This is a genomic window from Mycobacteriales bacterium, from assembly GCA_035690485.1.
Taxonomy (GTDB): Bacteria; Actinomycetota; Actinomycetes; order JAFAQI01; family DASSKL01; genus DASSKL01.
This window is the reverse complement of sequence record DASSKL010000008.1, coordinates 55,937-152,762: the sequence shown is the minus strand read 5'-3', so window position 1 is coordinate 152,762 and position 96,826 is coordinate 55,937. Positions and strand designations below refer to the sequence as shown.

The window sequence follows — 96,826 nt, the reverse complement described above, 5'->3', positions numbered from 1 at the left end:
GGTCACGGAATGTTTGTGATCTTGCTCGTGATGAGTCCGGCGACCAGGTTGGCCGCCTCGGCCTGCATGGGCATGGTGACGTGCGAGTAGGTGTCCAGGGTCACGCCCACGTTCGCGTGGCCGAGGCGCTCCTGGACCACGCGCGGGTGGACGCCGGCCTTGAGCGCCAGCGTCGCGTGGGTGTGCCGGAGGTCGTGAAGCCGGATCTTCGGCAGTTCGGCTCGCCTGACCGCCTGATCGAAGTACCAGGACAGCGTCTTCGGGTGGATGGGAGCGCCGAGAACGCGGCAGAAGATGAGGCTCTGGTCGTCGTACTCGCCACCGGCGAGGAGCCGTTCCTCGAGCTGCCTCGTCCGGTGCGCGCGCAGCGCCGCGACGGTTGCCGGGTCCAGGGCCACCGTGCGCCAGCCCTTGTTGGTCTTGGGCTCGCTCCAGGACATCCCCGGCTCGCCCGCTCGGCGCGCCTGCGTTGTTACCAGGGTGCGGCGGATAGAGACGAGGCCGCCGTCGAGGTCCACCGCGTCCTACACGAGGCCGAGTAGCTCGCCACGACGCATTCCGGTGGTCGCGAGCGTCCACCAGGCCGCGCTCAGCCGATGTGTGGCTGTCGCTGAGAGGAAGGCTGCGACTTGCTCGGCCGACCAGGTGCGCATGGTCGACCGATGGGTGCGTCCCGGCTTCGGCGGGTCGGCAGCGTCGCTCGGGTTGCGCACCAGCCGGTCCCAGCGCACCGCGTCGCGGAACGCCCGGTGCAGGATCACGTGCACGTAGGCGACGGAGCGCGGTGCGAGTGGCCGCCGCGAGGTCCGGCCCGCGAGGAGGTCGGCGTAGAGCCGGTTGAGGGCCCCGGCATCGACCTTCTGCAGCGGCCAGTCGCCGACCGGATGCGCCGCGACGTGGAGGCGGATGTTGCGCGCGTGGCTGTCGAAGGTGCTCGGCCGGATCGTGGCCCAGATCGCAGGCAGCCATTCGTCGGTCAGGAACCGGCCAAGCGTCTGGCGTGAGGGCGGGACGTAGGTCTGCTGCGCCAGGTCTCGCAGGATCTTGTTCAGCTCGGCCTGGGCTGCGCGCTGGGATGGGAATCCGCGGCGGCGGGTCTGCCGGCGCCGGCCGTGCTCGTCGGCGATATCGACGACGAAGTACCACGCGCCGTTGGCCTCTTGCTTGACCGTGCCGCGTCGCCGACCTGAACGTCCGGCCATGGCACCTCCACAGCGAAGGTGGGACAAGAGCGGGCTGCAGTCACACCCTCCGCTGTTCGGCGCGTGGGCGGACGGTCGCTGCCGCACCTTGTGGATAACCGAGCGGCAACTGGCGCGCCGTCGGACCTACCCGGCCGGCGTCGATGAAGGCGTCGAGGTCGGCGTCGTCGATGCGGACGTGGGCGCCGAGTTTGACGTAGGGGATGCGGCGTTCGGCGATGAGCCGGCGGATGAACCGGGTGCCGGTGGACAGTCGGGCGGCGGCCCGGTCGACGGTGAGTAGGGACATGGGCGGCTCCTGTCTGCCGAAGAGCGGGTACTGCGGGGAAGCAGTAGTGAAACGCTTCCCGGAACATACCATCGACAAGGTGCGCAGCAAGTGGTCGTACTGCGTCGGGACCATGTACGGTGTGCGGCGTGGTCCCACGCAGGAGCAGTGGCCGGCAGCAGCCGGCACCGGACGGCGACGAGCCGGTGGCGGATCTGAACGAGATCGTCGCCTACAACTTCCGCCGGGCCCGGGAGCTGCGCGGCTGGACGCAGCAGGAGACCGCCGAGCGGCTCGAGCGCTTCGTCGGGGTGCGGCTGCGCCAGGCCGGGGTGTCGGCGATCGAGGCCGCCTACGGCGGGGAGCGGCGGCGGGAGTTCGACGCGCAGGAGATCCTCGCGTTCGCCTGCGGGTTCGACCTGCCGCTGGTCTGGTTCTTCCTGCCTCCGCCCGGGGACCGGCGCCGGTTTCGGGGTGCGCCGGACCAGGTCAACGAGCTCTACCGGCTCACCCTGGGCCGCGAGGACCAGCTGCCCGCGCTGTATGACCGGTTCCGCGAGCTGGGCACGGTCGAACCGGACGAGGACGACACCGTCCTTCAACGCCTCTACGGTGCCCCGACCGAGCGGCAGTTGGCGGACTACCGGCGCCGGCGCAAGGACCTGCTGCTCGCGCTGCTGGACGACCAGGCCGACGAGCTGGACCGCTCCGCGGAGGAGCTGGGCCGCTTCTTCGACCACCTGCGCCAGGTCGGCATCCGCGGCTACGTCGCCGAACACGCAGGCGACTCCGACTACCTGCGCCGCGCCCAGGAGCCGGCCGAGAAGCCCGTCGCCCGGAGGCGCCGGAAACCGTGAGCTTGCTCTGGTAGCACCGTCGGTACTACCCTGGCTGGTGTGGGTGTGGTGAAGCGGTCGGTGTCGGTGGACGCTCGGCTCTGGGACGAGCTGGTCGCGGCGGCCGGGGGTGCTGCGGTCTCGCCGCTGGTCAACGACGCGCTGGCCGGCTACCTGCACCGCCGCCGCGCCCTGGCTGCGGTGGCCACCTACGAGGCGGAGCACGGGGCGTTCACCGCCACCGAGCTCGCCGAGGCCGACCGGGCTCTGGACGCCGCCGGTGTCGCTGACCTGACCGCCACCCCGGCACCGCCGCCGGGCGGCCGGAAGCGGCGGGCCGGGTGAGCGGGCTGACCTACGACACCGGGGCGCTGCTCGCCGCTGAGGCGGGCGAGCGCCGGGTGTGGGCGCTGCACCGCCGGGCGCTGGACCGGGGGCAGGTGCCGAGCGTGCCGGCCGGGGTGCTGGCCCAGGCCTGGCGCGGCGGGCCGCAGCATGTGCTGTCCCTTTTCCTCACGGGCTGCGCTATTGACGTGTTGGACGAGAATGCCGCCCGGATTGCCGGTGCGCTTTTGGGCCGGGCGCATTCGACCGACGTTGTCGATGCCACGGTGACCGTCGGCGCGTTGGCCCGCCGGGACGCGGTGGTGACCAGCGACCCGGGCGACGTGGCGGCCTTGGCGGGGGCGGTGGGCCGCCGCCTTGACCTGATCCCCGTCTGAACCGGCCGGCGGCGCACGGGGGTCCGGGGGCCGCGACACGCCGAAGAAGCGCCCGGGGACTGAAAATCTTTGGTTCGCGGTTGGGGCTGTGCTGTGGTTGACCGTGGTTTTCCGTTGTCTACCAGCGCTTTCCGCTGTTCGGGGCCGACGGTAGTCGGTCCGGACCGCGTCCCAAATTCAGGCGCAGACATGTGCATCCGGGATGCCTTACGGTGCGCTCGTGCTGTCCACGTCGAAGATCCGTCAGGGGTCGTGGGCGTACTGCGCCGAGCAGGTCGGGCACGGGGCGTGCGAGTACTTCCTCGGCCTTGGGGAGGCGCCGGGCCGGTGGGCCGGCCACGGCCTCGAACCGCTCGGCTTGGAGCCGAATTCGATCGTCACCGACCAGCAGTTGGAGGCATTGTTCGGCCGCGCCATTCACCCCACCGAAAACACCGAACTGGGTCGACCGTGGCGGGCGGATGCGGTCACTGGATATGACCTGTGCTTTTCCGCACCGAAATCGGTGTCCGCCCTGTGGGCCCTCGGCGGGGAGCAGACGACGGCGGCGGTGCGGGCGGCGCACCGCGCCGCGGTCGGCGCCGCGCTGGACTACCTGGACGCCCATGCCGCGTTCAGCCGGGTCGGCCGCGACGGCCCGGTGCAGGTCGCCAGCGACGGGTTCGCCGCGGCCTTGTTCGACCATCGCACCTCCCGGGCCGGGGACCCGCAGCTGCACACCCACGCCCTGGTGGTGAACAAGGTCCGCTGCCCGGACGGGGGTGGCGCAGCATCGACGGGCATGAGATCTACGCGCACAAGAAGTCCGCGGGCGTGGTCTACCAGGCGGCGTTGCGTAACGAGCTGACCCGCCGCCTCGGTGTGGACTGGACGCCGGTGTCCCGGGACGGCCAGGCCGAGATCGCCGGCGTGCCGGCCGAGCTGATCGCCCTGTGGTCCAAGCGCACCGTCCAGGTGACCGCGGAGGCGGCACCGCAGATCGCCGCCTACGAGACGGCGCTGGGCCGGCCGCTCACCTCGACCGAACGCACCGCGGTCACCAAGGTCGCGGTGGTCAAGACCCGGCCCGGCAAGGAACCGGTCGACATCGCCACCCTGACCGGCCGGTGGGCCGCCGAGGCCGCCGCCGCCGGCATCAGCCCGGCCGCGCTGGCCGCCGTGGTGGGCCGGCGGGCCACCCACCCGCTGCCCGGCGAGGTCACCGGGGTGCCCGGGCTGCTGACCGGCGCGGTGCGGGCGGCCGGCGCCCGCCGCGCGGTGTTCAGCCGGTCGGATCTGGCCGGCGAGATCGCCGCCCGCGTGCCGGCGGTCGGGTTCAGCGGCGACATGGTCCGCGAGCTGGTCGAGCACTGGACCAACCAAGCCCTCACCCTCGAGGAAACGGTGCCGCTGCGGCCGGCCACCGACGGCCCGGCCCGGCCGTCGGACGCCCGCTACGCCTCCGCGACCACGCTCGCCCTGGAGGCCGAGGTCCTCGCGATCGCGCGGGTGGGGCGGGCCGCCGGCGCCGGCCTGCTCGATGCCTACCCGGTCATCACCACGCTGCGTGGTCACCGGCTCGACCCCGACCAGTACGGCGCGGTCGGTGAGCTGCTCACCGACGGCAACGTCGTCTCGGTGCTGGTCGCACCGGCCGGCACCGGCAAGACCCGCAGCCTCGCCGCCGCGGTCGACGCCTGGCAGGCCGGCGGGCAGCACGTCATCGCCCTAGCACCGACCGCCCGCGCCGCCAAAGAACTCGGCCTGGCCGCCGGTTTCAGCGCGGACACGGTCGCGAAGTTCCTGCACGAACAACCCCGCGCCGCCTGGCAGCCCCCCACCCCGGCTAACGAGGCCTACCTGGTCGGCCCGGGCTCGGTGCTCGTCGTCGACGAAGCCTCCATGCTGGCCACCGCCGACCTGCACGCGCTCACCCAGCTCGTCTGGGACCGCGGGGCCAAACTCGTGCTGGTCGGCGACCCCGCGCAGATCGGCGCGATCGACCGGGCCGGCGGCATGTTGCCGCTGCTCGCCGCCACCCTCGACGCCCCCGAACTCGGCAGCGTGCACCGCTTCGACGACGACTGGGAACGCCACGCCTCCCTCGCCCTGCGCCGCGGCGACCCGGCCAGCATCCCCGCCTACCTCTACCACGGCCGGGTCCACACCCCCGGCGATCGTGATCAGACTCTCGACGCCCTGTTCGCCCACTACACCCGGCTATCCACCGCCGGCCGCCGGGTGCTCATGCTCGCCCGCACCCACACCGACGTCGACGCGCTCAACACCCGCGCCCGCACCTGGGCCCAAGAAACCGGCGCCGTGCACGGCGAACCGCTGCTCGCCGACACTGACCGGGACTGGCGGGCCGGGGACCGGTTGCGCGCCACCCGCAACAACCGGCGCATCCGCCTCGGCGACGACTACCTACGCAACGGCGACCTCCTCGAAGTCACCGGCCCCGCCCCCAGCGGGGGGTTGACCGTCCACCGCATCGACAGCAACGACAGCGCGGTCCTGCCCGCCGACTACGTGCGCGTGCACACCGCCTACGGCTGGGCCAGCACCATCGACGCCGCCCAAGGCGCCACCATCGACGACGGCCTGCTCCTCGCCCGGCCCGGCCTGGACCGCACCCGCCTCTACGTCGGCCTCACCCGCGGCCGCCACACCAACCACCTCTACCTCGCACCCGCAGCCGAACCCGAAATCCGGGCCCGCGGCAGCACCCAACCGCCCGTCGACCCCGCCGCCGCACTCCACGGCATGCTCAACACCGTCGACGACAGCACCGCCGCCACCCCGTGGCTCCCCGACAACCCCAGCGCACCGGCGCCCAGCCGGGATCTGCGCCGCACGCTCGAGCAGCGGTACGCCGAAGCCGCCGCCCGCGCCGCCCAACCACACGCCGACCGCGACTACACGGACCCGCACGACCGATACCTCGACGATGATCGGGACCGCAGTCGTGGGCGAGGGCGCTAGCGCTGACGAGCGCCACGCCCGATCCTGTTGTTGGCACTTCGTGTGCGTAACTGGCTTTGTTCGGCGAACATGTGATTTCCATCCCGACAAACTGGTTGCCGCTCCTGTATTCCCAGCCGGGCAACAGCCGCCGGCTGCGCGGCCCACGCCGGGTCGGTCTTGCGCCCTCGGCGACTATGCAGGTCCTAGGTCGCCCGGCGGCGGGTCACGTCGCCGCTCGCCGGTGACCATCTGTTATGACCGTGAAGATCACATCATCTAGTGCTCGCACCCGATGATCCTGGGCGGCGCGCACCACCCTGCCAGTCGAAGCACTTCCCACCACAAGCACCCGTCGGGGGTAGCGCTCGGACGGCGTCATGAGCGCAGCGAGTTCGGCGCAGCGACGGCGTATGCAACGACGTTGTCCTCGTAGTGGCGAGTTTTATAGTTGAACGCGCCCCCACACGTGATGATACTGAGATGTGGTGGGCCATCTACACGGAAGAGTTCCGAGGGCAACTGATCTTTCGCATATTCGCGAAGAGCCACAACTCGATAGCGAACTTTCATGTGCGATTCCACGAGATCTAGCGACGCGCCGATCCGAATGTGGCGCAAGGGAAACAGGGCACCCGTGCCGCGCGTTCGCGAGTCGACGTGACCGTCTAGTACGACCGTACCCTCATTCGCACCGGGGGTGGCGCCGCCGGACCACCATCCCACAAGACGCACGTCGTCGGGCACGGCAAGGGCTCCACTTGCTTCCGACGTCACAGCAATAATTGGAGCGTCTATGCTCAGCGAAGGTATCTGGAGACGTAGCGGTACCCCCCCAGCCTCGGGAACTCTCGTTCGGGTTGCTACGGCGTCACTTGCGCCACTAGACGGAAGATCACCGCTGCTTAGCCGTGGCTTCTGGCATACGCGCCACGCACAAATGATAAGCGTGACACTCACTAGGAGGCCCGCAATTCCTACGGAATTGGCGAGGCGCCGCCCTAGCGTTGGCGATGCGCCCATACCAGTAAGCCGGTTGAGATTGCAAAGAGGCTCACGCCACCAATCCAAAGGGCCGGAGGCCCGGATGCTGGCACCAATCTCCCGGCTGCGCCCCCACCGCCTGCGTTTACAGTGCGGGGTACGAATGCAGCGTGGGAACCGGAGCGTGCGGGCGAGCTGTGGCCTTCGCAGCTCGATCCGCCAGGTGCACAGTGCACGATCGTCGGACTGGGCGAGGGGGCCGGGGAGCTGTGGCCTTCGCAGCTCGATCCGCCGGGTGCACAGTGCACGATCGTCGGACTGGGCGAGGGTGTCGTTGCCGAGGCTGGGTCGGCTGCGATACCCATCAGCAGGAAGCCAGCCGCCGCTGTGGCCGCAAGGAATCGGAGCAACAACGGCAGCGCCCTAAATACCGTAGCTATTCTTTTGATGCCTAACCACGGTGAACCGCTGGCGGTAGGCGCCATTGTAGGTCTCCAATTCGCGGGCGAGAGGTGCCATGTACGTCTGCTGCGTCCCTTCGTTACCGGCTACGGACCGCAGGCGTCGTGCACGTCGTTGAAGGCGCCCGGAGATACATACGCAGCGTGCTCCAGCTGTGTTCCGCCGCTGTTCACCATATTGATATATTGCGGAAGGTGGGACGAGCCCGTCAGGTAATTGCCATAGCTGTAACCGGACACGTACTGCCAGTTGTCGGTTCCATAGTCGCGTAGCTTCGGCAAGCTGCCATTCACCGTGGGTCGTTCGTCGATCGCTTCAGCAGTTGTCTCGTCGATGTAGTTCTGTATCGGGTCGCCCGCATAAGAATTGCGGACGGTGTAGTTGGTCGCATTACCATTCGTAAAATCGTGCCACCCGAAACGCACGTACGGCCCGAGTGAGTCAGTCGCGTAAGTCGTCGAGACTCCGAGAGTATCGCCGCCCGAGATAGTAAATGTTACCTGTACCTCGGCATTGGGGTGGGCGGCGTCGAGAAGTTCGTACCAAATATAGTCTTGGTTCGGTACTCCGTCCGAGCCCATTCCATTCTGGACCAGGCTCTTTGTGTTGGCGCCACCGAGTCCCACCCACGCTGAGTGGTAGTCATTCGGAGTGCAGGTGCTGTACCCGTGTGTTCCGTTTAGCTGTCCGTAAACGTAGGCATAGTTTCCGGCATGTCCAACTAAGCCTCCCCAGTTGGTGCTTGTGGAGTTGTTCTGGACTGCTTCTGTGTCATGTCTTACTTCCGTAGCACAGAGGGAAGACGGAGCCTCGACCGCTGTATAGTGGTTCACCCACTCGTTGTTCCAGACCTGTAATGTCGCCGGATCAGTCGGGCGCGCTGGAATTCCATAAAATTCCAGTTCCTCGTTGGTTGCGTTGGCGGGCTTCCAGCCCGCCGGCGGAACGTGGCTCTCACCTTCCGATCCCTGTATGTCGTAGTACTGAATCGTCGCACCGTCCGGACGGCCCTCTGGGTCATTTGGGCCCACCCGCTCCGTGTGACTTACGCCGGCGGTGGCAACACATGATGGCGCCTGTCCAGAGTCGCTGGACGCTTCCGCGCCGGCACCGGCCGAGACCAGCCCTAGACAGCCGCTCAGGAGCAGCGTGCCCGCTGCTGTCGTGATGCCGCGACGGGATCCTGATGACAACCGCAAGGAGTCCTCCCCGTGTATTCCCGGCCCCCGCTAAATCAGCGGCTGGCCACCGGCGCGTCGGGGCCGGCTTTGTCGCAGACTCTGACTGTCCCAAGGTCATCTTTCACAGATCCGGACATCGTGACCAAACCGTTACATGCAGTCCTGCGCTGAGAGACGCGACCCCGAGTGGCGGCTGTGGATCATCCTGCAGCCCGGCCCGCACCTCTGCGTCGTCGTGGACGTGAAGTCAGCGACATTCAGCTGCTAGCGATGTGCCGTGTCTGCTCGATCGCGCAGTTTACGGTCCTTGAGCAGCCGCGCCGCCGGTTCAGCGCCGCATGCTGCCCGCGGGCAGACGGCAACAGATCCGCAGGGCAGGTCAGCGGAGACCGTCAGCTGAGGGGTCAGGATCTCGATACGACTGAGTTGGATCTCGACTTCCTCCAGCACCGCAGGGGAATCCAGATTGTCGGTCGTTCTGACGGTTCGTGCCATCACCACGTCGCGAAACACCCCATCAGCGTCGGTGTCGCATCGAGGCGGAGCAGGTCGTAACCAGGCCGCGACGTTACCCAAGGAGGTTCGGCACGGAGGGGCGATCTCCAGTGGTCCGGCGCAAGCGACTTCGACAGCAAGGTCGAGATCGAGCACACTGTGACATAGGGAGCCACCATGATCCTTCTCGACGCTCCCACGGTTTACGGTTAGCTGATCGGCAACGTCCACCGTGATCTTCGGTCGTGGCAAAGCTCCTGCACAGAAACCGCATCCAAGCGCCTGGCCACTCTTGATGGTGACCACCGCCAGCATTTCGGTCCGCTCGGGGTCCGTGAAAATTGCCGCAGTCCGTGGTCAGTCCGCGACAACGCGGTCATTCGGGGACACCGGCGGATCTCGGTGGAGTCCGTGTTTGTGCAGGTCAGCGGCATGGCGGCGACGAAATAGCAGGTCAGAGCGTCAGGGGTCGGCGACCCCGGCTTACAGGCCGACTCGTCCGCCGCCCGGAAGACCCTCACACGACGCGCGGCCGGCCGCAAACAGATGGCGGAGATCACGCAGTCGGATGTTGCCGTCTGGCGGGCCACCAGTTGCGGTCCCCGACGAGGACGGCAGTGGATGGCACGAGCAGGGTGCGGACGATGAAGGTGTCGAGGAGAAGCCCGGCGGCGATGGTGAAACCGTTCTCGGCGAGGCCGATGACGGGTGACCCGATGAGTGCCAGGAAGCTGGTCGCGAAGATGAGGCCTGCGGCGGTGATGACTGCGCCGGTAGCGGTGACGGCCTGGGCCACGCCGGCAGGGGTGATGCTGCTGGCATTTTCGCGGAGTCGGCTCATCAGGAAGATGTTGTAGTCGGCGCCGACGGCGACGAGGATGACGAAGTCGATCACGGGGACGGTGAAGTCGATCCCGCGGCCGAGCCCGTGCTGGAAGACGAGAGTGGTCAGGCCCATCGCTGCGGCGTAGGACAGCACCACCGAGGCGAGCAGGTACAGCGGTGCGACGAGTGCCCGGAGCGTGAGCGCGAGGACGAGGAAGACCGCCAGGAGTACGGCGGCCATGACGAGCGGTGCGTCGGAGGCCAGGTAGCCGCGCAGGTCGGTGCCGAGCCCGGCAGCGCCGGTGGACATGATGGTGGCGTCAGCAAGCGGGGTGTGGCGCAAAGCGGTGCGTGCGGTGTCGCCGACCGCGGCGAACTGGTGCATCCCAGCGTCGCTGAGGGGGTCGGCAGCGGTGAGGATCTGTAGCCGGGTGGTGCGCCCGTCGGGGCTGATGAACAGCTGCCGGGCAAGGGCGAACCGTGGGTCGTGGAAGGCACGGGCCGGTAGGTAGAAGCCGCCGGCGTCCGGGGTGTCGGCGTGCCGGTTGACGTTGTGCAGATAGCTGGCGGCCGTGCCGAGACCACGGCCGAGCTGTCCGGTGACGGTGATGAGGCGGTCCAGCCCAGCGGGTAGCTGTGCGGCGCCGTTGGCGAGCACGCCGGCTCCGTCGGCGAGTTGGCCGAGTCGGTCCCGGAAGGCGCGTTGGCCGTCGGTGAGGCGCTTCGCGCCGTCGCGGGCCTGCACGAGGCCGGTGTACAGCCGGCGCAGGCCGTCGGCGAGCTGGGCGTTGCCGCCGGCGATCTGGCGGGCGGCGTCGGCCGCGCGTTGCAGGCCGGGGAGGAGCTGGGCGTGCTCGCCCTGGTAGATGGTGGTCAGGCCTTGTCGGGCGCCGTGGCAGATCGGGTCGGCCGTGCACAGCGGGTCGGCCGTGAGCTTGATCAGGATGAGGTGCAGCCCGGTGACCGCTTCGGCGGTCTGGTCATGGGCGGCTTGCAGGCCGGCGGCGAGCTGGGCTGCGCCCTGGGCGAGCTGGGTTGCGCCGGAGTGCGCCTTGTCGGTGCCGTCCGCCGCTTGGGTGAGCCCACTGGTCTCGGCGGACAGGCCGGTGATGAACAGGTCGACCGCGCCGGCTGCGCGGTCGGCGCCGTTGGACAGCTGTCCGGCGCCGGCTGAGAGCTGCCCGGCGCCGCTCGAGAGCCGGCTGATGCCGCCGGTTCCCTGCGACAGGCGCTGCTGGGCGGTGGCGAGCTGGTCGGCGATGGCGCCGACCTGGTGCGCCAGGCTGGCTTGCGGTATCGGCTTTCCGTTGGGTTCGGTGACGCTGCGTACTGCGGTGACACCCCGGACCTTGCTGATAGTGCGGGTGAGCTGCTCCAGCGTGGCGAGGTCGTGAGGGTTGCGCATGTCGTGCTGGGAGCTGATGAGCAGGTAGTCGGGGAGGACCTCGTTCGGTGGGAAGTGCGCGGCGAGTGCCTGCAGGCCGAGGTTGCTTGCTGTGCCGGCCGGTTGCAGGGCGCGTTCGTCGAAGGACAGGCGCAGGGTCGGCAGCCAGGCCGCCAGCGCGGCAAGCAGCATGATCCCGATGGCCAGGACCGCTGCCGGCCGGCGGGCGACGAGCGCGCCGGCGCGGGCCCATCTGCGTGCGCCGGTAGGCCGGCCGGCCACCCGTCGGCCCGCCCACGACAGCAGCACCGGGGTAAGGGTGAGGCTGACCAGTGCGGTGACCACGAGGGAGACGGCGATCGCCGGGCCGGTGGTGTTGAACAGCGACAGCCGGGCGAAGGCCATGCAGATACTGCCGAGCACGACCGTGGCGGCTGACGCCGCCAGTACCTTGCCGACCCGAGCGCCGGCGACCCGCACCGCGTCCGCCGGGTCGTCGCCAGCACGAAGCTGCTCCTGGAACCGGCTGATCAGGAACACGCTGTAGTCGGTGCCGGCGCCGAGCACGATCGCGGTGACGAACGCCTCGGTGAACGTCGACAGCGTCATCCCGTGCATGCCGAGCAGCCCGACCACCCCACGGGCGCAGACCAGCGCGACGCCGATGGTCGCGAGCGGGATCAGCGGCGTGAGCGGCCGACGGTAGATCGCCAGCAGGATGACGGCGAGCAGGCCGAGCGTGATGAGGGTGATCCGCCGGGCGTTGTCGTTCACCGCCTGGTTCAGGTCCGCGGCCATCGCCGGGTCTCCGGTGACGTACCAGGAGGCGCCAGATCGCAGCGGCGTCGCGTGAACGACCCGGCGCAGCCAGGTCACGTCGTCGTTCGCCTTCGGCGTGCCGACCGGATGCCGCAGGCCGACCGGGATGTAGGTGGCCTGTCCGTCGCGGCTGGTCAACGCCTGTCGCAACGCTGGCTGCGAGAGGTAGTCCTGCACCTCCGACACGCGCCGGTCGCCGCGCAGCCGGGCCACTACATCGGCGTACGCGTGGTCATCCGGCGGGCCGAGGCCGTCGCGGTCGACCAGAACCACGAACGCGAACGACTGCGCATCTCCAGAGCCGAAGGCGTCGTCCATGACTCTTAGCCCGTGCAGCGTCGGCGACGAGGCCGGCAGGAACGGCGCGCTGGACCGTGACACCACCTGCTCGAGCGACGGCACGCCCACCAGCAGCACGACTACCGCCACCAGCCAGAAACCGGCGGTCAGCCGCCGGCGCCGCACCGCAGCGGCCGTGACCACCCCGAACACGTCGTTGTGCGGCCGTCGCCCGGTTGTCGCTTTCAGCATGCGCATCACGACCATCTACAAGTTTGGACTCTCGGTACAAACTAACTGCGGTAAAGTCGTCTGCGCTAGCCAGGTCCCGCCGCGGAGGTTCGATGCGCCGTCTGCCCGCTGCGCTCGTCAGCCAGATCTACGCCGCGGCCGAGCCCATCGCGGACAACGGCCTCGACCAGACGAAGATCGACGACATCGCCGCGGCGACCGGCGTACCGAAAGCGACGCTGTACTACTACTTCACCGGCAAGGAGGAGATCCTCGCCTTCCTCCTCGCCGAGATGCTCAGCCTCATGGAGGGGCGGGTCGCAGTTGCCGCCGCCGGCGTCGGCACGGCCCGAGACCGGCTGGCCGCCGTGGTCGAGGCGCAGTTCAGCGTGATGTTCGACCACCCAGCCGTCTTCCGCGCGCTCATCGGCGAGCTCGGACGTGCCGGCCGCCTTCCCGGCATCGTCGTCGCCATCCGCGGCGCCTTCCACGTCCCCGTCGAGCATCTGCTCCGCGAAGGTGAAGCCGACGGCTCACTGCGCCACCTCGACGATCCCGCGGCAGCCTCCTCGGCCGTCTTCGGCGCCGTCACGCTCAACGCGCTGCAGCACCTGCTCGAACGCGACCAGGCCGATCCCAACGCCGTCGCAGCCGCGACGCTGGACGTCCTCATCACCGGCCTGCGTGCCACCGAACGCGGCCGGTCGCACCGCGGCCGGCCCACGACCCGGCGCACCAAGACGGGCGCATAACACGTTCCGAGGGTCGGCGGTGAACTGCACATCGAGGTGCGCCTTGTCCACGCCGCGATGGATTGAGCCGGCGGTGGTCCCAGCGACTGTGGGTCCATCCTGCCCGAGGCTCAGCCGACGGGCCGGGCGCGCGGCACCGAGTGGGTCCAGTCGGCCAGCAGCGCCCGGATCGCCGCGATGAAGGCGAGCGGCTGGTCGAGCAGCAGGTGGTGGTGAGCCTGCGGGATCTCGACGAACGGCGCGGTCCGCCCGAGCAGCTCGTTCATGTAGTCGATGACGTCTTCGGTGACGATCGCGCTGTATTGACCGTGCAGGACGGCGATGCGCCCGCGGATCTGCGCGAGGTAGTCGTGGGTGCCGCGTTGCGACGAGCGTTGACCGAAGACCCCCGGATCGAACTTCCACGACCAGCCGTCGGCCGTCTGCTTGAGCGAGTGCCGCGCGACGTGCTCGACGATGTAGTCGTTGCTGCACGGCTGCGGCGGGATCAAGTGGAAGTGGCGGACCGCTTCGTCGAGTGACGGGTAGACCTTGGGGTTGCGGAACGCTCGACCGCGCTGGCCCTCGTCGGTCTCCGGATCGGCCCGGCGCACGGGCGAGTCGACGACGATCGTGCCGGCCAGCCGCTCGCCGTACAGCGCCGCGGCGACGATCGAGACGAAGCCGCCCATGCTGTGCCCGATGACGATCGGTCGCGTCATGCCGAGATCGTCTGCGACTGCCATGACCTCCTCGGCCCACGTCTCCATCCCGTAGTCGGCGCGGTGCCCGCTGTCACCGTGGCCGCTGAGGTCGACCGCCGCGACGTGGTAGTCGTGCGTGAGCTGTGGCGCCAGGAAGCTCCACCAGTAGGCGTGCGCGGCGCCCCCGTGGACCAGCAACAGCCCGGGCGCGGAGCGGTCACCCCAGGACAGGTGGTGGATGCGGGCGCCTTCGACCTCCACGAAGCCGTCACGCGGGCGGGTGGCCAGCGCACTGGTGAACCACGTCGGCGGTTGCGTCGTAGCCTCCTGCACCGCGCCATCTTCTCCCAGCGTCGCAGGGGCATCGTCCGGCGGTCCACCTCGCCCATCGCACGAACGGCTGATCTGCGGCGGATACGGCCCGCGGCGGCCGGCACGCTGCTGAACTCGTCGTGCCATGACATTTCTGAGAGAGCGCGGGCGCCTGGTCCGGTCTGCCGGCGCCCTGCTGGTCACCGTGGTGATGTCTGCGGCGGCAGCCGGCTGCGCGCCCTCCGGCGGCGGCTTGCAGCAGATGGCTGCCCACTCGCCCGGGCCGACGCCGGCCGGCCTGGCGGCCCAGCCGACGGAATCGGCCGCGCCTGCCTCGCCCTCCGCCGGCGCCACCGACGCGCCGTCATCCGAGCCGACGAGTCCGGCTCCGCCTGCGGCCGCCCGGGGCGACGTGCTGCTCGACGGCGGCGCTGTAGTGCTTCCGGACCGTGCCTGGACGCCCGGGGCCGCCAACCCGCAGGTCACACAGGCGAACATTCACGCCACGATCTGCCGTACCGGCTTCACCTCGACCATCCGGCCCTCGTCGAGCTACACGACGAAGCTGAAGGAGCAGCAGCTCGCGTCCGGTTACGCCTTCCGGGGCGACACGTCGACGAGCGACTACGAAGAAGATCACCTCATTTCGCTCGAGCTCGGGGGCGCGCCGGCGGATCCGCACAACCTGTGGCCGGAGCCGTACGACGCGACCGACGGCGCCCGGGTGAAGGACCGGATCGAGAACAAGCTGCACGACCTTGTGTGCTCGGGCTCGCTGACGCTCGCCGCTGCGCAGCAGGCGATTGCGACCAACTGGTGGGACGCGTATCAGCGCTACGGCGGCGAGGGTTCCCCGACCGAGTGGGACGGCGCTTACGGCAGCGACGGCGGAGGGACGCCGACGACGACGAAGTCGGCCACGCCGGCACCCGGCGAGACCGCATCATCTGATCCCTCAGGCGCCACGGCGCAGTGTGTCGACGGGACCTACTCCTACTCGCAGCACCGATCGGGCACGTGTTCCCACCACGGTGGCGTCGCTCGGTGGATCCGTCCGCCACCGTCGTGACATTCGTGGTGGCGAGGGGTTGCGCTTAGGATCCGCCGCATGCAGACGAATGCAGCTAACGAGGAACTGGTTCGCGAGTTCTGCACGGCGTTCTCGCGTCGCGACGTCGACGAGCTTCTCGGCTATTTCGCCGACGACGCCGTCTACCACAACATCCCGCTGGCGCCGGCGCAGGGCAAGGACGCGATCAGGGCGACGCTGGAGACCTACGTCCCCGGCTCGCCCGAGATCGAGTTCGTCACGCACCACCTCGCCTCGGCGGGTGACGTCGTCTTCACCGAGCGGACCGACAAGATGACGTTCGGCGGGAAGCAGGTGACGCTGCCCGTCGCGGGTGTGTTCGAGATCCAGGACGGCAAGATCAAGGCTTGGCGCGACTACTTCGACCTGCAGCAGTTCATGAACCCGAGCTGACTGTCAGCACCCTGACGGACCGTCCGAAGACCGCACTGCGCGTCGTCTAGGGGAGCCCCGCGCGTCCGACCGCGACCTCTGTCGCCACGAGCAGCGCCTCCCGCGTGGAGGCTCGCTTCTTCGCGTCGGAGTCCGGCGCGCAGCACATCAGCAGCGTGGTGCCGTCCGGTCCGCCCAGCATGCAGGCGAAGACGTTGAGCCCCTCGGGTGCGCGCACCTCCTTGAGGATCCGGCCCCCTTCCTGCACCAGCACGCACCGGCCGCCGTAGGCGTCTGCCGACCAGATGCGGCCTTCCGCGTCCAGGGCACAGCCGTCGGGCGCGACACCGGGCAGCTCCGCCCACGTGCGGCGATCGGTGAGCGACCCGTCCGGCTGGATGCTGAATGCGCTGTAGCGGGCACCACCGGTTTCCCCGACGATCAGCGTGCACCCGTCCGGGGTGACGACGCTGCCGTTCGGAAACGCGAGGTCGGTGGCCGCGATCGCCGCCGTGCCGTCCGGGTCGACCCGCAACAACGAGGCCGTGGACGGCTCGCCGCCACCCCAGAGGTCGAAGCCGAAGTTGCCTATCCACGCCCGCCCCGATGCGTCGACCACCATGTCGTTGCAGGGGCCTCCGGCGTACGCCGACAGGTCGGCGACCTCCTGCAGGGCGGAGCCTGCACGCCGCAGGAGCCGGTGGTCCAGCATCGACACCACGAGCAACGAACCGTCCGGTGCCCAGCCGAGGCCGGACGGCTGCCCGGGGACGGAGGCCTCCTGACGTTCGTCACGGCCGTCGGCGTCGAAACTCAACACGGTGTGGCGGAAGAAGTCGGATACCCACCAGCGTCCGTCGTGCCAGCGTGGACCTTCGAAGAACGTGCCGCCGTCGATCAAGGTGCGCATGCCAGGCACCCTAGGACGCCGACGCCGCCGGCAGCACGGGCGGCGCTCGGCGATCGGTTCGACGGGGTCGTCAACCGGGGGCGTGATCTGTCCCTCGGACGAAGTGGTCGCCTTCGTCACGGGCTGATCGAGGCCAGCCCGACGGGGCTGCCCGGACGGGCGCGTCGAGCGCTACCGTGCGCTCATGCGTACGCGTGCGACCGACCTCGTCGGCATCGATGTCCCGATCTTCGGTTTCAGCCACTGCCGCGACGTGGTGGCGGCGGTCACCAACGCCGGCGGCATGGGCGTGCTCGGTGCCGTCGCGCACACCCCGGAGCAGCTCGACATCGATCTGAAGTGGATCGAGAACGAGGTCCACGGCAAGCCCTACGGCGTCGACCTGCTCGTGCCGGAGAAGTTCGCCGGCGCCGAGCAGGGTGGTCTCGACCGCTCCCAGCTGCAGAACCTCATGCCGGAGGAGCACCGCAAGTTCGTCGACGACCTGCTCGAGCGCTACGACATACCGCCCGCGCCAGACGGCTCCGGTTGGAGCGGTGTCGGCGCGATGCGCGTCGACCCGAAGAGCATGGCGCCGCTGCTGGACGTCCTCTTCGACCACGAGACCAAGCTGGTCGCGTCGGCGCTCGGCCCGCCGCCGGCCCACTTCATCGAGCGTGCACACGGCGCCGGTATCCCGGTGGCAGCTCTCGCGGGCAACGTGCACCACGCGGAGAAGCACGCGGCTGCGGGTGCCGACCTGATCGTCGCCCAGGGCACCGAGGCCGGTGGGCACACCGGCGAGATCGCCACGATGGTGCTGGTGCCCGAGATCGTCGACGCGGTCGACGCGCCGGTGCTCGCCGCCGGCGGGATCGGGCGTGGCCGCCAGCTCGCGGCCGGTATGGCGCTCGGCGCCGACGGCGTGTGGTGCGGGTCGGTCTGGCTGACCACCGAGGAGGCGGAGACTCCGCCGGCGGTCAAGGAGAAGTTCCTGCACGCGGGCCCGGGTGACACGGTCCGGTCGCGCTCCCTGACCGGTAAGCCCGCCCGCATGTTGCGCACCGCCTGGACCGACGAGTGGGAACGCGAGGACGGTCCGGGCACCCTGCCGATGCCGATCCAGCCGCTGCTCGTCAGCGACGCGATGCGACGCATCCACCGGGTCGCCGACAAGGCGGGCAGCGGCGGCCAGCAGCTCGTGACCTACTTCGTGGGCCAGGTCGTGGGCTCCATGAACACGGTCAAGCCCACCAAGCGCGTGGTGCAGGAGATGGTCGAGGAGTTCGTCGACACCATCGAGCGGCTCGGCGGCCTGCTCGAGGACTGACGGGCCAACGCCGCAGCGCCGGTGGTGAGCTACCGGCCGGCGCGGAGGTCAGCCGGTAGGCCGGATCGGTACCCGGATCAGCATGCTGCCTGCGTGCCGGAACGTCAGCCGCAGGTCGACCGCGCTTTCCCGCGCCGCGGCAGCGGGAAGATCGAGGACGACCGCTGACGGGCCGTGCAGGGTGATCGGTCCCTTGTCCAGCGCGGGGATCGTCACCGCGTCGACCGATCGCCCGCCGGAGCGCAGCTGCCCGCGCACGCCGTCGGGGCCACTCACCTGCTCGAGGGCGTCGCCCGTGTCGCCGTCGGAGCCGGCGGTCATCGTCAGCTGCGCGGTGCCGTCGGGGGCCACGTCGAGGAACGCGCCGACCACCCGCAGCAGACCCAGGCGGCCGGTGCCTCCGGTGGCCGCGAGGGTGCTGTCGTCGGTCGCCGGCGGTCGCTCGCCGGCGAGGACCTCGCGCAGGTCGCCCGCGAGACCGCCGACGGTCGTGGTCGCATCGTAGGCCAGCCGCGCCACGTCGTCGCGGCCGAAGACGTAGAGCGAGGCGGCGTGCTCGATGGAGTCGGGGTTGTCGGCCTGCTCGAGCACCGGCGCCGGCATCCCGAGATCGGTGTAGACGCGGGTGAGCTCGGCCCGCGTGCCGGTCAGGCCGCGGATGTCGGGGCTGAACCGCGCGAGCCAGCCGTGCAGCTGCGCCGGGGTGTCGCGGGCCGGGTCGGCCGTGACGAACACCGTCGCGATCCGGTCGCGGTCACTCGCCGGCAGCCGGTCGAGCGCGCGGGCCACCGTCGCCATGATCAGCGGGCACAGGTCCGGGCAGTGGGTGTAGCCGACGTACAGCAGCGTCACCTCGCCGTGGGTGCGGGCCCACAGGTCGTAGGGCTTGCCGCTGTCGTCAACCAGCTGCGCGTGCGGCCGGGGGACGGGGACGTCGAGCGGGAACCCGGCGAACGTCGGCGCGGGTGCCGGGCGGGCCGCCGCGGTGTTGTCGGTCGTCCCGCAGGCGGTCAGCGCGCCGGCGGCGAGCAGCACGCCGGCCAGAACGGCGCCGAGCAGCCGCCTCACGGTGTCGGCCCGTCCTCCGGCGTACGCCGCCGCCGGTAGGCGACCACGCCCGCGGCCGCCGCGGCCAACGCAGCCGCTACGCCGATGCCGACGAGGACATCGGTGTTGTCCCGGCGGGTGTGGGTGGCGTCGGCCGCCGGCGTCGGGCTGGCCGCGGGCGCGCCCTCGGACAGGCCGTGCATCCGGTAGGTCGTGGTCGCCGGACCCAGCGGTCCGTCGAGACTCAGGTGCACGGTCCACGTGCTGCTGCCCGGGTCCGGCAGGTCGTAGTAGTAGACGTTGGCCACCGACCTCGCCGTCACCGGGCCGACCGAACGGCTGCCGCCGGCGAGCGTGGCGCGCACGACCGCCCGCGCTCCGTCGGCGGGGCCGTCGTTGGCGTGGTCGAGCAGGATCAGCCGGTACTCGAGCTGGCCCGGAGCGGCGGCGGCGACTGCGTCGTAGGCGTAGACCTCGTAGTGGCCCGCCTCCCCTGCGTAGGCCGCACCGGCACCGCCGTGCGCCCATGCCGCCGCGGGGGCAGCCAGCACCGTGGCTGCCGACAGCGCGGCGACCAGGGGGACGCTGCGCATGGAGACTCCGCGGGCGACGGGTGGGCGTGGGACGGCGGGGGGCGCCGCAACCCACGCTAACTCGCGGATTCCGGGCCGGGGCCGGTGGTCAGACGATGCGGTAGGTCTGCACCGCGTGGGCGACGACGTTGCCGTCGGCGTCGGTGGCCGTGATCTCCGTGAACGTCAGCTCCTTGCCGCGGCGCACCGTGCGCGCGTGGCAGAGCAGGTCGGACTTCTTGCAGGCGCCGACGTACTGCACGCTCATCGAGATCGTCGCCGCGCGCATGCCCTTGTCGAAGTCGTGGTTGGACCAGGCAGCGGCCGCGCCCGCGGTGTCCAGGGCGGAGGCCACCACGCCCCCGTGGTAATAGGTGCCGTCGTTGGTCAGGTCCTCACGGAATGGCACCCGGAGCACCACGTCGTCGGGCTCGTAGTGGTCGAAGACGACGCCGAGTCCCTTGAGGAACGGTGTCTTCGGCATGTACTGGCTGACGGCCTGACGCCGGGCCCGCTGTTCCTCTTCCGTGAGCGCCACCCTGCCTCCTCAGTCCCGCAACGCGCGGGCGACGGCGCCGAACTCTTCCAGGGCCGCCGGGTCGCGCTGCCAGGCCATCCCGGCGAAGTAGAGGACGACCCGCGTTGCGACCCCGTCGTAACGGTCTCGCAGCTGCGCGGCCACGTCGGCCGCGTCGCCGACGACCACGAAGTGCTGCAGCAGCTCGTCGGGGATGACCGCGGCCATGCCGGGGATGTCGCCGGCCTTCTGCCGCTCGCGGATCCGGTCGGTCGTGCCGGGGTGGCCGAGCTGGTCGAACAGGCCTGCGTAGTTGGGCGTCGAGCCATAGAACGCGACCTGCATCCGCGCCATCTCGCGCCATCGCTGCTGCTCGTCACCACTCGTGCCGAGGGCGGTGAACGCGGGCACGATGACCTGCAGCCCAGCCGGGTCGCGGCCGGCCCGTGAAGCGCCCGCGGCCAACCGCGGCAGCACCGTCTCGCGCAGGTAGGTCGGGTTGTTGAGCGGGTGCACGTGCACGCCGTCGGCGACCTGCCCGGCCATCTCCAGCATCCAGGGGTTGACTGCCGCCACGTCGATCGGCGGGTCGGCAACCTCGATCGGCCCGGGCGACCACATCGCCGGCAACAGCGACAGGTCGTAGAACTCGCCGTGGTGCGCGAGCGCGTCGCCGCGGAAGCCGCGGAAGCAGGCCCGGACCGCCTGGACGTACTCCTTCAGCCGCGGTCCCGGGTGGTCGAACTCCGCGCCATAGCGCCGCTCGATGTGCGCCCGCACCTGGGTGCCGAGCCCGAGCCGGAAGCGCCCGCCGGTCAGCTGGGCGAGCTCCCACGCGACCTGCGCCGTCACCATCGGGCTGCGCGGGAACGCGACCGCGATGCCGGTCGCCAGGTGCAGGTCGGTGGCCAGCGCGGCTGCGGCGCAGGACAGGTACGCCGTACGTCCAGCCTCGGTCACCACGAGGCCGGAGAAGCCGGCGCGGGAGGCGTCGACCGCGAGCCGCTGCACGTCGCGCAGCGGACCCGCCGTCACCATCATGTCGACCTGCATCGGCTACTCCGGGCTCGTGCGCTTCGTCGCCGCGACCCGCGGCTTGATCGGGCCGAGGGCGCCGGCCATGCCGGCACCGACGACGACGACGAACCGTGGGCCGTGGTCGAGCCCCGCACTGACCATGGCGGCAGCGTAACGACCGCCGATCGACTCATTCGGTTGGCGGCGGGTCGAACGTCACGTCGACGTTCTCGAAGCCCTTGTAGCGCTCGCTGCGCGCGTAGGAGGTGTAGACGGACACGTCGGCGCGCGTCAGCTCGACGTCATCGGTGAACGGTGTCAGCAACGATCGCGGCCACAGCCGATCGTGGAGTACGACGTTGAGCTCGGCGGAGAGGACGACGACCATCGCCTCGAGGTAGATCCATGCGATCAGGCCGAGCACCAGCCCGAACACGCCGTAGACCTCGCTCGCGTGCCGCAGCTTGTGGCTCAGGTAGTAGGTGCCCGCCGACTGCAGGATCTGCCAGCCGAGCGCAGCGACGAACCCGCCGAGCGCGACCTCCCTGGTCTGCAGCGTCTTGGCGGTGAGGACCTGGAAGGCGCCGACGAACAACGCGACGTTGACCAGGAACGCGAACACCAGAGCGGCGATGCGCACCCAGAAGCCCAGCTGTCCACCGAAGGCGTGCGCGTCGGTCGTCATCGCCGACAGCCCGGTGGTGACGAGCACGCCGGTGCCGAGCAGTACCAGCAGCAGCAGGCTGCGCAGCCGGGAGGTGAACGGGTTGGGCTGCTTGTTGCGCGGCACGGCGTAGATGCGGTTGAAGACGGCCTGCGCGGCCTGGGTGACGCCGAGTCCGCCGTACAACGTGCCGACGATGCCGACGACGAGCCCGGCACCGCTGCCCTTGTAGGCCGAGATGTTGTGCTCGATCTGGGGTCCGACGATCGGGAAGTCGGAGAGCGCCGAGTGCACGAGCGTGTGCTGCAGGCTCGGGTTGCCCTGCAGCACGAAGCCGAGCACGGTGGCGAACAGCAGCAGCAGCGGGAACAGGGACACGAAGCCGTAGTAGGTGATGATCGCGGCGAGGTGCGGCCCGCGGTCGTCGTAGAACTTGTAGACGACGGCAAGCGAGAAGCCCGCCCACGGGTGCCGGCGCTGGAAGCCGTCGACCCGTTCCGCGACGCTCATGGGTAGGACCTACCCCCGAGACCGCACGGTGCTACTCGGTGGACAGCTCCTGCAGGGCCGTGCAGTGCGGGCAGTGCGCCCGGCGCGGACGCGAAGGGGAGTTGGCGAAGAGCAGGAGCGGCACCACGCCGTGGCAGGAATGGCACAGCACGCCCAGGGCCTGCAACGCGGGACCGCCGCCGTCGGGCGCCCGGGGCGTGTCGGCCTTCGGCCCCACGCTCGGGTAGGTCGACACCGAGCGGTCGGGCATTCGCGTCATAACTGGATGCCTCACCGCATGTCCTACTAGGTAGGTGTTCTGACAAGTCATTACGGTAACCGGGTCGGTGACCGCGTCAGTCACCCAGTTGGCGCAATGATCGTCCCTGTTCGCTGGGCCGTCCAACCGCCCATTGCCGTGGCAAGTGCAGCAATGCGGGACATGTTCGCCGGTGCGGGAGGGGCGGCACCTCGCTAGGTTGCAGGCCATGAGCACCCCGACCCGGTTGCGGCAGGTGGCGCTGGCGGCCCGCGAGCTCGCGCCGGTCGCCGGCGCACTGCAGCGCGAGCTCGACTTCGGCGCGCCGTTCCACGATCCGGGCGTCGGCCACTTCGGGCTCGAGAACTCCGTGTTCGCCGTGGGCGACACGTTCCTCGAGGTGGTCGCCCCGGTGCAGGACGGCACCACCGCGGGCCGTTACCTCGACAAGCGCGGGGGCGACAGCGGCTACATGGCGATCTTCCAGGTGCCCGACCTCGGAGCGGCGCGACGGCGGGTCGACGGGCTCGGCGTGCGGGTCGTCTGGGAGACCTCGCTGCCGGACATCGCGAGCATGCACCTGCACCCGAAGGACGTGCCCGGCGCGATCGTGTCGCTCGACGCGGTCGACCCACCCGGGTCCTGGCGCTGGGGCGGGCCGGCCTGGACCGCGGTCGTGCCGGAGCACCAGTCGGGCGGCCTGCGCGGCATCGTCGTGCGCGCGCAGGACCCGACGACCGTCGCGCGGCTGTGGGCCGACCTGCTCGACGTGCCCGTGACCGGCGGCGACACCCCGGCGATCGCGTTGGACGGAGGCCGGCAGCTGCTGCGGTTCATCCACGTCGGCAGCCCCGATGACGAGGGGATCAGCGAGGTCACCGTCACCCGGCCGGGCGCGGTCGCTCGGTCGGTCGAGATCGGCGGGGTGACGTTCCACATCCAGAGCGCAGAGGAGTAGCGGCGTGCGCGAGATCGACACCGGCACCATGGATCTGCTGGCCCGCGTGGAGGACGGCGTCGCCGTGCTCACGATGAACCGGCCCGAGCGCCGCAACGCTCTGTCCGGCGACATGCTCGACGCGATGGGTCGCGTGCTCGCCGCGGCGGAGGTCGACGACGAGGTCGGCTGCGTCGTGCTGACCGGTGCCGGCGGCGCGTTCTGCGCCGGCGGCGACGTGAAGAACATGGCCTCGGGCGGCGGCGACAGTGTGCCCTTCGACGTCCGCGTGCACCGGCAGCGGCTGAGCCAGCGGGCCACCAGCGGCCGACTGTGGGAGATGCCCAAGCCGACCATCGCGGCGATCCCCGGGGCGGCGGCCGGCGCCGGCCTCTCGCTCTCGCTCGCGTGCGACCTGCGGTACGCCGTACCCGGCGCGGTCCTCACCACGGCGTTCGCCCGTGTCGGGTTCGCGGGCGACTACGGCGGCACGTGGTTCCTGACCAGGCTGGTCGGACCGGCCAAGGCCAAGGAGCTCTACTACTTCTCCGAGCGCATCGACGCGGAGCAGGCCCGGGCGCTGGGCATCGTCAACGACGTGCTCGGCGCGGACGGCTTCGAGGCAGAGGTGCTGCGCCGGGCCAAGCGGCTGGCCGCCGGGCCGCGAGTCGCCTACCGCTACATGAAGGAGAACCTCGAACGGGCGGTCCACGGCGAGCTCGGTGAGTGCCTCGACATGGAGGCCGCGCACCACCTGCGCACCGGGCTCACCGACGACCACCGGGAGGCCGCGAAGGCGTTCGTCGAGAAGCGGGAACCCGTGTTTCGAGGCCGATAGGCCTCGAAGCAAAGTCTTCGGCCGCGGCCGGCAGGGGTCATGACAACGGGCTTCGCCGCGACCCGCGGACCTTGTATGATCTCCGCAGGTCATGAGCGTCAGCGCCAAGCCCCGGCTCGCTGACCGGCAACCCTCCACCGCGGTGGGGTGCCCCGGGTGATGACCGGGCCGGTCGTGACGTGCGACCGGCAAGCGCGGGCCTCGCGCGGATGCGGCAGCCCGCACTGGACCGATGTGCGGCCCGGCCGCACCGACGACGCAAGGAGCACGATGTCCGAGTCAGGGTGGAGTTTCGATACCCGCCAGATCCACGTGGGAGCGGTGCCCGATCCCACGACCGGCGCCCGCGCGGTGCCCATCTACCAGACGACCGCTTTCAGCTTCCGCGACACCCAGCACGCTGCCGACCTGTTCTCGCTGGCCGAACCCGGCAACATCTACACGCGGATCATGAACCCGACCCAGCAGGTGGCCGAGGAGCGCATCGCCAGCCTCGAGGGTGGCGTCGGCGCGCTGCTCGTCGCCTCGGGTCAGGCCGCGACGACGACCGCGCTGCTCAACGTCGCCGAGAACGGTGACCACGTCGTGGCGTCGTCGAGCCTCTACGGCGGCACCTACAACCTGTTCCACTACACGTTCCCGAAGCTCGGGGTCGAGGTCTCGTTCGTCGAGGACCCGGACAGCCTCGACGCGTGGCGGTCTGCGGTGCGGCCCAACACGAAGGCGTTCTTTGCCGAGACGATCGGCAACCCGAAGATCGACGTCCTCGACATCGAGGGTGTCGCCGGGGTGGCCCACGAGGCCGGCGTACCGCTCATCGTCGACAACACGGTGGCGACGCCCTACCTCATCCGCCCGATCGAGCACGGCGCCGACATCGTCACCCACTCGACGACGAAGTTCATCAGCGGCCACGGCACGGTCATCGGCGGTGCCGTGGTCGACGGCGGGAAGTTCGACTTCGGCAAGGACAAGCAGCGCTTCCCCGGCTTCAACACGCCGGACGAGAGCTACCACGGCCTCGTCTACTGGGACGCGCTCGGCCAGGGCTCCTACATCGCGAAGGCCCGGGTGCAGCTGCTGCGTGACCTCGGCGCGGCGATCTCGCCGTTCAACGCCTGGCTGCTCCTGCAGGGCCTCGAGACGCTGTCGTTGCGCATGGAGCGGCACGTGTCCAATGCGAAGGCGGTCGCCGAGTGGCTGACCACCCGCGACGAGGTCGACGAGGTCTTCTACGCGGGCCTGCCGTCGTCGCCGTGGTACGCCAACGCGCAGAAGTACGCGCCGAAGGGGCCGGGCTCGATCGTGTCGTTCGAGATCAAGGGCGGGGTGGACGCCGGGCGCCGGTTCGTCGACGCGCTCGAGCTGCACAGCCACGTCGCCAACATCGGCGACGTGCGCAGCCTCGTCATCCACCCGGCCAGCACGACGCACTCGCAGCTGACCGCGGAGGAGCAGGCGACGACCGGCGTCACGCCGGGCCTGGTCCGGCTGTCGGTCGGCATCGAGGGCATCGACGACATCAAGGCCGACCTCGAGGCCGGCTTCCGGGCCGCCAAGTCCGCGTAGCGCCGCCCTTGACGACCCCGACCGGTCGCTTCGACCCGGGCCTGCCTCCCGCCAGCGCCGCCTGGCGGGAGGGGGACCCGGTCGGACATCGGCAGTTCGTGGATCTGCCCGGACCGGTGACGCTCGAGGCCGGCGGCACGCTGCCGTCGGTCCGGGTCGCCTACGAGACCTGGGGCGAGCCCAACGCCGACCGGTCCAACGCGGTGCTCGTGGCGCACGCGCTGACCGGTGACAGCCACGTGACCGGTCCGGCCGGTCCCGGCCACCCGACCGCCGGCTGGTGGGACAGCCTCGTCGGTCCCGGCAAGGCCATCGACACCGACCGGTGGTGGGTCGTGGCCCCGAACGTCCTCGGCGGTTGCCAGGGCACGACGGGGCCGGCGTCGCCGGCACCGGACGGCCGCCCCTGGGGGAGTCGCTTCCCCTTCGTCACCGTGCGAGACCAGGTCGCGGTCGAGGCGGGTCTCGCTGACGCTCTCGGCGTCGGCAGCTGGGCCACGGTCGTGGGCGGTTCGATGGGCGGCATGCGGTCGCTCGAGTGGGCCGTCACCTATCCCGACCGGCTGCGGTCGGCCGTCGTGCTCGCATGCGGGGCTTACGCGACGGCCGAGCAGATCGCGCTCTGCGCCGCCCAGATCCAGGCGGTGCGGGCCGATCCGCGCTTCCGGGGTGGCGACTACTACGACGCGCCACCCGGTGAGGGGCCGCACCTCGGCCTCGGCATCGCCCGGCGGATCGCGCACATCTCCTACCGCTCGGAGTCGGAGCTCGCCGAGCGGTTCGGTCGCGTGCCGCAGGCGCAGGAGGATCCGTTCGGTGGCGGCCGGTTCTCGGTCGAGTCCTACCTCGATCATCACGCCGACAAGCTGGCGCGCCGCTTCGACGCCAACACCTACGTCGTGCTCAGCAACGCGATGAACTCCCACGACGTCGGTCGGGACCGCGGCGGCGTGGAGGCGGCGCTGTCCCGGGTCAAGGCGCCGACGTTCGTCGCCGGCATCGACAGCGACCGGCTCTACCCGCTCTACCTGCAGCAGGAGATCGCCGCCGGGATCGCAACCTGCCCGGGCCTCGAGGTCGTGCACTCGCCCTACGGTCACGACGGGTTCCTGCTCGAGTTCGAGGCGGTGGGGCAGCTGGTCGAGGAGGCCCTGGCCGCGGCCGGCCTGCCGACGTCCAACGGCTCGGGGCTGCAGCGCTCGGCGTGAGCCCCGGCCGCCCCGAAAACCCTGTAACACCGATCAAATCGTCGGGTCCCCGGCATTACGGTCAGCGGCTGTCAGGGGGGAGCGACCGGGGTTAGGGTCCAGCGCATCGGAGGTGTGCATGGGCGAGTCCGACAGCGGGACGCTGCGCTGGGTCGTGCGGGTCGTGCTGGCCGCGGCATCGGTCGCCGCCGCGGCGGCTCACTTCTCAGTGACCGGTGAGCACTTCCACGAGTACTGGCTGTTCGGCGTCTTCTTCCTGGTTTGCGCGTGGTTGCAGGTCTCGTGGGCGGTCGCGCTGGTCGTGCAACCGCGCCGCTGGGTGCTTGCCGGCGGCGTCGTACTGCAGCTGGGGATCGTGGCCGTCTGGGTGCTCAGCCGGGCACATGGCGTCCCCGTCGGTCCCGACGCCTCGACCGCTGAACCGGTCGGCTGGCTCGACACCCTGACCACAGCCCTCGAGGTGCTGTGTGCCGCCGGCGCGTTGGGCCTGCTGCGCTTCCGGTGGCGCCGTCCGCTGGCCGCTGTGCTGCGGGTGCAGATCGCGACGCTCGCGGTCTTCGCGGTCATGGCCTCCACCAGCGCCGCGCTCGCCCTGGCCCCCTCGGAGTCCCACCACGGCGGCATGGACATGGGCGCCGCCGATACGGCTTCGGCCACGCTCCACCTGCGAGTGCCGACGACCTCGGCCGCCGGCGACATCAGGCTGCCCATCTCGATGGAGATGGACGAGGGCATGAAGATGGTCACCTCCATGTGCCAGGAGGTGCCCTCGCGGCAGCAGCAGGAGCAGGCCCGCACGTTGGTAGACCAGACGGTGGCGGCGGACAGCAAGTACGCCAGTCTCGCCACCGCGAAGGCGGACGGCTTCGTGCCCATCACGCCGAGCGGCCTGCCCGTCGTGCACTACATGAAGCTGGCCAACTTCGTCGCCAACATGCGCACCGGCGACCCGCTGACCCCCGACGCACCGGCCAGCCTCGTCTATGCCAACACGCCCAAGGGTGCCGTGCTCGTGGCGGTCATGTACATGATGGGACCGGGAGCGAACCAACCGCCGGCGACCGGTGGCTGCCTGGTGCAGTGGCACGTGCACACCAACCTCTGTCTGTCAGGCGTCGACGTCGTGGCGTTGCAGGACGCGCAGGGACGTTGCCCGCGCGGCCTGTCGTCGCAGGTGACGCCGCCGATGACGCACGTCTGGATGGTGCCGATCCCCGACGGCCCGCTCGGCGGCGTGAACGACGCCGACGCGGTGCGGGCTGCGGAGAAGGTGTCCAACCCCAACGGACCTGGCTCGGTCGCCTGACGGCACCCTCATGGGGTGACGATCGACGAGCCGGTGGGAGTCGGGCCGCATCCGCCGCCCTGGCCTGACGATCCGCGGCTCGACCCAGCGCTCCTGGAATCCGGTGACGCGCGCAACGTCGCCGACCGCTACCGCTACTGGTCGCACGCGGCGATCGTCGCCGACCTGGACGCGCACCGGCACCCGTTCCACGTGGCGATCGAGAACTGGCAGCACGACTTCAACATCGGTGCCGTCGTCCGCAACGCCAACGCGTTCCTCGCCGACGCCGTGCACGTCGTCGGACGGAGACGCTGGAACCGCCGCGGCGCGATGGTGACCGATCGCTACCAGCACGTGCTGCACCACGCGACGATCGACGCGCTGGCCGACTGGGCGGCTGCGCGTGACCTGCCGCTCCTCGGTGTCGACAACTTGCCGGGGTCGGTCTCGCTGACGGCGTACGACGTGCCGCGGCGGTGCATCCTGCTGTTCGGTCAGGAGGGGCCGGGCTTGTCATCTGCTGCCCGCGATGCGGTCGAGGTCGTGCTGCACATCCCGCAGTACGGGTCGACGAGGTCCATCAACGCGGGGGTCGCGTCGGGCATTGCGATGTACGAGTGGGTACGCCGCCACGCCTGATCGTCAGTCGGCGTCATTCCTTCGGCGCCGTCAGCCGCCGAAGTCGGGCAGCGTCAGGGACCCGTCGTCGGCAAGGGTGAAACCCGGGTTGTGAGCGATCTCCCAGGCATGACCGTCGGGATCGGTGAAGTAGCCGGCATAGCCGCCGTAGAACGTGTCCTGTGCCGGCTTGGTGATGGTCGCACCGGCCTCGCGGGCTGCTGCCATGACTTCGTCGACCGCTTCACGGCTACGCACGTTGTGCGCCAAGGTGATGCCGCCGAAGCCACCGCCGCCGCTGTCGTCTACGCCCGCGTCGCCGGCCAGCTTGGCCCGCGACCACAAGACGAGGGCCATGCCGCCGGCTTGCACGAAGTAGGTCTCCTCGACCTCCTGGCCCTGCCACCCGAGCGCGTCGTAGAACGCACGTGACCTGGCCAGGTCGGCGACGCCGAGAGTGACGAGGCTGATCCGTGGCTCCACGTGCGCGACGCTACTGCGATCAGGCCGTACGAGGGTCAGGCGCCGGCGAGGCGCTCCACCACTGGCGCGAAGGCCGCCATCGAGTCGCTGAACACGACCCAGTAGCTGAAGCCCCAGCGTTCGCGGCGCTGCTGGAGCGTCTCGCAGATCTCGTCGACCGTGCCGACGACGACGATCGGTACGTCGAGCGCCTCCTCCGGCGAGACCCCGAAGACGCCGGCCATCGAGTCGACGACACCCGGCCGGTCGTCGGTCACCACGACGAAAGACGTGTGGCACTGCAGCTCGAGGTCCTCGAACCGGTCACCGGCCGCGTCCTTCACCCACTGCACGCGCTCGTCGAACTTCGGCGCGATGGCCGCCGCGGCTGCGGCCCGGTCCGCCGCGCCCGACCGCAGCGAGGTGTTGAACCCGATGATGTCGGCTTCCCGCGCGGCGATCGACAGCACGCGCTTCGACCCCCCGCCGACGACGATCGGCGGGTGCGGCCGCGTGAAGGGCCTCGGGTGCGAGACGGCGCCGGCCAGTGTGTAGTGCTCGCCCTTGAAGTCGACCGGCTCCCCGGACCACAGTCGCTTGAGGATCCGCAGGCTCTCCTCCATGCGATCGACGCGGGTCCCCGGGTCGTCGTACGCAATGCCGGACTGCTCGTAGTCGGTCTTCATCCAGCCCGCACCGAGCCCGAACTCCACCCGCCCCTCGGTGGCCAGGTCGAGCGTCGCCACCTCCTTGGCGAGCTCCATCGGGTGGCGGAAGTCGTTGTCGAGCACCAGCCAGCCGACGCGGATGCGCTCGGTCGCCTCGGCCGCCAGCGTTAGTCCGACCAGCGGCCCCCACTGCTCGCCGAAGTGGTCGGGCAGGTAGTAGGTGGAGTACCCCATCGACTCGGCGTCGCGAGCGCGTTGCCGCCAGGTGGTGATGTCCGGGGCGTGGCTGGTCTGCACGGCGAACCTGAAGGGGCGCATGCGGCAGCGTAGCGACGCCACGGTCGCACCTTCCGGGTCAGTGCCCGCTGCGGCTCACGTGCTGGTAGTCGGGCGTGTTCCACACGCCGCCCCATCCCCAGCCCTGGTCGGTGAAGGCACGCAAGGCGACGCTGCCGGGTGTGATCATGCCGGGCCGGATGCGCGAGCGGTCGGCGTACGCCGTCGCCCCGGGCGGCGTCACCGTGCTGCCCTCCACGTAGGGGTTCTCGAAGGGATCTATGTCGATGGCCGTTCCGTAGGCGTGTTCCGACCAGTGCGGCGGCCCGGACGTGACCGCGTCGCGACAGTTGAACGACGAGGTGTTGTCGGCGGCCACCGACGCGTCGTCGCTGCCGCCGTAGGCGTCGATAGGCACCATGAGGCGGATCGGGAAGCGCGCGTCGTACAGCCGCTCGAACGCCCGCACCACGACCGGCACCACGTCGGCGGCAACGATCAGTGTGCCGGTGTGGGCAGCCCCGTCGAACCCCCAGTAGACGAGCCGCAGGCGGCGCAGCTGGTCCGGCCCGACCGGGCAACCCGCGTGCCAGGAGTGCGGCAGGTCCGCGGCCGTCACGGAGCCTGACGTCCAGGCGTACGGCGGGAGAGCGGCCGGCCGGGGCGCGGAGGCAGCCGGCGGGCTCGGAGATGTCGACGTGGAAGCTGCGGTCGGGGACGGCGAGGTCCCGCACGCCGTGAGGGCGGTCCCCAAAACGAGGGCGGCGACCACCCGCGCCGGTACTCGCCCTCGCATGCCTCCATCATGGGCCGCAGCCTTCAGAGAGGGAGCCTCATGGCGCCACGCCCGATGCGACCCGACGACCTGTACCTGCTCGGGACGGCGGGCGATCCGCAGCTGTCCGCCGACGGCACGCACCTCGCCTGGGTCCAGACCCGGATGGATCGAGAGACCGACAAGGCGCAGACCTCGATCTGGGTCGCGCCGGTCGACGGGTCGGAGCCGCCGCGGGCGTTCACCGACGGGCCGTCCGATCACAGTCCCCGCTGGTCGCCGGACGGCCGCTGGGTGGCCTATGTCTCGATCACCGAGGAGGGCAAGCCGGGCCAGCTGTGGCTTGCTCCGCTCCGGGGCGGCGCCCCGACCGCCGTCACGAGTCATGACGGCGCGGTCAGCCAGCCGGCCTGGTCGCCGGACTCGACCCGGATCGCCTACGTCACCGCGACCGACCTGCCGAAACCGGTCGCGGAGCGTACGCCGGTCGAGAAGGCGGCGCCGCGCGTGGTGCGGGGCCTCGCGGCACGGCTCGACAACGTCGGCTGGCAGGACGGGCGGCGGCACGTGTTCGTCCTCGACGTCGCCAGTGGGGAGACCCGACAGCTCACGAAGGGTGACTGGCACGACGACATGCCGGCGTGGTCCCCGGACGGTTCGGCGGTCGCCTTCGCCTCGGACCGTGATGCCGGTCGCGACGACCGCCAGGCCCAGACCGACGCGTGGGTCGTCGCGTCGACCGGCGGCCGGCCCCGACGGCTCACCCGCAACTGGGGGCGGGCGGCGTTCCCGTCGTTCTCACCGGACGGGCGAAAGATCGCGTTCATCGGTCACGCCACGGCCGCGGGCATGTGGAGCGGCGACCAGAAGCTGTTCGTCGTCGACGTGGACGGCGGCGAGCCGGAGCAGGTGGCGCCACACCTCGACCGGCCGGTCACCGGGCCCATCGCCGGACCGGTGGCGCCGTTCGCCTGGACCGGCGACGGCTCGCTGGTGTTCCTCGTGACCGACGCCGGGGCGACCGGGCTGCGCCGCGCCGCGCCCGGCGGTGGTGACGCCACCGTCGTGGTGGCTGGCGATCGCCAGGTCGACGGCCTCTCCGTCGGCGCCGAGATCGTGGCGTTCAGCGCGGTGTGGCCCGATGCGCCGAGCGAGATCTACGTCGCCCGCTTCGATGGTGGCGACGAGCGCATGGTGAGCCGCGTCAACGACGAGTTCCGCGCGCAGATCCGGCTCAGCCCGGTGCAGCGGTCGTCGGTGACCACCGACGACGGTTGGGAGATCGAGTACTTCCTCATCCGGCCGCCGGCCGCTGCCAAGAAGCGACTACCGCTGCACCTGGAGATCCACGGCGGCCCGCACGGGGTGCATCCCGGTGGCCGGCACCTCGCCAACCTGCAGTCGGTCGCTGCCGCCGGTCATCTCGTGCTGCTGCCGAACCCGCGCGGAAGCATGAGCTACGGGCAACGGTTCACCGAGGCCTGCGTCGGGGACTGGGGCGGGCGCGACTACGGGGATCTCATGGCCTGCGTCGACGACGTCGTCGAGCGCGGGCTCGCCGACCCTGAGCAGCTGCACGTCGGCGGCTACTCCTACGGCGGGTTCATGACCAGCTGGATCGTCGGGCACACCGACCGCTTCCGCAGCGCCGTCGTCGGCGCCCCCGTCCTCGACCAGACCAGCATGCTGGGGACCACCGACGTCCACGAGTTCGCGCTGCACCAGCTCGGCGGAGACCCGTGGCGCCAGGCTGCCGTGTTCGCCGAGCGCTCACCGCTGACCTACGTGCCGCAGGTGCGCACGCCCGTGCTCATCCAGCACTGGGAGGGAGACCTGCGCTGCCCGATCGGGCAGTCCGACGAGCTGTACGCCGCACTGACTCTGCACGGCGTCGAGGTGGAGTACGTGCGCTACCCCGGCGGCTCACACGTCAGCCGGACGCCCTCGCAGGCGATCGACCAGGTCACCCGGGTCATCGACTGGCACGCCCGACACTGAGCGGCGGGGCGCGAGGCAGGTCGGTCGATCAGTCGACCAGGGCCTGGTAGACGAGCTGGCGCAGCTCGGGCCGGATCGGGTAGGTGCTCGACGGCATCAGCTGCGTCAGGAAGATGACCGTCAGCTCCTCTGCCGGGTCGACCCAGAAGGCGGTCGAGGCCAGCCCACCCCAGTGGTACTCGCCCCGGCTGCACAACCCCTTCACCTCGGCCGGGTCGTCGACGACCCCGAACCCGAGCCCGAAGCCGATGCCCTTGGACCCGGTCTCCGCGTTGATCGGCCGGCCGTAGGTCTCGATGTCGACGCCGCCGGGCAGCTGGTTGCGGGTCATGTAGGCGACCGTGCGGGTGCCGAGCAACCGGGTGCCGTCGAGCTCGCCGCACCCCAGCAGCATCTGCGTGAACCGGTGGTAGTCGGCGGCGGTGGAGATCAGGCCCCCGCCACCCGCCAGCAGCCGGGGCGGGCGGGTAGCCGTGCGGCCCATCGCGTCGTGGCGCACCTTCTCGCGCTGCCCGGCGGGCACGGCGTACAGCGCCCCGAGCCGGTCCTGCTCCGCCTCCGGCACGTGGAACGCCGTGTCGGTCATGCCGAGGGGCGAGCAGATGCGTTCGGCGAAGAACCGGTCGAGCGACATGCCCGACGCGACCTCGATGACGCGACCGAGCACGTCGGTGGACACGGAGTAGTTCCACTCCGAGCCGGGCTGGAACTGCAGGGGCAGCGCCGCCCAGCCGTCGCACGCCGCCGCGAGGTCCATGCCGGGTGGCGCCCCGAACTCGTAGCCCGCCGCCCGGTAGATCGCGTCGACGGGGTGCACGTAGTGGAAGCCGTAGGTGAGCCCGGACGTGTGGGTCAGCAGGTGCCAGATGCGCACCGGCTCGACGGCGGGCACGGTGACCGGCTTGCCCGACGAGCCGCCGGTGTAGACCCGGACGTCCGCGAAGGACGGGATGAACCGGCTCACCGGATCGGTCAGCTGGAACGCGCCCTCCTCGTAGAGCATCATCGCGGCGACCGACGTGATCGGCTTCGTCATCGAGTAGATGCGGAAGAGGGTGTCCTCCTCGACCGGCAACGCCGACTCGACGTCGCGCTGGCCGTAGGTCGACAGGTGCGCGATCTTGCCCGCGCGTGAGACCAGCACCAGCCAGCCGGGCAGCCGACCGTCGTCCACGTAGGTCCGGAAATGCGCGTCGATTCGCTGCAACCGTTGCGGATCGAAGCCCACCTCGTCGGCGTCGACATCGACCTTCAGCCCGGTCATGCAGCCTCCCAGCGCGCGCGAAGGCGCCCAGGCTACTCGCCGGGTCCGAGGAAGCGAGCGGTCTGCAGGTTTCCCGGCAGCGGGCCGGACAGGCTGCCGGTGAGCTCGTAGCGCACGGGCCCCGCGACCGGGTCGTGCAGCGTGCACTTCCGCTCGCCGGCCGGGAACGACACCTGGGCACCGGCCAGCGGCCCGTCGACGCAGACAACGCGCACGAAGTCCACGCCGGCAGCGTACGGTCCTCCTCTGTGGCCGCCGACCCCCTCGCCGACGAGCTCATGGAAGCCGTGCAGGCGCGGCTGACCGAGTGGTCCGCCCTGGAGATCGAGGACCGCCGTCCGCTGCAGCTGCAGGCCGCGCCGGTCGGCGGGGAGCCGATCGGGTACGACGCCGCGCTGGGCCTGCCCTTCCGCGACTTCTCCGTGGGGGAGCAATGGGGGGCGGCCTGGGACACCTGGTGGTTCCGGCTCGGGGGCGAGATCCCGCCTGCCTGGGCGGGCCGGCCGGTCGTCGTCCGGCTCGTCATCGGTGACGGTGCCACCGGCTTCGCCGGCGAGGGGATGCTCTGGCGCGACGGGCGGCCGGTCACCGGTGTCGCGCCGCGGCACAGCGAGTACGTCTGGACCGATGCGGCAGCAGCGGGGGAGCGGGTCACCCTGCTGCTCGAGGCGGCGGCCAACCCGGTAGCGATGGGCGCGGTCGTGCCTGACGGGGTGCAGAGCGGGCCGCTGCTCTACACGGTGTCGGTCGCCGAGCTGGCCGTCGTACGCGACGACGTGCGCGCGCTCACCCGCGACCTGCGGCTGCTGCGCGACCTGGCCCGGCTGCAGCCCGAGCGCGACGACGTACGCGACGCCCTGCGTGCAGCGGTCGGTGCCGCGCCCGCCGAAGCCGCGCAGGCGATGCAGTCCGTGCTGGGCAAGCCCGCTGCCGCCGGCGCGCACCGCGTCATCGCCGTCGGCAACGCGCACATCGACACCGCATGGCTGTGGCCCTTCCGCGAGACCCGGCGGAAGACGGCGCGCACGCTGGCCACGGCGTTCGCCTGGATGGCGCGCTACCCCGACTACCACTTCGCGCTCTCGCAGCCGCAGCAGGTCGCGTGGCTGCAGGAGAGCTACCCGGACCTCTTCGCGCGGTTGCGCGAGCAGGTTGCCGCCGGGCAGGTGCAGCCGGTCGGCGCGATGTGGGTCGAGCCGGACTGCAACGTGCCCAGCGGCGAGTCGCTGGTCCGGCAGCTGGTCGAGGGCAAGCGCTACTGGCAGCAGCAGCTCGGCGTCGACGTGCAGGAGTGCTGGCTGCCCGATGCGTTCGGCTACACCGCCTCGCTGCCGCAGCTGCTCCGCCTCGCCGGCGTGCGGTGGTTCGTCTCGCAGAAGCTGTCCTGGAACGACACCAACCGGTTCGCGCACCACACCTTCTGGTGGCAGGGCATCGACGGCAGCCGAGTGCTCGCGCACTTCCCGCCCGGTGACACCTACAGCGGCGTGCTGAACGTCGGCGAGATCCTGACCGCGCAGCGCAACGAGACGTCGGCCGGCACCGCGAAGCAGTCACTTTTCCTTTACGGGCTGGGTGACGGTGGTGGCGGCCCTACCCAGGGGATGCTCGAGCGCGCCCGGCGGCTCGCATCGGTCGAGGGGCTGCCGCGGGTCGAGCAGGGCACCGCCCGGGCCTTCCTGGAGGCCGCGGAGCGCGACGCGGCCGACGCTCCGGTGTGGGGCCAGGAGCTGTACTTCGAGAAGCACCGCGGCACCTACACGACGCACGCCCGGGTCAAGCGGGGCAACCGGCAGCTCGAGCAGGCGCTGCTGGCCGCCGAGCGCTGGTGCCTCGCGGCGTCTCGCGCCGGCGGCCCGGCCTACCCGGCCGATGATCTGCGCGCGCTGTGGCGGTCCCTGCTGCTGCACCAGTTCCACGACGTGCTGCCAGGCACGTCGATCGCCTGGGTCTACCGCGACACGTTCGCGGACTACGAGCGGATCCGCGCCGAGACCGACCGGCTCACCGATGCTGCGCAGCAGCACCTCGCGGCTGCTGCCGACGGCGAAACGATCGCGTTCAACGCCGCCCCCTTCCCGCGGAGGGAGGTGGTCGAGGGCCGCTGGGTCGACGTGCCGCCGAACGGCTACGCGAGCGTCGCCGACGATGCCCGCCCGCCGGGCGACGTCGCGCCCGTCACCGTCGACGACCGGCTGCTCGACAACGGTCTGCTGCGGGTGCGTCTCGACGAGGCCGGGCACCTCGTCTCGGTCCTGCACCGCGCCACCGGTCGGGAGGCGCTCGCCGGCCCGGCCAACGTGCTGCAGCTGCTCGACGACCGGCCGGCGCAGTGGGACGCCTGGGACATCGACGCGTGGACGATGGACACCGCCGAGCCGGTCGATGCGGTCGAGAGCATGGAGGTCGTCGAGGCGACGCCGCTGCGCGCCGCGATCCGCGTCGTCCGCCGGTTCGGCGCCAGTTGCGTCGAGCAGACGATCTCCGTGTCGGCGGGATCCCCTCGGGTCGACCTGCACACCCGCGTCGACTGGCACGAGGAGCACCGGCTGCTCAAGGTCGCCTATCCGGTCGACGTACACAGCCGCAGCGCGCGGTGCGAGATGCAGTTCGGCTACGTCGAGCGGCCGACCCACCGCGACACGTCGTACGACGCGGCCAGGTTCGAAGTCTGCGCGCACCGCTGGATCGACCTGTCCGAGGACGGCTTCGGCGTGGCGCTGCTCAACGACGGGCGTTACGGCCACGACGTGCGCGGCAACGTCATCCGGATGTCGCTGCTGCGCGCGCCGCTGTGGCCTGACCCGGCTGCCGACCGTGGTGTCAGCGAGGTGCGCCATGCGCTGCTGCCGCACGCCGGCGACCTGCGCCCCGTCGTGGCGCAGGCCTACGCGCTCAACGCGCCGATCGTGCTACGCCCGGCCGGCGGTGACCGCGCCGTCCGGGTCGGCCTGGTCGAGATCGACGAGCCGGGCATCGTCGTCGAGGCGGTCAAGCGGGCGGACGAGTCCGACGGAGTCGTGGTCCGTGTCTACGAGTCGCTGGGCGGCCGCCGTCGCGGCGCTTTGCGCACCGTGTGGCCGGTGTCCGAGGTGACCGAGGTAGACCTGCTCGAACGCCCGATCGGCGAGGCGATCCCCGTGACCGGCGACCGGGTCGACGTGGAGCTGCGCCCGTTCGAGATCCGCACCCTGCTGCTTACGTGACCCCTTCCGCCTTGTGGCGGGAGCGCGACTTCCGCACGCTGTTCGTCGCCGCCACCCTCTCGCGGCTGGCCAGCGAGATGTTCTCGGTGGCCATCGTGCTGTTCGTGCTGGCGCGCACGCAGAGCGCGCAGCTCGCCGGGGTGACCGTCGCGGCTGCCACCTTGCCGACGATCGTCACCGGGCCGCTCATGGGTGCGTGGCTCGACCGCACCCGCCACCGGCGTACGGTCTTCAACGCCAACCAGCTGGTGCTGTCGGCGGCGACGTTCGGGCTGCTGGCGGCGGTCGGCCACCTCTCGGACCTCGTCGTCGTGCTGCTCGCGGTCGTCGCCGGCTTGCCCTACCCGGTGCGGACCGGCGGGTTCAGCGGCCTGATCCCGACGCTGGTCCCGGCGCCGCTTCTTCCGCAGGCCTATGGCGTGGAGGCGGCGAGCTACAACGTCGCCGGGATTGCCGGGCCCGCGCTCGCCGGCACGATCGCGGGCGCGGTCAGCCCCGCATGGGCGGTTGCGGCGACGGCGACGATGGCGCTCGTCGCACTGGTCTGGTTGGTGCGGGTGCCGATCGGCCCGGTGCGGCACGACGCGGCGGCCGGCCGCTTCTCCCACGCCCTGCGCGACGGCCTGCGGCTGCTGACCCGGGTGCCCGAACTGCGGTCGGTGACGTTCGCGACCACGGTCAGCCAGGCGTGGGTCGGGCTCATCGTCGTCGCGTTCCCCCTGCTCGCCGAGACGCTCGGGCACAAGCGGGCCGCGGGCGGCGGGCTGTTCTCGCTGTTCGCGGTCGGCGCCCTGATCGGGTCGGTGTCGTGGAGCCGCATCGCGGGACGGGTGCGCTCCGAGCCGGCGGTGCTCGCCGGCCTGCTCGTCTTCGGCGCCGCGATGGCCGGCGTCGGTGCGGCCCCGTCGTTGGTCGCGGCGCTCGCGCTGGTCGCGGTCGCCGGGCTCATCGACGGCCCGGTGCTCGCCGCCACCCTCAACCTGCGCCAGCAGCTCTCGCCCGAACACCTGCGGACCCAGGTGTTCACGACCGCGGCCAGCCTGAAGATCGGGGCGTTCGCCGTCGGGTCAGGCGTCGCCGGCCCGGTCTCCGGCGCGGTCGGCTCGCGCGGGATGCTCTACCTCGTGGCCGCCGGCCAGGTCCTCTCGTTGCTGACCGGTCTGCTCGTACGCCGTAGCCGTCACTAGCGGCCGGCGTTCCCGCGGCGGGTTGCGCAGCATGGCGACTCCCGCCGCGATGCACATGCCACCTGCCGCCAGGACGATTGGAGCAGGCCCGGCAAACCCTGTCGCGAAGAACTCCAGCGCCAGCAGCACGGCCCCCACCGCGGCAACGAAGAGCAGCACCGCGGCCGTCATCCGGCCGCGGGTCACGCCCGTGCGCGAGGGGCTCATCGACCCCAGTCTGGCACCGGCTACGGCAGGATGGATCGATGGATGCGGTGGCCGAGAACATCCTGCACGTGCCCGCGTGGGCGGTCTACGTGCTGGTGTTCCTGATCCCGGCGCTCGAGGCGTCCGCGTTCGTCGGCTTCGTCTTTCCCGGTGAGATCGCCTGCCTGCTCGGCGGCGTCGCGGCCTTCCAGGGCAACGCCTCGCTGACGGCCGTGATCGTCGTCGCCGTCCTCGGCGCGATCATCGGCGACAGCATCGGCTACGCCATCGGCCGCCGCTACGGCGACACGCTTCTCGGCCGGCTGCCCCAGCGGGTCATCAAGCCCGATCACGTCGCTCGATCGAAGGCCGCGATCAAGCGCCTCGGCGGTAAGGCGGTCTTCGTCGGCCGCTTCACCGCGGCCCTGCGGGTGCTGGTGCCCGGGCTTTGCGGCATGGCGGGAATGCACTACCGCACGTTCGTCACCTGGAACGTCGCCGGCGGCGTCATCTGGGCCGGCGGCTCCGTCGGCCTCGGGTTTCTCGCCGGCACCGGGTGGCGCCAGCTCTCGCACAACCTCACCGTCGGCGGCGCGGTCCTCGCCGGCGTCGTCGTGCTGCTGCTCGTCGGCTACCTCGCCGTACGCCGGTGGCGCAGGCGTTCACAGATCACCGCCCCCTAGATCTGACCCGGTCTCGGCGCCGAAGCCGACGGGTCAGTTGCCGAAGTTAGATGGTGGGGGGAGCGGTCCCCAGTTCGGCGACGTGTCGGGCGTCGGCTTCGGCGACGCGCTCGGGGAGGGGCTCGCCGACGGGCTGGGCGACGCGGCCGGTGACGTGGTCGCCGCCGGCTGCGCCCCGGTGGGCGCGGGTGCCGGCCGGGTGTCGGTGCGCTGGGTCGTCGTACTGCGCATGTGGGTGTCGCTGGGCTTGGGGCTGCTCGACGGCAGGGCGATCACCTGCGGCAGGCGCGGCAGGCGCTGCCGAAGCTGCAGGACCAGGTTGTCGGCCTGCGCCAGGACGACCTGACCGCCGGGCGGAAGATCGCTCAGCAGCAGGTCGCGCTCCTTGGCGAGCAGCTCGAGGGCTTGCTGGGCCTTGGCAGGGTCGTCGCCCGACGCGTCGATCAACGACACCAGCGAGGCGTGGAGCCGCTGCCCGGCGGCGATCACGGCGGATGCGCTGGCGTCGCCGGTGGCGATCTGGTGGAAGTAGTCCCAGCTCGCCGTCGCCGCATGGACGCGCGCCCCAGCCGCGGGGGAGGAGGTGTCCGGACCGGTGCCCGGGACGTGGATCGCACCGAGTGCGACGGCGGCCGCGGCGGCAGTCGCTGCGAGCACCGGCACGGCGGGCAGGGCCGGGCTGACCAGCAGCAGCCGCGTCAGCCGGCGCGACCGGGATCTCGGTTGCTCGGGCACCGCGGTCTCGGGGAGCGCGACCGCGCCGACGAGCCGCTCGGCGTGCATGCGGGCCAGGATCCGGGCCTCGAACGTCGAGAGCTCTTCCCGGCCGGCGTCGATGACGTCGGCGGCGATCTCGTAGGCGCCGGCGTCTGCCGCGCCGGCCGCGACCGACAGGTCGGTCGCCACGAACAGCCGCAGCTGGGCCAGGTCGTCGAGCAGCTCGGCGACGCGCTCGTCGTCGATCGCGAGCGGCTCGCTGACCGCCGGGGACTCGGGGGCGTCATGCTGCTGCGGTCGTGCCGACCGGTGCCGCGGCCACATGGCGCCCCTCCCGTCTCAGATCTCGCTGGGTGTTTACGCACGTTGTTCGGCGGCGAGCGCGGAGTTCCTGCCTTCGGGGACGATGGCGGACAAATCCGGCATCACGTGCGCTCCGAGCGTACGCCGACCGGCCGCTTGGCGCACCCCAGGCCTGCGCAAGGATGGCGGTGGCCAGCAGCCCATCGTTCCGACGCCCCGGAGGCACCGCGTGACCGCACCCGACGTGTCCGGCCTGTCCATCGGCATCCTCGGCGGCACCGGCGACCAGGGGCGTGGCTTGGGTCGCCGGCTCGCGCTCGCCGGGCACCGGATCGTGATCGGCAGCCGCAGCGCCGAGCGGGCCGAGCAGGCTGCGGCCGAGCTGCGCGAGGGTGACGCGGGCATTGACGTTGTCGGCGCGGCCAACGCCGACTGCGCCGCCGGGGCCGACGTGGTGATCGTCGCGGTGCCGTGGGAGGGGCACGACGCGTTGCTGCGCGACCTGGCGGGAGCCCTCGCCGGCAAGGTCGTGATCGACTGCGTGAACCCGATCGGCTTCGACGACCGGGGACCGCACGCGCTGAAGCCGGCCGAGGGCAGCGCGGCCGAGCAGGCCGCGGGCATCCTCGCCGACAGCCGGGTCGTTGCGGCCTTCCACCACGTGTCGGCCGTCCTCCTGCTCGACCGGGAGGTCGACGCGGTCGATCTTGACGTGCTCGTCCTCGGTGACGACCGGGAGGCGACGGACCTGGTGCAGGCGTTGGCGGCGCGGATCCCCGGGGTGCGCGGCGTCTACGCCGGCCGGTTGCGCAACGCTCACCAAGTCGAGGCGTTGACCGCCAACATCATCGCGATGAACCGCCGCTACAAGGCGCACGCCGGCATCCGCGTGACGGACGTGTAGCCGGCGGCTGTGCGTCAGGGAAGATCGCGCCAGTGGTTGGTGATCGGCAGGCGGCGGTCGCGGCCGAACGCCTTCAACGTGATCTTGGGCCCTGGGGGGTACTGCCGGCGTTTGTACTCCGCGAGATCGACGAGGCGCAGCACGCGGTCGACGGTGGCCGGGTCGTGCCCGGCGGCGAGCAGCTGCGCGCGGCCCATGTCGCGGCCCACGTAGTCGTCGAGCAGCGCGTCGAGCTCGTCGTAGTCCGGTAGCCGGTCGGCGTCGACCTGGCCCGGGGCGAGCTCGGCCGACGGCGCCTTGACGATGATCGCCTCCGGGATCGGCTCGACCTCGTCGCGCTCAGCGGCCAGCTTGTTGCGCCACCGGCACAGCCGGTAGACCCACGTCTTGGAGAGGTCCTTCAGTGGCGCGAACCCGCCGGCCGAGTCGCCGTACAGCGTGGAGAAACCGGTGGCGAGCTCGCTCTTGTTGCCGGTTGTCAGCACCAGGTGCCCGTGCTCGTTCGACAGCGCCATCAGCAGCACGCCGCGCACGCGGGCCTGCAAGTTCTCCTCGGCCAGCCCGTGCAGCCCGCCCGTCGGCTCCAGCGCGACGTCGTACGCCGACACCACGGAGCCGATCGGGACGATCGTCCAGGGCAGGCCGACCCGGGCCGCGAGGTCCTCGGCGTCCGTGACCGAGCCCTCGCTGGAGTAGCGGCTCGGCATGCCGACGACGTGCACCTTGTCGGCACCCAGCGCGTCGGCGGCGATGACTGCCGTCAGGGCCGAGTCGATGCCGCCGGACAGGCCGAGCACGACCGAGCGGAAGCCGTTCTTCTCGACGTAGTCGCGGGTCCCGGTGACGATCGCGGCGTAGACCTCCGCCTCGGTGCTCAGCCGGGGGGCCACCGCGGCCTCCAGCGGCGGGAACGGCGGGAGGGGGTCGCTGCTGATCGTCACCCGCTCGACGTGCATGTCGGTGCGATCCCGGGCGTCGACGGGCCCGGTGAGCTCACTGGAGGCGGCCGGCAGGTCGAGGTCGACGACGAGGCAGCCCTCGGAGAACTGCGGTGCCCGTGCCCGGATCCGCCCGTCGGGGTCGACGACGACGGAGTCGCCGTCGAAGACCAGCTCGTCCTGGCCGCCGACCATGTTGACGTAGGCGATCGTGATGCCGGCGTCGGCGGCGCGCCGGCAGACCAGCGCGCAGCGGGCGTCGTCCTTGTCGACCTCGTACGGCGAGCCGTTGATGCATACGACCAGGCCGGCACCGGCATCGCGGGCGACCACGAGCGGGCCGCCCTCTTGCCACAGGTCCTCGCAGATCGTGGTGGCGACGTCGACGCCGTGCAGCCGCACGATCGGCAGGTGCTCACCGGGCACGAAGTACCGGAACTCGTCGAAGACGCCGTAGTTGGGCAGGTGGTGCTTCGCGTAGCGGGCGGCCACCTTCCCGCGGTGCAGCCACGCCGCGGCGTTCTGCGGCTCCCCGGCCGGGCGGCCGACGCGCGGCACCGGATCGGCACAGCGGTCGAGGTAGCCGACCACGACGGCGAGCTCGCCGAGGCCGGCCTGCGCGAGCCGAGCGGCCAGCCGTTCGACGGCGGCGCGCGACGCGTCGACGAACGACCGGCGCAGGACGAGATCCTCGGCGGGGTAGCCGGTCAGCATCATCTCGGGGAACAGCACCAGGTGCGCGCCCTGCTCGGCGGCGTGGCGCGCCCAGCGCAGCACCCGCTCGCTGTTGCCCTCGACGTCGCCAACCCAGGAGTCGATCTGGGCGAGCGCGAGACGCAGCTGGGCCACGGCAAGACCCTATGACTGAGGTCGCGGGGTGCGCTGCTGCCGGTCGAGCACGAGACCGCCATGCGACCAGCGGTAGTCGAGGCGCACGTTCTCGTCGGGGCAGCAGTGCGGCGCGCCGGCGCTGTAGCCGATGCCGGTCACGGTCAGGCCGGTGCCCGTCGGGCGGATCTGCTGCACGTAGATCTCTTGCCCACGCAGCAGCGTGGCCACCAGCCGAGGACCGGCCTCGGTCGCGACGTAGACCAGCAGCGTGTCAGGACTCGCGTTCGCGCCGATGCAGCGGTAGGTGATCGCGGCGTCGGGCACCCCGTCGCCGTTGACGTCACCGAAGACCGGCGCGGCCACGCTCATCGTGATGATGCCGTCGGGGCCGGTCGCCTTGCCGCCGTGCACGGGCACCGGCTCCGGGCTGCCGGTCGTGAAGCAGGCCGAGGGGTAGGTGAACGACGACCACCCGACCGAGGTCAGCGGCTTCGCGGCGCGGCCGCCGCTCTGGGCACCGGCGTCGCTGTCGCTCGCGCACCCGATCGCCAGCGCGCCGACGACCGGCAGGCTCACCAGCAGCGCGACCATGGGCAGGCCGAGCCGGGGAAGGCGGAGCAAAGGGTGCACTCCAGGACTAGCCAGGCAGGGGCGCCCGCAGTTTAGGAGCGCTTCGGGGTAGCCGGGTGGCGACACACTGCTGACATCTTCCGGCCGTACGCTGCCGCCATGGACAGGCAGCAGGAGTTCGTGCTCCGCACGATCGAGGAGCGCGACATCCGGTTCATCCGGCTCTGGTTCACCGACGTGCTCGGTTTCCTGAAGTCCGTCGCGATCGCCCCGGCCGAGCTCGAGGGCGCCTTCGGGGAGGGCATCGGCTTCGACGGGTCGGCGATCGAGGGATTCACCCGGGTGCACGAGTCGGACATGCTGGCCCGACCCGACCCGTCGACGTTCCAGGTGCTGCCGTGGCGGGTCGAGCACCCCGGCACCGCGCGGATGTTCTGCGACATCCTGATGCCGGACGGCACTCCGTCGTACGCCGACCCGCGCCACGTCCTGCGGCGCGCCATGCAGCGTGCGGCCGACCTGGGATTCACCTTCTACACGCACCCCGAGGTCGAGTTCTTCCTGATGCGGCAACGCCCCAACGGCGACGCGTCGTTGCCCGCGCCGATCGACGCCGGCGGCTACTTCGACCAGACGCCGCACGATCTCGGCCACGACTTCCGGCGGCTCGCGATCACGATGCTCGAGCAGATGGGCATCTCGGTGGAGTTCAGCCACCACGAGGTCGCGCCGGGACAGCAGGAGATCGACCTGCGCTACGCCGACGCCCTGACCACCGCCGACAACCTGATGACGCTGCGGCTGGTCGTCAAGGAGGTCGCGATCGAGCAGGGCGTCTTCGCGTCGTTCATGCCGAAGCCCTACACCGGCCAGCCCGGCAGCGGCCTGCACACGCACCTGTCGCTGTTCGAGGGCGATCGCAACGCGTTTCACGAGGCCAGCGACCCCTACATGCTCAGCAAGACCGGCAAGGCGTTCATCGCGGGGCTGCTGACCCACGCCGCCGAGATCACCGCGGTGACCAACCAGTGGGTCAACTCCTACAAGCGCCTGTTCGGCGGCGGCGAGGCTCCGGCGTGGATCTGCTGGGGCCACAACAACCGCTCGGCGCTGGTGCGGGTGCCGATGTACAAGCCGCACAAGGACGCCGCCACTCGCGTGGAGGTGCGCTCGCCCGACTCCGCGTGCAACCCCTACCTGACCTTCGCCGTGTTGCTGGCGGCCGGGCTCGAGGGCATCGAGAAGGGTTACGACCTCCCCGACGGGGCCGAGGACGACGTCTGGTCTCTGACCGACCCGGAGCGCCGCGCCCTGGGCATCCAGCCGCTGCCCCAGTCGCTGTCGGAGGCCATCTCGGTCATGGAGCGCTCGGAGCTGGTCGCCGAGACGCTCGGTGAGCACGTCTTCGACTTCTTCCTGCGCAACAAGCGGGCGGAGTGGGACGACTACCGGCAGCAGGTCACGCCGTTCGAGCTCGAGCGCTACCTGCCGGTGCTCTGACGGGTGGCCGCCGAGCTCGGCCGTGGCGCCACCGACGAGGGAGCGCTGGCGCGGGCCGGCTTCCTCGACCCCGACCGCGCCGCGCAGCTGCTGACGTCGGTCGGGCTGGTGCCCGACGGGCCGGTCGCCGACGCGCTCGCCGACGCGGCGGACCCCGACGTCGCGCTCGCCTCGCTGGTGCGCATCGTCGAGGCGGCGAGCGGTCCCGACCTGCGGCAGCATCTGCGCGCCGACGGGGGGTTTCGGCGGCGGCTCACCGGCGTGCTCGGTGTCAGCAGCGCGCTCGGCGAGCACCTGGTCCGGCACCCCGGAGACTGGCAGGTCCTCGTCGACGACGCGGTGCTCGCCAGCCGGCCCACGGTGCTGGGGCTGCAGGCTCAGCTGCTCGCGGCGGTCGGCGCCGCGGGCCCGGACGAGCCCGCACGGGACGCGTCGCCGGCGACCTACGACGCCCTTCGGGTCGCCTACCGCCGCGCGCTGCTGACCCTGGCCGCCCGCGACATCGCGGCCGGGCTGGCCGTCGAGGATGTCGCCGGCGAGCTTGCCGACCTCGCCGCTGCGGTGCTGCGGGCGGCGTTGGCCGTCGCCCACGCGGAGCTGCCCCACGACGCCGTCCCCTGCCGCCTCGCGGTCATCGGCATGGGCAAGTGCGGCGGCCGGGAGCTCAACTACGTCAGCGACGTCGACGTGCTCTTCGTCGCCGAACCCGCCGACGGCGTCGACGAGGACGCCGCGCTACGGACCGCGACGCTGCTCGCCCGCGGCATGATGCGGGCCTGCTCCCGGATCACCGCCGAGGGGGCGATCTGGCCGGTCGACGCGGCGCTGCGACCCGAGGGCAAGGCGGGGCCGCTCGTCCGCACGCTCGCCAGCCACGAGGCCTACTACAAGCGGTGGGCGAAGACGTGGGAGTTCCAGGCGCTGCTGAAGGCGCGGCCGGTCGCCGGCGACCTTGCGCTCGGACGTGAGTTCGCCGACATAGTGCGGCCGCTGGTCTGGACGGCGGGGGAGCGGCCGCACTTCGTCGAGGACGTGCAGGCCATGCGGCGGCGGGTCGTCGAACACGTGTCGCGTGCGGAGGCCGACCGCGAGATCAAGCTCGGTCCGGGTGGCCTGCGCGACGTGGAGTTCGCGGTGCAGCTGCTGCAGCTGGTGCACGGCCGCGGCGACGAGTCGCTGCGCAGCGGCACCACGCTGGTGGCGTTGGCGGCCCTCGCCGACGGCGGTTACGTCGGTCGCGACGACGCGCGTGCGCTGGCGGCGGCCTACCGCTTCCTCCGTACGACGGAGCACCGGCTGCAGCTGCAACGGCTGCGGCGTACCCACACGGTGCCGACCGGCGGGCGCGACCTGCGCTGGCTGGCACGCTCCCTGGGCTACCGCCGCGACCCGGTCGCGGAGTTCGAGCAGGACCGCGCGACCCATGCCCGCGAGGTCCGGCGGCTGCACGAGAAGCTGTTCTACCGGCCGCTGCTCTCGGCCGTGGCCCGGCTGCCGACCGAGGAGACCCGTCTCACCACCGATGCCGCGCGACACCGGCTCGAGGCGTTGGGCTTCGCCGATCCCGCCGCCGCCTTGCGTCACATCGAGGCGCTGGCGACCGGCGTCAGTCGACGAGCCGCGATCCAGCGCACCTTGCTGCCGGCGATGCTCGGCTGGTTCGCCGACGCGCCCGACCCTGACGCGGGGCTGCTGTCCTTCCGTCAGGTCAGCGAGTCGCTGGGGTCCACGCCGTGGTACCTGCGGCTGCTGCGCGACGAGGGCGCCACGGCCGAACGGCTGGCGCGGCTCCTGGCCACCAGCAGGTTCGTCGCCGACCTGCTTGGCCGCGCACCGTCCGCGGTGGCGCTGCTCGCCGACGAGGAGGAGCTCACGCCGCGGCCGCGCGAGGCGCTCGAGGCGGAGCTGCTCTCCGCCGTGCGCCGCAACGACAACTGGGAGAGCGCTGTCGCCGCGGCCCGCGGGCTGCGCCGTCAGGAGCTGGTGCGCATCGGCAGCGCCGACGTGCTGGGACGGCTCGACGTCGAGCAGGTCGGCGCGGCCCTCACCGACGTCGTGGCGGCGACGCTGTCCGCGGCCCTCGACACGGCGCTGCGCGAGGTGGCGGGGGATCGCCGGCGGGCGCTCGGCGTGCGGCTCGCGGTCATCGGCCTGGGGCGGCTCGGCGGCGGCGAGCAGGGCTACGGCAGCGACGCCGACGTGCTGTTCGTCTACGACGGCCCCGACGACCCGGCGGCGACCCAGGCCGCGCACGACGTGGCCGAGGAGATGCGCCGCCTGCTCGCGGTGCCCGCGCCCGATCCGCCATTGGTCGTCGACGCGGGCCTGCGGCCGGAAGGCAAGCAGGGGCCGCTGGTGCGCAGCCTCGCCTCCTACGCGGAGTACTACCGGCGCTGGTCGTCGGTGTGGGAGAGCCAGGCCCTGCTGCGCGCGTGCTTCGTCGCGGGTGACGCCGAGCTCGGCGCCCGGTTCGCCGCACTGGTCGACCCGCTGCGCTACCCCGCCGAAGGGCTCGACGCCGCGGCCGAACGGGAGATCAAACGGCTCAAGGCGCGGATGGAGTCCGAACGCATCCCGCGCGGTGCCGATGCGGCTCTGCACCTGAAGCTCGGGCGCGGCGGGCTCTCCGACGTCGAGTGGACCTCTCAGCTGCTGCAGCTGCGCCACGCGCACGACGTGCCCGCCCTGCGCACGACCTCGACGCTGCGTGCGCTGGAGGTCGCCCGGGAGACCGGGCTGCTGGACGGCGCCGACGCGCAGGTGCTCGAGGACGCTTGGCGGACGGCGTCGCGCATCCGCAACGCCGTGATGCTCGTCCGCGGCCGGCCCTCCGACACCGTGCCGAGCGACAGCCGGGTGCTCTCGGGGGTCGCGCGGCTGGTCGGCCGGCCGGGCGAGTCGGGCGGCGAGCTGGTCGAGGACTACCGCCGGGTGACCCGGCACGCGCGCACGGTCGTCGAGCGGCTCTTCTACGGCTGACCCGGTCGCGAATTCGGCCGTTTCGGTTGCCGCCCCGTCCCAGGACCGATTCGATGAGCGAGTGCGCAGGCGGCGCACGAGGGGGGCGTCATGCGGGTGCGGCTGTGCGGTGTCCGCGGCTCGACGCCCGCGCCCGGCCCGGCCTACGACCGCTACGGAGGTCACACCTCCTGCGTGGCCGTGGCGGCCGACGGTGCAGCGCCGACGCTGCTGCTCGACGCCGGCACCGGCCTGCGCGAGGTGCCCGCGCTGCTCGGCGGGCAGCCGTTCGCCGGCACGATCCTGCTGACCCACCTGCACTGGGACCACTGGCAGGGCCTGCCGTTCTTCGGTGCGGGCTTCCTGCCGGGCGCCCGTGTCGACGTGCGCGGGCCCGCACAGCCCGGCGACCCGGTCGAGGTGCTGTCGGGCATCATGCGGCCGCCGTACTTCCCGATCACGCCCGAGCAGCTCGGCGACGGGTGGACCTTCGACTGGATCGAGCCGGGGCGCCTCTGCGTCGAGGGCTTCGACGTGCTGGTGCGGGAGATCCCGCACAAGGGCGGCCGCACGATCGGCTACCGGATCACCGACGGCAGGTCGACCCTTGCCTACGTCACCGACCACGGGCCCAGCGCCTGGTCGCCAGGGGAGCAGGGTGACGGGGTCCTGCACGACGCCGCGCTGGAGCTGGCCGACGGCGCCGACGTGCTCGTCCACGACGCGCAGCACGTCGCGGCGGAGTTCCCGCGGCTGGCCTTCCTCGGCCACTCGACCGTGGAGTACGCCGTCCGCCTGGCCGAGTCGGCCGGCGTCGGCCGGCTGGTGCTGTTCCACCACGACCCGACCCGCACCGACGACCAGATAGACGACATCGTCGCCGGGCAGCGCGGGGCCGCCGTGCCGGTCGAGGCCGGCCGGCAGGGTCGGGTGTTCGACCTTCCCGCGGCCCCGAGCGCCGCCCCGGTCGCACCCGCTATCGGAGAGGTGGCTGCGCTATGACCGCGGATGTAGCCGGGCAGGCTCGGGGGACCTACCGCGGTGCACTGCGGCATCGGGACTTCCGCCTGCTCAGCGGCGCCCTCGCCGTCTCCGCAACCGGCAGCTGGGCCTACAACGTCGCGCTCGTGGTCTACGTCTACCAGCAGACGCACTCCCCGGCGTGGGTGGCCGCGGCCACCCTCGGCAGGTTCCTCAGCGCCCTGCTCTTCAGCTCCTACGCCGGCGTCGTCGCCGAGCGCTTCGAACGGGTGCGGGTGCTGGTCACCTGCGACCTGACGGCGACGGGGTTGATGGCGGCGATGGCGACCGCCATGGCCCTGCACGCGCACTCGGCCGTCGTCATCGCGATCGGCGCGCTCAACTCGATCCTGATGTCGGCGTACGACCCCGCGACGTCCGCGCTGATCCCACAGGTCGTCGGCGAGAAGGACCTGGCGGCGGCCAACGGTCTCAAGGGCACGATCGACAACCTGACGATCCTCGTCGGCCCTGCGCTGGGCGGGGCGATGCTCGCGGCGGTGAGCCCGGCCGGCGTCATCGCCTTCAACGCGGGCACGTTCGTGGTCTCCGCAGCGCTGGTCAGCCGTGCCGGCGTCCGCAGCGTGCCCACGGACGTGACCCAGGACGGCGGGCCGCTGCAGCAGATCCGCGTGGGCTACCGGGCAATCGTCGCCTCCCGCCGCACCGCGATCCTCGTGTGGTTCAGCGTGCTGGCCAGCTTCTTCTACGGCACGGACACGGTGCTGTTCGCCGTGCTGAGCAAGACCAGGCTCGGAACTGGCGAGGACGGCTACGGCTACCTGCTGGCCGCGCTCGGCGTCGGCGGTGTCCTCGCCGCCGGGCTGGTCAACCGGCTGGCCGCCTCGCCGCGGCTGGCGCTGATGATCGTCGGCGGGATGGCGGTGTACTGCGTGCCCACCGCCGTGATGGCCACGGTGCACTCGCCGGAGATCGCGTTCGTGCTGCAGGTCATCCGGGGCGGTGGCACGCTCGTCGTCGACACCCTCGCCATCACCGCGCTGCAGCGCACGTTGGCACCCGACCTGATCGCCCGGGTGTTCGGCGCCTTCTGGGCCCTCGTGCTCGGCGGGATCTCCATCGGTGCCCTGATCACCCCGGCGCTGCTGCACGGTCTGGGCACCAACGGCACGTTGCTCGTCTACGGCGCCGCGCTGCCGCTGCTCGTCGTCGGCTGCTACCCGATGCTCGCCGGCATGGACCGCGAGGCGGTGCACCTGCTGCAGACCCTGGAACCGCGGATCGCGGTGCTCCAACGGCTCGGCATCTTTGCCTCGGCCTCCCGTCCGGTGTTGGAGCGGTTGGCCCGCACCGGGAGCGACATGCTGGTGGAGCCCGGCCTCCCGATCGTCACCGAGGGGGAGGCCGCCGACGACCTGTACGTCCTGCTCGACGGGTCGGTCCAGGTGTCGGCTCGCGGCGAGGGGGTCAGCGAGCAGTTCCTGCGGATGCTCGAGGCGCCGGCGTACTTCGGCGAGATCGGCCTGCTGGAACGCATCCCCCGGACCGCGACCGTGCGGGCAGGCGACGGCTGCCGGCTGCTGCGCATCGCCGGCGACGAGTTCCTCAATGCGCTCAACGAGGCGCCGCTCTCGCCCGCGACCGTCAGCGGTGTACGCCGACAGCTCGAGCGCACGCACCCCACCTACCGTCCCTCCGTCGCGGTGCCCGAGCAGGCCGCGGTAGCCGAGCAGGTGTTCCCCGAGTCCAGCGCGGGTTAGGACTTTGCCGGGCGGGATCGCCCGGTGCGCCTGACTCGTCCGGCGGTGCGGTCGATTGCCCCGGTCTGAGGCGGCGTCTTCTGCGTTTCGGTTGTGCGGTGATCACCGAGACCTGAGGATGCCTCTGGGGTGCGGCCCACGCTCCCCGGTAGGGGGGACTTGCATGAAGCTCGTTCGGAGGTCGAGCGCGCGTGGCGTGCTGCCGGCCGCGGCCGCGGGGGTCCTTGCGGGCACCCTGGTCGTCGCCCTGGGGGTCAGCCCGATCAGCTCGGCGTGGGCTTCGGGCAGCTTTCCCGGCAACCAGACGGCCCTGCCGCCCGCTCCCATCGACACCGGCACAGCCTGCCCCCCTGCCTCGCTGACCAACCCGGGCTTCACGGACGTCGACAGAGACTTCTTCCGGCTGCAGATCTACTGTGCCGCCGATTACGGCGTCACCGACGGCACCTCGGCGACGACCTACGCCCCGACGGCGCCGGTGCTGCGTGACCAGATGGCGGCATTCTTCTACCGGTTGGGCACCGCGGCCGGTCATGCCTGGTCGACGGCCGCACCCGCGACGAGCTACACCGACGCGGCCGGCATCCCGCAGCAGTTCCGGAGCGCGGTCGACGCGCTCACCAACGCGGGGATGGTCAGCGGCTATGCGGACGGGAGCTACGCACCCGACGCGATCGTCTCCCGTGGAGAGATGTCGAAGTTCATCTACAACGCGCTGAAGGTCTTCTCGGGCGCGACGCCCGCAGCGTCCGGTCAGGACTACTTCGCCGACGACGACGGCGGGGTCTTCGAGAACCCCTACCTCAACGCCGTCGCGGGTCTGGGGCTCTTCGTCGGCGCGCCGGGCTTGGCCGGCGGCACGCTGTCGAACCAGGACCAGGGCGTGCAGCGCGACGAGATGGCGGGCTTCCTCTCCCGGCTGATCGAGCTCGGGGTGGAGCAGGGCTGGCTGCCGAACCGGTTCGTCTCCCAACCGGCGGTCGTCACCGCGCCCCTCGCGCAGAAGACCTGCCCGCCCGACCAGTCGCCCTGCACGTTGACGCTCACCGGTCAGCCGATGTCGACCGTGAGCGCGTCGGCCGACACCCCCTCGACGATCTCGCTGGGGCTGGTCGACAGTGCCGCACCCTGCGCCGGTCTGGCGCGTCCGAGCGGCGTCGAGGTCACGGTGATGTCCGACTCCGCAAAGACGGTGGACCTCACGTGGACCAAGGAGTTCACCCAGCAGGAGACCAACAACGGCGCGTCGCAGTGGCCCGTGTGCATGCAGGCGCCGTACGCCTTCCAGGCCGCCGACGGGCAGGGCGCCCTGGTGCCGGCAACCCACGCCGGCACGTCGTACGTCGGTCTGCTGCCTGGCTGCGCGGCGCTGCCGGCCGCGGCGCCGGGGCCCTGCGTGTCGATCCTGCGGAAGACGGGTTCGGGCCAGCAGTTCGCCGAGGTGCTCGTGCCGGGCAGCGCCCAGGACCCGAAGTTCTTCTGACGTGGGTCTCGACGTTCCGACCGGTAGGCGGTATTTCGTGGCTGCGCGGGCGATCCCGTCTGACGAGACTGGTCCGGCCGTGCTCTTGTCGCGGCCTGGCCAACGGTCCAGCATGCGTGCCGTGCGGCGGTGACCCGCCGATCGGAGGGGGGCGGCTATGAGAGCACGTCGTCGGAGGCACCTCGGCACAGCCGTGGTCGTCGGAGTCGCCGCCCTGGTGGCAGCGACCCTCGTCGGTGCTCCTGCATCCGCGCAAGCGGCCAAGAAGTTCTACACCGCGAGCATCTCGCCGACCAACGTGCCGGCCGGCGCGCAAACCACGGTGCAGGTCACGTTGAGCAACATCACCGCCAACCAGTACTTCGCATCTGCCAACATCACGTTCGCGCTGCCCTACAGCGGGACTCCTAACGTGGGCGCCCTCATCTGCCCGAGCGTGCCCGCATGTGCCGACTTCTCCGCGACGGTGACCAGCAGCGCTTCGCAGTTCGTCGTGCAGCTGCGTTCGTCGTCCAGCAGCTCGGGCGTGCCGGACTCGGGCTCCGTCGTCATTCCGGTGTCGTTCACCCCGACCACCGACGGCACCTACACGATCGGCTCGGCGGTCAAGCAGTCCAACGACTTCTCCGGGTCGGGCAACGACTTCCTGTTGAGCGGGTCGGCTCCGCAGCTGACCGTGGCCGGCATCGTGTGCACCGCCAGCCCTTGCACGGACAGCGGGGTGCACACGTCTGGCACCGTGGCGTTCGACACCAGGGTCGGCTCACTATTCATGAACGTCGCGCCGAACAGCGAGGCCTGCGTGTCGGAAACGCGACCGGAGTACGTCGTCGTCGACCAGATGCTCAGCTCCGACTCGACGACCGGGAGCAAGTCGGTGGAGCTGGCCTGGGACAAGCAGACGACGAACGCCTATACGGACAACGGCACGCCCCATTGGGAAGTCTGCATGTCGGCGCCCTACGGGTTTTACACCGAAGGCAGCGACGGCACGCTCCTGCCGCCCCAGTCGGAGACCAGTCCAACGCAGGGGCCGCTCCCACTGTGCAGCGCGCTCGCTGCCGCCGGGGTTAGCGACCAGCCATGCATCAGCGACCTGTTCAAGGTGAAGGCCGCCCAGCACGCGATCGTCCAGGTTCCCGGCAACCCTCAGGACCCGAAGTTCTTCTGAGTCCTACCGGGCGATGGTTGCGTCGCGGGTCACGTCGATGGCGTGACCGGTCGGGCCAGGGCGGGCGATCTGCACCATGCCCAGACCGTCCATGAGCGACCGCAGCTCGGTCGACTGGCTCGGGATCGGCAGCTGCTGACTGGCGCCGGCCAGCTGATCGAGGGCGTCGAGGGCCCAGACGATCTCGTGGGTGGCGCCCCGCTGCTGGGCGGAGGCGATGCTGCGCTGCAGCGCCGCGCGGGCTTCGAGTAGGTCGCCCAGCTGGGCGAGCGCCAGCCCGTGCAGGCGGTGGGCCGTGGCGGCCAGACCCTCACCGCCGGGCAGCCGATGGCATCGCTCGAGCAGCTCCGCGACGTCGCCCAACACCGCGACGCCGCGTCCCTGCAGCACGGACGACTCGACGCGGCGCGCATCGGTTTCCAGCACCTCGACCGGCTCGCCGTGCTCGGTGAACAACGCGCGCGCCTCGGCGTACAGCGGTGCCGCTTCCTCGAACCGGCCGGCCCGCACGTGCGCGCGCGCGAGCAGGCTGAGGCCGAAGCCCACCATGGTGGGCGCGCTCGACGCGCGCCAGGCCGGCAGTGTCAGCTCGAGGATGCCGATCGCCTCTTCGACATGGCCCTGGTCCGACAGCGTCTCGGCGAGGTTGCCTCGCACCACGGAGGCCATCCACTGGTCGCCGGCTCGGTCGAAGGCTGCCGCCGCGTCGCGGTAGTGCGCGAGCGCCTCGGGCCAGCGCCCCCCGAAGTAGGCGCGGATGCCCAGCTGGTTCAGCGTGCGGGCCTCCTGCCAGGAGTCGCCGAGCCGGCGCCAGAGGCCCAGCGCCCGCCGCGCGTTCTTGCCGCCCCCGTCGTCGGCGAAGGTCAGGCAGACGTCGAGATGCAGCAACGCCTCCGCCAGGGTCGCCGGCGAACGCGAGGTCTCTGCTTCGACCACGGCGCGGCGGCCCCACCGGGCGGCGTCGCGGTCGCGCCCCTGGTTGTGCCGGACGAGTCCGTAGAAGGAGCTGAGCCGGGCCCGCAGCCGCCGGGCCTCGATTCCCGGCTGGTCGGACAGGACCGTGAGCCCCCGGCTGAGCCGCCGCAGGGCCGGGCTGTGCGCTCCCTCCCGTACGCAGATGTCCGCCTGCTTGTAGAAGATGCGGGCTCGGTCCAGGGGCTGCGAACGCAGCGCCCGCGCCGCGTCGGCGTAGGCCGCATCGGCCCGGGCGAACTCGCCGAGCCGCGAGCGCGCGTCGCCCAGGCGTTCGGTGACGTCCGCGATGGCCGCCGTGTCGGCGTCTGCGCTGCGCCGGGCGGCGGCGAGCGCGCGCTCGTAGAAGACGGCCGACTCCACGTAGGCGTAAGCGCCGTCGGCGCGTTGCCCGGCCACGCGGGCATAGCGCCATGCCCTTTCGAAACGACCTGCCTGCAGGAAGTGCAGCGACAGCAGGTCCGCGCGTTCGTCGGTGCGCTCGCCGTACAGCCGCTCGAGCACGTCGCCGGCCCGACCGTGCAGCTCGCGCCGACGGGTGAACGGCAACCCCTCGTAGGCCGTGTCGCGCACCAGGGCATGGCGGAAGGCCACCATCCCGTCGTCGCCGAGCTGCAGGAAGTCGGCCAGCCGTTCGGCCTCGAGCCGGTCGCCGTCGGCGTCGAGCACCGCGTCGAGGACACGCGGTTCGAACCGGACGCCGAGCACCGCCGCGGTCCGGAGCAGGCGCCGTTCCCGCGGGGGCAGCCGGTCGATGCGCGCCGTGATGACGCCTTCGATGGAGTCGGGCAGCTCGTCCACGCTGCCGGTGCGACGCACGGCGTCGAGCAGTTGCAACAGGAACAGCGGGTTGCCCTCGGCGCGCTGGGCGAGTGCCGCGAACTCGTGCGGCGGGAGCGGCGACTCCTCGGCGGCGATCGCGAGCATGGTCTGCGCGGCGAAGTCGTCGAGCGGCAGCAGGTCGATACGGGCGGACGGCGCCTGCGGCGCGAAACCGCCGGGGGAGGTGTGCCGGCTGACCACCATGGCCCAGGGGCGGCTTGCGATGCTCTCGGCGACGTGGGCGAGGAGGTCGGCGGACGCGTCGTCGGCGAGATGGGCGTCCTCCACCACGACGAGGGTTGCGCTCGGAAGCAGCCGGTGCAGCAGCTCGGTGGTCACCTGCTCCAGCCGGCCCTTGCGGAACTTCTCGTCCAACGCGCTGGTCGCCGCCGTGGGCGCGACGTCGGCGTCGACGACGACCGCGACCAGGGGCAGCCACTGGAGCAGGTCCGGTGCCGTGTCGTGCAGCCGCGTCGCGAGCAGCTCTCCCGCCGTTCCCGGCTCGGCGTCGTACGGGATGTCCAGTAGTTCGCGCAGCAACGTGCGGAACGGTGCGTACGGCGTCGAAGAGTGGTAGGCGTCGCAGCCGACGTCGACGGTCCGCAGGTCGGGTGACCGGCAGGCGAGCTCGGCCAGGAGGCGGCTCTTGCCGATGCCCGGTTCCCCGACCAGCTCGACCAGACAGCCGCGGCCGGCGGCTGCGGCAGCCGTCGCGTCGTGGAGGACGGCGAGCTCGCGTTCGCGACTGATGAGTGGCAGGTCGTCGTCGGGGGTCCCGACCCGTCCCTGCATCACCCGGCCGAGCCGGTAGGCCTGCACCGGCCTGGCCTTGCCCTTGACCAGGAAGGGCTCGAGCCTCTCGGCATCGAACGACAGGCGCGAGTGCTCCAGGACCCCCTCCGTCGCCCAGACCTCGCCGGGCGCTGCCTTGCCCATGACGCGGGCGGCGAGGTTGACCGCATCGCCCTTGACCGAGTAGGTACGCCGGTAGTCGGGGCCGAAGTCGCCGGAGAACACCCGGCCGTGGTTGACCCCGATGCGTAAAGGCAGCGTTCGCACGCCGTCGGCCACGTCGCGCGCGGTCGCCAGCATCGCGCCGGCGTCGTCGTCGGTGCTGCGCGGGGCTCCGCCCACGAGCATGATCTTGCCGCCGTCGGGACTGATGTCGGTCTCCCAGAACGTCACCCCGTGACGCGCGCAGGCGTCCTGCGTCACCGAGACGACCTCGTGCAGGGCGGCGGCCAGCGCGCCCGGACCCTGGGCGGCCAGCAAGGCGTCGGTCTCCTTGAACTCCACGAACGCGACCGCGATCTGCCGGTGCTCACCGTCGGTGCCACCTGCCAGCAGGTGCTCGCGGGTCGGTGCAGTCAGGCAGCTCGCGACGTCGATGCCGGCCAGGTCGAGCGTCGTCCGGCGCGGAGTCTCCGGCACCCGTGGCCGGCCGCGCAGCAGCCACACGCCAGGCGTCTTCTCCACGCCGACGAGGTTCGGCGCCAGCAGGGCGGCCGTCTGCGGGGACAGGCCGATCTCGCCGGCTTCCGCGACGCCCTCGATGCGGGCCGTGGTGGTCGCGCCCGGTCCTGTGACGAGCAGCTCGCGGTGCAGCGTGCCGACCAGGAAGAAGTGGAACGTGCCGCTGTGGATGCCGACGCTCATGCGCAGGGTCACGGCACCGGCCGACGTGCGCAGGTGGCCGATGCGGCGCATCGTCGCCCGCATGTCGTACGCCGCGCGGCAGGCCCGCGGCGCGTGCCCGTCTCCGGTGAACAGCAGCAGGACCGCGTCGCCGCCCCACTTCACCAGCTGCGCGCCGTAGGAGTAGGCGACCCAAAGCAGCTCGCCGAACGTGGCGTCGAGGATGTCGCTCATCTCCTCGGCGCCGCCCTTGCCGCGCTCGGCCAGCCGCTCGGTCAGCTTGGTGAAGCCCGAGATGTCGACGAAGACCAGCGTGCCGTCGACCTCACGCCACGTTGCCTGGGGCGAGTCGCGGAGCCAGGTCAGCACAAGGCTGGCCACGTACGGACGTAGCCGGGCAGCGTGCTGCGCCCGGCCCGTCGGTCCCCCCATGTGCTGAGGATCCACGCCAGCCGCGTCCGCGGCAACCGCAACCGGGAGAATCCGGGGCACGCACGAGCCCCGCTCAGGTCGCCGGTTGCCGCGCCAGGGCCTTCGCGACGGTCGAGCCGGAAGCGGATGTCGGGCGCGCTAGATGGAGTAGTACATCTGGAACTCGTACGGGTGCGGGCGCAGCCGGATCGGGTCGACCTCGTGCACCCGCTTGTAGTCGAGCCACGTGTCGATCGCGTCCGGCGTGAAGACACCGCCCTCGAGCAGCCACTCGTGGTCGGCCTCGAGCTCGTCGAGCACCCGCTCCAGCGAACCGGGCACCTGCGCGACCGCGGCGTGCTCGTCGGGCGGCAGCTCGTAGAGGTCCTTGTCGATCGGCTCCGGGGGCTCGATCTTGTTGCGGATGCCGTCGACGCCGGCCATCAGCATCGCTGCGAACGCGAGGTAGGGGTTGCACGAGGGGTCGGGCACCCGGAACTCGATGCGCTTGGCCTTCGGGTTGGTACCGGTGATCGGGATCCGGCAGCAGGCCGAGCGGTTGCGCTGCGAGTAGACCAGGTTGACCGGAGCCTCGTAGCCCGGCACCAGCCGCCGGTAGGAGTTGGTCGTCGGGTTGGTGAAGGCGAGCAGCGCGGGCGCGTGCTTGAGCAGGCCGCCGATGTAGTAGCGCGCAGTGTCGGACAGCCCCGCGTAGCCGACCTCGTCGTAGAACAGCGGGGCGCCGTCCTTCCACAGCGACTGGTGGCAGTGCATGCCCGAGCCGTTGTCACCGAAGATGGGCTTCGGCATGAACGTCACCGTGTGGCCCGCGGCCAGCGCGACGTTCTTGACGACGTACTTGAACCACATGAGGTTGTCGGCCGTCTTGAGCAGCGTGCCGAACCGGAAGCCGATCTCCGACTGGCCGGCGGTGCCGACCTCGTGGTGGTGCAGCTCGACGTCGAGTCCGGTCTCCAGCAGCTTGCGCACCATCTCCGCGCGCAGGTCGATGAAGTGGTCGGTCGGCGGGGTCGGGAAGTATCCGCCCTTGTACGCCGGCTTGTAGCCCTTGTTGCCGCCGTCCTCGTCGCGGCCGGTGTTCCACGCGGCCTCGACCGAGTCGATGTAGTGGTAGGTCGAGTGCGGCGTCGAGTCGTAGCGGATCGAGTCGAAGATGTAGAACTCCGCCTCCGGGCCGAAGTAGGCCGTGTCCGCGATGCCCGAGCCTCGCACGTAGTCCTCGGCCTTGCGGGCGATGTTGCGCGGGTCGCGGCTGTAGGCCTCACCGGTCAACGGGTCGTGGATGAAGAAGTTGAGGACCAGCGTCTTGTGCTGACGGAATGGGTCCTCCACGGCGCTCGTCGGGTCGGGCAGCAGCAGCATGTCCGACTCGTGGATCTGCTGGAAGCCGCGGATCGAGGAACCGTCGAACATCAGGCCCTCTTCGAACACCCGCCGCCCGAAGTTCTCCGCCGGGATCGAGACGTGCTGCATGACGCCCGGCAGGTCGCAGAACCGGACATCGACGAACTTCACGTCGTGATCGGAGATGTAGGCGAGAACCTCGTCCGCGCTGGTGAACATCTAATCCTCCCGTGGGCCCGTGCGGGCCCCTGTGGCCTGGTGGTTGCCCGCGGATGAACGTACGCCGACGCGGTTTCCGAGCCGTATCCCGGATGTTTCGCGAGGGTTACGCAGCGGAAGTCGGGGTAGCCGTCAGCGATTGTCCACCCGACGGCGCTACCGTCGCATGGTGACGGGCACCACCGCCCGGCGTCGAGCCGGCCACCGGCGATGAGCGTGTCGCCGCCGGTGCCTCCGCAGGGGGAGCCGCTTCGTCCGAAGGATTTCGGCGTGTTCGACGAGGAGCAGCTCGCGCACGCCTCGACGGAGCAGGTGGCGCAACGGCTGCGCCGGCTCCAGGCCGTCAGCGCCGACCTGCTCGGCGCCCTCGCCGTCGAAGCCGTCGTGCGCACCATGGTGGAGAGCGGACTGTCGCTGCTCGGCGCGGTGGCCGGCGCGGTCTGGATGCTCGATCGCGAGCGGGGCATGCTGGCCCTGCAGGGCCACGTCGGCTACCCCGCTGACGTCATCGCCTGCCTCACCGACATGCCGCTCGACGCGCGCGCGCCCGCTGCCGAGTCCGCATTGCACGCGCAGCGCGTCACCCTGCTGTCCGTCGCGGAGCGCGACGAGCGCTACCCCGGACTGCTGGGCGGGGCGAGTGTCGGCGCGGCGTACGTCTGCGAACCCCTCGTCCAGGGCGGTGAGGTCCTCGGCGTGCTGTCGGCCAGCTTCGCCGACGGCGGGCTCCTGACCGACCCGGCCAACCTCTCGTTCTTCGACACCGTCATCGCCCAGTGCTCCGTCGCGCTGCACCGCGCTCGCATGATCTCGGTCGAGCGGCGCTCTCGCGACCGGCTGGAGCTGCTCGCCGAGTCGGGGCGGCTGTTCGCAGGGGTGACCGAGGCCCGGCCGCTGTGCGAGGAGCTGTGCCGGCTGGCGACCGACCGCCTGGCCGACGTGGCGATCGTCGTGCTCGCCGGCCCCGACGACACGTGGCAGATCGCCGGCGGCGACCATGCCGACCCGCTCATCGGCCACGCCCTGAACGGATTCGCCCGGACCCTCGACGGGCGCGGTGGCGACCTCATCCGCTCGACGATGGACAGCGGGCTGCCGCGGTTGTTCCAGCGGGGCGATGACGACTACCGCGACCTGGTCGACGAGGCGGCGCAGCTCGCGCTCCTGCACGAGATCGACCTGGGGTCGGGGCTGGTCCTGCCGTTGCGGGCGCACGGGCGCGGACTCGGCGTGCTCACCATGGCGACGATCGGTCAGCGCCCGCCCCTCGGTGCCGATGACCTGGCCGAGATGAGGGAGCTCGCCGGCCGGCTCGCGCTGGCACTCGACAACGCGCGGCTCTTCCATCAGCAGAGCGAGATCGCGCACACCCTGCAACGGTCGCTGCTGCCGGTCGACCTGCCGGCCGTGGCCGGCGCCGAGGTGGCCGTGCGCTACCTGCCCGGGACCCGCGGCATGTCGGTGGGCGGCGACTTCTACGACGTCGTGCCGTTGCCCTCGGGGTGTGTGGGGCTCGTCGTCGGCGACGTCATGGGCCGCGGGGTCCGTGCCGCCGCGGTCATGGGGCAGGTCCTGGCGGCCATCCGTGGCTACGTCCTGGAAGGGCACAGCCCCGCGGGCATCCTGGGTCGCCTCGACCGGCTCGTGGCCTCCCTCGACGACGCGCTGATCGTCACCTGCTGCTACGTCGAGTGGGACCCGACCACCGACCGCGCGCTGCTCGCCTGCGCCGGCCATCCGCCGCCGCTGCTGGTGTCGCACGGCGACCCGGCGGCCTTCCTGCCGCTCGAACCAGGTCCCCCGCTCGGCGTCGGCCTCGGTTCGTACGGCGAACGCGTCGTCACCCTCCCGCTCGGCTCGCTGCTGCTCCTCTACACCGACGGGCTCGTCGAGAGTCCCGACCTACCTGTCGACGAGGGCATGCGCCGGCTGGCTCGCGCGGTCGACGGAGTGCGCGGGGCGGAGGCGGCCTGCGAGGCGGCGCTCGCGGTGCAGCCCGCATCCGACGACGACGTCGCCCTGCTCGCGCTGTGGACCCTGCCCGCGGGCGAGGGTCAGCCCATCAGCGAGCTCGTGCAGGAGCTGCCCGCGGACATCCAGTCACCGGCGCAGGCGCGCTCCGCCGTCGAGCACGTGCTGGCGTCATGGGGTCTCGACGAGCTCGTCGAGACCGCGACGCTGCTCGTGAGCGAGGTGGTCACCAACGCGGTGCGGCATGCGGGGACGTCGCTGCGCCTGCGCACACTGCGCCTCGCGACCGACGGCGTCCGCGTCGAGGTGGTCGACCAGGCTCCGCACGCACCGCTGCGGCGCGGGCGACCCAACGCTGCGGCGGAGGGCGGGCGCGGCCTGCACCTGATCGAGCACCTGGCCCGTCGCTGGGGCGTCGAGTCGACGGACCTGGCGAAGACGGTCTGGTTCGAGCTGTCGCTCTGAGCCGCATCATCGCGGCGGTTACCGTGGAGCCATGGCCTCCCCGCGGATCTCCGGCTCGTGGCTCGATGCGCCGCCGGCGGGCTCCGAGCTGCACGACTACCGCGGGCAGTCCTTGGGGCTACCGGCGAGCGGGCCGGGGTCCGCCGTGGGGCTCGGTCCACGGTTCGTGGCGTTCGCGGTCGATGCGGTGCTGTCCTGGCTCGTGGCGACGATCCCGGCGGGGTCGGTGCACACCGGCATCTGGAGCACGCTGGTGTTCCTCGTGGAGTACGCCGTGCTCGTGGGGCTCGGCGGGCAGAGCGCCGGCATGCGCCTCACCGGGCTTCGCGTGATCTCGGTGGCGCGCCGGACGCAGCACGCAGGCATCGGCTGGTGGGCGGTGCCCCGAGCGGTGCTGCTCGCGCTGATCTTCACCGTGCTGTTCACGGACCGCGACGGACGCGGGCTGCACGACCGGGCGACCGGCACCGTCGTCGTGCGCGCCTAGCCGCTGCGTCGGACGCACCTGGCCCCCGCCGGGGATCGCCGCGGGTTCAGCGCATCTTGCCGCGCGGGATCCGGCCGCCGCGGGGGAGCGGGCCCTTCGGCACCGGCATGGCGGCGCCACCCAGTGCACGCAGCCGGTTGTCGACCGCGTCGACCTCACGCGGCTTGAGGTTGCGCGGCAGCTTGCCGAGGTGCGCCTGCAGCTTGCGCAGGTCGACCTGACCTTCTTCGGCGCCGACCTGCACCTCGTAGATCGGGATGTCGCCCGCGATCCGGGTGACCCGCTTGCGCTCCTGGGCGATGAGCGGCCCCACCCGGCTCGGTGCGCCCTCGCCGACGAGCACGATGCCGGGCCGGCCGACCGCGCGGTGCACGAGGTCCTGGTTGCGGTTGAGCGCGACCGCGGGCTGCACCTTCCACGTGCCGCGCAGCGAGGACAGGACGGCGGCCGCGGCGCCGGGCTGGCCCTCGACACTGGCGTACTGCGCAGACATCGAGCGGCGACCGAAGATGCTGGTCATCCAGAGCAGGGCAGCGATGAACCCGATCACGCCGAGGTAGATCGGGTGCCCGAAGACGAAGCCGAGTGCCAGCAGCACGGCGAAGATGGCGATCGCCGGCAGCGCGATCCAGAGCAGGATCTGGGGGTCGCGTTCGCGGGTGAACGAGTAGACCAGCTTGATCTGCTCGAGCCGGCCGCCGGATTTGGAGTCGTCTCGGGCCATGCCGGCCAGCATACGGTCGGCCCGGGTGAGGCCTGGTCAGCCCGACGTGCGCGTGCCGCGAGCCTCGACGGCCTGGCTGTAGAGGCGTCCGGCGCGGTACGACGAGCGCACCAGCGGACCGCTGAGCACGCCGATGAAGCCGATCTGCTCGGCCTCCCGCGCCAGCTCGACGAACTCGTCCGGGTGCACCCAGCGCACGACGGGATGGTGGCGGGGTGAGGGGCGCAGGTACTGCGTGATCGTCAACAGCTCGCAGCCGGCGGCGTGCAGCGCCTGCATGGTCTCGACGACTTCGGCGCGCTCCTCGCCCAGGCCGAGGATGAGGTTTGACTTCGTGACCAGCCCGGCCGCGCGCGCGGCGGTCAGCACGTCGAGCGAGCGCTGGTAGCGGAATCCCGGCCGGATCCGGCGGAAGATCCGGGGCACGGTCTCGACGTTGTGGGCGAGCACCTGCGGCTTGGCCGAGAAGACCTCGGCGAGCTGCTCCGGGATGCCGTCGAAGTCGGGGATCAGCACCTCGACCCCGCAGCCGGGCACGTGCGCATGGATCTGCCGCACGGTTTCGGCGTACAGCCACGAACCGCCGTCGGGCAGGTCGTCGCGCGTCACGCCGGTGACGGTCGCGTAGCGCAGCCCCATCGCCTGCACGGACTCCGCGACGCGGCGCGGCTCGTCGCGGTCGAGCGGTGCGGGGCGGCCGGTGGCGATCTGGCAGAAGTCGCAGCGCCGGGTGCACTGCTCGCCGCCGATGAGGAACGTCGCCTCCCGGTCCTCCCAGCACTCGTAGATGTTGGGGCAGCCTGCTTCCTCGCAGACCGTGTGCAGGCCCTCGGAGCGGACCATCGACTTCAGCGCGGCGAACTCGGGGCCCATGCGGGCGCGCGTCTTGATCCAGGGGGGCTTGCGCTCGATCGGTACGGCGGCGTTGCGCACCTCCAGCCGCAGCAGCCGGCGGCCGTCGGGCCCGATCGCGGTGTCGGGTGCCTCAGCCGACAAGGTCGGGCTCCAGGACGGCGAGCAGGTGGCGTTCCACGACGGGCATCGCGTCGGCCACCGTGACGGGACGGCCGAGCTCGCGGGTGAGCGAGGTCACGCCGGCGTCGGTGATGCCGCACGGCACGATGCGGTCGAACCACGTGAGGTCGCAGTCGCAGTTGAGCGCGAATCCGTGCATCGTCACGCCGCGGGCGACCCGCACGCCGATCGCGGCGACCTTGCGGTCGGGGCCGTTCCCGTCGGCCGGCACCCAGACGCCGCTGCGGCCGGGGACCCGGACCGTGGCGAGGCCGAGATCCGCGCAGGTGCCGATGAGCGCGGTTTCCAGGCGGCGGACGTAGGACACGACGTCGAGCGGTTCGGGCAGCGCGACGATCGGGTAGCCGGTCAGCTGCCCGGGGCCGTGCCAGGTGATCTTGCCGCCGCGGTCGACGTCGACGACCGGTGCACCGGGGTCGCCGGCGGGTCGCTCGAAGGCCGACGTGCGCCGGCCCGCGGTGTAGACCGGATCGTGCTCCAGCAGCAGCACGCTGTCGCCGACGTCGCCGGCGGCCCGTCGGGCGTGCAGCTCCTGCTGCTGCTGCCAGGCGTCAAGGTAGGGCACCCGTCCCGGGTGCACGAACGCGATGCCGGCCATGGTTCGAGGCTACGCCGCGGAGCGTCAGCCGCCTCGCTGCGCGCGGGCGATCAGCTGGCGCACGATGACGTTGCGCTGGATCTCGTTGGTGCCCTCGCCGACGATCATCAGCGGGGCGTCGCGGAAGTAGCGTTCGATGTCGACCTCGGTCGAGTAACCCGCCGCACCGTGCACCCGCATCGCGTCGAGGGTCACCTGCATGCAGATCTCCGAGGCGAACAGCTTGGCCATGCCGGCCTCGAGGTCGGCGCGGGCCCCGGTGTCGAAGACCTGCGCGGCGTGCAGCACCAGCTGGCGCGCGGCCTCGGTCTTCGTCGCCATCTCCGCGAGCTGGTGGCCGACCGCCTGGTGCTCCCAGATCGGCACGCCGAAGCTCTCCCGCTGCTGGGCATAGGCGAGCGCGTCGTCGAGCGCGGCCTGGGCGACGCCGACCCCGCGGGAGGCGACCTGGATCCGGCCGAGCTCGAGACCCTTCATGAACTGTGCGAAGCCCTGCCCCTCCTCGCCGCCGAGCAGCGCGTCACCGGGGGCGTGCACGTCGTCGAATGCCAGCTCGCAGGTCTCGACGCCCTTGTAGCCGAGCTTCGGCAGGTCGCGGGAGACCTCGTAGCCGTACGCCGGTTCCATCAGCAGGATGCTCACGCCACGGTGCGACGGGCTGGCATCGGGATTCGTCTTGCAGAGCAGCGCGATCAGCCCGGCCGTGCGGGCGTTGGTGATCCACATCTTCGTACCGTTGACGAGGTAGTCTCCGTCCGCCTGCCGGATCGCGCGAGTGCGCATCGCCTGCAGGTCCGACCCGCCGCCCGGCTCGGTGAGGGCCATCGCGGCGCGGATCTCACCGGTCGCCATCCGCGGCAGGTAGCGCCGTCGTTGCTCCTCGGTGCCGAACAGCCGCAGCATGGTCGCGACGACGGAGTGCCCGCCCATGGCACCGGCGAGGGTCATCCAGCCGCGCGCGAGCTCCTCGGTCACCGCCGCGAAGCACGGGGTCGACACGCCGATGCCGCCGTAGTCCGGCGGGATCACCAACGCGAAGATTCCGAGATCGCGCATGGTGGCGATCAACTTGTCCGGATAGGTGTTGGCATGCTCCAGGTCACGGGCGACCGGCTTCACCTGCCGGTCGACGAACTCCGTGACGACGTCGACGATGTCCTGCTCCTGCTGGCTCAGCGTCCGCACGCCGGCCATCATGCCCTGCCCGCCGGACGGCCTGTGGACAGCGAACGCCGACCGTCGGCCGTCGCTGGTTGCATCGCCCTCATGACGTCGCCTGAGTTCCCCGGCTACGGGCTCGACCGGCTGCTCGGTGTCGGCCCCGCGGGTGAGGCGTGGTCGGCCGTCGAGACGTCGACCGGCGCCGCGCGGATGCTCCGGCGGCTCCGGCCGGCGGTCGCCCGCCGCGCGGCCGAGCGGTTGCTGGCCGCGGACCTGCCCGATGCGGGCTACGTGACGTTGCGCGGCCTCGTGACGTCCGGGCGCGAGGTCGCGGTGGTCACCGATCTCGCGGTCGGGGGCAGCCTGCGGGCGGCGGGATCCCAGCCACTGGCGCACTTCGCGGCCCTGGCGGTCGCCCTGGCCCGGTTGCACGCGCAGGGGACCGTGCACGGTGCCTTGACTCCGGCCAACGTCCTGGTGGGGGACGGTCGGCTGCTGCTCGACGTCGACGTCACGCGGTTGCTCGGTGCGCTCGACGGCACCGCGCACCGCAGCCCATACGCCGATGAGCCACCCTGTCCGGCTGGCGATGTCCGGGCGATCGCGCTGCTCTGCCTGCGCTATGCCGCCGGAGCGCCGCAGGAGGTGCTGCGCGCCGCCGCGCACGCCCCACCCGCAGAGCGGCCGACCATGGTCGAGCTCGGTGCGGCGCTCGCGGCCGCAGTCGACGTGACATCGCCGGTAGTCACTGTTGCTGGCCTGCCGCCGGGGCAGGCCGGCCAGGAGGAGGAGCCGGTCCACGCGTCACCCGCACCGGCGTCTCGCGCGCAGCCGGGCGGCGCGACCCGACGTTGGCCGGCGGTGGCCCTGCTGGCGCTGGTGGCTGGCGCGGGGGTCGTGCTCGGGGTGCTGGCCGGTCACGGTCGTTCGCGGCCGTCTCCCGCGCACCTGTCGCGAGGGCCTGACTGGTCGGCCGTGGTGGCGGATCTGGTCGCGAGCCGCGTGACGGCGATCCGCCGGCTCGATCCGGTCGCGCTCACCGCGGTCTATGCCGGTGCCGCCCCGCAACGTGCGGCCGACGTCGGCACCGTGCAACGGTGGCGCGCGGCCGGGGCGGCGGCGGTCCCCGGCTACGCAAGCTCCGTGCTCGCCGTCCGAGCCGTGTCCGCCGCGGCGGGCCGGGTCACCTTGGCAGTCACCGACACGCTCTCGGCGTACGACGTCGTCACCGCGGGCGGGCGGGTCCTCGAGCACGTCGCGCCGCGGCCGGCGCGGACCTGGACGGTCGTCGTGCAGCGTGAAGCGGACGGCTGGCGGCTGTGGTCGGTGCAGCCGGCCTAGCCCTCGGCCGCGGGGCGCGGGGCGGGGCCGTCTTGCTGGAGCAGGCTGGCGAGGGCGCCGTCGAGATCGGGATGGCGGAAGCTGAACCCGGCGTCGAGGAGGGCCTGCGGCACGACGTGCTGGCTCCAGAGCAGCCCGGCGTCGGCCAGCTCGCCGAACAGCAGCCGCAGCGCGAAGGCCGGCGCGGCCAGGGCGGCCGGCCGGTGCAGCGCGCGGGCCAGCGACCGGGTGAACTCCACGTTGCGCACCGGGTGCGGCGCCACGACGTTGACCGGACCCCGGACTGCGTCGTTCTCGACGAGGTAGCGCATCGCGGCCAGCTGGTCGTGCACGGCGATCCAGCTCCACCACTGCTGCCCGGAGCCGAGGCGTGCCCCGAGGCCGGCCTTGAAGATCGGCAGCATCTTCTTCAGGGCGCCTCCGTCCGGCGCCAGCACGATCCCGCTGCGCATGAGGACGACGCGGACCCCGGCCTCGGACGCGGGTGCCGTCGCCCGCTCCCAGTCGACGACGAGGTCGACGAGGAAGCCTTCTCCCGGTGGGGCGGTCTCGTCGACGTGCCGCTCGCCGCAGTCGCCGTAGTAGCCGACCGCCGACGCGCACACGAGGACCCCGGGCGGGTGCGGCAGGTCGGCCAGCGTGCGGCTCACCAGGCCGGTGCTGACGATGCGGCTGTCGCGCAACACCTGCTTGTACTCGCCGGTCCAGCGCTTGTCGCCGAGGTTGGCGCCGGACAGGTGCACGACCGCGTCGACGCCCTCGAAGATCGCAGGGTCGAGGCGTCCGGCGGCCGGATCCCAGGTGCGCTCGTCCGCCGACGCCGGCGCGCGTCGCACGAGGCGCAGCACCTCGTGGCCCGCGCCGCGCATCTGGTCGACGAACCGGGGCCCGAGCAGGCCCGATGCCCCGGTGACGACGATGCGCACGTCAGAGGCCGAGGTCCGCGGCGAAGTCGCCGGCTTCCAGCCGCTCCTTGACCGTGCCGAGGAAGCGTGCGGCGTCGGCCCCGTCGACGAGCCGGTGGTCGTAGGTCAAGGCGAGATACATCACGCAGCGGATCGTGATCACCTCTCCGAGCTCGGGGTCCTCGACGACGACCGGCCGTTTCACGACCGCCCCGGTCCCGAGGATGCCGACCTGCGGCTGGTTGATGATCGGGGTGTCGAACAGCGCGCCCCGCGAGCCGGTGTTGGTCAGTGTGAACGTGCCGCCGCCGAGCTCGTCGGGGCTCACGTTGTTGCCGCGAGTGCGTTCGGCCAGATCCGCGATCTTGCGGGCCAGGCCGGCGATGTTGAGGTCGCCGGCGTCCCTGATCACCGGCACCAGGAGCCCGCGGTCGGTGTCGACGGCCACCCCGAGATGCACGGAGTCGTGGTAGGTCACCGTGCCGGCGTCGGTGTCGATCGACGCGTTGACCGCCGGGTGTGCCCGCAGCGCCTCGCAGGTGGCCAGGGCGAAGAACGGCAGGTAGCGCAGCTTCACGCCCTCACGGGCCTCGAAATCGGGGCGGGCGACGTCGATCAGCCGGGCGATCCGGGTGACGTCGACCTCGACGACGGTGGTGAGCTGGGCGCTGGTCTGCAGCGACTCCGTCATGCGCTCGGCGATGACCCGGCGCAGCCGGGAGAGGGTCTCGGTGTGGCCGCGCGCGGGCGTCGGCCCGACCGCTGCGGGCCGCTGCGCCGGGGGGGCGCCGGCCGGCCGGGCGGCTGCCGGCTGCGATGGGGCCGCCGGTTGCTGCGGGGGAGCGGCCTGCGCAGCGGGCGCTTGCGCGTTGGTCGGTGCGGCCCCGCCGGTACGGGCGGCGTCGAGCACGTCCTGCTTGCGGATGCGCCCGCCGACACCGGTCCCCTGGATCTGCTCCAGGTCGACGCCGTGCTCGGCCGCCAGCTTGCGGACCAGCGGGGTGACGTACGCCGCATCGCTCGCCTGCCCGTCGCTCGCGGGCGGGGGTGCCTGCTGCGCCGGTTGCTGCGCCACGGCCGGTGGCGCCTGCTGCGGGGGAGCCGGGGGTGCTTGCTGCGGGGGTGGTGGGGGTGCCTGCTGCGGGGGTGGTGGGGGTGCCTGCTGGGCGGCCGGCTGCTGCGGCACCGGCTCCGCGGGCGGTGCCTGCTCCTCGGCGGCCTGCTCGGGCTGCTGCTGCGGGGCGGGGGCCGGTGCGCCTGCCTGCCGCGACTGCTCTTGCGCGGTCACGTCGACGGTGCCCTGGGTCGTCTCCGCGCCGCCTGTCTCGTCGATGACGGCCAGCTCGGCGCCGATCTCGACGGTCTCGTCCTCGGCGACCTTGATGGCGGTCAGCACGCCCGAGGCCGGTGAGGGGATCTCGGTGTCGACCTTGTCGGTCGAGACCTCGAGCAGCGGCTCGTCGGCCTCGACGTGCTCGCCCTCCTTCTTCAACCAGCGGGTGATCGTGCCCTCGGACACGCTCTCGCCGAGGCGTGGCATGGTGACGGAGACGGCCATGGGTGCTGCGTGCTCCTTCGGTCGACCGGGTGGGCGGCGGGTTCTCCGACCGTCCTACCCGTGGGTGTGCAGCGGCTTGCCGGCGAGCGCGAGATGCGCCTCGCCCAACGCCTCGGACAACGTCGGGTGCGGGTGGATGAGCTGGGCGACCTCGGCGGGCAGCGCCTCCCAGTTGGTGATGAGCTGAGCCTCGGCGATGAGGTCGCCGACGCGAGCGCCGACCATGTGTACGCCGATCACCGGTCCGTCCTTGGCGGCGATGACCTTGACCGCGCCGGATGTCTGGAGGATCTGGGCGCGGCCGTTGCCGGCGAGGTCGTAGGTCACCTCGACGGTCTCCATCCCGCGTTCCTTCGCCTGGGCGGTTGTCAGCCCCACCGAGGCGACCTCGGGGTCGGAGTAGGTGATGCGCGGCACGTTGACGTAGTCGACCGGGGCCGGGTTGAGCCCGGCGATCCGTTCGGCGACCATGATCCCCTCGGCGAAGCCGACGTGGGCGAGCTGCAAGCCGGGCCGCAGGTCGCCCAGTGCGTAGATGCCCGGCACGTTGGTCTGGCAGTAGTCGTCGACGAGCACGTAGCCGCGGTCCATCTCGACGCCGTTGTCGGCGTAACCCAACCCGTCGGACACCGGGCCTCGCCCGACGGCGACGAGCAGCAGCTCGCTCTCGACGGTCTCGCCGCTTTCCAGCGAGACGGCGACACCGGAGTCGGTGACCTTCACGTCGGAGAAGCGCACGCCGACCTTGAAGCCGATGCCCCGCTTGCGAAACGCCCGCTCGAGCAGCTTCGAGCTCGACTCCTCCTCGGCCGGCAACAGGTGCGGGAGGGCCTCGACGATCGTCACCTCGGCGCCGAACGACCGCCAGACGCTGGCGAACTCCACGCCGATGACCCCGCCGCCGAGCACGACCACCGACGACGGCACCCGGTCGAGGGTCAGCGCCTGGTCGCTCGTGATGATGCGCTCGCCGTCGACCTCCAGCCCGGGCAGCGTCTTCGACTGCGACCCGCTGGCGAGGACGACCGCCCGGCCGGCCTCGAACCGGTCGTCACCCACCTGGACGGCGTTGGTCGCGACCAGCCGGCCCTCACCCTCGACGACCGTGATCTTCCGGGAGCTGATGAGCCCGGTCAGCCCCTTCCAGAGCCGCTCGACCACCTTGTTCTTGTAGGCGTTGACGCCGGCCATGTCGATGCCGTCGAGCGTGGCGCGTACGCCGACGGCCTCGCTGTCCCGTGCGGAGTCGGCGACCTCGGCGGCGTGCAGCAAGGCCTTCGTCGGGATGCAACCGCGATGCAGGCAGGTGCCGCCGACGCGGTCACGCTCGACGAGGACGACCGACATGCCCAGCTCCGCCGCGCGCAGGGCGCAGGCGTAGCCCCCGCTACCGGCCCCGAGGATCACGAGGTCGGCGGATTGCGTGCTCGCCACGTCGGCTTCCTCTCCCACGACGTCGGGGGTCGTCTGCCATCTTTCCACCCGGCCTCCGGGTCACCCCCGTACACGGGTGCGGGGACCGTCCGGAGTGGACGGTCCCCGCGTGGAGGGGGTGGTGCGTGCGATCAGTGGTGGCCGTGCCCGTTGCCGTGGCCGTGACCGTGCCCGCTGGTGGTCGCGGAGCCGGTCGACGCGCTGCCGTCGGTGCTGGGCGTGGTCGTCGGCGTGTCGGTCGGGCTGTCCGTCGGGGTGGCGCTTGCGGTGTCCGTCGGGTCGGCGGACTCGCCCGTGGTGCCGTCGGTGCCGGTGCTGTCGGGCGCGGTCTTGCCGCAGTCACTGTGCGCGGCTTCGGAGACGGCCTTGCCGTGGTCGCGGCCCGTCGTGCTCTTGTCGCGGGCGACCGAGGACACGTACTGGCCGTGGTTGGTCACACCGGCGGGGCACGTGGGGGTGCTGCCGTCGGTCGGTGCGGCGTTGGTGCCGACCGAGTCGGTGGGCGACGGGTCGGGCGAGTCGGTCGGGGAGTCCGTCGGCGAGGCGGTGTCGGTCGGGTCGGTGCCGGTCGACGGGTCCGTCGTCGGCGAGTCGGTCACCGACGGGTCGGGGCTCGCCGTGGTGTCGCTGGCGACGGTGACGGTGTTGAGCGGCGCCGGCGTCACCGACGCGACGACGGCGTAGGCGCCGGTGCCGCCCGCGGTGGTGGCCGCGGCGACGAGCGCGAGCATCTTCATCTTGGTGGCGACGACGGTCGGCAGACGGTCGAGCACGGTGGCCTCCGGTGGATGACGGGATAAGTAGTCCACCGGCCAGATCGGCCGCCGCGACGGCTGCGACGTACACCCGTCCGGGTGATGCCTAGCCCGGATGGATCACTGCCACGAGGTGAGCAGCTCCACGAGGGTGCGTACGGCTGCGCCGGTGCCGCCCCGAGGGGTGTAGCCGAACGCCTTGCCCTGGTTGAACGCCGGCCCGGCGATGTCGAGGTGCGCCCAGCGCACCCCCTCGGCCACGAAGTCCTGCAGGAACAACCCGGCCACGAGCATGCCGCCGTAGCGGTCGCCGGTGTTCTTGATGTCGGCAACGTCGGAGTCCAGCGACGAGCGCAGCTCCTTGGGCAGCGGCATCGGCCAGGCCTGCTCCCCGGTGCGCCCGGCGGCATCGACCACCGCGGCGCGCAGGGCGTCGTCGTTGCCCATGACCCCGAACGTCAGCGAGCCGAGCGCGACCAGCTGCGCCCCGGTGAGCGTCGCCACGTCGAGCAGCGCGTCCGGGGACTCCTCGCAGGCCCGCACGATCGCGTCGGCCATGACCAGGCGACCTTCGGCGTCGGTGTTGAGCACCTCGACGGTGCGCCCGCCGCGCATGGTGAGGACGTCGGACGGGCGGATCGCCGTGCCGCTGGGCATGTTCTCGGCGATGGCGAGGTAGCCGGTGACGTTGACCGCCGGGCCCAGGCGCCCGACCGCCGTCAGCGTCGAGAGCACCGCGGCGGCGCCGCCCATGTCGGACTTCATCCACTCCATCGACGCGGCCGGCTTGATGGACAGGCCGCCGGAGTCGAACGTGATGCCCTTGCCGACGAGGGCGACGTGTGCGGTCGCGTCGGGATGGCGGTAGGCGATGCGGACCAGCCGCGGCGGGTGCTCGGCGCCGGCGCCCACCCCCAGGATCCCGCCGTAGCCCCCATCCCGCAGGGCCCGCTCGTCGAGCACCTCGACCTCGAGGTCGAGACCCTCGCAGGCCGAGAGTGCGGCCGCGGCGAGATCGGCCGGGTGCAGATCGGACGGCGGCGTGTTGACGAGGTCGCGGCACAGGTGAACGGCCTCGGCGACCACCCGAGCCCGGTCGACCACCTGCTGTGCGCCCTTGGCTGCCTCGCTGTCGACGACGACCAGGGCGCGCTCCACGGCGGGGCGGACCCGCTCACCCGACACCGTCCGGTAGCGGCGGAAGGCGTAGGCCCCGAGCAGCAGCCCCTCGGCGGCCGCGCGCAGTGGACCCTCGTCATCGCCGGTGACGAGGGTGGTCGCGACCGAGGCCGAGCCGGCCAGCTCGCGCGCGGCGGCCCCGGCCGCGCGGCGCAGCGTCTCCGCGTCGGCGGGCCCGGCGCCGAGCCCCACGGCGACCACCGTCCTGGCGGTGAGCCGCCCGAGCGTCGCCAGGCGGGTCACCTCTCCGGCGGCGCCGGTGGCGCCGACGGCTGCCGCTGCTGCCGCGAGCTGCCCGTCGAGGGCGGCGTCGACCGCCGCCGCGCCGGCCGCGAGTGCCGGGGGCCCGTCGGGCCGCTGGACCAGGCCGACCACCAGGGCATCGACGTCGAGGGTTGCCGGATCTGCGCTGGTAACGGTCAGGTCGGTCACGTCCGCCACGCTAGCGGGCGCCCGTGCTCGGTAGCGTGGCGCTCATGCCCGCCGACGAGCCGCGCCGGTCGCCACTGCACGAGCGGCATCTCGCGCTCGGCGCGAAGCTCGCCGACTTCGGCGGCTGGTCGATGCCGATCGACTACGCCGGCGGGGGCGTGCTCAAGGAGCACGCGGCGGTCCGCCAGGCGGTCGGGGTCTTCGACGTGAGCCACCTCGGCAAGGTCGCAGTGACCGGCGAGGGCGCGCGGGCGTTCGTCGACTCCTGCCTCACCGCCGACCTCGGCCGCCTGCAGCCGGGTCAGGCGCAGTACACGTTGTGCTGCGACGACCCCACCGGCGGCATCGTCGACGACCTCATCGCCTACCTGCGCGGTGACGACGACGTGTTCCTCGTCCCGAACGCCGCCAACACCGCCGAGGTGGCGCGGCGGCTGGCGGCGGCGGCACCACCGGGCGTCGAGGTCGCCGACCGGCACGAGGACTTCGCGGTCCTCGCCGTCCAGGGACCGCGCTCGCCGCAGCTGCTCGCGCAGCTCGGGCTGCCCCACGACCACGACTACATGTCGTTCGCCGACGCCGGCTGGGAGGGCACGACCGTCGTGGTCTGCCGCTCCGGCTACACCGGGGAGATCGGCTTCGAGATCGTCTGCCCCTGGTCCGATGCGGGGCCGGTGTGGGACGCGTTGCTCGCCCGGACGATCGACCTCGGTGGGCTGCCGTGCGGCCTCGGCGCCCGCGACACGTTGCGCACGGAGATGGGATATCCCCTGCACGGTCAGGACATCGGGCCGACGGTCACGCCGGTGCAGGCGAGGCTCGGCTGGGCCGTCGGCTGGGACAAGCCGGCGTTCTGGGGACGCGACGCGATGCTGGCCGAGCGCGCGGCGGGACCCGCGCGGTTGCTGCGGGGGCTGGTCGCCGACGACCGGGCCATCCCTCGCCCGCACATGACGGTGACGGCGGGTGACGGGACGGTCGTCGGCGAGGTGACCAGTGGCACGTTCTCGCCGACCCGCCGCGTCGGCGTCGCCCTCGCGCTGCTCGGGTCGCAGGTGCAGGAGGGTGACGCGGTGCTCGTCGACGTGAGGGGTCGGTCGGCCGGCATGCACGTCGTACGCCCGCCGTTCGTCGATGCGTCGCCGCGATGAGCCCCGCTCCGCCGCAGCGCGTCCTGCTCATGGGGATGATGGGTGCCGGAAAGACGACGGTCGGTGCCGCCTTGTCGAAGCGCACCGGCTGGCCCTACCTCGACAACGACACGTTGGTCGCTCGCGCGGGCGGCCGCAGCACCGACAAGGTGCTCGACGAGGAGGGCGTCGGCACGCTGCGCGACCTGGAGTCCCGCGCCCTGACCGAGGCGCTGCGCGCCCCGGCGCCCGTCATCGCCGCGGTGGCGGGCGGCATCGTCGACAGCGACGACGACCGGCGCCGGCTTGCGGCGGGCGGGTTCGTCGTCTGGCTGCGTGCCCGCATCGAGACACTGGCGCAGCGGGTGGGTACGGGCGAGGGGCGGCCGTGGTTCCACGAGGGCGACGACGTGGCCACGGCGTTGCGGCGCCTGTACGACGGGCGCGCCGACCGCTACGCCGCGGTGGCGTCCTACATCGTCGACGTCGACGACCTGAGCCCCGACGAGATCGCCGACCGCATCTTCACCGCTATGTCCGACGAGCGACCGGAGGACCGATGAGCTGGACCTGGCGCTACGAGGCGGCCGACGGGACGCCGGTCTCCCCGCGCGAGGCGCCGCAGGGAGAGGCGTTCCCGACGCGGTCCGACGCCGAGAGTTGGGTGGGCGAGAACTGGCGCGAGCTGCTGTCGGCCGGGGTGGAGCAGGTCACGCTCCTCGACGGGGATCGCGAGGTCTACGGCCCGATGAGTCTGCGGGAGGAGTGAGCGCCCGCCGCGCTCAGGGTCGCTTGCGCGGGCTGACGGTGAGCGCGGGGTCGCGCTGGACGACCGGGTCGAGGATCTCGTCGATGCGTCGCATGACCGCGTCGTCGAGCCGTACGCCCGCCGCACCCACGTTGTCCTTCACCTGCTCGGGACGCGAGGCCCCGATGATCGCGGCCGAGACGTTGGAGTTCTGCAGCACCCAGGCCACCGCGAGCTGCGCCATCGACAGCCCGGCCTCGTCGGCGACGGGCGCCAGCTCCTGCACGCGGGTCAGCACGTCGTCCTCGAGCCAGCGCTTGACGAACCCGCCGCCGGTCGCGTCGGTCGCCCGCGAGCCGGCGGGCGGCTCGGCGCCGGGACGGTACTTGCCGGTCAGCACGCCCTGCGCGATCGGCGACCAGACGATCTGGCCGACCCCCTCCTGCTCGCAGAGCGGCACGACCTCCGCCTCGATGACCCGCCACAGCGCGGAGTACTGCGGTTGGTTGGTGACGATGCGGTCGAAGCCCATCGCGTCGGCGATACGCAGCGCGTCCTCGATCTGCGCCGCGGTCCACTCCGAGACGCCGATGTAGTGCACCTTGCCCGCGCGCACCAGGTCGTCGAACGCGTGCAGCGTCTCCTCGAGCGGTGTCTCGACGTCGAACCGGTGCGCTTGGTAGAGGTCGACGTAGTCGGTGCGCAACCGGCGCAGCGACGCGTCGATCGACTCGAAGATGTGCTTGCGCGACAGGCCGCGGTCGTTGGGGCCCGCGCCTGTTGGCCAGAACACCTTCGTCGCCAGCACGAGGTCCTTGCGGGGCACGCCGTCGAGAGCCCGACCGAGGACGTCCTCCGCCCGGCCCTGCGCGTAGACGTCGGCGGTGTCGAAGAAGTTGATGTCGGCGTCGAGTGCCGCGCGCACGCAGGCGGTCGCCGTGTCGGCCTCCACCTGGCTGCCGTGCGTGATCCAGTTGCCGTAGGCGATCTCGGACACGAGCAGGCCGCTGCGGCCCAGGTGGCGATACTCCATGCCTCGAACCCTACGGCTCAGGCTTCAGACCCGGTCGCCGCGCTTGACCTTGGGCGGCGGCATGCGCAGCCGGCGGAACTGCAACGACCGGGTGATGGCGTACATCCGCACCCCGGTGGTCGCCTTCTCACCGAACTTCTCGCTGACCGCCCGGTGCACCTTGCGGGACAGCACGAAGCTGTCGACGATGATCGCCCCGAGGAGTACGACGTAGCCGAACGAGACCAGCGCCGCGAGCGCCGGGCCCTTCACCGTGCTGGCGAACAGCAGCACGAGCGCGGCCGGCAGGAACAACGTGCCCATGCTGCGCCGGCTGTCGACCATGTCGCGGACGTAGCGCTTGGCCGGGCCGGCGTCGCGCGGCGGCAGGTTGCCCTCGTCGCCGGACACCAGCGCGCGGCGCTGGCCACGTCGCTCCTGGCGGATGCGGTCGCGCCGCTGGCGGTAGGCCTCGCGCTTGGTCGTGGGGGCCTTGACGACCTCGCGTCGACGGCGTTGCGCATCGCGCCGTTTGGGGGTGGGGCGGCCCTTGCCCGCGGTCTGCGGCGCCTCCTCGGGCGCTTCCTCGACAGCGCTGTCGACGGGCGCGCTGTCGCGGCCGGGACGGAACAGGGGCACGAACCCAGGTTACCGACCGTTCACGGAGTGCCGGGCGGCGCGCGGCTGGCTACTGTGGTGTGCACGACGAACGAGGGAGACCACGCCGATGAGCATCGCGCGACGCCTGTCGCTCATCTTCAAGTCGAAGGCCAACAAAGCGCTCGACCGCGCCGAGGACCCGCGCGAGACTCTCGACTACTCCTACCAGAAGCAGCTGGAGATGCTGCAGAAGGTCCGTCGCGGGGTTGCCGACGTCGCCACCAGCCGTAAGCGTCTCGAGATCCAGATGCAGCAGCTGCAGGGTTCCGCCGACAAGCTTCAGGGGCAGGCGCAGCAGGCCGTCACGGCCGGCCGTGACGACCTCGCCCGCGAGGCGTTGTCGCGCCGGGGCGCCGTCAACCAGCAGATCTCCGACCTGGCGACCCAGCACGCGTCGCTGCAGGCCGAGGAGGAGAAGCTCACGGTCGCCTCGCAGCGGCTGCAGGCGAAGGTCGACGCGTTCCGCACCCGCAAGGAGACCATCAAGGCTACCTACACGGCGGCCGAGGCGCAGAGCAAGATCGGTGAGGCGTTCGCCGGCATCTCCGAGGAGATGGGCGACGTCGGCCTCGCCATCCAGCGTGCCGAGGACAAGACCCTGCAGATGCAGGCGCGGGCCGGCGCGGTCGACGAGCTGCTCGCCTCCGGCGCGCTCGACGACGCGTCGCTGCCGCCGGGCAGCCGCGACGACGACATCCAGCACGAGCTGGACCAGCTGTCCTCGGGCAGCGACATCGACGCCGAACTGGCGAAGATGAAGCAGCAGATCGGCGGCGCCGACGCACCGAAGCAGGTGGAGAGCGGCTCCGGAGCAGATCAATGATCGTGCGCATCCTGGGCGAGGGCCAGCTCGACGTCCCCGAGGCGGAGCTGGACCGGCTCAACGAGCTCGACGACGCGCTCGCCCGCGCGGTCGACGGCGACGACGAGAGCGCGTTCGGCAGCGCTCTGGCCGCGCTGCTCGGCCGGGTGCGCGAGGTGGGCGTCCCCATGCCCGACGACACGCTCGTGCCGTCGGACCTCGTCCTGCCCTCCGCCGATGCGGGGCTGGCCGAGGTCAGAGACCTGCTCGGCGAGGAAGGGCTCATCCCCGGCTGACATGGCTACCACCCGGTTCCGCGCAGACCGCGGACTCCAGACCCGCATGGCCCTCACGATGTTCCTGCTGGGCCTGCTCTTCGTCGCGTTCATGGCAGCGCTCGTCGCGATCAGCGTCGCGCCGCTCGTCATCGCCGTCGTGGGCGCGGGGTTCCTCTTCTTCCAGTTCTACGCCTCCGACCGCATCGCGCTGTTCGCGATGCACGGCCGAGAGGTGACACCCGAAGAGGCCCCCGAGCTGCACGCGATCGTCGACCGCCTCTGCGCGCTCGCCGACATGCCCAAGCCCAGGGTCGCGATCGCCGACAGCGACATCCCCAACGCGTTCGCCACCGGCCGCAGCCCGCAGCGCGCCGTCGTCTGCGCGACGACCGGCATCATGCGCCGCCTCGACCGCGAGGAGCTCGAGGGCGTGCTCGCGCACGAGCTGTCGCACGTGGCACACCGCGACGTCATGGTCATGACGTTCGCGTCGTTCCTCGGCATCCTCGCCGGCATGATCACCCGGTTCACCCTCTACGCCGGGATGTTCGGCGGCGGCGGCCGGCGCAACGACAACAACAACAACGCCGCGTTGATGGTCTTCGCCGTGATGGCCGTGTCGATGGTCGTCTACGCGCTGTCGTTCCTGCTGACGCGGGCGCTGTCGCGCTACCGCGAGCTGGCCGCCGACCGGGCCGGCGCGCTGCTGACGGGTGCGCCGTCGGCACTGGCATCCGCGCTGACGAAGGTCACTGGCGACATGGCCCGGATCCCGACCAACGACCTGCGCTCCGCCGAGCCGTTCAACGCGTTCTTCTTCGCCCCGGCGTTCGCCAAGGGCTTCAGCATCTCGTCGCTGTTCTCCACCCACCCGACCCTCGACAAGCGGCTCGCCGAGCTCGGCAAGATCGCTCGCGAGCTCGGGCAGCCCGGCGCCTGATGGGGCTTCTGGACGCCCTCCTCGGTCGCTCGAAGCCGGTCCCGCCCGACCTCGACCAGCTGTTCGGCCTCCCGTCGGCAGCGGTGACGCTGTCGGCCTCGACGTCGTTCCGCCCGACGGGCGCCGGGACCGTCGCGTTCAAGAAGGCCGAGGGGGGTGCGTTCCAGGGCCTCGGCGACCAGGTGCAGCAGCTGCTCGCACTCGACGGCGGCAAGTTCTCCCAGCAGACCGACTCCTACGGGTTCACCTGGCTGGTCCGGCGTACCGGCCCCGACGAGCTCAGCGACCTGGTCGCCGACCTGCACGCGGTCAACTCGACGCTGGCCGACGCCGGCTTCGGCTCGCTGCTGCTGTGCACGGTGGTGTGGTTCACCGACGGCCACCAGCCGCTCGGGCTGGTCTACCTCTACAAGCGGGGCGCGTGGTACCCGTTCGCGCCGAGCGGCGAGCAGAAGCGCGACAACACCGTCGAGCTCGAGGTCCGCGCGGCGGTCGCCGACGACTTGAAGATCGAGGACGATCTGTCTCGTTGGTTTCCCGTCTGGGACGCCCCAGGCCGGCCCTGAGCGGCGCGCCGGCGCGCGGGCGGCGATCGGCCGCTAGGGCAGGGCGAGCATGCGGTCGAGCGCCAGGCGCGCCTCGATCGCGACCCGCGGGTCGACCTCGACGCGGTTGACGACGCGACCGTCGACCAGTGACTCCATCGTCCGCACCAGGTGCGGCAGGTCGATGCGGTTCATCGTCGAGCAGAAGCAGACGGTCTTGTCGAGGTAGACGATCTGCTTGTCCGGATGGCGCTTGGCCAGCCGCTGCACGAGGTTGAGCTCGGTGCCGATCGCCCACGCGGAGCCGGCCGGGGACTCGGCGACGGTGCGGATGATGAACTCCGTCGACCCGACGAGGTCCGCGGCCGAGGCCACCTCGTGGCGGCACTCGGGGTGGACGAGGACGTGTACGCCGGGGATGCGGGCCCGCACCTCGTCGACACACTCGCGGGTGAAGCGGCCGTGCACCGAGCAGTGGCCCCGCCAGAGGATCATCCGGGCCCGGCGAAGGTCGTCGGCGCTCACCCCGCCGCCCGGCCTGTTCGGATCGAAGACCACGCAGTCGTCGAGGCTCATGCCCATGGCGCGCACGGCGGTGTTGCGGCCGAGGTGCTGGTCGGGCAGGAACAGCACCTTCTCGCCCTGCGCGAACGCCCAGTCGAGGGCGCGCTTGGCGTTGGACGAGGTGCAGATCGTGCCGGCGTGCCGGCCGGTGAAGGCCTTGATGTCGGCCGAGGAGTTCATGTAGCTGACCGGCACGGTGACGTCCGCGACGCCGGCGTCGGCGAGCACGTCCCACGCATCCTCGACCTGGTCGAACGTCGCCATGTCGGCCATCGAGCAGCCGGCCGCGAGGTCGGGCAGCAGCACCTGCTGGTGGGCGGCGGTGAGGATGTCGGCCGACTCTGCCATGAAGTGGACGCCGCAGAAGACGATGTAGTCCGCCTGCGGACGTGCCGCTGCCTGCTGGGCCAGCTTGAACGAGTCACCGGTCACGTCGGCGAACTGGATGACCTCGTCACGCTGGTAGTGGTGGCCGAGCACGAACACCTGCTCGCCGAGCCGCTCCTTGGCGGTGCGCGCGCGCTCGACCAGGTCGGGGTCGGACGGGGCCGGCAGCTCGCCCGGGCACGACGTGCCGCGTTCCGACTGCGGGTCGGACCCGCGTCCGAGCATCAGCAATGCGAACGGCGTGGGCTCCACGCCGTCGGGCAGGTCGAGGTCGGCAGTCGTCGTCACAAGAGTCTCCCGGGCGCCGCGAGCGGCTGAATTGCGATCCCATGCTCCCACAGGCCAAACGTCGTGCCGGTGGGGATCCTTCCGCGAGACTGGCGCCGTGCGCGTCCTGATCGCCCCCGACTCGTTCACCGGAACGCTGTCCGCCACCGAAGCCGCCGGTGCGATCGCCGCGGGCTGGCGGCGCGCCCGACCCGAGGACGACGTCGACCTGCTGCCGCTCAGCGACGGCGGGCCCGGGTTCGTCGAGGTGCTGCACACCGCACTCGGCGGCGAGCTGGTGCCGTGCCCGGTCACCGGCCCGCTCGGCGCGCCCGTAGCCGCTTCGGTGCTCGTCGTCGGCGAGACGGCGTACCTCGAGTCCGCCCAGGCGTGCGGGCTGCACCTCGTTTCCTCTGACCGGCGCGACCCGTCGGCGACGACGAGCAGGGGGGTGGGCGAGCTCGTCGCTGCGGCCGCGCCCCTGGCGCGGCGAGTCGTGGTCGGACTCGGCGGATCGGGCACGAACGACGGCGGTGCGGGCTTGCTGCAGGCGCTCGGCTGGTCGTTGCGCGACGCGGACGGGATGGAGATCCCCGGCGGCGGACTGGCGCTCGAGGACCTGCGCGAGGTGCGGCCTGTCCCGGCCCCGGCGGTCGAGATCGTCGCGGCGACCGACGTCGACAATCCGCTGCTCGGCCCCGCCGGCGCGTCGTACGTCTTCGGGCCGCAGAAGGGTGCCACGGTCGAGCAGGTCGGTCGCCTCGACGCGGCGCTGCGTCACTGGGCCGACCTCGCCGAACCGGCCGTTGCGGCGGCCGGCACGCGGGGTCTGCCCGGCGCGGGGGCGGCCGGGGGGCTGGGATTCGCTCTGCTGCTCCTCGGCGGGCGGCGGGACTCGGGCATCGAGCTGGTCCTCGAGGCCTCGGGGCTGCGGGCCCGGGCGGCCGACGCCGACCTGGTGCTCACCGGTGAGGGCAGCTTCGACCCGCAGTCGCTGCGCGGGAAGGTCGTGGCCGGTGTCGCAGGTGCGACCGCGACGCCCTGCGTGGTGCTGGCCGGGCGGGTGTCGGTTGACGCGGTCTCCGCCGCCGACGCCGGCGTGACCGCGGCCTACGACACGAGGCTCGTCGACGCGAACGGCGCGACGCCGGCGGGGGAGAGGCTGGCGCGGCTGGCCGCACTGGTGGCGGGCCGGTGGACGGACGCGCCGCCGCCGTAACCGAAACGTTGCCCAAAAAACGTGAATCCGATCGCGTTCGTGACCGGTGACATTGGCTACGGTGCGGCATCCGGAACTGCCTCCATGGAGATCGAGGAGACACATGGCTGCGCCCGTCGACCGTCGTACGTTCCTCACCGGCAGCGCGAAGGCCGCCGCGGCCGTCGCCGCCGTCGGTGCCGGCGGCAGCCTGCTGGCCGCGTGTGGCGGCAGCAGCGGCGGGGGAGGCGGCGGGGGCAAGACCACGAAGGACGCCGCCAAGATCGGTGTCTCCGACGCGACCCCGAGAGTCGGGGGCACGCTGAAGGTCGGGATGGCCGGCGACATCGACGGCTTCGACCCGTCGGCCAACCACTGGGACGCCGACGGCCTCATCTACGCCCACGCCATCTACGACTCGCTGGGCATCCTCATGCCCGACGGCACGGTGGCGCCGTACCTGGCGAAGTCGATCGAGCACAACGCCGACTACACGGTCTGGACGATCACGGTCCGCGACGGCGTGACGTTCCACGACGGCGAGAAGCTCGACGGTGCCGCGGTCGTCGCCAACCTGACCCGGATGCGCCAGTCGGCGCTGGCCGGCCCGGCGCTGCTCAACGTCAAGGACGTCGCCGTGTCGCCGGGCGACCCGCTTGCCGCCGTCATCACGATGAAGCAGCCGTGGGTGCCGTTCGACCAGGCGCTCGCGGGCGGCATCGGTGGCCAGATCGCCTACATCGTCTCGCCCAAGGCCATCGAGGGCGGGAAGGTGTCGACGAACCCGGTGGGCACCGGCCCCTACGTCTTTGTCGAGTGGAAGCCCAACGACCACCTGCTGGTCAAGAAGAACCCGAGCTACTGGCAGCAGGGCAAGCCGCACCTCGACCAGATCCGGTTCCAGCCGATTCCCGACTCGCAGTCGCGCACCAACGCGCTGCGGGCCGGTGACGTCGACATGATCCTGGTGACCTCGGGCGACGCGGTGCTCGACCTGCGCGACGACAGCAAGGTGGTCTACCTCGACAACACGATGGTCAAGGTGTTGGGAGAGCCGAACCCGTCGTTCTTCCAGATCAACTGCCTGTCCGACCCGCTCAAGGACGTGCGGCTGCGCGAGGCGCTGGCCTGGGCCACCGACAAGGAGAAGATCGTCAAGGTCGGCCGCAGCGGCGTCGGCGACCCGTCGATCATCGGCCCGTTCACCAAGGACAGCCCCTACTACACCGACACCGGCTACCCGCAGAAGCAGGACCTCGCCAAGGCCAAGTCGCTCGTCGACGCCTGGAGCAAGGACAACGGCGGGAAGAAGCCGTCGATCAAGCTGAGCAGCACGACCGACCCGGCCACGCTCAAGATCGCGACGTTGACCCAGTCGATGTGGAAGGCCGCCGGCTTCGACGTGCAGATCGACCAGGTCGAGCTGGCGCAGTACATCACCAAGGCACTCGTCGGCGACTACCACGTGGTCACCTGGGCGCAGTTCGCCGCCACCGACCCGGACGCCAACTACATCTGGTGGAGCACCGAGACGGTCGGCAACATCGGCGCGCTGTCGCTGAACTTCGCCCGCAACAAGGACGACCAGATCCAGCAGGCACTCGAGGTGGGCCGCACGAGCACCGACCAGCAGAAGCGGGTCGAGGCCTACCAGTCGATCTCCAAGCGCTTCGCCGTCGACTTCCCTTACCTCTGGTACTCCTTCCCGGTGACCGCGATCGCGGCCAGCCCGAGGTTGCAGGACTGGGCGAAGATGCAGACCCCTGAGGGGCAGCAGGCCGCCAACCTCTTCTCGAACCAGTCGCCCTACCCGATCCACTGGTGGCTGAAGGCCTGACGGCCGGACGCCGTCACGGCGTACGCCGAAGGCTATGACATGTCCGGCCATTTCCTCCCGTTGGCAGCCGCCGGCGGGCGGTGCGATCGAACGCGCCCGCTCGCCGTTCCGTGCCCGGGGTGTGGCCCGGATGCGCCGACACCAAATCGTTGCCGAGTTTCTTGAGCCGAATGCCGTTCTGAACGCCCTCCCATGTCCTAACGTGCTTGCCAACCGCGCCTGTGATGCGCGTCACAGCCCCCGCAGCAGAAGTGGAGTGGAACGTGGTTGCACCCATGGACCGTCGAAAGTTCCTGACCGGCAGCGCCAAGGCAGCAGCCGCGGTCGCTGCAGTGGGGGCCGGCGGCAGCCTGCTTGCCGCCTGCGGTGGCAGTAGCGGCGGCAGCAAGAAGAGCGCGAACAACACCCCCAGCACGAACGCCGCCAACATCGGCATCTCGTCGGAGACCCCCCGCGCGGGCGGCACGCTGAAGATGGGCATGTGGTCGGAGATCGACGGCTTCGACCCGGCGGCCAACCACTGGGACGCCACCGGCCTCATCTACGCGCACACGATCTACGACGCGCTCGGCATCCTCATGGACGACGGCACCGTCGCGCCCTACCTGGCGAAGTCGATCGAGCACAACGCCGACTACACGGTCTGGACGATCACCGCTCGTGACGGCATCAAGTTCCACGACGGTGAGGCCTTCGACGGGGCGGCGATCGTCGCCAACGTCACGACCATGCAGAAGTCGGCGCTCGCCGGCCCGGCGCTGCTGAACCTCAAGTCGGCCGCCGTCTCACCGAGCGACCCGCAGGCGGCGGTCCTCACGATGCACGAGTCGTGGGTGCCGTTCGACACCTACCTGACCGGCGCGATCGGTGGCCAGATGGCCTACATGGTCTCGCCGGCAGCCATCAAGAAGGGCAACGTCTCCACCCAGCCGGTGGGCACCGGCCCGTTCATCTTCGTCGAGTGGAAGCCCAACGACCACCTGTCGGTGAAGAAGAACCCGACCTACTGGCAGCAGGGCAAGCCCCACCTCGACGCCATCGAGTTCCGGCCGATCGCCGACTCGCAGTCGCGGGAGAACGCCTTCAAGGCGGGCGACGTCGACATCATCATGGCGACCTCGGCCGACAACGTGCTCGACTTCAAGGCCGACAAGAACGTCGACTTCCTGACCAACACGATGGTCAAGGTCATCGGCGAGCCGAGTCCGGTCTTCTTCCAGGTCAACTGCGTGTCCGAGCCGCTGAAGGACGTGCGGCTGCGCCAGGCACTCGCCTACGCGACCGACCAGGCGAAGCTGGTCAAGGTCGCGGAGAAGGGCGTCGGTGAGTACCCCGTCTCCGGGCCGTGGCCGAAGGGCAACGTCTACCACACCGACACCGGCTACCCGACGACTCCGGACACGGCGAAGGCCAAGCAGCTGGTCGACGCGTGGAGCAAGGACAACGGCGGCAAGAAGCCGGCATTCCACGTCGGCAGCACGCCCGACCCGTCGACCCTGCAGCTGGTGACCCTGGCCCAGGCGATGTGGAACGCCGTCGGCTTCGACGTGCAGATCGACCAGGTCGAGCAGGCGCAATACATCACCAAGGCGCTGGTCGGCGACTACGACTGCTACATCTGGACGCAGTTCGCCTGCCCCGACCCCGACGCCAACTACATCTGGTGGAGCACGCTCACGGTCGGCAAGGTCGGCGCGCTGTCGCTGAACTTCGCCCGCAACAGCGACGAGGAGATCCAGAAGCAGCTCGAGATCGGACGCACGAGCACCGACCAGACCAAGCGGGTCGCTGCCTACCAGGAGATCTCGAAGCTGTTCGCCAAGGACCTGCCCTACATCTGGATCTACTTCCCGGAGAGCGGCATCGCGTCCAGCCCGAAGGTGCAGAACTGGGCGAAGACGCAGACGCCCGAGGGCAAGCCGGCGGCCAACATCTTCTCCAACCAGTCGCCCTACACCGTGGAGTGGTGGCTGAAGGCCTAGCGGTCAGGGTCCGGAGGCCTGGGGCGACCAGGCCTCCGGACCCCGCTCCAATCCGACCGGCAACCCCCACCGGAAAGAAGCCACATGCGGTTCATCGGACGCAGGCTTGTGGCGCTGGCCGCCGTCCTGCTCGTCGTCACGATCTTGTCCTACGGGCTGATCAGCCTGCTGCCGGGTGACCCGGCGATCCTCATCCTCGGTCCCAACGCGACGCCCAAGGCGGTTGCCCAGATCCGCGAGCAGCTGCACCTGAACGATCCGTTCTTCGTGCAGTACTGGCACTGGCTCGGCGGCATCCTGCACGGCGACTTCGGGATCTCCTACCTGACCAAGCAGTCGGTCGGCCACACGCTGCTCACCCGGCTGCCCGTGACGCTGGAGATCCTGCTGGTCTCGCAGGTGATGGCGCTGGCGATCTCCATCCCGCTCGGCATCATCTCGGCGATGCGCCCCAACGGGATCCTCGACCGCGCCGTCACCGGCGGCGCGTTCCTGGTGCTGTCGCTGCCGTCGTTCATCGTGGCCGTGCTGCTCGTCTACCTGTTCGCGGTCCACTGGCACTTCTTTCCGGCGACCGGCTACACCAACTTCAGGGACGATCCGCTGCAGAACCTCAAATCGGTGTTCCTACCGGCGGTCACCCTCGCGGTCGGCTCGCTCGCCGTCTACGTGCGGGTGTTGCGCGCCGAGATGATCGCGACGCTGCAGGAAGACTTCGTCATGGTGGCGCGGGCCAAGGGCCTGAGCACGTCGTACATCCTGCTGCGCCACGCGTTCCGGCCCTCGACGTTCACCCTCACGACGGTCGCGGGCCTCAACATCGGTGCGCTGATCGGCGGGGCGTTCATCGTCGAGTACATCTTCGCCGTACCCGGCATCGGCTACTACACCGTGACCTCGATCTACCAGCGCGACTACCTCGCGGTGCAGGGCGCGGTCGTCGTCGTGGCCGCCGGCTTCGTCGTCGTCAACTTCCTGGTGGACATGCTCTATCCGCTTCTCGACCCGAGGACCCGCCATGCCCGCGCGTGATCCGGCCGCCGCGACGGCGGATAACAGCGCCCAGGCCTCACCGGAGACAGCGCCGGCCGGCCCGGAGGTCGCCGCCTCGTCGATGAAGATCGACCAGACCGGCACCGCGGTGCCGGCGCCGGCCGAGGAGATCCTCGCCGCGCCGAAGAAGAAGCTCGGCGTCGTCTTCTGGCTCTGCGTCGCCTGGGTCGTCGCGATCGCGATCCTCGCGGTCATGGCCGGCGTGCTGCCGATCGGCGACCCCAACGCCGTCGGCGTCGACCTGCCCGGTGCCCACCCGAGCCTTTCGCACCTGCTCGGCACCGACGACCTCGGTCGCGACGAGTTCGCCCGTGTCATCTTCGGGGCCCGGGTGTCGCTGATCGTCGGCTTCGCCTCGATCGCGTTCGGCCTGGTGATCGGCGGCACGCTCGGCCTGATCGCCGGCTACTTCCGCGGCAAGGTCGACGCCGTCATCTCCGCACTGGTCAACGTCATGCTGGCGTTCCCGGCGCTGATCTTCGCGCTGGCCCTGGTGACCTTCATGGGGCAGAGCCTGCGCAACGTCACTCTCGCCATCGGCATCCTGTCGATCGCGCCGATCGCGCGGATCGTGCGGGGCAGCACGATCGTCTACGCGCAGCGCGAGTTCGTCGTCGCCGCGCACCTGCTCGGTGCCAAGCGCTGGCGCATCATCCGCCGCGAAGTGCTCGCCAACGTCGTCCCGGCCGGCGTGTCCTTCGCTCTCGTCGCGGTCGCGGTCGCCATCGTGGCCGAGGGCGCGCTGTCGTTCCTCGGGCTGTCGGTCCGCCCGCCCCAGGCCAGCTGGGGCAACATGATCGCCGGCGGCCGCACCCAGCTCGAGCGCTACCCGCTGCTGTCGCTGTGGCCCTCGATGTTCCTGTTCCTCACGGTGCTGGCGCTCAACTTCGTCGGTGACCGGTTGCAGAGCTTCTTCGACGTGAAGGAAGGTCGGCTGTGAACGCCGCGGTCGAGCGAGTGCACGGCTCCGAGCCTCTGCTCGAGGTCATCGACCTGCGCACGGTCTTCCGCACCGAGCGCGGACCGGTTCCGGCGGTCGACGGCGTGTCGTTCACCCTGCAGGCGGGGCGCACGCTCGGCGTCGTCGGCGAGTCCGGCTCCGGCAAGACGGTGCTTTCGCGCTCGATCATGGGCTTGCTGCCGCGCGCCAACGTCGTACGCACCGGGCAGGTCCTCTTCGAGGGACGCGACCTCGTCACTGCCGACGCCGACGAGCTGTCCCACATCTGGGGCGCCGAGATGGGCATGGTGTTCCAGGACCCCATGACCTCGCTCAACCCGGTCGTGCGCATCGGCCGGCAGATCACCGAGTCGCTGCGCCACCACCTGCACATGGACAAGGACGAGGCGCGCAACACAGCGATCACGCTGCTCGCCTCGGTCGGCATCCCGGAACCCGAGCGGCGGCTGCGGCAGTACCCGTTCGAGCTGTCCGGCGGCCTGCGCCAGCGCGTCATGATCGCCATCGCGCTGGCCTGCGGCCCCAAGCTGCTGCTGGCCGACGAGCCGACCACCGCGCTCGACGTGACCGTGCAGGCGCAGATCCTCGACCTGCTGCAGGAGCAGCAGCGCGACCGGTTCATGGCGATGATCCTCGTCACCCACGACCTCGGCGTCGTCGCCAACCGCGCCGACGAGATCGCGGTCATGTACGCCGGAAAGATCGTCGAGAAGGCGCCGACCAGGACGCTCTTCACCGAGATGCGGATGCCCTACACCGAGGCGCTGATGCGCTCGATCCCCAAGCTCGAGGACCCGAGCCACACGGTCCTGCAAGCCATCGACGGTCGGCCGCCGGACCTTGCGGCCCTGCCGCCCGGCTGCCGGTTCGCCGCCCGCTGCCCCTACGTCCAGGAGAAGTGCCTGACCCAGGAGCCGCCGCTGCGTCCGGCCGACTCGCCCGGTCACTGGTTCGCCTGCTGGTTCCCGGTCGGCACCCCCGAAGGTCAGGCGGCGCTGCGCCGCAACAAGGAAGCCGGTAGCCGGGCGGCCGAGGCCGCGATGGAGGCCGCGACGCTCACGAGGAGGAGCGCCTGATGGCGGGCTCCGGGACCGCGCACCTGCGCGGTGACGAGGCGCTGTTGCGCGTCGAGGACATGGTCGTGGAGTTCCCGGCGTCGGGCGGTCGGCGGGTGCACGCCGTCTCCGGCGTGAGCTTCGACATCCTGCCCGGCGAGACGCTCGGGGTGGTCGGTGAGTCGGGCTGCGGCAAGTCGACGACCGGCCGGGCGATCATGCAGATACCGCGGCCGCGCTCCGGCAGCGTCCACTTCGACGGCATCGAGCTGACCAGTCTCAAGCCGGAGGAGCTCCGGCGCGTCCGTCAGCGGCTGCAGATGATCTTCCAGGACCCGATCTCGTCGCTCAACCCGCGACGGCGAGTCCGCGAGATCGTCGGGGAGCCGCTGGCGATCTGGGACCGCGAGAAGGGCGAGGAGCGGGAGAAGAAGGTCCGCGAGGTGCTCGAGGCCGTTGGTCTCGACTACGACGCGGCGGCCGAGCGGCGGCCGCACGAGTTCTCCGGCGGGCAGTGCCAGCGCATCAGCATCGCGCGCGCGTTGATGCTCGACCCGAAGCTCATCATCTGCGACGAGGCGGTCTCCGCGCTCGACGTGTCCGTGCAGGCGCAGATCCTGAACCTGCTCGAGGACACCAAGCACCGCTACGGCCTGACCCTGATGTTCATCGCCCACGACCTCGCGGTCGTCAAGAACATCAGCGACCGGGTCATCGTCATGTACCTCGGCAAGCTGTGCGAGGTGGCCGCTCCCGACGAGCTGTTCGCGGCACCGGCGCACCCCTACACCGCGGCCCTCATGGCCTCGATCCCGGTGCCCGACCCGACCCGTGGAACCCGCAAGGAGGGAGGGCACCTCGAAGGGGAGCTGCCCTCGCCGACCGACCCGCCGAGCGGTTGCCGGTTCCGTACCCGGTGCCCGAGAGCGACGCAGGTGTGCGCCGACGAGGAGCCGGAGATGCGCCAGGTCAGCGGCGACCACTACGTCGCGTGCCACCACCCGCTGCAGCCGTTGGTGCCGCGTCAGGAGGCCGCAGCCGACGCTTGATCGGCCACGCCGTGTGCGAGCATGGGGTGGTAGTCGGAATGCCGGTGGGTAGCCCACCGTTGAACGCGACAGAAAACCGACGCGCACTGGGAGCCTTGCATGACCATCTCGGAGTCCACCGAACAGCAGACCATCGTCCTGACCGACACCGCCGCGGCGAAGGTCAAGAACCTGCTGGAGCAGGAGGGCCGCACCGACTTGGCGCTGCGTGTCGCCGTGCAGCCGGGCGGCTGCTCCGGCCTGCGCTACCAGCTGTTCTTCGACGAGCGCAACCTCGACGGTGACCAGGTCAACGACTTCGGCGGGGTCAGCGTCGTCGTCGACAAGATGAGCGTCCCCTACCTCGGCGGCGCGGTCATCGACTTCGTCGACACGATCGAGAAGCAGGGCTTCACCATCGACAACCCCAACGCCAGCGGAAGCTGCGCCTGCGGCGACAGCTTCCACTGATCGACGGGCCGGCACGACCGCCTGGCTGCGTTCTCGTCGCCGTGCGTGCCCTCAGGGCACGCGGTGGCTCCTGCGGCCTTGCCAGGCGAGCGACCGGTCCCGTCGTGTCTCCACTAGTCTCTCCGGGTGCCTGACTCCCGCATAGCCGTCACCGGGTCGATCGCGACCGACCACCTGATGACGTTTCCCGGGCGGTTCGCCGAGCAGCTGCTGCCTGACCAGCTGGCCCACCTGTCGGTGTCGTTCCTCGTCGAGGAGCTCGACGTACGCCGCGGGGGAGTGGCGGCCAACATCTGCTTCGGCATGGGCGAGCTGGGCCAGCGGCCGATCCTCGTCGGCGCGGTGGGCGCCGACTTCGACGACTACCGCTCCTGGCTCGAGCGCCATGGCGTCGACACGACCGGCGTCCTCGTCTCCGAACTGCGCCACACCGCACGCTTCGTGTGCACGACCGACAGCGACCACAACCAGATTGCGTCGTTCTACGCCGGGGCCATGGCCGAGGCACGCGAGATCGAGCTGGAGCCGATCGCCCGGCGGGCCGGCGGCCTCGATCTGGTCGTGGTCGCCCCCAACGACCCGCAGGCCATGCTGCGCCACACCGGCGAGTGCCGCGACCGCGGCATCCCGTTCGCGGCCGACCCCTCCCAGCAGCTGTCGTCGTTGGACGGCACGCAGATCCGTACCCTGATCGAAGGTGCGGCGTACCTGTTCACCAACGAGTACGAAGCGGCGATGACCGAGTCCAAGAGCGGCTGGACCGCCGCCGAGATCCTCGACCGCGTCGACCTGCGGGTGACCACGCACGGCGCCAAGGGCGTCGTCATCGAGCGCCGTGGGGAGCCGAGGCTCGAGGTCCCGGTGACCCCGGCACGCCGGCAGCTCGACCCGACCGGCGTCGGCGATGCCTTCCGGGCCGGGTTCCTGGCCGCCCGCGCCCGCGGCCTCGACGAGCAGCGCTCCGCCCAGGTCGGCGCCGTGCTCGCGACCCACTGCCTGGAGACCGTCGGCACACAGGAGTACGCCGTGGAGCACGCGGAGTTCCTCGCCCGGCTGGGTGCGACCTACGGCGACGACGCCGCGGCCGACGTGGAGAAGGCGCTCAGCTGAGCCGCCGCACCAGGTACGCCGTACCGCCGTCGACCGCCCTCTCGCCGAGGTAGTCCTGGCCGCGCATCCGGCACCACGCGGGCACGTCGACGCGCGCGGCCGCGTCGTCGGAGAGCACCGCGACCACGTCCCCGACCGCTGCCTCGGGCAACCGGCGGGCGAGCTCGATGACCGGCACCGGGCAGCGACGGCCCCGCGCGTCGACCGTCAGCGCCGGCTCGGCGGCTGGCGCCGTCACAACCCCTCCACGCCCGCCACCTGGCGCAGCCGGCCCACGATTTCCGGCAGCACGCCGAGGAACCGGTCGACGTCGTCCTCGGTCACGCCGGCGTGCAGCGAAACGCGGACGTTGCCGTGCGACAGCACGCCCATCGCCTCCAGGACGTGCGACGGGCGGATGGTGTCGGCGGTGCACGACGACCCGGACGACACGGCGAAGCCGGCCCGGTCCAGGTCGAGCAGCAGCGCCTCCCCGTCGACGTAGAGGCAGGAGAACGTGACCAGGTGCGGCAACCGGTTGACCGGGTCGCCGACCACCTCGACGTCGGGCACTGTTCGGGGCACCTCGGCGCGGATCCTGGTCACGAGCGCATCGAGCCGCCCGGCCTCCTCGCCGATCTCGCCGAGGCGTGCCTGCAGGGATGCGGCGGCGGCCAGGATCGCCGGCAGGTTGCGCTCGTCCGGCGGATCGGCCGGCCGGAACCGGGTGCCCTTGCGCACGACGAGTACGCCGACACCCGGCGGGCCGCCCCACTTGTGCGCGCTGGCGACCAGAGCCGACACCTCCAGCGCGGCGACGTCGACCGGCACGCGACCGACCGACTGCGCCGCGTCGCAGAGCAGGGGCACTCCGGCGGCCGCGCAGGCGGCCGCGACCTCGGCGACCGGTTGCACGGTGCCGACCTCGTGGTTGGCGGTCTGCAGCGCGGCCACGGCGGTGCCGGGCGCGAGCGACGCGGCGAATGCGTCAGGGTCGACCCGGCCGGTGCGGTCGACCGGCACGACCGCCGTCCGGCTGCCGTCGGGGTCGTGCCGCCGGCCGCTCGCCAGCACGCTTGAGTGCTCCACGGCTGCGACGACCAGCCGGTCGCCTTGGCGCCGGCGGGCGGTGAGGAGACCGTCGAGCCCGGACCGCACGGCCGCCGTCCCGGACGCGGCGAAGAAGGTCTCGTCCGGGCGGGCGCCGATCACGGCGGCGACGGCCTCGCGGGCGCCGTCGAGGAGCATCCGGGCCCGCCGCCCCTCGGCATAGAGCCGGCCGGGATCGGCCCATCCGTCGTCGAGTGCGGCGAGCAGCGCCTGGCGCGCGACGGGGTGCAGGGGCAGCCCCGCGGCGGCGTCCAGAAAGACCACCGACCCATGATGGCCCGGTGCGGGCGGTAGCCGCTGGTGCAGTAGTGTTTCCGCGGATCGACACCCCGTCCTCAGGACGGCTTCCAGGAAGGCGAGGCGTGCGTTCTCAGCGTCCCAGCGCGGGTTCTCACCGGTTCGGCCGGACGACCCGGCGCCTGATGGTCGGTCTGCTGCTCGCGGTCGCTGCGACCGGGTGCAACGCCGACCAGTGGTATCGCGGGGGATGGCCCGCGCCGGTCACGATCCAGGGCAAGCACGCGCTCGGCCTCTGGCAGGGCAGCCTCGTCGCGGGCCTGGCGGTCGGTGGCTTCGTGCTCTTCCTGATCGTCTTCGCCGCCCTTGCCTACCGGGCCAAGGGGGACCGGCTGCCGCGGCAGGTGAAATACAACATCCCGCTCGAGATCGCCTACACGGTCGTGCCGGTCGTGGTCGTGGCCTACCTGTTCTACTTCACGGCGGTCACCGAGAACTTCGAGAACAAGCTCACCAAGAACCCCGACGTCACCATCGGGGTCGTCGGCTTCCAGTGGAACTGGCAGTTCAACTACGTCAACGAGAAGCTGCAGGTCACCGGCCGCCCCGGTGAGATCCCGCAGCTCGTCATCCCGACCAACCGCACGATCCGCTTCGTCGAGACATCACCCGACGTCATCCACTCGTTCTGGGTGATTCCGTTCCTGTTCAAGCGCGACGTCGTGCCCGGCCGGCACAACGAGTTCGAGGTGACGGTCACGAAGACCGGAGTCTTCGACGGCAAGTGCGCGGAGTACTGCGGCGCCGACCACGACCGGATGTTGTTCTCGGTCCGGGCGGTGACGCCCGCCCAGTACGACGCGTTCGTCAAGGCGGCGCAGCAGCAGCAGACAGGGAGCACCCAGTGACCCTCCTCCACCCCACCCAGACCGTGCGGCCGCGGCGGGTGCAGGTCGAGCCGGGCAGCCGCGTGGTCAAGTGGATGACGAGCACCGACCACAAGGTCATCGGCTACATGTACCTGTCCACGTCGTTCGGCTTCTTCCTGCTGGCCGGCGTGATGGCGCTGATGATGCGCACGGAGCTGGCCCAGCCGGGTCTGCAGTTCACGTCCAACGAGCAGTACAACCAGCTGTTCACCAACCACGGCGCGATCATGCTGCTGCTGTTCGCGACGCCGACGTTCATCGGGTTCGCCAACGTCATCATGCCGCTGCAGATCGGCGCGCCCGACGTGGCGTTCCCGCGGCTCAACATCCTCAGCTACTACCTGTTCCTGTTCGGTGGCCTGGTCGTCGTCTCCGGCTTCCTGACCTCCGACGGTGGCGCCGACTTCGGCTGGTTCGCCTACGCACCGCTCAACAGCGAGGTGTTCTCACCCAACGTCGGCAACGACTTGTGGATCATGGGCCTGATCATCTCGGGTTTGTCGACGATCCTGGGCGCGGTCAACTTCCTGACCACTGTGTTCACCATGCGCGCGCCCGGCATGACGATGTTCCGGATGCCGATCTTCTGCTGGGGCATCCTCGTCACGTCGATCCTCGTGCTGGTCGCCTTCCCGCCGCTGACCGCGGCGCTGTTCGCCCTGGAGGCCGACCGCAAGTTCGGGGCCCACATATTCGACGCGGCCAACGGCGGAGCCATCCTCTGGCAACACATCTTCTGGTTCTTCGGCCATCCCGAGGTCTATATCGTCGCGCTGCCGTTCTTCGCGATCGTCAGCGAGATCCTCCCGGTGTTCAGCCGCAAGCCGCTGTTCGGCTACAAGGGCATGATCTTCGCGCTCATCGCCATCGCCGGCCTGTCGGTCGTCGTCTGGGCGCACCACATGTTCGCGACCGGCGCGGTGCTGCTGCCGTTCTTCTCCCTGATGTCCTTCCTCATCGCCGTACCCACCGGCATCAAGTTCTTCAACTGGGTCGGCACGATGTGGCGAGGACAGATATCCCTACAGACGCCGATGCTGTTCGCCATCGGCTTCCTGATCACGTTCCTGCTCGGCGGCGTCACCGGCGTCATGCTCGCCAGCCCGCCGATCGACTTCCACGTGACCGACAGCTACTTCGTGGTGGCGCACTTCCATTACGTGCTCTTCGGCACCATCGTGTTCTCGGTGTTCGGCGGCTTCTACTTCTGGTGGCCGAAGTTCACGGGGACCATGCTCAACGAGACGCTCGGCAAGATCCACTTCTGGACGACGTTCATCGGGTTCCACACCACGTTCCTCGTCCAGCACTGGCTCGGCGTCGAGGGCATGCCGCGGCGCTACGCCGACTACCTGCCGAGCGACGGGTTCACCACGCTGTCCACGGTGTCGACCATCGGTGCCTACATCCTCGGGATCTCGATGTTCCCGTTCATCTGGAACGTCGTGCGCTCCTGGCTGGGCAAGAACGAACGCGCGCTGTCCGACGACCCGTGGGGCTACGGCAACTCGCTCGAGTGGGCGACCAGCTGCCCGCCGCCGCGGCACAACTTCATCTCGCTGCCACGGATCCGCTCCGAGCGGCCGGCCTTCGACCTGCACTACCCGCAAGTGACCGGTGTGCTCGAAGCCGGCGGCGCTCGCGAGATCCGCGAGTAGGCGGCGGAGGCAGAGCGACATGAAGATCGAGAGCTACATCTTTGCGTTCGTCGCGATCCTGCTCGGCGGATCGGGCGGGGTCTACTGGTTCACCTCGCACGACCCGGCGGGTACGGCGCTGCTGGTGTTCGGCACCGCGCTCGGCGTGCTGGTCGGCTCCTTCATCCTGCTGTCCGGGCGCCGCGTCGGGCCCCGCCCGGAGGACAACCCGGAGAGTGAGATCGCCGAGGGTGCGGGCGAGGTCGGCTTCTTCAGCCCGCACAGCTGGTGGCCGCTGCCCACCGCCGCCTCGGCCGCGGTCATCTGCGTCGGCATCGTCTACGGCTGGTGGCTGTTCCTGGTCGGCGCTGTCGGCCTGCTGATCGGCGTGACCGGGATCGTCTACGAGTACTACGTCAACCCAGAGGGGCCCTACGAGTAGCGCCGCTCCGTTCTCGGCGTGCCATCGGCGGCCCTGCGGGGCTTCTCCCGTTTCCAGGTACGCCGGAGCGCCGATCTACCGTCGGATCTGGCTCCACGGTTGGCCCTTGTCGGCCTCCGGCTCGCGGGGCAGGCCGAGTAGCCGCTCGGCGATCTGGCTGCGCAACACCTCCGACGTACCGCCCTCGATGGTGTTCGCGCGGGCCCGCAGGTACGCCTGCGCCCGCGACTCGGCGAGCTGGTCGCCGGGCATCCAGGCGACCCCGGCCATCCCGGCCGCGTCGACCGCGGCCTCGCTGCGCCGCTGGTTGAGCTCGGCGTTGAAGACCTTGCCGATGCTGCCCTCGGGCCCCGGCGGGCGACCGGCGGCGCGGGCGGCCGCGGCGCGGAACGCCGTGACCTCCTTGACCTGGTTGTCGATGTAGAGCTGGGCCAGCCGGTCCCGCACGAGCGGTGACTCGCGGTGCGGCACCGTCTCGAGGAACGACCCCCACGGGTCCTTGCGGGTGCCGCCCATGAACGCCACCCGGTCGAGGGCGATCCCGGACAGCGCGACCCGCTCGTTCATCAGCGTCGTGCGCGCACAGCGCCAACCCTCACCGACCGCGCCGACGCGGTTGGCGTCCGGAATCACGACGTCGGTGAAGAACACCTCGTTGAACTCCGCCGACCCGGTCAGCTGGGTCAGCGGGCGCACCTCGACGCCGGGTGACTGCATGTCGACGATGAAGTAGGTGAGCCCGTCGTGCTTGGGTGCCTCGGGGTCGGTGCGGGCCAGCAGCATGCCGAACCTCGAGACGTGCGCGAGGGTGGTCCAGACCTTCTGGCCGTTGACAACCCAGTTGTCGCCGTCACGCACCGCCCGGGTCGCCAGCGACGCGAGGTCGGATCCGGAGCCCGGTTCGGAGAACAGCTGGCACCAGATCTCCTCGGCGGTGAGGATCTTCGGCAGGTAGCGCTCCTTCTGCGCCTCGCTGCCGTGCTCGATGAGGGTCGGCCCGGCGAGGCCGACGCCGAGGATGTTGATGCTCACCGAGGGCAGCCGGTAGCGCGTCAGCTCCTCGCGGACGATCTGCTGCATCCACGGCTCGCC

88 protein-coding genes and 1 riboswitch (1 of these 89 only partly in view) are annotated in these 96,826 nt (G+C 71.3%); of the genes, 48 read left to right on the top strand and 40 right to left on the bottom strand.

Going from position 1 to position 96,826, the window contains the following annotated elements; translation table 11 throughout:
• Positions 1-2: 2 nt before the first annotated feature.
• Genes VFJ21_01755 through VFJ21_01745 form a run of 3 tightly spaced genes read right to left on the bottom strand, consistent with a single transcriptional unit; the run spans position 3 to position 1,491 of the window.
• Complete coding sequence (locus tag VFJ21_01755; GenBank protein HET7405849.1) at positions 3-518, bottom strand: site-specific integrase; 516 nt, start codon at positions 516-518, stop codon at positions 3-5.
• Positions 519-524: 6 nt separating this feature from the next.
• A complete protein-coding gene (locus tag VFJ21_01750) occupies positions 525-1,202 on the bottom strand; it encodes a site-specific integrase (protein HET7405848.1) in 678 nt (225 codons plus the stop codon).
• A 40-nt stretch (positions 1,203-1,242) separates the two neighbouring features.
• Positions 1,243-1,491: an excisionase family DNA-binding protein gene (locus tag VFJ21_01745; GenBank protein ID HET7405847.1), complete on the bottom strand. Its 249-nt coding sequence runs from the start codon at positions 1,489-1,491 to the stop codon at positions 1,243-1,245.
• Positions 1,492-1,619: 128 nt separating this feature from the next.
• Here VFJ21_01745 and VFJ21_01740 point away from each other — a divergent pair, with 128 nt between their 5' ends.
• The 5 genes from VFJ21_01740 to VFJ21_01720 all read left to right on the top strand — a co-directional run bounded on the left by VFJ21_01740 (position 1,620) and on the right by VFJ21_01720 (position 5,992).
• Positions 1,620-2,327, top strand: coding sequence for a helix-turn-helix transcriptional regulator (locus VFJ21_01740; protein HET7405846.1), 708 nt, complete (start codon positions 1,620-1,622; stop codon positions 2,325-2,327).
• Positions 2,328-2,366: 39 nt separating this feature from the next.
• On the top strand, positions 2,367-2,651 hold the full coding sequence (locus VFJ21_01735) for a hypothetical protein (GenBank protein ID HET7405845.1): 285 nt from the start codon (positions 2,367-2,369) through the stop codon (positions 2,649-2,651).
• Positions 2,648-3,028: a hypothetical protein gene (locus tag VFJ21_01730; protein HET7405844.1), complete on the top strand. Its 381-nt coding sequence runs from the start codon at positions 2,648-2,650 to the stop codon at positions 3,026-3,028. The genes VFJ21_01735 and VFJ21_01730 overlap by 4 nt, the downstream gene beginning before the upstream one ends.
• Positions 3,029-3,248: 220 nt before the next feature.
• Entirely contained in the window at positions 3,249-3,875 is a 627-nt protein-coding gene (mobF, locus tag VFJ21_01725; protein HET7405843.1) for a MobF family relaxase, read from the top strand.
• Entirely contained in the window at positions 3,842-5,992 is a 2,151-nt protein-coding gene (locus tag VFJ21_01720; GenBank protein ID HET7405842.1) for an AAA family ATPase, read from the top strand. The genes mobF and VFJ21_01720 overlap by 34 nt, the downstream gene beginning before the upstream one ends.
• A gap of 1,511 nt (positions 5,993-7,503) precedes the next feature.
• On the opposite strand, the gene VFJ21_01715 is transcribed toward VFJ21_01720, so the two are convergent.
• The 3 genes from VFJ21_01715 to VFJ21_01705 form a co-directional block, all read right to left on the bottom strand.
• Positions 7,504-8,448 (bottom strand): hypothetical protein, encoded by a 945-nt coding sequence (locus VFJ21_01715; protein ID HET7405841.1) that lies wholly within the window; start codon positions 8,446-8,448, stop codon positions 7,504-7,506.
• 414 nt (positions 8,449-8,862) lie between these two features.
• Positions 8,863-9,111 (bottom strand): hypothetical protein, encoded by a 249-nt coding sequence (locus VFJ21_01710; GenBank protein ID HET7405840.1) that lies wholly within the window; start codon positions 9,109-9,111, stop codon positions 8,863-8,865.
• 538 nt (positions 9,112-9,649) lie between these two features.
• Positions 9,650-12,652 carry an MMPL family transporter gene (locus VFJ21_01705; GenBank protein HET7405839.1) on the bottom strand — a complete coding sequence of 1,001 codons (3,003 nt, stop codon included), beginning with the start codon at positions 12,650-12,652 and terminating at the stop codon, positions 9,650-9,652.
• Between the two features lie 92 nt (positions 12,653-12,744).
• On the opposite strand from VFJ21_01705, the gene VFJ21_01700 reads away from it, so the two are divergent.
• On the top strand, positions 12,745-13,383 hold the full coding sequence (locus VFJ21_01700) for a TetR/AcrR family transcriptional regulator (protein ID HET7405838.1): 639 nt from the start codon (positions 12,745-12,747) through the stop codon (positions 13,381-13,383).
• Positions 13,384-13,493: 110 nt separating this feature from the next.
• On the opposite strand, the gene VFJ21_01695 is transcribed toward VFJ21_01700, so the two are convergent.
• Positions 13,494-14,399, bottom strand: coding sequence for an alpha/beta hydrolase (locus tag VFJ21_01695; protein ID HET7405837.1), 906 nt, complete (start codon positions 14,397-14,399; stop codon positions 13,494-13,496).
• A 124-nt stretch (positions 14,400-14,523) separates the two neighbouring features.
• On the opposite strand from VFJ21_01695, the gene VFJ21_01690 reads away from it, so the two are divergent.
• Positions 14,524-15,447: a DUF3761 domain-containing protein gene (locus tag VFJ21_01690; protein ID HET7405836.1), complete on the top strand. Its 924-nt coding sequence runs from the start codon at positions 14,524-14,526 to the stop codon at positions 15,445-15,447.
• Positions 15,448-15,486: 39 nt separating this feature from the next.
• On the top strand, positions 15,487-15,861 hold the full coding sequence (locus VFJ21_01685; GenBank protein ID HET7405835.1) for a limonene-1,2-epoxide hydrolase family protein: 375 nt from the start codon (positions 15,487-15,489) through the stop codon (positions 15,859-15,861).
• Positions 15,862-15,907: 46 nt separating this feature from the next.
• Here VFJ21_01685 and VFJ21_01680 read toward each other — a convergent pair whose 3' ends face one another.
• The gene (locus VFJ21_01680) at positions 15,908-16,750 is read right to left on the bottom strand and encodes an SMP-30/gluconolactonase/LRE family protein (protein HET7405834.1); all 843 of its coding nucleotides are present in this window, start codon (positions 16,748-16,750) and stop codon (positions 15,908-15,910) included.
• A 184-nt stretch (positions 16,751-16,934) separates the two neighbouring features.
• Between VFJ21_01680 and VFJ21_01675 the strand changes: the two genes are divergently transcribed.
• Positions 16,935-18,059 (top strand): nitronate monooxygenase, encoded by a 1,125-nt coding sequence (locus VFJ21_01675; protein ID HET7405833.1) that lies wholly within the window; start codon positions 16,935-16,937, stop codon positions 18,057-18,059.
• A gap of 48 nt (positions 18,060-18,107) precedes the next feature.
• Here VFJ21_01675 and VFJ21_01670 read toward each other — a convergent pair whose 3' ends face one another.
• The 7 genes from VFJ21_01670 to VFJ21_01640 all read right to left on the bottom strand — a co-directional run bounded on the left by VFJ21_01670 (position 18,108) and on the right by VFJ21_01640 (position 22,645).
• The gene (locus tag VFJ21_01670; protein HET7405832.1) at positions 18,108-19,127 is read right to left on the bottom strand and encodes an SCO family protein; all 1,020 of its coding nucleotides are present in this window, start codon (positions 19,125-19,127) and stop codon (positions 18,108-18,110) included.
• Positions 19,124-19,699 carry a hypothetical protein gene (locus VFJ21_01665; GenBank protein HET7405831.1) on the bottom strand — a complete coding sequence of 192 codons (576 nt, stop codon included), beginning with the start codon at positions 19,697-19,699 and terminating at the stop codon, positions 19,124-19,126. The genes VFJ21_01670 and VFJ21_01665 overlap by 4 nt, the downstream gene beginning before the upstream one ends.
• An 88-nt stretch (positions 19,700-19,787) precedes the next feature.
• The gene (locus VFJ21_01660; GenBank protein HET7405830.1) at positions 19,788-20,216 is read right to left on the bottom strand and encodes a PaaI family thioesterase; all 429 of its coding nucleotides are present in this window, start codon (positions 20,214-20,216) and stop codon (positions 19,788-19,790) included.
• Between the two features lie 9 nt (positions 20,217-20,225).
• A complete protein-coding gene (locus VFJ21_01655; protein HET7405829.1) occupies positions 20,226-21,248 on the bottom strand; it encodes a TIGR03617 family F420-dependent LLM class oxidoreductase in 1,023 nt (340 codons plus the stop codon).
• A 3-nt stretch (positions 21,249-21,251) separates the two neighbouring features.
• Positions 21,252-21,374 carry a hypothetical protein gene (locus tag VFJ21_01650; GenBank protein ID HET7405828.1) on the bottom strand — a complete coding sequence of 41 codons (123 nt, stop codon included), beginning with the start codon at positions 21,372-21,374 and terminating at the stop codon, positions 21,252-21,254.
• Positions 21,375-21,402: 28 nt separating this feature from the next.
• Entirely contained in the window at positions 21,403-22,386 is a 984-nt protein-coding gene (locus VFJ21_01645) for a YihY/virulence factor BrkB family protein (GenBank protein HET7405827.1), read from the bottom strand.
• 31 nt (positions 22,387-22,417) lie between these two features.
• Positions 22,418-22,645, bottom strand: coding sequence for a hypothetical protein (locus tag VFJ21_01640; protein ID HET7405826.1), 228 nt, complete (start codon positions 22,643-22,645; stop codon positions 22,418-22,420).
• Between the two features lie 208 nt (positions 22,646-22,853).
• Between VFJ21_01640 and VFJ21_01635 the strand changes: the two genes are divergently transcribed.
• The 6 genes from VFJ21_01635 to VFJ21_01610 all read left to right on the top strand — a co-directional run bounded on the left by VFJ21_01635 (position 22,854) and on the right by VFJ21_01610 (position 29,103).
• A complete protein-coding gene (locus tag VFJ21_01635; GenBank protein ID HET7405825.1) occupies positions 22,854-23,582 on the top strand; it encodes a hypothetical protein in 729 nt (242 codons plus the stop codon).
• Between the two features lie 4 nt (positions 23,583-23,586).
• Positions 23,587-24,399 carry an enoyl-CoA hydratase-related protein gene (locus tag VFJ21_01630; GenBank protein ID HET7405824.1) on the top strand — a complete coding sequence of 271 codons (813 nt, stop codon included), beginning with the start codon at positions 23,587-23,589 and terminating at the stop codon, positions 24,397-24,399.
• An 87-nt stretch (positions 24,400-24,486) separates the two neighbouring features.
• Positions 24,487-24,600, top strand: a riboswitch (SAM riboswitch).
• A gap of 69 nt (positions 24,601-24,669) precedes the next feature.
• Complete coding sequence (locus tag VFJ21_01625) at positions 24,670-25,968, top strand: bifunctional o-acetylhomoserine/o-acetylserine sulfhydrylase (GenBank protein HET7405823.1); 1,299 nt, start codon at positions 24,670-24,672, stop codon at positions 25,966-25,968.
• A gap of 41 nt (positions 25,969-26,009) precedes the next feature.
• On the top strand, positions 26,010-27,176 hold the full coding sequence (locus VFJ21_01620; protein ID HET7405822.1) for a homoserine O-acetyltransferase: 1,167 nt from the start codon (positions 26,010-26,012) through the stop codon (positions 27,174-27,176).
• A gap of 118 nt (positions 27,177-27,294) precedes the next feature.
• A complete protein-coding gene (locus VFJ21_01615) occupies positions 27,295-28,482 on the top strand; it encodes a hypothetical protein (protein HET7405821.1) in 1,188 nt (395 codons plus the stop codon).
• A gap of 15 nt (positions 28,483-28,497) precedes the next feature.
• Positions 28,498-29,103, top strand: coding sequence for a TrmH family RNA methyltransferase (locus tag VFJ21_01610; GenBank protein ID HET7405820.1), 606 nt, complete (start codon positions 28,498-28,500; stop codon positions 29,101-29,103).
• A gap of 30 nt (positions 29,104-29,133) precedes the next feature.
• Here VFJ21_01610 and VFJ21_01605 read toward each other — a convergent pair whose 3' ends face one another.
• Genes VFJ21_01605 through VFJ21_01595 form a run of 3 tightly spaced genes read right to left on the bottom strand, consistent with a single transcriptional unit; the run spans position 29,134 to position 31,107 of the window.
• Positions 29,134-29,565 (bottom strand): VOC family protein, encoded by a 432-nt coding sequence (locus tag VFJ21_01605; protein HET7405819.1) that lies wholly within the window; start codon positions 29,563-29,565, stop codon positions 29,134-29,136.
• Between the two features lie 35 nt (positions 29,566-29,600).
• Positions 29,601-30,530 (bottom strand): TIGR03621 family F420-dependent LLM class oxidoreductase, encoded by a 930-nt coding sequence (locus VFJ21_01600; protein ID HET7405818.1) that lies wholly within the window; start codon positions 30,528-30,530, stop codon positions 29,601-29,603.
• Between the two features lie 37 nt (positions 30,531-30,567).
• The gene (locus VFJ21_01595) at positions 30,568-31,107 is read right to left on the bottom strand and encodes a M15 family metallopeptidase (protein HET7405817.1); all 540 of its coding nucleotides are present in this window, start codon (positions 31,105-31,107) and stop codon (positions 30,568-30,570) included.
• Between the two features lie 216 nt (positions 31,108-31,323).
• Here VFJ21_01595 and VFJ21_01590 point away from each other — a divergent pair, with 216 nt between their 5' ends.
• The gene (locus VFJ21_01590; GenBank protein HET7405816.1) at positions 31,324-33,261 is read left to right on the top strand and encodes a S9 family peptidase; all 1,938 of its coding nucleotides are present in this window, start codon (positions 31,324-31,326) and stop codon (positions 33,259-33,261) included.
• Positions 33,262-33,289: 28 nt separating this feature from the next.
• On the opposite strand, the gene VFJ21_01585 is transcribed toward VFJ21_01590, so the two are convergent.
• Both VFJ21_01585 and VFJ21_01580 read right to left on the bottom strand, forming a co-directional pair.
• The gene (locus VFJ21_01585) at positions 33,290-34,525 is read right to left on the bottom strand and encodes a serine hydrolase domain-containing protein (protein HET7405815.1); all 1,236 of its coding nucleotides are present in this window, start codon (positions 34,523-34,525) and stop codon (positions 33,290-33,292) included.
• Positions 34,526-34,557: 32 nt separating this feature from the next.
• Positions 34,558-34,749 carry a hypothetical protein gene (locus tag VFJ21_01580; GenBank protein ID HET7405814.1) on the bottom strand — a complete coding sequence of 64 codons (192 nt, stop codon included), beginning with the start codon at positions 34,747-34,749 and terminating at the stop codon, positions 34,558-34,560.
• 24 nt (positions 34,750-34,773) lie between these two features.
• Between VFJ21_01580 and VFJ21_01575 the strand changes: the two genes are divergently transcribed.
• The 3 genes from VFJ21_01575 to VFJ21_01565 all read left to right on the top strand — a co-directional run bounded on the left by VFJ21_01575 (position 34,774) and on the right by VFJ21_01565 (position 39,787).
• On the top strand, positions 34,774-37,731 hold the full coding sequence (locus VFJ21_01575; protein ID HET7405813.1) for a glycoside hydrolase family 38 C-terminal domain-containing protein: 2,958 nt from the start codon (positions 34,774-34,776) through the stop codon (positions 37,729-37,731).
• Positions 37,728-38,918, top strand: a complete 1,191-nt coding sequence (locus tag VFJ21_01570) for an MFS transporter (GenBank protein HET7405812.1) — start codon at positions 37,728-37,730, stop codon at positions 38,916-38,918. The genes VFJ21_01575 and VFJ21_01570 overlap by 4 nt, the downstream gene beginning before the upstream one ends.
• 245 nt (positions 38,919-39,163) lie before the next feature.
• Positions 39,164-39,787: a DedA family protein gene (locus VFJ21_01565; GenBank protein HET7405811.1), complete on the top strand. Its 624-nt coding sequence runs from the start codon at positions 39,164-39,166 to the stop codon at positions 39,785-39,787.
• A gap of 33 nt (positions 39,788-39,820) precedes the next feature.
• Here VFJ21_01565 and VFJ21_01560 read toward each other — a convergent pair whose 3' ends face one another.
• Positions 39,821-40,828: a hypothetical protein gene (locus tag VFJ21_01560; GenBank protein HET7405810.1), complete on the bottom strand. Its 1,008-nt coding sequence runs from the start codon at positions 40,826-40,828 to the stop codon at positions 39,821-39,823.
• Between the two features lie 208 nt (positions 40,829-41,036).
• On the opposite strand from VFJ21_01560, the gene npdG reads away from it, so the two are divergent.
• Positions 41,037-41,711 (top strand): NADPH-dependent F420 reductase, encoded by a 675-nt coding sequence (gene npdG / locus VFJ21_01555; GenBank protein HET7405809.1) that lies wholly within the window; start codon positions 41,037-41,039, stop codon positions 41,709-41,711.
• 14 nt (positions 41,712-41,725) lie between these two features.
• On the opposite strand, the gene VFJ21_01550 is transcribed toward npdG, so the two are convergent.
• On the bottom strand, positions 41,726-43,498 hold the full coding sequence (locus VFJ21_01550; protein HET7405808.1) for an NAD+ synthase: 1,773 nt from the start codon (positions 43,496-43,498) through the stop codon (positions 41,726-41,728).
• Between the two features lie 9 nt (positions 43,499-43,507).
• Positions 43,508-44,101 carry a hypothetical protein gene (locus VFJ21_01545; GenBank protein HET7405807.1) on the bottom strand — a complete coding sequence of 198 codons (594 nt, stop codon included), beginning with the start codon at positions 44,099-44,101 and terminating at the stop codon, positions 43,508-43,510.
• A gap of 108 nt (positions 44,102-44,209) precedes the next feature.
• On the opposite strand from VFJ21_01545, the gene glnA (VFJ21_01540) reads away from it, so the two are divergent.
• The 6 genes from glnA (VFJ21_01540) (at position 44,210) to VFJ21_01515 (ending at position 53,903) form a co-directional block, all read left to right on the top strand.
• Complete coding sequence (gene glnA, locus VFJ21_01540; GenBank protein HET7405806.1) at positions 44,210-45,550, top strand: type I glutamate--ammonia ligase; 1,341 nt, start codon at positions 44,210-44,212, stop codon at positions 45,548-45,550.
• Positions 45,551-45,553: 3 nt separating this feature from the next.
• On the top strand, positions 45,554-48,529 hold the full coding sequence (locus VFJ21_01535) for a bifunctional [glutamine synthetase] adenylyltransferase/[glutamine synthetase]-adenylyl-L-tyrosine phosphorylase (GenBank protein HET7405805.1): 2,976 nt from the start codon (positions 45,554-45,556) through the stop codon (positions 48,527-48,529).
• Between the two features lie 90 nt (positions 48,530-48,619).
• Positions 48,620-49,510, top strand: a complete 891-nt coding sequence (locus VFJ21_01530; protein ID HET7405804.1) for an MBL fold metallo-hydrolase — start codon at positions 48,620-48,622, stop codon at positions 49,508-49,510.
• Positions 49,507-51,249, top strand: a complete 1,743-nt coding sequence (locus tag VFJ21_01525) for an MFS transporter (protein ID HET7405803.1) — start codon at positions 49,507-49,509, stop codon at positions 51,247-51,249. The genes VFJ21_01530 and VFJ21_01525 overlap by 4 nt, the downstream gene beginning before the upstream one ends.
• Before the next feature lie 163 nt (positions 51,250-51,412).
• The gene (locus VFJ21_01520; protein HET7405802.1) at positions 51,413-52,732 is read left to right on the top strand and encodes an S-layer homology domain-containing protein; all 1,320 of its coding nucleotides are present in this window, start codon (positions 51,413-51,415) and stop codon (positions 52,730-52,732) included.
• 217 nt (positions 52,733-52,949) lie between these two features.
• Positions 52,950-53,903: a hypothetical protein gene (locus VFJ21_01515; GenBank protein HET7405801.1), complete on the top strand. Its 954-nt coding sequence runs from the start codon at positions 52,950-52,952 to the stop codon at positions 53,901-53,903.
• Positions 53,904-53,906: 3 nt separating this feature from the next.
• On the opposite strand, the gene VFJ21_01510 is transcribed toward VFJ21_01515, so the two are convergent.
• Together VFJ21_01510 and glnA (VFJ21_01505) are read right to left on the bottom strand one after the other, a co-directional pair.
• Complete coding sequence (locus tag VFJ21_01510; GenBank protein ID HET7405800.1) at positions 53,907-57,764, bottom strand: adenylate/guanylate cyclase domain-containing protein; 3,858 nt, start codon at positions 57,762-57,764, stop codon at positions 53,907-53,909.
• Between the two features lie 138 nt (positions 57,765-57,902).
• On the bottom strand, positions 57,903-59,327 hold the full coding sequence (glnA, locus tag VFJ21_01505; GenBank protein ID HET7405799.1) for a type I glutamate--ammonia ligase: 1,425 nt from the start codon (positions 59,325-59,327) through the stop codon (positions 57,903-57,905).
• Positions 59,328-59,597: 270 nt separating this feature from the next.
• Here glnA (VFJ21_01505) and VFJ21_01500 point away from each other — a divergent pair, with 270 nt between their 5' ends.
• Positions 59,598-61,763 carry a SpoIIE family protein phosphatase gene (locus VFJ21_01500; protein ID HET7405798.1) on the top strand — a complete coding sequence of 722 codons (2,166 nt, stop codon included), beginning with the start codon at positions 59,598-59,600 and terminating at the stop codon, positions 61,761-61,763.
• Positions 61,764-61,794: 31 nt separating this feature from the next.
• Positions 61,795-62,250 (top strand): RDD family protein, encoded by a 456-nt coding sequence (locus VFJ21_01495; GenBank protein HET7405797.1) that lies wholly within the window; start codon positions 61,795-61,797, stop codon positions 62,248-62,250.
• Positions 62,251-62,296: 46 nt separating this feature from the next.
• Here VFJ21_01495 and VFJ21_01490 read toward each other — a convergent pair whose 3' ends face one another.
• Genes VFJ21_01490 through VFJ21_01475 form a run of 4 tightly spaced genes read right to left on the bottom strand, consistent with a single transcriptional unit; the run spans position 62,297 to position 65,792 of the window.
• Positions 62,297-62,974, bottom strand: coding sequence for a DUF4191 domain-containing protein (locus VFJ21_01490; GenBank protein HET7405796.1), 678 nt, complete (start codon positions 62,972-62,974; stop codon positions 62,297-62,299).
• 36 nt (positions 62,975-63,010) lie between these two features.
• Positions 63,011-63,970, bottom strand: coding sequence for a lipoyl synthase (gene lipA, locus VFJ21_01485; GenBank protein HET7405795.1), 960 nt, complete (start codon positions 63,968-63,970; stop codon positions 63,011-63,013).
• Entirely contained in the window at positions 63,960-64,607 is a 648-nt protein-coding gene (gene lipB, locus VFJ21_01480) for a lipoyl(octanoyl) transferase LipB (GenBank protein ID HET7405794.1), read from the bottom strand. Before lipB ends, lipA begins: the two co-directional genes overlap by 11 nt.
• 24 nt (positions 64,608-64,631) lie before the next feature.
• The gene (locus tag VFJ21_01475; GenBank protein HET7405793.1) at positions 64,632-65,792 is read right to left on the bottom strand and encodes an acyl-CoA dehydrogenase family protein; all 1,161 of its coding nucleotides are present in this window, start codon (positions 65,790-65,792) and stop codon (positions 64,632-64,634) included.
• Positions 65,793-65,873: 81 nt separating this feature from the next.
• On the opposite strand from VFJ21_01475, the gene VFJ21_01470 reads away from it, so the two are divergent.
• On the top strand, positions 65,874-67,109 hold the full coding sequence (locus tag VFJ21_01470) for a hypothetical protein (GenBank protein HET7405792.1): 1,236 nt from the start codon (positions 65,874-65,876) through the stop codon (positions 67,107-67,109).
• Here VFJ21_01470 and VFJ21_01465 read toward each other — a convergent pair.
• The 5 genes from VFJ21_01465 to VFJ21_01445 form a co-directional block, all read right to left on the bottom strand.
• Positions 67,106-68,035, bottom strand: a complete 930-nt coding sequence (locus VFJ21_01465; GenBank protein HET7405791.1) for a TIGR01777 family oxidoreductase — start codon at positions 68,033-68,035, stop codon at positions 67,106-67,108. The genes VFJ21_01470 and VFJ21_01465 overlap by 4 nt on opposite strands.
• A gap of 1 nt (position 68,036) precedes the next feature.
• On the bottom strand, positions 68,037-69,572 hold the full coding sequence (sucB, locus tag VFJ21_01460; GenBank protein HET7405790.1) for a 2-oxoglutarate dehydrogenase, E2 component, dihydrolipoamide succinyltransferase: 1,536 nt from the start codon (positions 69,570-69,572) through the stop codon (positions 68,037-68,039).
• Between the two features lie 54 nt (positions 69,573-69,626).
• On the bottom strand, positions 69,627-71,006 hold the full coding sequence (gene lpdA / locus VFJ21_01455) for a dihydrolipoyl dehydrogenase (protein ID HET7405789.1): 1,380 nt from the start codon (positions 71,004-71,006) through the stop codon (positions 69,627-69,629).
• A gap of 131 nt (positions 71,007-71,137) precedes the next feature.
• On the bottom strand, positions 71,138-71,779 hold the full coding sequence (locus VFJ21_01450; protein HET7405788.1) for a hypothetical protein: 642 nt from the start codon (positions 71,777-71,779) through the stop codon (positions 71,138-71,140).
• A gap of 102 nt (positions 71,780-71,881) precedes the next feature.
• On the bottom strand, positions 71,882-73,372 hold the full coding sequence (locus VFJ21_01445) for a leucyl aminopeptidase (protein ID HET7405787.1): 1,491 nt from the start codon (positions 73,370-73,372) through the stop codon (positions 71,882-71,884).
• A gap of 44 nt (positions 73,373-73,416) precedes the next feature.
• Between VFJ21_01445 and gcvT the strand changes: the two genes are divergently transcribed.
• The 3 genes from gcvT to VFJ21_01430 are packed head-to-tail and all read left to right on the top strand — an operon-like array spanning position 73,417 to position 75,271.
• Positions 73,417-74,523: a glycine cleavage system aminomethyltransferase GcvT gene (gene gcvT, locus VFJ21_01440; GenBank protein ID HET7405786.1), complete on the top strand. Its 1,107-nt coding sequence runs from the start codon at positions 73,417-73,419 to the stop codon at positions 74,521-74,523.
• Complete coding sequence (locus VFJ21_01435) at positions 74,520-75,065, top strand: shikimate kinase (GenBank protein HET7405785.1); 546 nt, start codon at positions 74,520-74,522, stop codon at positions 75,063-75,065. The genes gcvT and VFJ21_01435 overlap by 4 nt, the downstream gene beginning before the upstream one ends.
• Complete coding sequence (locus VFJ21_01430; protein HET7405784.1) at positions 75,062-75,271, top strand: hypothetical protein; 210 nt, start codon at positions 75,062-75,064, stop codon at positions 75,269-75,271. The genes VFJ21_01435 and VFJ21_01430 overlap by 4 nt, the downstream gene beginning before the upstream one ends.
• Positions 75,272-75,284: 13 nt before the next feature.
• On the opposite strand, the gene VFJ21_01425 is transcribed toward VFJ21_01430, so the two are convergent.
• The gene (locus tag VFJ21_01425) at positions 75,285-76,283 is read right to left on the bottom strand and encodes an aldo/keto reductase family protein (GenBank protein ID HET7405783.1); all 999 of its coding nucleotides are present in this window, start codon (positions 76,281-76,283) and stop codon (positions 75,285-75,287) included.
• Between the two features lie 24 nt (positions 76,284-76,307).
• Positions 76,308-76,901 (bottom strand): DUF3043 domain-containing protein, encoded by a 594-nt coding sequence (locus VFJ21_01420; protein ID HET7405782.1) that lies wholly within the window; start codon positions 76,899-76,901, stop codon positions 76,308-76,310.
• 88 nt (positions 76,902-76,989) lie between these two features.
• Here VFJ21_01420 and VFJ21_01415 point away from each other — a divergent pair, with 88 nt between their 5' ends.
• The 4 genes from VFJ21_01415 to VFJ21_01400 are packed head-to-tail and all read left to right on the top strand — an operon-like array spanning position 76,990 to position 79,508.
• The gene (locus VFJ21_01415; protein ID HET7405781.1) at positions 76,990-77,745 is read left to right on the top strand and encodes a PspA/IM30 family protein; all 756 of its coding nucleotides are present in this window, start codon (positions 76,990-76,992) and stop codon (positions 77,743-77,745) included.
• On the top strand, positions 77,742-78,020 hold the full coding sequence (locus VFJ21_01410; protein HET7405780.1) for a hypothetical protein: 279 nt from the start codon (positions 77,742-77,744) through the stop codon (positions 78,018-78,020). The genes VFJ21_01415 and VFJ21_01410 overlap by 4 nt, the downstream gene beginning before the upstream one ends.
• A 1-nt stretch (position 78,021) precedes the next feature.
• Positions 78,022-78,942, top strand: a complete 921-nt coding sequence (gene htpX / locus VFJ21_01405; GenBank protein ID HET7405779.1) for a zinc metalloprotease HtpX — start codon at positions 78,022-78,024, stop codon at positions 78,940-78,942.
• A complete protein-coding gene (locus VFJ21_01400; protein HET7405778.1) occupies positions 78,942-79,508 on the top strand; it encodes a hypothetical protein in 567 nt (188 codons plus the stop codon). The genes htpX and VFJ21_01400 overlap by 1 nt, the downstream gene beginning before the upstream one ends.
• A 33-nt stretch (positions 79,509-79,541) precedes the next feature.
• Here the strand turns inward: VFJ21_01400 and nadA are convergent, their stop codons facing one another.
• Complete coding sequence (nadA, locus tag VFJ21_01395; GenBank protein ID HET7405777.1) at positions 79,542-80,726, bottom strand: quinolinate synthase NadA; 1,185 nt, start codon at positions 80,724-80,726, stop codon at positions 79,542-79,544.
• Between the two features lie 97 nt (positions 80,727-80,823).
• Between nadA and VFJ21_01390 the strand changes: the two genes are divergently transcribed.
• The 9 genes from VFJ21_01390 to VFJ21_01350 all read left to right on the top strand — a co-directional run bounded on the left by VFJ21_01390 (position 80,824) and on the right by VFJ21_01350 (position 91,400).
• Positions 80,824-81,924 carry a glycerate kinase gene (locus VFJ21_01390; GenBank protein ID HET7405776.1) on the top strand — a complete coding sequence of 367 codons (1,101 nt, stop codon included), beginning with the start codon at positions 80,824-80,826 and terminating at the stop codon, positions 81,922-81,924.
• 103 nt (positions 81,925-82,027) lie between these two features.
• Positions 82,028-83,740, top strand: a complete 1,713-nt coding sequence (locus VFJ21_01385) for an ABC transporter substrate-binding protein (protein ID HET7405775.1) — start codon at positions 82,028-82,030, stop codon at positions 83,738-83,740.
• 275 nt (positions 83,741-84,015) lie between these two features.
• Positions 84,016-85,722: an ABC transporter substrate-binding protein gene (locus VFJ21_01380; protein HET7405774.1), complete on the top strand. Its 1,707-nt coding sequence runs from the start codon at positions 84,016-84,018 to the stop codon at positions 85,720-85,722.
• A gap of 84 nt (positions 85,723-85,806) precedes the next feature.
• Positions 85,807-86,754, top strand: coding sequence for an ABC transporter permease (locus VFJ21_01375; protein ID HET7405773.1), 948 nt, complete (start codon positions 85,807-85,809; stop codon positions 86,752-86,754).
• On the top strand, positions 86,741-87,715 hold the full coding sequence (locus tag VFJ21_01370) for an ABC transporter permease (protein HET7405772.1): 975 nt from the start codon (positions 86,741-86,743) through the stop codon (positions 87,713-87,715). Before VFJ21_01375 ends, VFJ21_01370 begins: the two co-directional genes overlap by 14 nt.
• Positions 87,712-88,812, top strand: coding sequence for an ABC transporter ATP-binding protein (locus tag VFJ21_01365; protein ID HET7405771.1), 1,101 nt, complete (start codon positions 87,712-87,714; stop codon positions 88,810-88,812). The genes VFJ21_01370 and VFJ21_01365 overlap by 4 nt, the downstream gene beginning before the upstream one ends.
• Positions 88,812-89,840 (top strand): oligopeptide/dipeptide ABC transporter ATP-binding protein, encoded by a 1,029-nt coding sequence (locus VFJ21_01360; GenBank protein ID HET7405770.1) that lies wholly within the window; start codon positions 88,812-88,814, stop codon positions 89,838-89,840. Before VFJ21_01365 ends, VFJ21_01360 begins: the two co-directional genes overlap by 1 nt.
• A gap of 99 nt (positions 89,841-89,939) precedes the next feature.
• On the top strand, positions 89,940-90,290 hold the full coding sequence (erpA, locus tag VFJ21_01355) for an iron-sulfur cluster insertion protein ErpA (GenBank protein ID HET7405769.1): 351 nt from the start codon (positions 89,940-89,942) through the stop codon (positions 90,288-90,290).
• A gap of 177 nt (positions 90,291-90,467) precedes the next feature.
• A complete protein-coding gene (locus tag VFJ21_01350) occupies positions 90,468-91,400 on the top strand; it encodes a carbohydrate kinase family protein (GenBank protein HET7405768.1) in 933 nt (310 codons plus the stop codon).
• Here the strand turns inward: VFJ21_01350 and VFJ21_01345 are convergent.
• Both VFJ21_01345 and VFJ21_01340 read right to left on the bottom strand, forming a co-directional pair.
• Positions 91,393-91,638 (bottom strand): sulfurtransferase TusA family protein, encoded by a 246-nt coding sequence (locus VFJ21_01345; GenBank protein ID HET7405767.1) that lies wholly within the window; start codon positions 91,636-91,638, stop codon positions 91,393-91,395. The two genes, VFJ21_01350 and VFJ21_01345, sit on opposite strands and share 8 nt — an antisense overlap.
• Entirely contained in the window at positions 91,635-92,753 is a 1,119-nt protein-coding gene (locus VFJ21_01340) for an aminotransferase class V-fold PLP-dependent enzyme (protein ID HET7405766.1), read from the bottom strand. The genes VFJ21_01345 and VFJ21_01340 overlap by 4 nt, the downstream gene beginning before the upstream one ends.
• 158 nt (positions 92,754-92,911) lie before the next feature.
• Between VFJ21_01340 and coxB the strand changes: the two genes are divergently transcribed.
• Genes coxB through VFJ21_01325 form a run of 3 tightly spaced genes read left to right on the top strand, consistent with a single transcriptional unit; the run spans position 92,912 to position 95,734 of the window.
• Positions 92,912-93,634, top strand: coding sequence for a cytochrome c oxidase subunit II (gene coxB / locus VFJ21_01335; protein ID HET7405765.1), 723 nt, complete (start codon positions 92,912-92,914; stop codon positions 93,632-93,634).
• A complete protein-coding gene (gene ctaD / locus VFJ21_01330; GenBank protein ID HET7405764.1) occupies positions 93,631-95,313 on the top strand; it encodes a cytochrome c oxidase subunit I in 1,683 nt (560 codons plus the stop codon). The genes coxB and ctaD overlap by 4 nt, the downstream gene beginning before the upstream one ends.
• Positions 95,314-95,332: 19 nt before the next feature.
• Positions 95,333-95,734 (top strand): cytochrome c oxidase subunit 4, encoded by a 402-nt coding sequence (locus VFJ21_01325; protein ID HET7405763.1) that lies wholly within the window; start codon positions 95,333-95,335, stop codon positions 95,732-95,734.
• A 75-nt stretch (positions 95,735-95,809) separates the two neighbouring features.
• On the opposite strand, the gene VFJ21_01320 is transcribed toward VFJ21_01325, so the two are convergent.
• Positions 95,810-96,826 carry the 3' portion of an acyl-CoA dehydrogenase family protein gene (locus VFJ21_01320; GenBank protein ID HET7405762.1) on the bottom strand. It continues 228 nt past the right edge of the window, so only the last 1,017 of its 1,245 coding nucleotides appear in the window; its start codon lies off the right edge, out of view; it ends in the stop codon at positions 95,810-95,812.

Coding starts and splice junctions, on each gene's coding strand:
- VFJ21_01750 (HET7405848.1), bottom strand. CDS start 1,202: ATGGCCGGACGTTCAGGTCGGCGACGCGGCACGGTCAAGCAAGAGGCC.
- VFJ21_01745 (HET7405847.1), bottom strand. CDS start 1,491: ATGTCCCTACTCACCGTCGACCGGGCCGCCGCCCGACTGTCCACCGGC.
- VFJ21_01705 (HET7405839.1), bottom strand. CDS start 12,652: ATGCTGAAAGCGACAACCGGGCGACGGCCGCACAACGACGTGTTCGGG.
- VFJ21_01700 (HET7405838.1), top strand. CDS start 12,745: ATGCGCCGTCTGCCCGCTGCGCTCGTCAGCCAGATCTACGCCGCGGCC.
- VFJ21_01690 (HET7405836.1), top strand. CDS start 14,524: ATGACATTTCTGAGAGAGCGCGGGCGCCTGGTCCGGTCTGCCGGCGCC.
- VFJ21_01685 (HET7405835.1), top strand. CDS start 15,487: ATGCAGACGAATGCAGCTAACGAGGAACTGGTTCGCGAGTTCTGCACG.
- VFJ21_01680 (HET7405834.1), bottom strand. CDS start 16,750: ATGCGCACCTTGATCGACGGCGGCACGTTCTTCGAAGGTCCACGCTGG.
- VFJ21_01675 (HET7405833.1), top strand. CDS start 16,935: ATGCGTACGCGTGCGACCGACCTCGTCGGCATCGATGTCCCGATCTTC.
- VFJ21_01665 (HET7405831.1), bottom strand. CDS start 19,699: ATGCGCAGCGTCCCCCTGGTCGCCGCGCTGTCGGCAGCCACGGTGCTG.
- VFJ21_01655 (HET7405829.1), bottom strand. CDS start 21,248: ATGCAGGTCGACATGATGGTGACGGCGGGTCCGCTGCGCGACGTGCAG.
- VFJ21_01650 (HET7405828.1), bottom strand. CDS start 21,374: ATGGTCAGTGCGGGGCTCGACCACGGCCCACGGTTCGTCGTCGTCGTC.
- VFJ21_01645 (HET7405827.1), bottom strand. CDS start 22,386: ATGAGCGTCGCGGAACGGGTCGACGGCTTCCAGCGCCGGCACCCGTGG.
- VFJ21_01640 (HET7405826.1), bottom strand. CDS start 22,645: ATGACGCGAATGCCCGACCGCTCGGTGTCGACCTACCCGAGCGTGGGG.
- VFJ21_01635 (HET7405825.1), top strand. CDS start 22,854: ATGAGCACCCCGACCCGGTTGCGGCAGGTGGCGCTGGCGGCCCGCGAG.
- VFJ21_01625 (HET7405823.1), top strand. CDS start 24,670: ATGTCCGAGTCAGGGTGGAGTTTCGATACCCGCCAGATCCACGTGGGA.
- VFJ21_01615 (HET7405821.1), top strand. CDS start 27,295: ATGGGCGAGTCCGACAGCGGGACGCTGCGCTGGGTCGTGCGGGTCGTG.
- VFJ21_01600 (HET7405818.1), bottom strand. CDS start 30,530: ATGCGCCCCTTCAGGTTCGCCGTGCAGACCAGCCACGCCCCGGACATC.
- VFJ21_01590 (HET7405816.1), top strand. CDS start 31,324: ATGGCGCCACGCCCGATGCGACCCGACGACCTGTACCTGCTCGGGACG.
- VFJ21_01585 (HET7405815.1), bottom strand. CDS start 34,525: ATGACCGGGCTGAAGGTCGATGTCGACGCCGACGAGGTGGGCTTCGAT.
- VFJ21_01565 (HET7405811.1), top strand. CDS start 39,164: ATGGATGCGGTGGCCGAGAACATCCTGCACGTGCCCGCGTGGGCGGTC.
- VFJ21_01560 (HET7405810.1), bottom strand. CDS start 40,828: ATGTGGCCGCGGCACCGGTCGGCACGACCGCAGCAGCATGACGCCCCC.
- glnA (HET7405806.1), top strand. CDS start 44,210: ATGGACAGGCAGCAGGAGTTCGTGCTCCGCACGATCGAGGAGCGCGAC.
- VFJ21_01530 (HET7405804.1), top strand. CDS start 48,620: ATGCGGGTGCGGCTGTGCGGTGTCCGCGGCTCGACGCCCGCGCCCGGC.
- VFJ21_01525 (HET7405803.1), top strand. CDS start 49,507: ATGACCGCGGATGTAGCCGGGCAGGCTCGGGGGACCTACCGCGGTGCA.
- VFJ21_01520 (HET7405802.1), top strand. CDS start 51,413: ATGAAGCTCGTTCGGAGGTCGAGCGCGCGTGGCGTGCTGCCGGCCGCG.
- VFJ21_01510 (HET7405800.1), bottom strand. CDS start 57,764: ATGGGGGGACCGACGGGCCGGGCGCAGCACGCTGCCCGGCTACGTCCG.
- glnA (HET7405799.1), bottom strand. CDS start 59,327: ATGTTCACCAGCGCGGACGAGGTTCTCGCCTACATCTCCGATCACGAC.
- VFJ21_01495 (HET7405797.1), top strand. CDS start 61,795: ATGGCCTCCCCGCGGATCTCCGGCTCGTGGCTCGATGCGCCGCCGGCG.
- VFJ21_01490 (HET7405796.1), bottom strand. CDS start 62,974: ATGGCCCGAGACGACTCCAAATCCGGCGGCCGGCTCGAGCAGATCAAG.
- lipB (HET7405794.1), bottom strand. CDS start 64,607: ATGGCCGGCATCGCGTTCGTGCACCCGGGACGGGTGCCCTACCTTGAC.
- VFJ21_01470 (HET7405792.1), top strand. CDS start 65,874: ATGACGTCGCCTGAGTTCCCCGGCTACGGGCTCGACCGGCTGCTCGGT.
- sucB (HET7405790.1), bottom strand. CDS start 69,572: ATGGCCGTCTCCGTCACCATGCCACGCCTCGGCGAGAGCGTGTCCGAG.
- gcvT (HET7405786.1), top strand. CDS start 73,417: ATGCCCGCCGACGAGCCGCGCCGGTCGCCACTGCACGAGCGGCATCTC.
- VFJ21_01435 (HET7405785.1), top strand. CDS start 74,520: ATGAGCCCCGCTCCGCCGCAGCGCGTCCTGCTCATGGGGATGATGGGT.
- VFJ21_01430 (HET7405784.1), top strand. CDS start 75,062: ATGAGCTGGACCTGGCGCTACGAGGCGGCCGACGGGACGCCGGTCTCC.
- VFJ21_01425 (HET7405783.1), bottom strand. CDS start 76,283: ATGGAGTATCGCCACCTGGGCCGCAGCGGCCTGCTCGTGTCCGAGATC.
- VFJ21_01415 (HET7405781.1), top strand. CDS start 76,990: ATGAGCATCGCGCGACGCCTGTCGCTCATCTTCAAGTCGAAGGCCAAC.
- VFJ21_01410 (HET7405780.1), top strand. CDS start 77,742: ATGATCGTGCGCATCCTGGGCGAGGGCCAGCTCGACGTCCCCGAGGCG.
- htpX (HET7405779.1), top strand. CDS start 78,022: ATGGCTACCACCCGGTTCCGCGCAGACCGCGGACTCCAGACCCGCATG.
- VFJ21_01400 (HET7405778.1), top strand. CDS start 78,942: ATGGGGCTTCTGGACGCCCTCCTCGGTCGCTCGAAGCCGGTCCCGCCC.
- VFJ21_01385 (HET7405775.1), top strand. CDS start 82,028: ATGGCTGCGCCCGTCGACCGTCGTACGTTCCTCACCGGCAGCGCGAAG.
- VFJ21_01380 (HET7405774.1), top strand. CDS start 84,016: ATGGACCGTCGAAAGTTCCTGACCGGCAGCGCCAAGGCAGCAGCCGCG.
- VFJ21_01375 (HET7405773.1), top strand. CDS start 85,807: ATGCGGTTCATCGGACGCAGGCTTGTGGCGCTGGCCGCCGTCCTGCTC.
- VFJ21_01370 (HET7405772.1), top strand. CDS start 86,741: ATGCCCGCGCGTGATCCGGCCGCCGCGACGGCGGATAACAGCGCCCAG.
- VFJ21_01360 (HET7405770.1), top strand. CDS start 88,812: ATGGCGGGCTCCGGGACCGCGCACCTGCGCGGTGACGAGGCGCTGTTG.
- erpA (HET7405769.1), top strand. CDS start 89,940: ATGACCATCTCGGAGTCCACCGAACAGCAGACCATCGTCCTGACCGAC.
- VFJ21_01350 (HET7405768.1), top strand. CDS start 90,468: ATGACGTTTCCCGGGCGGTTCGCCGAGCAGCTGCTGCCTGACCAGCTG.
- coxB (HET7405765.1), top strand. CDS start 92,912: ATGGTCGGTCTGCTGCTCGCGGTCGCTGCGACCGGGTGCAACGCCGAC.
- VFJ21_01325 (HET7405763.1), top strand. CDS start 95,333: ATGAAGATCGAGAGCTACATCTTTGCGTTCGTCGCGATCCTGCTCGGC.